The organism is Aeromonas sp. R7-5 (assembly GCF_040908015.1).
Taxonomy (GTDB): domain Bacteria; phylum Pseudomonadota; class Gammaproteobacteria; order Enterobacterales; family Aeromonadaceae; genus Aeromonas; species Aeromonas caviae.
The window spans coordinates 624,413-738,065 of sequence record NZ_JBFOCZ010000033.1 but is presented as its reverse complement, the minus strand read 5'-3'; the positions used below and the strand labels follow the sequence as shown (position 1 = coordinate 738,065).

General features: G+C 61.9%; 105 protein-coding genes and 1 pseudogene (1 of these 106 only partly in view). 62 read left to right on the top strand and 44 right to left on the bottom strand.

Annotated features, from left to right (window positions below; all coding sequences use genetic code 11):
* Nucleotides 1-923, bottom strand: the 5' portion of a protein-coding gene (gene fabV / locus AB5Y53_RS18875) for an enoyl-ACP reductase FabV (RefSeq protein ID WP_041212832.1). 271 nt of this gene lie to the left of the window's left edge; 923 of the gene's 1,194 nt are visible here — the first part of the coding sequence; its start codon is at nt 921-923; its stop codon lies off the left edge, out of view.
* 270 nt (nt 924-1,193) lie between these two features.
* Here fabV and AB5Y53_RS18870 point away from each other — a divergent pair, with 270 nt between their 5' ends.
* From AB5Y53_RS18870 to AB5Y53_RS18860, 3 genes and pseudogenes are all read left to right on the top strand, one after another.
* Nucleotides 1,194-1,619: a DUF4124 domain-containing protein gene (locus AB5Y53_RS18870; protein WP_039038680.1), complete on the top strand. Its 426-nt coding sequence runs from the start codon at nt 1,194-1,196 to the stop codon at nt 1,617-1,619.
* A gap of 468 nt (nt 1,620-2,087) precedes the next feature.
* Nucleotides 2,088-2,846, top strand: a pseudogene (locus AB5Y53_RS18865) (PAS domain-containing protein); the annotation flags it as partial.
* Between the two features lie 108 nt (nt 2,847-2,954).
* Nucleotides 2,955-3,386, top strand: coding sequence for a methyl-accepting chemotaxis protein (locus AB5Y53_RS18860; RefSeq protein ID WP_256094419.1), 432 nt, complete (start codon nt 2,955-2,957; stop codon nt 3,384-3,386).
* Between the two features lie 72 nt (nt 3,387-3,458).
* Here AB5Y53_RS18860 and AB5Y53_RS18855 read toward each other — a convergent pair whose 3' ends face one another.
* Complete coding sequence (locus AB5Y53_RS18855; RefSeq protein ID WP_039038678.1) at nt 3,459-3,656, bottom strand: hypothetical protein; 198 nt, start codon at nt 3,654-3,656, stop codon at nt 3,459-3,461.
* A gap of 61 nt (nt 3,657-3,717) precedes the next feature.
* Nucleotides 3,718-4,614, bottom strand: coding sequence for a DMT family transporter (locus AB5Y53_RS18850; protein WP_069784649.1), 897 nt, complete (start codon nt 4,612-4,614; stop codon nt 3,718-3,720).
* A 111-nt stretch (nt 4,615-4,725) separates the two neighbouring features.
* Between AB5Y53_RS18850 and rsxA the strand changes: the two genes are divergently transcribed.
* The 8 genes from rsxA (at nt 4,726) to gloA (ending at nt 12,333) form a co-directional block, all read left to right on the top strand.
* Nucleotides 4,726-5,307: an electron transport complex subunit RsxA gene (gene rsxA, locus AB5Y53_RS18845; protein ID WP_039038677.1), complete on the top strand. Its 582-nt coding sequence runs from the start codon at nt 4,726-4,728 to the stop codon at nt 5,305-5,307.
* 4 nt (nt 5,308-5,311) lie between these two features.
* On the top strand, nt 5,312-5,878 hold the full coding sequence (gene rsxB, locus AB5Y53_RS18840) for an electron transport complex subunit RsxB (RefSeq protein WP_039038676.1): 567 nt from the start codon (nt 5,312-5,314) through the stop codon (nt 5,876-5,878).
* Between the two features lie 14 nt (nt 5,879-5,892).
* On the top strand, nt 5,893-8,685 hold the full coding sequence (gene rsxC, locus AB5Y53_RS18835) for an electron transport complex subunit RsxC (RefSeq protein ID WP_368182863.1): 2,793 nt from the start codon (nt 5,893-5,895) through the stop codon (nt 8,683-8,685).
* A 3-nt stretch (nt 8,686-8,688) separates the two neighbouring features.
* Nucleotides 8,689-9,741 (top strand): electron transport complex subunit RsxD, encoded by a 1,053-nt coding sequence (gene rsxD / locus AB5Y53_RS18830; protein WP_319901125.1) that lies wholly within the window; start codon nt 8,689-8,691, stop codon nt 9,739-9,741.
* 43 nt (nt 9,742-9,784) lie between these two features.
* Nucleotides 9,785-10,417, top strand: a complete 633-nt coding sequence (rsxG, locus tag AB5Y53_RS18825) for an electron transport complex subunit RsxG (RefSeq protein WP_201972213.1) — start codon at nt 9,785-9,787, stop codon at nt 10,415-10,417.
* A 16-nt stretch (nt 10,418-10,433) separates the two neighbouring features.
* Nucleotides 10,434-11,192, top strand: coding sequence for an electron transport complex subunit E (locus AB5Y53_RS18820; protein ID WP_368182860.1), 759 nt, complete (start codon nt 10,434-10,436; stop codon nt 11,190-11,192).
* A 14-nt stretch (nt 11,193-11,206) separates the two neighbouring features.
* Nucleotides 11,207-11,848, top strand: coding sequence for an endonuclease III (gene nth / locus AB5Y53_RS18815; RefSeq protein ID WP_005302279.1), 642 nt, complete (start codon nt 11,207-11,209; stop codon nt 11,846-11,848).
* 77 nt (nt 11,849-11,925) lie between these two features.
* Complete coding sequence (gene gloA / locus AB5Y53_RS18810; protein ID WP_010674310.1) at nt 11,926-12,333, top strand: lactoylglutathione lyase; 408 nt, start codon at nt 11,926-11,928, stop codon at nt 12,331-12,333.
* A 69-nt stretch (nt 12,334-12,402) separates the two neighbouring features.
* Here the strand turns inward: gloA and AB5Y53_RS18805 are convergent, their stop codons facing one another.
* Nucleotides 12,403-14,034 (bottom strand): methyl-accepting chemotaxis protein, encoded by a 1,632-nt coding sequence (locus AB5Y53_RS18805; RefSeq protein ID WP_368182859.1) that lies wholly within the window; start codon nt 14,032-14,034, stop codon nt 12,403-12,405.
* A 295-nt stretch (nt 14,035-14,329) separates the two neighbouring features.
* Here AB5Y53_RS18805 and AB5Y53_RS18800 point away from each other — a divergent pair, with 295 nt between their 5' ends.
* From AB5Y53_RS18800 to AB5Y53_RS18735, 14 genes are all read left to right on the top strand, one after another.
* Complete coding sequence (locus tag AB5Y53_RS18800; protein ID WP_368182858.1) at nt 14,330-15,259, top strand: ZIP family metal transporter; 930 nt, start codon at nt 14,330-14,332, stop codon at nt 15,257-15,259.
* Nucleotides 15,260-15,401: 142 nt separating this feature from the next.
* Nucleotides 15,402-16,160, top strand: coding sequence for a substrate-binding periplasmic protein (locus tag AB5Y53_RS18795; protein WP_368182857.1), 759 nt, complete (start codon nt 15,402-15,404; stop codon nt 16,158-16,160).
* Between the two features lie 100 nt (nt 16,161-16,260).
* Nucleotides 16,261-16,953, top strand: coding sequence for a 5'-methylthioadenosine/S-adenosylhomocysteine nucleosidase (mtnN, locus tag AB5Y53_RS18790; protein ID WP_010674306.1), 693 nt, complete (start codon nt 16,261-16,263; stop codon nt 16,951-16,953).
* A 26-nt stretch (nt 16,954-16,979) separates the two neighbouring features.
* Nucleotides 16,980-17,912 carry a cobalamin biosynthesis protein gene (locus AB5Y53_RS18785; RefSeq protein WP_368182855.1) on the top strand — a complete coding sequence of 311 codons (933 nt, stop codon included), beginning with the start codon at nt 16,980-16,982 and terminating at the stop codon, nt 17,910-17,912.
* Nucleotides 17,905-18,744, top strand: a complete 840-nt coding sequence (locus tag AB5Y53_RS18780) for a cobalamin-binding protein (protein WP_368182854.1) — start codon at nt 17,905-17,907, stop codon at nt 18,742-18,744. The genes AB5Y53_RS18785 and AB5Y53_RS18780 overlap by 8 nt, the downstream gene beginning before the upstream one ends.
* 101 nt (nt 18,745-18,845) lie before the next feature.
* A complete protein-coding gene (gene pseB / locus AB5Y53_RS18775) occupies nt 18,846-19,850 on the top strand; it encodes a UDP-N-acetylglucosamine 4,6-dehydratase (inverting) (protein WP_010674303.1) in 1,005 nt (334 codons plus the stop codon).
* Nucleotides 19,847-20,989, top strand: coding sequence for a UDP-4-amino-4,6-dideoxy-N-acetyl-beta-L-altrosamine transaminase (pseC, locus tag AB5Y53_RS18770; RefSeq protein WP_042015976.1), 1,143 nt, complete (start codon nt 19,847-19,849; stop codon nt 20,987-20,989). Before pseB ends, pseC begins: the two co-directional genes overlap by 4 nt.
* Nucleotides 20,980-21,825, top strand: a complete 846-nt coding sequence (locus AB5Y53_RS18765) for an aldo/keto reductase (protein ID WP_319884424.1) — start codon at nt 20,980-20,982, stop codon at nt 21,823-21,825. The genes pseC and AB5Y53_RS18765 overlap by 10 nt, the downstream gene beginning before the upstream one ends.
* Nucleotides 21,822-22,577, top strand: a complete 756-nt coding sequence (locus tag AB5Y53_RS18760; protein ID WP_368182853.1) for an NTP transferase domain-containing protein — start codon at nt 21,822-21,824, stop codon at nt 22,575-22,577. Before AB5Y53_RS18765 ends, AB5Y53_RS18760 begins: the two co-directional genes overlap by 4 nt.
* Nucleotides 22,574-23,863, top strand: a complete 1,290-nt coding sequence (locus AB5Y53_RS18755) for an aminotransferase class III-fold pyridoxal phosphate-dependent enzyme (protein ID WP_368182852.1) — start codon at nt 22,574-22,576, stop codon at nt 23,861-23,863. Before AB5Y53_RS18760 ends, AB5Y53_RS18755 begins: the two co-directional genes overlap by 4 nt.
* Nucleotides 23,864-24,808 carry a hypothetical protein gene (locus AB5Y53_RS18750; RefSeq protein ID WP_368182850.1) on the top strand — a complete coding sequence of 315 codons (945 nt, stop codon included), beginning with the start codon at nt 23,864-23,866 and terminating at the stop codon, nt 24,806-24,808.
* Nucleotides 24,790-25,353 (top strand): UDP-4-amino-4,6-dideoxy-N-acetyl-beta-L-altrosamine N-acetyltransferase, encoded by a 564-nt coding sequence (gene pseH / locus AB5Y53_RS18745; RefSeq protein WP_368182848.1) that lies wholly within the window; start codon nt 24,790-24,792, stop codon nt 25,351-25,353. The genes AB5Y53_RS18750 and pseH overlap by 19 nt, the downstream gene beginning before the upstream one ends.
* On the top strand, nt 25,350-26,390 hold the full coding sequence (gene pseI / locus AB5Y53_RS18740) for a pseudaminic acid synthase (RefSeq protein ID WP_368182847.1): 1,041 nt from the start codon (nt 25,350-25,352) through the stop codon (nt 26,388-26,390). The genes pseH and pseI overlap by 4 nt, the downstream gene beginning before the upstream one ends.
* 120 nt (nt 26,391-26,510) lie before the next feature.
* A complete protein-coding gene (locus AB5Y53_RS18735) occupies nt 26,511-27,059 on the top strand; it encodes a GNAT family N-acetyltransferase (protein ID WP_214004613.1) in 549 nt (182 codons plus the stop codon).
* A gap of 70 nt (nt 27,060-27,129) precedes the next feature.
* Here AB5Y53_RS18735 and AB5Y53_RS18730 read toward each other — a convergent pair whose 3' ends face one another.
* The 7 genes from AB5Y53_RS18730 to flaA form a co-directional block, all read right to left on the bottom strand.
* Nucleotides 27,130-29,211, bottom strand: coding sequence for a 6-hydroxymethylpterin diphosphokinase MptE-like protein (locus tag AB5Y53_RS18730; protein WP_368182846.1), 2,082 nt, complete (start codon nt 29,209-29,211; stop codon nt 27,130-27,132).
* Between the two features lie 11 nt (nt 29,212-29,222).
* Nucleotides 29,223-29,516 (bottom strand): hypothetical protein, encoded by a 294-nt coding sequence (locus tag AB5Y53_RS18725; RefSeq protein ID WP_368182844.1) that lies wholly within the window; start codon nt 29,514-29,516, stop codon nt 29,223-29,225.
* The gene (gene fliS / locus AB5Y53_RS18720; protein ID WP_045525423.1) at nt 29,513-29,926 is read right to left on the bottom strand and encodes a flagellar export chaperone FliS; all 414 of its coding nucleotides are present in this window, start codon (nt 29,924-29,926) and stop codon (nt 29,513-29,515) included. The genes AB5Y53_RS18725 and fliS overlap by 4 nt, the downstream gene beginning before the upstream one ends.
* A 37-nt stretch (nt 29,927-29,963) precedes the next feature.
* Entirely contained in the window at nt 29,964-31,352 is a 1,389-nt protein-coding gene (gene fliD, locus AB5Y53_RS18715; RefSeq protein WP_368182841.1) for a flagellar filament capping protein FliD, read from the bottom strand.
* 30 nt (nt 31,353-31,382) lie between these two features.
* Nucleotides 31,383-31,799 carry a flagellar protein FlaG gene (locus tag AB5Y53_RS18710; RefSeq protein ID WP_048207385.1) on the bottom strand — a complete coding sequence of 139 codons (417 nt, stop codon included), beginning with the start codon at nt 31,797-31,799 and terminating at the stop codon, nt 31,383-31,385.
* Nucleotides 31,800-31,831: 32 nt separating this feature from the next.
* Nucleotides 31,832-32,761 carry a flagellin B gene (gene flaB / locus AB5Y53_RS18705; RefSeq protein WP_045525418.1) on the bottom strand — a complete coding sequence of 310 codons (930 nt, stop codon included), beginning with the start codon at nt 32,759-32,761 and terminating at the stop codon, nt 31,832-31,834.
* Between the two features lie 622 nt (nt 32,762-33,383).
* Nucleotides 33,384-34,328, bottom strand: coding sequence for a flagellin A (gene flaA / locus AB5Y53_RS18700; RefSeq protein WP_045525415.1), 945 nt, complete (start codon nt 34,326-34,328; stop codon nt 33,384-33,386).
* 382 nt (nt 34,329-34,710) lie between these two features.
* Here flaA and AB5Y53_RS18695 point away from each other — a divergent pair, with 382 nt between their 5' ends.
* Together AB5Y53_RS18695 and AB5Y53_RS18690 are read left to right on the top strand one after the other, a co-directional pair.
* Nucleotides 34,711-35,343 (top strand): trimeric intracellular cation channel family protein, encoded by a 633-nt coding sequence (locus tag AB5Y53_RS18695; RefSeq protein ID WP_010674287.1) that lies wholly within the window; start codon nt 34,711-34,713, stop codon nt 35,341-35,343.
* Between the two features lie 101 nt (nt 35,344-35,444).
* The gene (locus AB5Y53_RS18690; protein WP_039038657.1) at nt 35,445-35,837 is read left to right on the top strand and encodes a hypothetical protein; all 393 of its coding nucleotides are present in this window, start codon (nt 35,445-35,447) and stop codon (nt 35,835-35,837) included.
* Between the two features lie 75 nt (nt 35,838-35,912).
* On the opposite strand, the gene thiI is transcribed toward AB5Y53_RS18690, so the two are convergent.
* A complete protein-coding gene (thiI, locus tag AB5Y53_RS18685) occupies nt 35,913-37,361 on the bottom strand; it encodes a tRNA uracil 4-sulfurtransferase ThiI (protein ID WP_039038656.1) in 1,449 nt (482 codons plus the stop codon).
* A 164-nt stretch (nt 37,362-37,525) separates the two neighbouring features.
* On the opposite strand from thiI, the gene AB5Y53_RS18680 reads away from it, so the two are divergent.
* On the top strand, nt 37,526-38,485 hold the full coding sequence (locus tag AB5Y53_RS18680; RefSeq protein WP_368182839.1) for a hypothetical protein: 960 nt from the start codon (nt 37,526-37,528) through the stop codon (nt 38,483-38,485).
* A gap of 88 nt (nt 38,486-38,573) precedes the next feature.
* On the opposite strand, the gene pbpC is transcribed toward AB5Y53_RS18680, so the two are convergent.
* From pbpC to AB5Y53_RS18665, 3 genes are all read right to left on the bottom strand, one after another.
* On the bottom strand, nt 38,574-40,973 hold the full coding sequence (pbpC, locus tag AB5Y53_RS18675; protein WP_368182838.1) for a penicillin-binding protein 1C: 2,400 nt from the start codon (nt 40,971-40,973) through the stop codon (nt 38,574-38,576).
* 10 nt (nt 40,974-40,983) lie between these two features.
* Nucleotides 40,984-45,828, bottom strand: a complete 4,845-nt coding sequence (locus AB5Y53_RS18670) for an alpha-2-macroglobulin (RefSeq protein ID WP_368182836.1) — start codon at nt 45,826-45,828, stop codon at nt 40,984-40,986.
* Nucleotides 45,829-46,005: 177 nt separating this feature from the next.
* Nucleotides 46,006-47,694: an FAD-dependent oxidoreductase gene (locus AB5Y53_RS18665; protein ID WP_368182835.1), complete on the bottom strand. Its 1,689-nt coding sequence runs from the start codon at nt 47,692-47,694 to the stop codon at nt 46,006-46,008.
* Between the two features lie 134 nt (nt 47,695-47,828).
* Between AB5Y53_RS18665 and AB5Y53_RS18660 the strand changes: the two genes are divergently transcribed.
* The 3 genes from AB5Y53_RS18660 (at nt 47,829) to AB5Y53_RS18650 (ending at nt 52,422) form a co-directional block, all read left to right on the top strand.
* A complete protein-coding gene (locus tag AB5Y53_RS18660) occupies nt 47,829-50,768 on the top strand; it encodes an EAL domain-containing protein (RefSeq protein ID WP_368182833.1) in 2,940 nt (979 codons plus the stop codon).
* A 75-nt stretch (nt 50,769-50,843) separates the two neighbouring features.
* On the top strand, nt 50,844-51,686 hold the full coding sequence (gene pflA, locus AB5Y53_RS18655; protein WP_010674272.1) for a pyruvate formate lyase 1-activating protein: 843 nt from the start codon (nt 50,844-50,846) through the stop codon (nt 51,684-51,686).
* Between the two features lie 94 nt (nt 51,687-51,780).
* Nucleotides 51,781-52,422 (top strand): energy-coupling factor ABC transporter permease, encoded by a 642-nt coding sequence (locus AB5Y53_RS18650; RefSeq protein WP_103243373.1) that lies wholly within the window; start codon nt 51,781-51,783, stop codon nt 52,420-52,422.
* 57 nt (nt 52,423-52,479) lie between these two features.
* On the opposite strand, the gene AB5Y53_RS18645 is transcribed toward AB5Y53_RS18650, so the two are convergent.
* From AB5Y53_RS18645 to AB5Y53_RS18630, 4 genes are all read right to left on the bottom strand, one after another.
* Nucleotides 52,480-53,172 carry an ABC transporter permease gene (locus tag AB5Y53_RS18645; protein WP_010674270.1) on the bottom strand — a complete coding sequence of 231 codons (693 nt, stop codon included), beginning with the start codon at nt 53,170-53,172 and terminating at the stop codon, nt 52,480-52,482.
* 3 nt (nt 53,173-53,175) lie between these two features.
* A complete protein-coding gene (locus AB5Y53_RS18640; RefSeq protein WP_010674269.1) occupies nt 53,176-53,916 on the bottom strand; it encodes an ABC transporter permease in 741 nt (246 codons plus the stop codon).
* 105 nt (nt 53,917-54,021) lie between these two features.
* The gene (locus tag AB5Y53_RS18635; protein ID WP_041212797.1) at nt 54,022-54,795 is read right to left on the bottom strand and encodes an ABC transporter substrate-binding protein; all 774 of its coding nucleotides are present in this window, start codon (nt 54,793-54,795) and stop codon (nt 54,022-54,024) included.
* A 65-nt stretch (nt 54,796-54,860) separates the two neighbouring features.
* On the bottom strand, nt 54,861-55,631 hold the full coding sequence (locus AB5Y53_RS18630) for an ABC transporter ATP-binding protein (protein WP_368182831.1): 771 nt from the start codon (nt 55,629-55,631) through the stop codon (nt 54,861-54,863).
* Between the two features lie 532 nt (nt 55,632-56,163).
* Here AB5Y53_RS18630 and AB5Y53_RS18625 point away from each other — a divergent pair.
* On the top strand, nt 56,164-57,066 hold the full coding sequence (locus AB5Y53_RS18625) for a lysine exporter LysO family protein (RefSeq protein ID WP_113725220.1): 903 nt from the start codon (nt 56,164-56,166) through the stop codon (nt 57,064-57,066).
* Between the two features lie 82 nt (nt 57,067-57,148).
* Here AB5Y53_RS18625 and iadA read toward each other — a convergent pair whose 3' ends face one another.
* Together iadA and AB5Y53_RS18615 are read right to left on the bottom strand one after the other, a co-directional pair.
* On the bottom strand, nt 57,149-58,279 hold the full coding sequence (gene iadA, locus AB5Y53_RS18620) for a beta-aspartyl-peptidase (protein WP_124244637.1): 1,131 nt from the start codon (nt 58,277-58,279) through the stop codon (nt 57,149-57,151).
* Nucleotides 58,280-58,337: 58 nt separating this feature from the next.
* Nucleotides 58,338-59,117: an ABC transporter substrate-binding protein gene (locus tag AB5Y53_RS18615; RefSeq protein WP_368182830.1), complete on the bottom strand. Its 780-nt coding sequence runs from the start codon at nt 59,115-59,117 to the stop codon at nt 58,338-58,340.
* Between the two features lie 65 nt (nt 59,118-59,182).
* Here AB5Y53_RS18615 and AB5Y53_RS18610 point away from each other — a divergent pair, with 65 nt between their 5' ends.
* Both AB5Y53_RS18610 and AB5Y53_RS18605 read left to right on the top strand, forming a co-directional pair.
* Nucleotides 59,183-59,506, top strand: coding sequence for a hypothetical protein (locus AB5Y53_RS18610; RefSeq protein ID WP_048207370.1), 324 nt, complete (start codon nt 59,183-59,185; stop codon nt 59,504-59,506).
* Entirely contained in the window at nt 59,503-60,114 is a 612-nt protein-coding gene (locus tag AB5Y53_RS18605) for an ACP phosphodiesterase (protein ID WP_368182829.1), read from the top strand. The genes AB5Y53_RS18610 and AB5Y53_RS18605 overlap by 4 nt, the downstream gene beginning before the upstream one ends.
* A gap of 38 nt (nt 60,115-60,152) precedes the next feature.
* Here the strand turns inward: AB5Y53_RS18605 and AB5Y53_RS18600 are convergent, their stop codons facing one another.
* The 3 genes from AB5Y53_RS18600 to arsC form a co-directional block, all read right to left on the bottom strand.
* Nucleotides 60,153-61,223 (bottom strand): linear amide C-N hydrolase, encoded by a 1,071-nt coding sequence (locus AB5Y53_RS18600; protein WP_368182827.1) that lies wholly within the window; start codon nt 61,221-61,223, stop codon nt 60,153-60,155.
* Nucleotides 61,224-61,471: 248 nt separating this feature from the next.
* On the bottom strand, nt 61,472-61,846 hold the full coding sequence (locus tag AB5Y53_RS18595) for a DUF2069 domain-containing protein (RefSeq protein ID WP_069785092.1): 375 nt from the start codon (nt 61,844-61,846) through the stop codon (nt 61,472-61,474).
* A complete protein-coding gene (arsC, locus tag AB5Y53_RS18590) occupies nt 61,843-62,193 on the bottom strand; it encodes an arsenate reductase (glutaredoxin) (protein WP_010674260.1) in 351 nt (116 codons plus the stop codon). The genes AB5Y53_RS18595 and arsC overlap by 4 nt, the downstream gene beginning before the upstream one ends.
* Nucleotides 62,194-62,253: 60 nt before the next feature.
* Here arsC and AB5Y53_RS18585 point away from each other — a divergent pair, with 60 nt between their 5' ends.
* Nucleotides 62,254-62,733, top strand: a complete 480-nt coding sequence (locus tag AB5Y53_RS18585; protein WP_102948257.1) for a TlpA disulfide reductase family protein — start codon at nt 62,254-62,256, stop codon at nt 62,731-62,733.
* A 133-nt stretch (nt 62,734-62,866) separates the two neighbouring features.
* Here AB5Y53_RS18585 and AB5Y53_RS18580 read toward each other — a convergent pair whose 3' ends face one another.
* A complete protein-coding gene (locus tag AB5Y53_RS18580) occupies nt 62,867-64,321 on the bottom strand; it encodes a M48 family metalloprotease (RefSeq protein WP_223918331.1) in 1,455 nt (484 codons plus the stop codon).
* A gap of 127 nt (nt 64,322-64,448) precedes the next feature.
* Between AB5Y53_RS18580 and AB5Y53_RS18575 the strand changes: the two genes are divergently transcribed.
* The 3 genes from AB5Y53_RS18575 to AB5Y53_RS18565 all read left to right on the top strand — a co-directional run bounded on the left by AB5Y53_RS18575 (nt 64,449) and on the right by AB5Y53_RS18565 (nt 66,795).
* Nucleotides 64,449-64,718 carry a sulfurtransferase TusA family protein gene (locus AB5Y53_RS18575; RefSeq protein WP_042880621.1) on the top strand — a complete coding sequence of 90 codons (270 nt, stop codon included), beginning with the start codon at nt 64,449-64,451 and terminating at the stop codon, nt 64,716-64,718.
* Between the two features lie 22 nt (nt 64,719-64,740).
* Complete coding sequence (locus AB5Y53_RS18570) at nt 64,741-65,811, top strand: AI-2E family transporter (RefSeq protein ID WP_029314318.1); 1,071 nt, start codon at nt 64,741-64,743, stop codon at nt 65,809-65,811.
* Nucleotides 65,812-65,985: 174 nt separating this feature from the next.
* Entirely contained in the window at nt 65,986-66,795 is an 810-nt protein-coding gene (locus tag AB5Y53_RS18565) for a MipA/OmpV family protein (protein ID WP_368182826.1), read from the top strand.
* A gap of 66 nt (nt 66,796-66,861) precedes the next feature.
* Here the strand turns inward: AB5Y53_RS18565 and AB5Y53_RS18560 are convergent, their stop codons facing one another.
* A complete protein-coding gene (locus AB5Y53_RS18560; protein ID WP_368182824.1) occupies nt 66,862-67,668 on the bottom strand; it encodes an alpha/beta fold hydrolase in 807 nt (268 codons plus the stop codon).
* 118 nt (nt 67,669-67,786) lie between these two features.
* Here AB5Y53_RS18560 and ppk2 point away from each other — a divergent pair, with 118 nt between their 5' ends.
* Nucleotides 67,787-68,617 carry a polyphosphate kinase 2 gene (gene ppk2 / locus AB5Y53_RS18555; RefSeq protein WP_368182823.1) on the top strand — a complete coding sequence of 277 codons (831 nt, stop codon included), beginning with the start codon at nt 67,787-67,789 and terminating at the stop codon, nt 68,615-68,617.
* A 125-nt stretch (nt 68,618-68,742) separates the two neighbouring features.
* Here ppk2 and AB5Y53_RS18550 read toward each other — a convergent pair whose 3' ends face one another.
* From AB5Y53_RS18550 to yejK, 5 genes are all read right to left on the bottom strand, one after another.
* Nucleotides 68,743-69,879, bottom strand: coding sequence for an ABC transporter ATP-binding protein (locus tag AB5Y53_RS18550; RefSeq protein WP_368182822.1), 1,137 nt, complete (start codon nt 69,877-69,879; stop codon nt 68,743-68,745).
* Between the two features lie 70 nt (nt 69,880-69,949).
* Nucleotides 69,950-70,840 carry a maltose ABC transporter permease MalG gene (malG, locus tag AB5Y53_RS18545; protein ID WP_010674251.1) on the bottom strand — a complete coding sequence of 297 codons (891 nt, stop codon included), beginning with the start codon at nt 70,838-70,840 and terminating at the stop codon, nt 69,950-69,952.
* Nucleotides 70,841-70,852: 12 nt separating this feature from the next.
* Nucleotides 70,853-72,508 carry a maltose ABC transporter permease MalF gene (gene malF / locus AB5Y53_RS18540; protein WP_279989674.1) on the bottom strand — a complete coding sequence of 552 codons (1,656 nt, stop codon included), beginning with the start codon at nt 72,506-72,508 and terminating at the stop codon, nt 70,853-70,855.
* A 73-nt stretch (nt 72,509-72,581) separates the two neighbouring features.
* Entirely contained in the window at nt 72,582-73,763 is a 1,182-nt protein-coding gene (gene malE / locus AB5Y53_RS18535) for a maltose/maltodextrin ABC transporter substrate-binding protein MalE (protein WP_010674249.1), read from the bottom strand.
* Nucleotides 73,764-74,158: 395 nt separating this feature from the next.
* The gene (yejK, locus tag AB5Y53_RS18530; RefSeq protein WP_039038628.1) at nt 74,159-75,208 is read right to left on the bottom strand and encodes a nucleoid-associated protein YejK; all 1,050 of its coding nucleotides are present in this window, start codon (nt 75,206-75,208) and stop codon (nt 74,159-74,161) included.
* A gap of 73 nt (nt 75,209-75,281) precedes the next feature.
* On the opposite strand from yejK, the gene AB5Y53_RS18525 reads away from it, so the two are divergent.
* The 10 genes from AB5Y53_RS18525 to hdfR all read left to right on the top strand — a co-directional run bounded on the left by AB5Y53_RS18525 (nt 75,282) and on the right by hdfR (nt 88,472).
* Entirely contained in the window at nt 75,282-75,509 is a 228-nt protein-coding gene (locus tag AB5Y53_RS18525) for a YejL family protein (protein ID WP_039038627.1), read from the top strand.
* A gap of 43 nt (nt 75,510-75,552) precedes the next feature.
* Entirely contained in the window at nt 75,553-77,400 is a 1,848-nt protein-coding gene (locus AB5Y53_RS18520; RefSeq protein ID WP_069652730.1) for a DUF3413 domain-containing protein, read from the top strand.
* A gap of 249 nt (nt 77,401-77,649) precedes the next feature.
* Nucleotides 77,650-79,818: a TonB-dependent hemoglobin/transferrin/lactoferrin family receptor gene (locus AB5Y53_RS18515; protein WP_368182819.1), complete on the top strand. Its 2,169-nt coding sequence runs from the start codon at nt 77,650-77,652 to the stop codon at nt 79,816-79,818.
* Nucleotides 79,818-81,860 (top strand): prolyl oligopeptidase family serine peptidase, encoded by a 2,043-nt coding sequence (locus AB5Y53_RS18510; RefSeq protein WP_368182817.1) that lies wholly within the window; start codon nt 79,818-79,820, stop codon nt 81,858-81,860. Before AB5Y53_RS18515 ends, AB5Y53_RS18510 begins: the two co-directional genes overlap by 1 nt.
* Before the next feature lie 29 nt (nt 81,861-81,889).
* Complete coding sequence (locus tag AB5Y53_RS18505) at nt 81,890-84,301, top strand: proprotein convertase P-domain-containing protein (protein ID WP_368182816.1); 2,412 nt, start codon at nt 81,890-81,892, stop codon at nt 84,299-84,301.
* A gap of 50 nt (nt 84,302-84,351) precedes the next feature.
* A complete protein-coding gene (locus AB5Y53_RS18500; protein WP_368182815.1) occupies nt 84,352-85,719 on the top strand; it encodes a DUF1566 domain-containing protein in 1,368 nt (455 codons plus the stop codon).
* Complete coding sequence (locus tag AB5Y53_RS18495; RefSeq protein WP_041212780.1) at nt 85,716-86,273, top strand: DUF1566 domain-containing protein; 558 nt, start codon at nt 85,716-85,718, stop codon at nt 86,271-86,273. Before AB5Y53_RS18500 ends, AB5Y53_RS18495 begins: the two co-directional genes overlap by 4 nt.
* Nucleotides 86,274-86,466: 193 nt before the next feature.
* The gene (gene eco / locus AB5Y53_RS18490; protein ID WP_010674240.1) at nt 86,467-86,949 is read left to right on the top strand and encodes a serine protease inhibitor ecotin; all 483 of its coding nucleotides are present in this window, start codon (nt 86,467-86,469) and stop codon (nt 86,947-86,949) included.
* A 291-nt stretch (nt 86,950-87,240) separates the two neighbouring features.
* Complete coding sequence (locus AB5Y53_RS18485) at nt 87,241-87,597, top strand: DUF413 domain-containing protein (RefSeq protein WP_010674239.1); 357 nt, start codon at nt 87,241-87,243, stop codon at nt 87,595-87,597.
* Entirely contained in the window at nt 87,597-88,472 is an 876-nt protein-coding gene (hdfR, locus tag AB5Y53_RS18480; protein WP_323906005.1) for an HTH-type transcriptional regulator HdfR, read from the top strand. Before AB5Y53_RS18485 ends, hdfR begins: the two co-directional genes overlap by 1 nt.
* Nucleotides 88,473-88,586: 114 nt before the next feature.
* On the opposite strand, the gene tyrA is transcribed toward hdfR, so the two are convergent.
* The 6 genes from tyrA to glpT form a co-directional block, all read right to left on the bottom strand.
* Nucleotides 88,587-89,726, bottom strand: a complete 1,140-nt coding sequence (tyrA, locus tag AB5Y53_RS18475; RefSeq protein WP_368182812.1) for a bifunctional chorismate mutase/prephenate dehydrogenase — start codon at nt 89,724-89,726, stop codon at nt 88,587-88,589.
* A 118-nt stretch (nt 89,727-89,844) separates the two neighbouring features.
* Entirely contained in the window at nt 89,845-90,918 is a 1,074-nt protein-coding gene (locus tag AB5Y53_RS18470; RefSeq protein WP_010674236.1) for a 3-deoxy-7-phosphoheptulonate synthase, read from the bottom strand.
* Nucleotides 90,919-91,289: 371 nt separating this feature from the next.
* Complete coding sequence (glpQ, locus tag AB5Y53_RS18465; RefSeq protein WP_323882269.1) at nt 91,290-92,369, bottom strand: glycerophosphodiester phosphodiesterase; 1,080 nt, start codon at nt 92,367-92,369, stop codon at nt 91,290-91,292.
* Between the two features lie 102 nt (nt 92,370-92,471).
* Complete coding sequence (gene glpD, locus AB5Y53_RS18460; RefSeq protein WP_053288567.1) at nt 92,472-93,959, bottom strand: glycerol-3-phosphate dehydrogenase; 1,488 nt, start codon at nt 93,957-93,959, stop codon at nt 92,472-92,474.
* Between the two features lie 448 nt (nt 93,960-94,407).
* Nucleotides 94,408-95,166 carry a DeoR/GlpR family transcriptional regulator gene (locus AB5Y53_RS18455; RefSeq protein WP_010674233.1) on the bottom strand — a complete coding sequence of 253 codons (759 nt, stop codon included), beginning with the start codon at nt 95,164-95,166 and terminating at the stop codon, nt 94,408-94,410.
* Nucleotides 95,167-95,267: 101 nt separating this feature from the next.
* Nucleotides 95,268-96,623 carry a glycerol-3-phosphate transporter gene (glpT, locus tag AB5Y53_RS18450; protein ID WP_041212777.1) on the bottom strand — a complete coding sequence of 452 codons (1,356 nt, stop codon included), beginning with the start codon at nt 96,621-96,623 and terminating at the stop codon, nt 95,268-95,270.
* Between the two features lie 490 nt (nt 96,624-97,113).
* On the opposite strand from glpT, the gene AB5Y53_RS18445 reads away from it, so the two are divergent.
* Nucleotides 97,114-97,962, top strand: coding sequence for an MIP/aquaporin family protein (locus tag AB5Y53_RS18445; protein ID WP_039038615.1), 849 nt, complete (start codon nt 97,114-97,116; stop codon nt 97,960-97,962).
* A gap of 55 nt (nt 97,963-98,017) precedes the next feature.
* Nucleotides 98,018-99,520, top strand: coding sequence for a glycerol kinase GlpK (glpK, locus tag AB5Y53_RS18440; protein WP_010674229.1), 1,503 nt, complete (start codon nt 98,018-98,020; stop codon nt 99,518-99,520).
* A 176-nt stretch (nt 99,521-99,696) separates the two neighbouring features.
* Here glpK and AB5Y53_RS18435 read toward each other — a convergent pair whose 3' ends face one another.
* Nucleotides 99,697-100,599 (bottom strand): LysR substrate-binding domain-containing protein, encoded by a 903-nt coding sequence (locus AB5Y53_RS18435; RefSeq protein WP_368182809.1) that lies wholly within the window; start codon nt 100,597-100,599, stop codon nt 99,697-99,699.
* Between the two features lie 168 nt (nt 100,600-100,767).
* Here AB5Y53_RS18435 and AB5Y53_RS18430 point away from each other — a divergent pair, with 168 nt between their 5' ends.
* The 5 genes from AB5Y53_RS18430 (at nt 100,768) to AB5Y53_RS18410 (ending at nt 104,452) form a co-directional block, all read left to right on the top strand.
* The gene (locus AB5Y53_RS18430; protein WP_010674227.1) at nt 100,768-101,154 is read left to right on the top strand and encodes a DUF6404 family protein; all 387 of its coding nucleotides are present in this window, start codon (nt 100,768-100,770) and stop codon (nt 101,152-101,154) included.
* 26 nt (nt 101,155-101,180) lie between these two features.
* Entirely contained in the window at nt 101,181-101,546 is a 366-nt protein-coding gene (locus AB5Y53_RS18425; RefSeq protein WP_368182806.1) for a VOC family protein, read from the top strand.
* 153 nt (nt 101,547-101,699) lie between these two features.
* Nucleotides 101,700-101,996, top strand: a complete 297-nt coding sequence (locus tag AB5Y53_RS18420) for a putative quinol monooxygenase (protein ID WP_368182804.1) — start codon at nt 101,700-101,702, stop codon at nt 101,994-101,996.
* 47 nt (nt 101,997-102,043) lie between these two features.
* Nucleotides 102,044-102,847 (top strand): 2,5-didehydrogluconate reductase DkgB, encoded by an 804-nt coding sequence (gene dkgB, locus AB5Y53_RS18415; protein WP_368182803.1) that lies wholly within the window; start codon nt 102,044-102,046, stop codon nt 102,845-102,847.
* 435 nt (nt 102,848-103,282) lie between these two features.
* The gene (locus AB5Y53_RS18410; RefSeq protein WP_323919179.1) at nt 103,283-104,452 is read left to right on the top strand and encodes an MFS transporter; all 1,170 of its coding nucleotides are present in this window, start codon (nt 103,283-103,285) and stop codon (nt 104,450-104,452) included.
* 61 nt (nt 104,453-104,513) lie between these two features.
* On the opposite strand, the gene AB5Y53_RS18405 is transcribed toward AB5Y53_RS18410, so the two are convergent.
* The 3 genes from AB5Y53_RS18405 to AB5Y53_RS18395 are packed head-to-tail and all read right to left on the bottom strand — an operon-like array spanning nt 104,514 to nt 107,354.
* The gene (locus tag AB5Y53_RS18405; RefSeq protein ID WP_010674207.1) at nt 104,514-104,627 is read right to left on the bottom strand and encodes a CydX/CbdX family cytochrome bd oxidase small subunit; all 114 of its coding nucleotides are present in this window, start codon (nt 104,625-104,627) and stop codon (nt 104,514-104,516) included.
* A gap of 28 nt (nt 104,628-104,655) precedes the next feature.
* On the bottom strand, nt 104,656-105,783 hold the full coding sequence (gene cydB / locus AB5Y53_RS18400) for a cytochrome d ubiquinol oxidase subunit II (protein WP_042015906.1): 1,128 nt from the start codon (nt 105,781-105,783) through the stop codon (nt 104,656-104,658).
* Complete coding sequence (locus AB5Y53_RS18395) at nt 105,783-107,354, bottom strand: cytochrome ubiquinol oxidase subunit I (protein WP_368182802.1); 1,572 nt, start codon at nt 107,352-107,354, stop codon at nt 105,783-105,785. Before AB5Y53_RS18395 ends, cydB begins: the two co-directional genes overlap by 1 nt.
* Before the next feature lie 120 nt (nt 107,355-107,474).
* Between AB5Y53_RS18395 and AB5Y53_RS18390 the strand changes: the two genes are divergently transcribed.
* On the top strand, nt 107,475-108,923 hold the full coding sequence (locus AB5Y53_RS18390; protein ID WP_053288572.1) for a PLP-dependent aminotransferase family protein: 1,449 nt from the start codon (nt 107,475-107,477) through the stop codon (nt 108,921-108,923).
* A 26-nt stretch (nt 108,924-108,949) separates the two neighbouring features.
* Here the strand turns inward: AB5Y53_RS18390 and AB5Y53_RS18385 are convergent, their stop codons facing one another.
* Both AB5Y53_RS18385 and AB5Y53_RS18380 read right to left on the bottom strand, forming a co-directional pair.
* On the bottom strand, nt 108,950-109,417 hold the full coding sequence (locus AB5Y53_RS18385; RefSeq protein WP_368182800.1) for a GNAT family N-acetyltransferase: 468 nt from the start codon (nt 109,415-109,417) through the stop codon (nt 108,950-108,952).
* A gap of 160 nt (nt 109,418-109,577) precedes the next feature.
* A complete protein-coding gene (locus tag AB5Y53_RS18380; protein WP_042015902.1) occupies nt 109,578-110,228 on the bottom strand; it encodes a tellurite resistance TerB family protein in 651 nt (216 codons plus the stop codon).
* A gap of 173 nt (nt 110,229-110,401) precedes the next feature.
* Between AB5Y53_RS18380 and AB5Y53_RS18375 the strand changes: the two genes are divergently transcribed.
* The 3 genes from AB5Y53_RS18375 to AB5Y53_RS18365 all read left to right on the top strand — a co-directional run bounded on the left by AB5Y53_RS18375 (nt 110,402) and on the right by AB5Y53_RS18365 (nt 111,597).
* The gene (locus AB5Y53_RS18375) at nt 110,402-110,869 is read left to right on the top strand and encodes an acyl-CoA thioesterase (protein WP_010674201.1); all 468 of its coding nucleotides are present in this window, start codon (nt 110,402-110,404) and stop codon (nt 110,867-110,869) included.
* A gap of 84 nt (nt 110,870-110,953) precedes the next feature.
* Complete coding sequence (gene rsmS / locus AB5Y53_RS18370; protein WP_010674200.1) at nt 110,954-111,109, top strand: pleiotropic regulatory protein RsmS; 156 nt, start codon at nt 110,954-110,956, stop codon at nt 111,107-111,109.
* Nucleotides 111,110-111,129: 20 nt separating this feature from the next.
* The gene (locus tag AB5Y53_RS18365; RefSeq protein WP_368182797.1) at nt 111,130-111,597 is read left to right on the top strand and encodes a GyrI-like domain-containing protein; all 468 of its coding nucleotides are present in this window, start codon (nt 111,130-111,132) and stop codon (nt 111,595-111,597) included.
* A 16-nt stretch (nt 111,598-111,613) separates the two neighbouring features.
* On the opposite strand, the gene AB5Y53_RS18360 is transcribed toward AB5Y53_RS18365, so the two are convergent.
* The gene (locus AB5Y53_RS18360; RefSeq protein ID WP_029314296.1) at nt 111,614-112,456 is read right to left on the bottom strand and encodes a LysR family transcriptional regulator; all 843 of its coding nucleotides are present in this window, start codon (nt 112,454-112,456) and stop codon (nt 111,614-111,616) included.
* Nucleotides 112,457-112,578: 122 nt separating this feature from the next.
* Here AB5Y53_RS18360 and AB5Y53_RS18355 point away from each other — a divergent pair, with 122 nt between their 5' ends.
* Both AB5Y53_RS18355 and AB5Y53_RS18350 read left to right on the top strand, forming a co-directional pair.
* Complete coding sequence (locus tag AB5Y53_RS18355) at nt 112,579-113,082, top strand: nucleoside deaminase (RefSeq protein WP_368182796.1); 504 nt, start codon at nt 112,579-112,581, stop codon at nt 113,080-113,082.
* On the top strand, nt 113,075-113,653 hold a 579-nt coding region (locus tag AB5Y53_RS18350; protein WP_368182794.1), incomplete at its 3' end, for an MFS transporter. The genes AB5Y53_RS18355 and AB5Y53_RS18350, both read left to right, overlap by 8 nt.

Here is a 113,653-nt window from a genome sequence, read left to right as displayed (position 1 = left end):
ACCTGCTCCATGCAACCCTCGTGGATGCCCTTCTCCTTCATGATCTTGAAGGCCATGGAGATGTAGAGCGGCATCACGGGAATGGCAGAGGAGGCCTGGGTCACCACGGATTTGAGCACGGCCACGTGGGCGGTCCCCCCCTTGGCGGCCAGATCGCCACGGATGGCGGTGGCAGCGCGGTCCAGATCTTCCTTGGCGCGCCCCAGGGTACCATGCCAGTAGATGGGCCAGGTCAGGTCGGTACCGATGTAGGAGTAGGCCACGGACTTGGCGCCGTCAGCCAGCACACCCGCATCGCGCAGAGCCGCCATCCACAGCTCCCAGTCCTGGCCGCCCATGACGGTGATGGTGCTCTGGATCTCTTCTTCATTCGCCGGCTCGACGGTGGCGGTGATGATCTGATCCTTGTTGGTGTCGATGGCGGTGGAGGTGTAGACCTCGCCGATGGGTTTGAGGGCGGAGCGCACCACTTCGCCGGTGTCCGGCAGCTTGCGCACCGGAGAAGCCAGGGAGTAGACCACCAGATCGATTTGACCCAGATCCTGCTTGATGAGCTCGATCACCTTGGCACGGCACTCGTGGGAGAAGGCATCGCCATTGATGCTCTTGGCGTAGAGGCCGGCCTCTTTGGCGGCCTTGTCGAAGGCGGCGGAGTTGTACCAGCCGGCGGAGCCCGTCTTGGTCTCGGAGCTCGGCTTTTCGAAGAAGACACCGATGGTGGCAGCTCCGCTGCCGAAGGCTGCGGCAATGCGAGAGGCCAGACCATAGCCGGTGGAAGCGCCGATCACCAGCACCTTTTTGGGGCCATTCTCGATGGCGCCCTTGGCTTGGGTGTAAGCGATCTGGCGACGAACATTGGCTTCACAACCAACCGGGTGGGTGGTGGTGCAGATAAAGCCGCGAACCTTGGGTTTGATGATCATGTGTTGTCTCTTATCCGTTTGATGGATGAAATCGGGGCATAAGATACCTCATTGCGGCCCGTTATGGTGCTCTGATGTGTTGAACTGCGGGGAAACAGGCAGGGATCCGTCGCTTTATGCCGCCATGGCACACCCATTGTGCAGGAGATCTCCCCGCCATGGACCAGAGAGATGCAACGTGAGGACCGGAATGTCACACCCGGAACGAGGCCGTTGTCTGACCTTGCGCCATGTACTAGTGTGCAAGGAAGAGGATTCAAGGAGGAGTCTATGTCACGCATGCTGGTCATCTCTCTCGCCTGCCTGGGGCTTGCCACCGTCCCCGTTGTCCAGGCGGCTGTCTATCAATGCGCCCGCGATGGGCAGATCACCTTCAGCGACATCCCCTGCAGCAGCGACGCCAAACCCATGGCACTCAATGTCTATACCCCCTCCCCCGAGGCAGTGGAGCAGGCGGCCAACCAGACCCGGGAGATAGAGCAGAGCCTGGCGAACGGCCAGAAACAACGCCAGGCCGAGGCGCTGCGCACCGAGATCGAGGCCAAAAAGCAGAAGATGAACAACGAGATGACCCAGATCACGGAGAACAAGGCAAGATCCCGCAATGTCTCGGCAGAGATGCAGTCGGTCACTACCCGATATCAGAAAGAGATTGAGTCCCTGAACCAGAAACTCTCCACCTTGCAGGCAAAATAAACACTCCCTGTTTCGGGACAGGAAATATACCAAAGCGGCAATGTCGTCACGGGTTCACACATGCCGCATATCCAAAAACTCACACCGTTGGCCGTTTATTTCTCACACCAGAGAGTCAGATAGCGGCTATTTCCAGATCCCCGCCTCCACCTATTTCACTGTGCCCATATAAGACTCATTAAATCCCCATGCAGGCCACATGGCGCGCCACTGGATTCATATGAAGGCGATATATAGAATAGTCAGTGCCAAAAGAGGCGCCTTCATGCCAATATTCCCTGGGGCCAGGGCGGCCCAGGAGATAAATAACCCTTGTACGAGACCCCACAATTAAGAAGCCATTTATCAACATTGAAAAATAAAAAGTTAATTTGAGTTCGATGACGACTCATCAGGACGCAATGCTATTGTTAATTTACTCAGATTTGGTCGTTATCCCATTCAAGGGTCTCATGGAGGAGCGCTGTCATGTTCTGGAATCAAAAAGTAAGCAAGGAAGCCAGTGAGCAAGCGGCAAGGGTGGTGGAGCTGGGAGCATTTGAACAGGCTATCCAGTTGCAGGTCCCCTTCGTCCAGTTCACCCCGGCGGGAGTGGTCACCTTCGCCAACGAACTGTTTCTCAAGATCGTGGGATTTGAGCGTGACGAGGTGATTGGCAAGCATCACAGCACCCTCTGCTTCCCCGACGACGTCAATACCCGGGATTACGAGACCTTGTGGCAGGATCTGCGCCACGGCGTCTCCCGCAGCGGCCGCTTCATTCGCCAGTCGAAATCCGGCAAGGCCGTGTGGCTGGAGGCGACCTATTTCCCCATCGTGATCGACGGCAAGGTGGTGCGGATCGCCAAGGTCGCCTCCGACGTGACCCAGCAGCAATCCACTCTGGAGCGCACCCAGGCCCTGCTGGCAGCGCTGGACAAGTCCCTGGCGGTCATCGATTTCCAACCCGATGGCACCGTCATCACCGCTAACCAGAATTTCCTCAACTGCTTTGGCTATCGGCTGGAAGAGGTGGTCGGCAAGCATCATCGCCTCTTCTGTGACAGCGAGTTCTACCAGAACAACCCCCATTTCTGGCAGGATCTCGGCTCGGGTGACATCAAATCAGGGCTTTTCATGCGCCTGGGTCACCGGGGGGAGAAGATCTGGCTGGAGGCCACCTACAACCCCATCTTCAACCACGAGGGCAAGGTGGTCAAAATCATCAAGCTGGCGAGCGACATCACCGAGCGGGTTGAGAAATCCATCTCCACCCGGGAAGCGGCCCAGAAGGCGTGTGCCATCGCCAGCGAAACCGTCGCGAGCGCCGCCAGGGGACGGGAGGTCATCGACAGGGTGCTCGACACCTCCTCTCACATCAACACCTCGGTCAATGCGGTCAGCAAGCAGATAGAGCAGCTCAACCAGCAATCCAGGAGCATCGAATCCATCATCTCCACCATCAGCGGTATCGCGGATCAGACCAACCTGCTGGCCCTCAACGCCGCCATCGAGGCGGCCCGCGCCGGGGAACAGGGACGGGGATTCGCGGTCGTGGCCGACGAGGTGAGGCAACTGGCGGCGCGCACTTCCAGCTCCACCAGCGAGATCGTCACCGTCATCAAGCACAACTCGGAGATCACCTCCCAGATCACCCAGACCGTCTCCGTCGTCTCCGACAAGGCGGTGGCAGGTCAGGAGCAGGCCACCATCATCGCCGATGTCATCAAGGAGATCATCGAGGACGCCAACTCGGTGTCGGACACCGTCAAGAGCCTCTCCATCTGAGCAACAGCTGCCAATGACAACGGGGGGCCCAGGCCCCCCGTTGTCATTGCTGTCCGCCCACCCGAAACCCGCTCAGCCATCCCCCAGGAGATAGTGTCTGGCTTCCTCGTCCGCCAGCGCGAGGGCGATGTCCCATAGCGCGGCGATGCAGAGCCCCTCCTCCCCCACAGCCTCCTCTTCCAGCGCCTCCAGGGCTCTGGCATCGGCCAGGGTAAAGGGGGGATGGCTCAACAGGCTTTTGGCAGCGGCCAGCAAGTGCATGTCGCTCATCGGTCGGCTCCTTCTTCGACAGCGTGTTTCCCTGCCCAGACTGTAGCCCAATGGCGGCGACTCATCCCCCGGTGGCGACTGCCTGCGCACGCTTCCTGCCGGACGGCAGCTGGCCCACCCCGATGCCGACCAGCACGGCGGCGCAGGCCACCCATTGCAGGGCCGTGAGCGTCTCTCCCAGCAGCAGATAGGCGAGCAGCAGGGTAAAGACCGGTATGAGGTTCACATAGGCCGCCGCCAGGGTCACCTTCACCTGGGTCACCGACCAGTTGTAGAGCAGGTAGGCACCCAGGGTCACGAAGGCACCGAGGAAGAGGATGACCCCCATGTCCTGCCAGGCCCAGCTCGCGGGCCAGGGCGCACTGAAGGCAAAGGGCGCGAAGAAGAGCATGCCGACGAAGGCCTGCAACGCCGTCAGTGTCATCACGCCGTAGCGGCTGGAGAGCTTCTTGAATACCACAGAATAGGTGGCGGCGCAGAGCATGGCGCCCATCTCCAGGCTATTGCCGAGCAGGGCGTTGGGAGCGAACTCGTCGGCGCCCTCCCCCAACCCCAGCAGGGCGATGCCAACGATGGCGATGGCAAAGCCCAGCAGTTGGCGGCGACTCACCCGCTCTCCAAGCAGTACGAAGGCCACCAGGGCCACCATCAGGGGAAGCAGGGCACAGACCATGCCAGCCTGGCCAGCACTGGTGTAACGCAGGGCGTTGACTTCCAGAAGGAAGTAGAGGCAGGGCTCAAGCGCCCCCATCAGGGCCAACCAGCGCCAATCCCCCTTCTGGTAAGTGACGCGGCCAAGCTGGCGGTAGCAGAGCAGCCAGCAACAGGACGCCACCCCCATCCGCATGAAGAGCACCTGACCGAAGGACCAGATTTCCAGCACATGTTTGAGGGCGATGAAGGAGCTGGACCAGAGCAGCATGGCCAGGGTCAGCGTCAAGACGGGTAAAGGGCGCACAATGCCTCCATGAATTGGGCATTCGAATAATAACCATACGGCCTTGCGGTTGTCTAAAGGCACCTAACATCAGATAATACGGCCGCCTTCATACCGGATAACCCATCTTCAATGACTGAGTACCTGCTTTTACTGGTCGGCACCGTGCTGATCAACAACTTCGTGCTGGTGAAGTTCCTCGGCCTTTGCCCCTTCATGGGTGTCTCCGGCAAGCTGGAAACCGCCATCGGCATGGGTCTGGCCACCACCTTCGTCATGACGCTGGCCAGCGCCTGCTCCTATCTGATGGAGCACTACATCCTGATCCCGCTGGAGATCGCCTACCTGCGCACCCTGGGCTTCATTCTGGTGATCGCCGTGGTGGTCCAGTTCACCGAGATGGTGATCCGCAAGAGCAGCCCGACCCTCTATCGCCTGCTCGGCATCTTCCTGCCGCTCATCACCACCAACTGTGCCGTGCTCGGCGTGGCGCTGCTCAGCATCAACGAGCGCCACAACTTCATCCAGAGCATCATCTACGGCTTCGGGGCCGCCGTCGGCTTCTCCCTGGTGCTGATCCTGTTTGCCGCCATGCGTGAGCGGCTGGTGGCCGCCGACGTGCCGGCACCGTTTCGTGGCGTCTCCATCGCCATGGTCACCGCTGGCCTGATGTCGCTGGCCTTCATGGGCTTTACCGGCCTCATCAAGATATAACGCTATGATTCACATACTCTTTGCCATTCTGGTGCTGGCCCTGCTTGCCCTGGCCTTCGGCATTATTCTCGGCTTTGCCGCCGTCAAGTTTCATGTGCAGGCCGACCCCATCGTCGATCAGCTCGATGCCCTGTTGCCCCAGACCCAGTGCGGCCAGTGCGGTTACCCGGGCTGCAAACCTTACGCCGAAGCCCTGGCCAATGGCGACAAGATCAACAAGTGCGTGCCCGGTGGCGACGCCACCATGCGCAAGATTGCCGACCTGATGGGGGTCGAGCCCCAGTCTCTGGACGGCGGTGAAGACGCGGCAATCCCCGTCAAGAAGGTGGCCTTCATTCACGAAGACATGTGCATCGGTTGCACCAAGTGCATCCAGGCCTGTCCGGTCGACGCCATCCTGGGTGCCACCAAGGCGATGCACACCGTCATCGCGGCCGAGTGCACCGGGTGCGACCTCTGCGTCGACCCCTGCCCGACCGACTGTATCGAAATGATCCCGGTGCCGACCACGGTCGACAACTGGAAATGGGATCTGGCCAAGGTCGTCATTCCGGTCAAGATAGTGGAATAAACAGCGGAGTAACCATGCAGCATCTGCTCGAACGCATCAAAGCCGGCACTCTGTGGGATTTTCACGGCGGCATCCATCCCCCCGAGAACAAGCACCAGTCCAGCCTGACCCCCGTCGTTGACGCGGGCCTTCCCCCCCAGCTCATCATTCCGGTGCGCCAGCACGCGGGTCCGGCCGGCGAACTGCTGGTGCGGGTGGGGGACAAGGTCAAGAAGGGGCAACCCCTCACCCGTTTTGACAAGGGGCGCATCGTGCCGGTGCACGCTTCCACCTCGGGCACCATCACCGCCATCGAACAGCACACGGTGGCGCACCCCTCCGGTCTTGACGATCTCTGCATCCTCCTCACCCCGGACGGAGACGATGCCTGGGGCGAGCGCACACCCCAGCCTGACTACTGGAACCTGGAGCGGGGGGCGTTGCTCGAGCGCATCCAGCAGGCCGGCATCGCCGGGCTCGGCGGCGCCGTCTTCCCGACCCACAGCAAGCTCGACGGCCGTGGCCAGCTCACCGAAATTCTCATCATCAACGGGCTGGAGTGCGAACCCTACATCACCACGGATGACAGGTTGATGCAGGAGTACGCCGACGAGATCATGGACGGCATCCGGGTACTCAAGCACCTGCTCAAGCCCAAGCTCACCCTGATCGGGGTGGAAGACAACAAACCGGCGGCCATCGAGGCCCTGACCCGCCATGCCAGCGACGCCGACGTGCTGGTCAAGTCGGTACCGACCAAGTACCCCTCCGGCGGCGCCAAACAGACCATAGAGCTGCTCACCGGACGCCAGGTGCCCAAGGGAGGCCGGGCGGTCGACATGGGCATCATGGTGCTCAACGTCGCCACCGTCTTTGCCATCAAGCGCGCCATCATCGATGGGGAGCCGCTCATCGAGCGCATCGTCACCCTCACCGGCGACGCCTTCAAGAAACCCGGCAATGCCTGGGTGCGTCTGGGCACGCCGGTACGCTGGCTGCTCCAGCGTTTCGAGCTGCAACCGGAGGCGGATCAGCGGGTCATCATGGGGGGCCCCATGATGGGCTTCACCCTGCCCCACGCCATGGTCCCCGTGGTCAAGGCCACCAACTGCCTGCTCTCCCCCACCCGTGCCGAGCTGCCGCCCCCCGGCCCGGAACAGGCCTGCATCCGTTGCAGTGCCTGCGCCGATGCCTGCCCCGCCACCCTGCTGCCCCAGGAGCTTTACTGGTACAGCCGGGTCAAGGAGTACGACAAGGCCGAGAAGCTCAACCTCTTTGACTGTATCGAGTGCGGCGCCTGTGCCTGGGTCTGCCCGAGCGAAATCCCCCTGGTGCAGTACTACAAGATCGCCAAGGATGACATCCGCGAGGCCCGTGCCGAGGCCGAGAAGGCCGAACGTGCCAAGCAGCGCTTCGAGGCCAAGCAGGCTCGCTTCGAGCGTGAGAAGGCGGCTCGCGAAGCCCGCCACGCCGAAGCCGCAGCCCAGCGTCGCCAGGCCATGACGACGGCCGGGGGCGAAGATCCGGTCGCCGCCGCCCTGGCCCGCATCAAGGCCAAACAGGAGACGGCCCAGGTGGGCGTGAGCACACCCGCACCGGACAACGAGGCCATGATTGCCGCCCGTGAGGCGCGCAAGCAGGAGGCCATCGCCCGTCGTGCCGCCAAGGCCGCCAATGGCGAGGGCAATGGGCTGGCTGACACCCCGGCACCAGGGGAGCAACATCCCAAGGCAGAGCTGGATCCCAAGAAGGCAGCCATCGCCGCCGCCCTGGCACGGGCCAAGGCCAAGAAAGCCGCCCAGGCGCAAGGTGACGGGCCGGTGGTCGCAGGTGAGACATCCGTGAACACAACCGATAACGCCGTTGAGGCCCCGGCCGCCGCATCCGAGCCCGCCGCCGAGGTGGACCCCAAGAAGGCGGCCATTGCCGCCGCCATCGCCCGGGCCAAGGCCAAGAAGGCTGCTCAGGCGCAAGGTGATGGGCCGGTGGTCGCGGGTGAGACATCCGTGAACACAACCGATAACGCCGTTGAGGCCCCGGCCGCCGCATCCGAGCCCGCCGCCGAGGTGGATCCCAAGAAGGCGGCCATTGCCGCCGCCATCGCCCGGGCCAAGGCCAAGAAGGCTGCTCAGGCGCAAGGTGACGCACCGGTGGACGCGAGTAACACCTCCGCGAACACAAGCGATAATACCGTTGAGGCCCCTGCCGCCGCATCCGGACCCGCCGCCGAGGTGGACCCCAAGAAGGCGGCCATTGCCGCTGCCATCGCCCGGGCCAAGGCCAAGAAAGCCGCCCAGGCGCAAGGTGACGCACCACTGGACGCAGGTGGCATCTCCGCAAACACAAGCGATACCGCCACCGTCGAGGCCCCTGCCGCCGCATCCGGCCCCGCCGCCGAAGTGGACCCCAAGAAGGCGGCCATTGCCGCTGCCATCGCCCGGGCCAAGGCCAAGAAGGCCGCCCAGGCGCAAGGGGATGGGCCAGTGGTCGCGGGTGAGACATCCGTGAACACAAGCGATAACGCCGTTGAGGCCCCGGCCGCCGCATCCGAGCCCGCCGCCGAGGTGGATCCCAAGAAGGCGGCCATCGCCGTCGCCCGGGCCAAGGCCAAGAAAGCCGCCCAGGCGCAAGGGGACACGCCGGTGGACGCGGATAAGACATCCGTGAACACAACCGATAACGCCGTTGAAGCCCTGGCCGCCGCATCCGAGCCCGCCGCCGAGGTGGACCCCAAGAAGGCGGCCATCGCCGCCGCCATCGCCCGGGCCAAAGCCAAGAAGCTGGCGGCCGAGGCTGCCTCCTCCCCTTCGACCGACAAGAGCCACTGATCCATGTTCAATATCGCGAGTGCGCCTTTTGCCCACAACCGCAAACAGACCCAGACCCTGATGGTGCTGGTGATCCTGGCCTGCCTGCCCGGCTTCCTGGCGCAGACCTGGTTCTTCGGCTGGGGGACCCTGATCCAGATCCTGCTGGCGCTGGTCACGGCCCTGGGTTCGGAGGCCCTGGTCCTTCGCCTGCGCAGCCGCCCCGTCAAACCGGCCCTGCTGGATGGCAGCGCGGCGCTCACCGCCGTGCTCATCGGTCTCTCCCTGCCCCCCCTGCTGCCCTGGTGGATGCTGGTGCTGGGCACGGCGTTCGCCATCATCATCGCCAAGCATCTCTATGGCGGGCTCGGTCAGAACCTGTTCAATCCTGCCATGGTGGCCTATGTGCTGCTGCTGGTCTCCTTCCCGGTCCAGATGACCAGCTGGCTGCCCCCCTCCAGCATCGCCGCCTACGACATCGGCTTCGCCGATGCGGCCTCGGTGATCTTCACCGGCTTCAGCCTCGACGGCTACAGCATGCTGCAGCTCAAGCAGGGGGTGGATGGCCTGACCATGGCCACGCCGCTGGATACCTTAAAGACCGGGCTGACCCAGGGGCTGACCGCCACCGAAGTGATGACCCACAAGGTCTTCGAGGGCTGGGGTGGCATCGGCTGGAGCTGGGTCAACCTCGGCTACCTGCTGGGAGGCCTCTTCCTGCTCCAGCAGAAAGTGATCAACTGGCGCATTCCGACTGCCGTGCTGGGCGCATTGCTGCTCGCTGCCACCCTGGGCTATCTGGCAACCCCGGATGCCACCGCCACCCCCATGCTGCACCTGTTCAGCGGTGCCACCATGCTCGGGGCCTTCTTCATCGCCACCGATCCGGTGAGTGCCAGCACCACCGCAAAGGGGCGCCTCGTCTACGGTGTGCTCATCGGCGTGCTGGTCTATGTCATCCGCCGTTTTGGCGGCTATCCGGATGCCTTCGCCTTCGCCGTGTTGCTGGCCAACCTGTGCGTTCCCCTGATTGACAGTCTGACCCGCCCCAAGGTCTATGGAGCCCGTCGCAAATGAACCCCCATCTGAATTGCCGCAGACGCGAGACAGGGAGCCTCCCATGTTGAAAAGCATGCGCAAGAATGGCCTGACCCTGGCCCTCTTTGCCCTCGGCTGCACCGCCATGGTGGTGCTGACCAACGAACTGACCCGGGATCGCATCGCCCACCAGCAAGAGCTGGAGAAGCTGCGCACCCTGCAGGCCCTGCTGCCCGAGGGGAGTTATGACAACGATCTGGTGGCCAGTTGCAAGCTGGTCAGCAGCCGGGAATACCTGGGCAGCGATGAGCCCATGCCCCTCTATACCGCCACCCTCAAAGGGGTGCATACCGGCTACGCGCTGGAAACCGTGGCCCCCGATGGTTACAGTGGAGCCATTCGCATGGTGGTCGGCACCGATGCAAAGGGGGCCGTCAGCGCGGTCAGGGTGCTGGCCCACAAGGAAACCCCGGGGCTTGGTGACAAGATCGAGCTGAAGAAATCCAGCTGGATCGAAAGCTTCACCGGCAAGTCCCTCACGGCCGACAACGACGCCACCTGGGCGGTGAAGAAGGATGGCGGCGAATTCGACGCCTTCACCGGAGCCACCATCACCCCGCGGGCCGTGGTCAAGGCGGTTAAAAATTTGCTGAGGCTGCAACAGGAGCACCCCGAACTGCTGCACGATGCCCCCTCCTGCCATACCAACCCCTAACGCCGGAGCACACGCTATGGAACAAGTCGACGTGATTGACACGGCCAGCCAACCCACCGGGGAAAGTGGCCGCCGCGAAGAGCTCAAGGAGCTGATGCTGCAGGGACTGTGGAAGAACAACCCCTCCCTGGTGCAGGTGCTGGGGCTCTGCCCCACCCTGGCGGTCTCCTCCACCTTTACCAATGCGTTGGGGCTCGGCCTTGCCACCATGGTGGTACTGGTCTGCTCCAACCTCGCCGTCTCCCAGGTGCGCAACTGGGTGCCCAAGGATATCCGCATCCCGGTCTACGTGATGATTATCGCGGCCCTGGTGACCAGCGTGCAGCTGTTGATGAACGCCTACACCTACGGCCTCTATCAGGCGCTCGGCATCTTCATCGCCCTCATCGTCACCAACTGCGTCATCATCGGCCGCGCCGAAGCCTATGCCTCCAAGAATCCGCCCCTGCTTGCCGCCCTCGACGGCTTCATGATGGGGCTGGGCTTTACCCTGGTGCTGCTGGTACTGGGGGGCCTTCGCGAGATCATCGGCATGGGCACCCTGTTTGACGGTGCCGAGCTGCTGCTGGGTGACTGGGCCAAGTCATTGCGCGTCGAGCTGTTCCACGCCGACGCCAGCCTGCTGCTGGCGATCCTGCCCCCCGGCGGCTTCATCGGCCTCGGTTTGATGATCGCCGGCAAAAACGCCATCAACGACTGGATGGGCCGCAAGCAGAGTGCCGAGAAGGCCCACTGCACCGTGCCGGCGGCGGGCGCCCGCACGACCCAGCTCTGAGACAAGAGAGATCCATGAACAACCAGAAACGCAGGCTGATCCTGGAGCGGTTGCGCGATGACAACCCCCATCCCACCACAGAGCTCAACTTCACCACGCCCTTCGAGCTGCTCATCGCCGTGCTGCTCTCGGCCCAGGCCACCGATGTCAGCGTCAACAAGGCCACCGACAAGCTCTATCCGGTGGCCAACACCCCCCAGGCCATGCTGGATCTGGGGGTGGACGGGGTCAAGGAGTACATCAAGACCATTGGCCTCTTCAACACCAAGGCCGAGAACGTCATCAAGACCTGCGCCATTTTGCTGGAGCGCCACGGTGGCGAGGTGCCGGAGAATCGCGAGGCCCTCGAGGCCCTGCCCGGCGTCGGCCGCAAGACGGCCAACGTGGTGCTCAACACCGCCTTCGGCTGGCCCACCATCGCCGTCGACACCCATATCTTCCGGGTCTCCAACCGCACCGGCTTTGCCGTGGGCAAGAACGTCGATCAGGTGGAGGAGAAGCTGCTCAAGGTGGTCCCCGCCGAGTTCAAGCTGGACGTGCACCACTGGCTCATCCTGCACGGGCGTTACACCTGTCTCGCCCGCAAGCCCCGCTGCGGCTCCTGCATCATCGAAGATTTGTGCGAATACAAAGAGAAGGTCTATCCCGAGAGTTGATCTGCAGGCCTCTGCGGATCCGGTTTCGGGCCATGGATTCAAGGCAGTACCAATCCACCAACCCGGAGAATTGAGCAATGAGAATTCTGCATACCATGTTGCGCGTCGGCGATCTGCAACGTTCCATCGACTTCTACACCCGAGTGCTGGGCATGACACTGCTGCGCAAGAGCGAGAACAGCGAATACAAGTACACCCTGGCCTTCGTCGGCTACGGCGACGAGAAGGATGAAGCCGTCATCGAGCTCACCTACAACTGGGGCGTGAGCGAGTACGAGCTCGGTTCCGCCTATGGTCACATCGCCCTGGAAGCGGACGACATCTATGCCACCTGCGAGGCGCTGCGCGCCGCCGGCGCCAAGATCACCCGCGAACCGGGCCCGGTGAAGGGCGGCACCACAGTCATCGCCTTCGTGGAAGACCCGGACGGCTACAAGATTGAGCTGATTGCCAAGAAAGACGCCGGTACCGGCCTGGGCGCCTGAGCCCACGCCGCCTGGCGGTGAGAAAAACAACGGGGCCCAGGGCCCCGTTTTCATTGGCTGCAACCACCGTCAGGCCAGACGGAAGCGCCCCATGCTCTGGCGCAGACCCGCCGCCAGCTGGCTCAGCTCCAGACAGGCTTTGGCGGTATGATCCGCGCCGGTCGCGACCTCGTTGGAGGAGTCGTTGATGCGCGCCACGTTGCGGCCCAGCTCATCGGAGACCGCATCCTGCTCGCCACAGGCACTGGCAATCTGGATCGCCATGTCGGCTATCTGGGCCACCGCCTCTTCAATCTGACGAATGCCCGCACTGGTGCGTTCGCTCTGGCTCACGCACTGGCGGATCATCTCGCAACTCTGGCCGGTCACCGACTTCGCCCGATTGGCACGGGCCTGCAGGGTCTCGATGATGGCGACGATTTCGCCGGTGGAGGCCTGGGTACGCCCCGCCAGGGTGCGCACCTCGTCGGCCACCACCGCAAAGCCGCGCCCCTGCTCACCGGCACGGGCCGCCTCGATGGCGGCATTGAGTGCCAGCAGGTTGGTCTGGTCGGCAATGCCGCGAATGACATCCACCACCAGGTTGATCTGGGCGGACTCTTTCTCCAGTTCACTCACCAGGTTGCCCGCCTGCTCCATCTCACCGGCCACCCGGGTGATGGCATCCAGGGCCCCCTGCACATCCTGACTACCGCGGCGAGCCAGGGCATTGGCGGAGCTTGCCGACTCCGAGGCCACCTCGGTGTTGCCCGCCACATCCGCTACCGTCGCCTTCATCTGGGCCATGGCGGTGGCAACCTGGGCTATCTCCTGCTGCTGGCTCTGGATCCCCTGGGATGATTGCTCGGAGACCGCGCTCACCTCCTCGATGGCGGCCCCCAGCTGGGTCACGGCGGCGGCCACCTCCTCGATGAGCCCACGCAGGTTGTCCTGCATCTTGAGGGAGGCGCTGGCCAGCATCCCCAGTTCGTCCTGCCCGATGTGCTGGCGATCCAGCCGATGGGTCAGATCCCCCAGGGCGATGGCATTGGCCTGGGCCACCACGGCTTGCAGGGGCAGACAGATCTGGCGGGTGAGGAACCAGGTCATGACCCCCATGAAGATCAGCAGGGTCGCGATGCTCACCACGGCAAAGGTCATCACCATGGTGACGCTGCCAAGCAGACTGCCACGGTTCTCTTCCACAAAGCCAAGATTCACCTTCACCAGGGCACGCACCGCCAGCTCCAGCTCGGTGTAGAGTCCGTTCGAGCGAAACAGCGCCTCCCTGGCCTCATCCCTGCTGCCCTGGAACAACAGGGCATCCACCTGGTTGACGGCCCCCAGATATTGCAGCCACTGCTGCTTGACGCGGTTGAAGGCCTGGCGTTCATGCTCGGCCACCACGGTTGCCTCGTAGGCATCCATGACCTGCTGCACCTTGCCCAGGCTCTCCTGGATGCGGGCGCGGCGAACCTGCCTGTCGACGGCATCTTCCACCATCAGCAGGGCAAACTGGGCACGGCGCACATAGGAGACGTCATAGAGCAGGTTGTCCACCGAGAGCACGCTTGGCAGGGTGGAGTCGGTGAAGTTCAATACCCGATCCCGAATGTCCCGCAGTTCGGTGGCGAGAAACAGGCCGAAGACGGCGTTGATGACGGCAATGACCGCAAAGACGGCGGCAATCTTCTTGCCGATGGAGAGATGCTTGTAAGACATGTTGGCTGGTGATCCTCGACTGCAGATGTGCAGTGACACAATGATCACATCCGTGTAAGCGGTGACCCGAGACTCCTGACGGGAAATGACGATGGGAGCGAAGAGAGGGGATCCCTTGCTTCCCGCTCGCCCCACGCCGGGCCTTGTGCCCGCCACGAGGCTGCCAGCACAGGAGCGACCAGCTCGACGCAAAACTTGAGCCGATTGCCACAATCGGTCCGCCGTCATGGACAAAGCAGGGGCCAGGTTATGTAATGGCCGCTCGTCTCTCCCCATTCCTGTCTTCAGAGGCCCCATGGACAACGTATCGACCCTCTCCCCTTCCTGGTCTGTCCAACTGCGCGAGCAGATAGCGGATCGCCCCCTCATCGCCCTGGGGCTGCTGCTCGCCCTGGTCGCCGTGCTGCTGCTCCTGGTGCAGAGTCTCGTCATGCTGGCAGCAGGAGAGATCACGCCCGGGGTACGCTATGGCCTCATCGGCGGCGCTGCGGGTTTTGCCGCCACGGCGCTGGGCGCCCTGCCTGCCCTGTTCCTGCGCGCCGTCCCCCAACGGGTGGAAGATGCCATGCTGGGGTTCGCCGCCGGCATGATGCTGGCGGCGAGCGCCTTCTCCCTGCTGCTGCCGGGGCTCGAGGCCGCCGAGGGGATCACGGGTGACGGCTTCTTCGCCGCCGCCGTGGTGGTGGCCGGCATGACCCTCGGGGTGCTGCTGATGCTGGGACTGGATCAATTCACCCCTCACGAGCACGACAAGACCGGCCCCTGTGGTCCCGGCCATGAGAACTGCTCACGGGTCTGGCTGTTCGTCTTCGCCATCGCCCTGCACAACCTGCCCGAAGGCATGGCCATCGGGGTCAGCTTCTCCCAGGGGGACATGACGGTGGGACTGCCCCTCACGACCGCCATTGCCCTGCAGGACATTCCCGAAGGACTGGCGGTGGCGCTGGCCATGTGCGCAGCCGGTTTTCGCCCGCCGGTGGCCGTGCTGGTCGCCATCGGCAGCGGCCTGCTGGAACCGCTCGGCGCCCTGCTCGGGGTCGGACTCGCCAGCGGCATGGCCATCGCCTACCCCATCGGCCTCGGGCTCGCGGCCGGTGCCATGCTGTTTGTGGTCTCCCACGAAGTGATCCCGGAAACCCATCGCAACGGCCACCAGACCCACGCCACCCTGGGTCTCATGGCGGGTTTCGCCCTGATGATGACCCTCGACACCGCGCTCGGCTGATCACCCCCCTCAAGCCCCGTGCTCCCGGTGACGACAGCGCGAACCCCTTGAAATAAGAGGGGGAAATCGCCTAATGTTGAGCCCCCGGCGCCCTTTGACTGGTTGATGTACGGCGCCTGAATCCCATCGGAAGCCTGCCCGGATGACCCTCAGGATAATCCTGCTGCTGTGCCTGCTTGTCCTCACCACCAGGGCCATTGGCGCCACCGAGGTCTTTCATACGGCCGCACAACAGGCGTCGTCCCCCAAGTACGTGACGCTCCCCGACGGGCATGTCGGCGGGATCTGCGTCGATCTCTTCCGGCTCATGGAAGCGAGGGAGCCTGCCCTTCGCATTGAGGGAGATCAGCGCTTCCTGCCGCTGCGACGGCTGGAAAAGAAGGTGCAGCACGGCCAGCTGGACTTCATCTGCGGCGTGGGAGAGAGCCCGGCCAGGCGGGATCACTTCATCGTCCTGACCCCCGCCATCTTCACGGTGCGCTACCACCTGGCGGTGCGCCGTGACGATCCCGTCGAGATACGCAGCTGGCAGGATGTCAGGGCCCTCGGCCAGGCGGGCATCATCCTCATCAACCATGGCAGCGGTGCCATCGCCCGGCTCCAGGACATCGGCGGCCTCATCATCGACAGCGGCGGGATCAGCAACCAAGCCAACTACGAGAAGTTGTTGATGAAGCGCGGCCGTTTCATCTACTACCGCTCCCCGGGGTTTGAGTCCGACTTGCGCGAACAGGGGCTGGCCGACAAGATCCGCATCCTCCCCACCGTGATGGAAGAGACTCCCTTCTACATCCTGTTCCATCGCCACAGTGCCCCAGAGCGCCTGACCCTGTTTGCCAACACCCTGCAACGGCTCGCAGACAGTGGTGAACTGGCCGCCCTGGCCAGACGCTACCCCTGACCCCCCATCCGCGCCATCGCAATGCTCGGCGCCACCGCCAAGTTTTGCTATCATCCACGCCAACTTTTTCGGCCCAGCGGCCATCGAGACGAGGTAGATGATGAAAGTAGGTATTATCGGCGCCATGGAGCAGGAAGTAGCCCTGCTGCGCAGCCAGCTGAGCGAGCCCACCACCCTGCAACTGGGCGGCTGCGAGTTCTATCAGGGCAAGCTGGCCGGTAAAGAGGTGATCCTGACCCGCTCCGGCATCGGCAAGGTCGCCGCCAGCGTCGCCACCAGCCTGCTGCTGGAGAAGTTCGCTCCCGATTGCGTCATTAACACCGGTTCCGCCGGCGGCTTCGCCCAGGATCTGCACATCGGTGACGTGGTCATCGCGAGCGAGATGCGCTTCCACGACGTGGACGTGACCGCCTTCGGTTACGAGATGGGCCAGATGGCCCAGCAGCCCGCCGCCTTCCCCTGCGACGAAAAACTCATCGCCCTGGCACAAGCCTGCATTGCCGAGCAAGGCAAGCACCAGACCAAGGTCGGGCTCATCTGCACCGGCGATCAGTTCATGTGCAAGCCGGACGCCATCGCGAAAGCCCGTGCCGACTTCCCGCAGATGCTGGCGGTGGAGATGGAAGGGGCCGCCATCGGCCAGGTGTGCCACATGTTCAAGGTGCCCTATCTGGTGGTACGGGCCATGTCGGACATCGCCGGCAAGGAGCAGGTGGAATCCTTCGATGCCTTCATCGAGGTGGCGGGTCAACACTCCGCCGAAGTGATCATCGCGCTGCTCGGCAAGCTGTGATCGACGCCCCCTCCTGGGATGCCCTGATGACCGTCCTCGCCTCCACGACGGCGGGCATCATGGTGGGGGCCGCCCTGCTGGAGGTCCTGCTGCCCTGGCCCGCACGCTTTCGACCCGGCGCAGCCGTGCCTCTGCTCACCCGCCTCGGCCAGAAGGTCTATCGCCCCGACGGCACGCCACGCCAGCAGAGCCAGGCCGGGCTCCTTGCCCTGCTGGTGGTCTGGGTGCCCTGCGCAGCCGGTCTCTGGGCGGTGCGCAATCTCTCCCTGTCCGAACCCCTGTTCGACCTCCTGTTCCTGCTGCTGATGCTCGAATCCCGCCCCTTGCGGGAACTCGCCCGGGGGAGCCGCGCCCTGGCGACCCAGGAGACGCTGGTCGTAGCGAGGCTGCAGGTCGCCCCCTGGCTCAAGCGGGAGACCGGCAAGCTCTCGGTGATGGGGTTGAACAAGGCGGTGAGCGAGACCTGCGTACTGCGCCTCGTGGGTCAGTGGGCCGCCCCCCTGCTGGGTTTTGCTCTGGCCGGGGTACAGGGTGCCCTGCTGGTGCGGCTCGCCCAGTTGACCCATCTGGCGTGGAACCCCAAGCAGAACGCGTTCGTCCACTTCGGCCGCCCGGCTGCGGCGCTCTATCAGGGTTTCTGCGCCCCCGCCATCCTGCTGCTGGCACTCCCCCTGTGCCTGACCCAGGTGCGCGGGCTGGGCAACAGAGTGCGGCCTGCGCTGCATTGGCCCCATCCCGCCATGGGGGTCCTGCTCGCGCTGCTGGCCCGGGCGACGGGCAGCCGACTCGGCGGCCCCCGCTACTATCAGGGCCAGCTGGTGCGCTTTCCGGTATTTGATGAAGGGAGCGAACCCGATGCCAACCTGCCCCTGCGCCTGCTGCAGCGTCTGCAACTGACCGGCTGGGGCTGGCTCGGGCTCTCGCTGCTCCTGACATGGATGGCGCTCAATCATGGCTGATCGCGTTTCCCTTCGTGCCCTGGGCCTGCTTGTCTGCCTGCTGGGCACCTCACTGTGCGCCATGGCTACCCCGCCGCAGCGCATCGTGAGCCTCACTCCCCATCTGACGGAACTGCTGTTCGATATCGGCGCCGGGGATCGCGTGGTCGCCACCGACGATGCCTCCGATTACCCCGCCGAGGTGGCCAACCTCCCCCGGGTGGCCAACTATCGCAGCATCAACCTCGAGGCGCTGCTGGCCCAGAAGCCGGATCTGGTAGTGGCCTGGCGCTCCGCCCAGGCCCGCATGCTGGGCCCGGTCGAGCGCCTCGGCATCCCCGTCTTCTACTCGGAGCCCACCAACTTTGCCTCCCTGGCCACCGAGATGCGCAGCCTGGGGCACCTGCTCGGGCTCACGTCCAGGGCCGACGAGCAAGCCCGCGCCTATCTGACCCGGCTCGACGCCCTGGCTGCGCGCTACGGCGAGCCCAAGCCCCTGTCTGTCTTCTATCAGCTCTGGTACCCGCCGCTCACCAGCGTCAATAATTCGACCTGGCCGGGGCAGGCCATCACCCTCTGCGGCGGACGCAACATCATGGCGAATACGGGAGCAGCCTACCCCCAGGTCGGGCTGGAGCAGGTGATCAAGGCCAATCCCGGGCTTATCCTGGCTGGCGGCCAGGATCCTTCCGTGCTGGATCACTGGCGGCAGTGGCCCATGCTGGACGCCGTCAAACACCAACGGCTCGCCCTCATCAACGCCGATGAACTGCACCGCTTCACCCCCCGCGCCCTCAACGCGGTGGAGCAGATATGCGAGGCGATCGCCGGGACCAGCACGCCAACTCCTTGATGGCGCCTGCGTCACGGCGATGCTCTCTCCCATATCGCTGGTTATGGCATAAAATATGCTTTTGAATCTAACAGACACTCACTTCATAACGGGACCATGACATGTTCAACGGCAAAACGATCCTGATCACCGGGGGAACCGGCTCCTTTGGCAAGAAGTTCATCGAGGCTGTCCTCTCCCTCTACACGCCAAGCCGATTGATCGTCTACTCCCGTGATGAACTCAAGCAGTTCGAGATGCAGCAGCGTTTCAATCACCCCTGCATGCGCTATTTCATCGGTGACGTACGGGATGCCGAGCGCCTGGACATGGCTATGCACGGCGTAGACTTCGTGGTACATGCCGCCGCCCTCAAGCAGGTGCCTGCCGCCGAATACAACCCCATGGAGTGCATCAAGACCAACATCCATGGTGCGGAAAACGTCATCAAGGCGGCTCTCAATAACGGGGTCGAGAAGGTGATCGCCCTCTCCACCGACAAGGCGGCCAATCCGGTCAACCTGTATGGCGCCACCAAACTCTGCTCCGACAAGCTGTTCGTCGCCGCCAATAATATGGCGGGCAAGCACCCCACCATTTTCTCCGTGGTACGTTATGGCAACGTGGTCGGCTCCCGGGGCTCTGTGGTGCCCTTCTTCGATCGCCTGATCAAGGAAGGGGCCAGCAGCCTGCCCATTACCCATGCCGAGATGACCCGTTTCTGGCTCACCCTGCAACAGGGGGTCGAGTTCGTGCTGACCAACTTTGCCCGCATGAAAGGGGGGGAAGTGTTCGTTCCGAAGATCCCGTCGGTACGCATCACGGATCTCGCCAGCGCCATGGCGCCGGACTTGCCCCAGGAGATCATCGGCATCCGTCCGGGCGAGAAGTTGCACGAGGTGATGTGTCCGGCTGACGACTCCTACCACACCTATGAATTTGACGACTATTACGTCATCGCTCCCAGCATCACCTTCACCAGCCGAAACAATGACTTCGCCGTCAATGCCCTGGGTGACACCGCGGTGCGGGTCGAGCACGGCTTTGAATACAATTCCCTCAATAATCGCCACTTCCTGTCGATAGAGGAATTGAAAGTCATGAATCAGCAGGTGCTCGCCGAATGATCCCCTATGGACGCCAATCCATCACAGATGAAGATATCGAAGCCGTCGTCGCCGTGCTGAAGTCGGACTACCTCACCCAGGGTGAGGCGGTCCCCGCCTTCGAACAGGGATTAGCCGACTACTGCCAGGCTCCCCACGTGATCGCCTGCAGCAACGGCACCACGGCCCTGCACCTTGCCTGCGCCGCGCTGGCGCTGGGCGAACAGGATTGGGTCTGGGTTTCCGCCATCAGTTTCGTCGCCTCCGCCAACTGTGCCCGCTATTGCGGCGCCCAGGTGGATTTCGTCGACGTGGACTCCGCAACCGGCAACCTCTGCGTGACGGCGCTGCGCGAGAAGCTGCAACAGGTTCAGGGCAGCGCTCGTCAGCCGAAAGCCCTGGTCGCCGTGCATCTCGCGGGCCAGCCCTGCGATCTCGCCGAGATAGGCGCCCTGTGCCGAGAATATGGCGTGTCCCTCATCGAAGATGCCTGCCATGCCCTGGGAGCCCGTTATCAGGGAGAGCCCATCGGCAGTTGTGCCCACAGCGACATGACCGTCTTCAGCTTCCATCCGGTCAAGCCCATCACGACCGGGGAAGGAGGCGCCGTCACGACTCGCAGTGCCGAGCTGGCCGCGAGACTTCGTCTCTATCGCAGCCATGGCATCACCCGGGATCCGGCGCAGTTGACCGTCGACACTCCGGGGGGCTGGTACTACGAGCAGCAGGTACTCGGCTTCAACTATCGCCTGACCGACATCCAGGCGGCGCTGGGAAGCAGCCAGCTCGCCCGCCTGCCGCAGTTCATTGACAGGCGCCGGTTGTTGGCTGCCCGCTACGACGAGCTGCTGACCCGACTGCCGGTCGAGCCCTTGCACCAGGGGCATGACAGACTCAGTGGCTACCACCTCTATGTGATTCGGGTGCAAGACCGGGATGAGGTGTTTGCCCGCCTGAGAGACGCCGGTATCGGCGTCAACGTTCACTACATGCCCATTCCGGCCCAACCCTATTACCGTGATCTCGGCCACGACCCTGCCAACTATCCAGGCGCCCAGGCCTATTATCGACAAGCCATCAGCCTCCCCCTGTTCCCCGGCCTCTCCCTGGCCGAGCAGGATCAGGTCGTTCAGACCCTGGAGTCGGTGCTATGCGCCTAGCACTGGGTACGGTCCAGTTCGGGCTCGATTACGGCATCAGCAACCGCGCAGGCGAAGTGCAGGATCAGGAGCTCGACGCCATTCTGGCCCTGGCCCGCAAGCTGGGTGTGAATACCCTGGACACGGCCCAGGCCTACGGCAAGGCCGAGGCGAGGCTCGGGATGTGCAACACCGCCGACTTTCAGGTCATCACCAAGCTCTCACCCAATATCGATGCCGCAGATCTGACCCCCTCTTTGGAGGCCAGCCTGCAACGACTGGCTCGCCCCAGTGTCGAGGGCTTGCTGCTGCACCGCAGCCAGGACGCCAGTCCGGCCCTGTTCGAGCGGCTGGCAGACCTTCAGCATCAGGGCAAGGTGGGCAAGGTGGGCGTCTCTGTCTACACCCCCGAGGAGCTGACACGTTGGCTCGAGCAGGGTTATCCCCTGGAGCTGGTGCAGCTCCCCGCCAATCTGCTCGATCAGCGTTTTTTGCGCGCAGGCTGGTTCGATCGGTTGCAGGCCATGGGGTGTGAAATCCATGTGCGCTCCCTCTTCCTGCAAGGCCTGTTATTGATGCAGCCAACCCTTCGTCCCCCTTATTTTGACGCCTTCAGCGAACCGCTCTCGCGACTGGATGGGTGGCAGCCCCATCTCTCCCTCCTCCACAAGGCGCTTGCCCTGATCCCGGCCCTGCCCCAGGTGAGCCGCTTTGTGGTCGGCGTCTGCCACGCACACGAGCTGGCAGCGATTGCATCTGCCTATGCCCATCTGCATCCTGCTCAGGCCGCCGAACTGGCAACCCTCGCCTGCGACGAGCCGGCCCTCATCAACCCTGCCATGTGGAGAACATCATGATCCTCGGGATCCTGCAGGCCAGAGCCAACTCCAGCCGACTGCCTGGCAAGGTGCTCAAGCCTCTGCTCGGCGAGCCCATGCTCGCCCGCCAGATAGAGCGGCTCAAACGTTCCGCCAGGCTGGATCAATTGGTGGTCGCCACCAGCGATCAGCGCGAGGATGAGGCCATCGCGGCGCTTTGCGCCGAGCTGGACGTTCCCTGTTTCCGTGGCCCGCTGGACGATGTGCTGCTGCGTTTTCATCTCGCGGCCCAGCCCTTTGGGCCCAGCCAGATTGTCAGGCTCACCGGGGATTGCCCCCTCGCGGATCCGACCCTTATCGACGAGCTTATCGCGCTTCATCTGGACGGTGGCTACGACTACAGCAGCAACTGTTGGGAGCCCAGCTACCCGGATGGGCTGGATGCCGAGATCTTGAGTGCCGCCACCCTCGATTTGCTCGCCGAACGTGCGCACACCCGGACCGAACGTGAGCATGTGACCTACTACATCCGCCAGCATGCGGATGCGTTCAAGATTGGCACATTGAGTCGCACCCCCAGCCTCGCCCACCTGCGCTGGACGGTGGACGAACCCGCCGACTTCGCCCTGATCGAGCAGATATATCTGCGCCTCTACCCGTCCAATCCGGCCTTTGCCACCGACGACATTCTCGCCCTGCTGGCTCGTGAGCCGCAGTTGGCAACCCTGAACACTCAACATCAACGCAATGAGGGGCTGGCAAGCTCGCTGGCCAAGGAGAACCACTCATGAGTTCACGTTACCAGCATTCACTGACCCTGTCGGCCCGGGCCGAGCAGAGCATTCCCTTAGGGTCCCAGACCTTCTCCAAGAGCCGGCTCTGCTTTCCCTATGGCGCAGCCCCGCTCTTTATCGAGCGCGGCCAGGGCGCCAGGGTGTGGGATGTGGATGGCAACGAGTACCTGGATTTTGCCAGCGGCCTGCTCGCCATCAGCCTGGGCTATTGCGATCCGGATGTGAACCAGGCCGTGATGGAGCAGCTCAACCTGGGCTCCATCTTCTCCCTACCCCACCGCCTTGAGACCGAGGTCGCCGAACAGCTGATCGAGCTCATCCCTTGCGCCGAGATGGTTCGCTTTGGCAAGAACGGCACCGACGCCACCTCCGCCTGCATCCGCCTCTCCCGCGCCGTCACAGGGCGAGAGCGTGTCGCGGTCTGCGGCTATCACGGCTGGCAGGACTGGTACATCGGCTCCACCACCCGCCATCTGGGGGTCCCGGAGTGCGTGCGCGAGCTCACCCACCGCTTCGACTACAACGACCTGGACTCCCTCAAGGCCCAGCTGGAAGCCCACCCCGGTGAGTTTGCCGCCGTGATCCTGGAGCCCATGAACGTCGCCTGGCCCGCCCCGGACTTTCTGCCCGGTCTGCGCCAGCTGTGCGATGAACACGGCGCCCTGCTGGTCTTTGACGAGACTATCACCGGCTTTCGCTTCCACCTCGGGGGTGCGCAGACCCTGTTTGGCGTCACCCCGGATCTGGCCGCTTTCGGCAAGGGCATGGCAAACGGTTTTCCCATCTCCGCCGTGGTGGGGCGCCGCCAGTACATGCGCCGCATGGAGGACATCTTCTTCTCCGGTACCTTCGGCGGCGATGCCATCGCCCTGGCGGCGGCGAACGCCGTGATCGGCAAGATGCGTCGGCTCAACGTACCAGCCAGGCTGGCCGAGCGAGGCCAGAAACTGCTGGATGGGCTCAACGCACTGCTGGAACAAGTGAACGCCCCACGCTGGCTGCAAAGCGCGGGTCATCCGAGCTGGAGCTTCCTGCTCATCGGCGACTCCCCCAACCATTCCAGCTGGCTGCTCAAGAGCTACTTCATCCAGGAGCTGTGCAAACGGGGCATCCTCAGTCTCGGCAGCCACAACCTGAACCTTGCCCACAGCGAAGAGAACGTCCAAACCCTGCTGGCCGTCTATGCCGATATCCTGCCGGCGCTTATCCGGCTGGATGCGGACAAGGCCATTCATCAGGCCCTGGATGGCGAACCCATCCAGCCGGTGTTCAAGGTGCGTTGAGTGCTGCCACTCTGGATCTTCAGTGAAGGGGACAGGGTCCGGGGCCTGGGACACCTCAGCCGTTGCAGCGCCTATGCGCAGGCCTGGCGACAACAGGGGGGCGTCGTCCACTGGGTGGTGGACGGCGATGCGCTTGCCAGCACCCTGCTCGAAGGGGAGTCCGTCAGCTGGGGTCGCTGGCAGCAGCAATCCATCCCCCCGCAACAGGCGGTCGCCATCGTTGACTCCTACTCGGCCAGTCTGGAGACGCTGCAGAGCATGGCAGCGGGATTTGTGCGAGTGATGTACCTCGATGACACCGAACGTCTGGACTATCCAGAGGGGATGGTGGTCCATGCCAGCCCCGGTCCCCATGGTGACAAGTCCGGCGCCGCCATCTGGCGGTGGGGGCCGGGCTGGCAACCTTTGCGCCCCCCATTCTGGTCGGTCCCCACCCGAACCAGGTTTGCCGACCGTGTCGAACGCATCTTGATCATCATGGGGGGAACCGACGTGCGCGATCTGACCCCCGGGCTGGTGAGCCGGCTGCGCCAGTCCCACCCTGACATGGAGCTGAATGTTGTCAACCGGGAGCGGGACACCCGGTTGTCGGGATGCCGGCAACATCACCGTCTGGATGCCGAGCAGATGATCGCGCTCATGTCCCACTGCGATCTGGCCATCAGCGCCGCCGGACAGGTGACCTATGAACTGGCACGCTGCGGTCTGCCCGGCATTCTCGTCGGCGTGGCAGACAACCAGCGTCGTCAGCTGGCTGGCTGGTGCGGCCCGGACGCTTTCATGTCGGCTGGGTGGTGGCACGATACCGCCTTGCCCGCCCGGCTGGAGCAAGGATTGACAGCGCTGTCTGCACCGGACGAACGGGCAAGGCGGTCACAGGGGCTGCAGCAACTCATGGCAGGAAACGGCACTCTGGAGGCACTTTCATGGCTCAACCAGAGATGAACCTGCAGCGCCACCTAACGCTGTCCGGTGCCACACTCACCCCCTTCGCCATGCTGGACGAACAACAGAAAATTGCCGTCTGGCAGATGCGCACGCATCCCGACATTGCCCACTGGATGAACAGTGGCGGCGACATCAGCCTGGAGTCGCATCTCGCTTTCATGGCTCGCCAGCATCAGGACACCCGCAACATCAACTATCTCTGCCAGGACAACGCGGGCCCCCTCGGAGTCATCTCCTTGCACAGGCTGGACTGGCACAATCGCCTCGCCTGGCTCGGGATCTATCGCAATCCCTTTCGCCTCGACAAGGGGCTGGGCGCACACCTGCTGAGCGCCGTGAACCAGCTCGCCTTCGACATCGCCCGTCTGCATACCCTCAAGCTGGAAGTCGCAGCAGACAACGAAAGGGCCATCAACGCCTATCTGAGATCCGGTTTTCGCCATGAAGGGGTCTGGCGGGAAGCCGTGTATCGCCCTCAGACATCAAACTATGTGGATCTCGTGCTCATGGGGATCACTGAACAGGAGTGGAATCATTCATGACCCAAACCATGACTCGCACCTTCAATCCGGCGCGATGCTTCATCATTGCCGAACTCTCTGCCAACCACGGCCACTCACTGGAGATGGCGCTGGCGACGGTGCGCTCAGCCAAGGCGTGTGGTGCCGATGCCATCAAGATCCAGACCTATACGGCCGACACCATCACCCTTGATTGTGACAATGAATATTTCCAGATCAATCAGGGCACCATCTGGGATGGCACCACGCTCCACAAACTCTATCAGGAGGCCTATACCCCCTGGGAGTGGCATGCCGCCATCCAGGCCGAGGCCCGCAAAGAGGGGCTCGTCTTCTTCTCTACTCCCTTCGACACCAGTGCCGTCGATTTTCTGGAGACGCTCGACGTCCCTCTCTACAAGATCGCCTCGTTTGAAATCACCGACATTCCTCTGATCGAGTACACCGCCAACAAGGGAAAGCCGATGATTATCTCGACCGGTATCGCGACCCTGGCCGATATTGATGCTGCCGTGCAGGCATGCCGCCGCGTGGGCAATCATGACATCACATTGCTCAAGTGCACTTCTTCCTATCCAGCGCCGGTGGGCGAGGCCAACCTGCTCACCATGCCCAATATGAAGCAGACTTTCGGAGTCGAAGTGGGCTTGTCGGATCATACCCTGGGAGAGGCCGTGGCCATGGCCGCAACCGCCCTGGGAGCACGCGTGATAGAGAAACACTTCATTCTGGACCGCACCCTGGGCGGGCCGGATGCCTCCTTCTCCATGACACCGGATGAATTCGCTCATATGGTCGAGGGAGTACGGCAAGTCGAGGCTGCACTGGGGAATGTCAGCTATCACCTGAACGACAAGACACTGCGAAACCGGCGATTCGCTCGCTCTCTCTTCGTCTGTGAGGACATGAAAGCCGGGGATGCATTCACGTCACGCAATGTCCGCTCCATCCGCCCTGCCGATGGGTTGCCCCCGGTTCATCTTCCATCCCTGCTGGGTCGCCATGCCAGCCAGGATATTCAGGCCGGCACGCCGCTGGCATGGTCATTGATTGTCTGACTACAAGGAACATCCCATGGATCAGAAAAATGTCTTCATGGCGCTGGCGTATCTGGGCTGCAAGCCTGTCTGAACGTGAATCACCTCCGATGGAGGTTTCATCTCTAAAAGGTCTGAGATATGAATACAGATAGCATCATCTTAAAAAAGATATTAAATGGGCAAAAGTCATCAATTACCATCCGAAATCTGACAGTCTCGGATGTTACTGAGACATATTGCAACTGGCTAAATGACACGGAAGTCAATAAATACCTTGAATCTCGTTTTACAAAGTGGGATATGAGCTCGCTCCTAAAATATTTCCAGGATAAAAGCAGGAAGGAATTACTGCTTGCAATCATTGATGATGATACGACCACTCACATTGGCAACGTGAAAATTTCAAGTGTTGACCCATGCCATAATAGAGTTGACATCGGTATTGTTATTGGTGATAAGAGATTTTGGGGGAAAGGCATTGCCACTGCGGCAATTGAAATAGTTACTAACTATTGCTTTACAAACCTCGGGGTTCATAAGGTGACTGCAGGTACATATGCTAACAATAGAGCCTCAATAAACGCTTTTTTAAAAAATAACTTTATGATAGAAGGTGAAATGCGAGATCATTATTTGACACCCTCAGGGTGGGTAAACGGCATCTATATGGGAAAACTAAAAAAGTGATATATATGCTAACTGACCTGCAGTTTATTTTTATTGTAGGTCAGTAGCACCTTTGTATCTTTTAATATTATTAATCAAACAATCCATGTTCTTTTCTATCAACACTGCTTAGTGCATGAACATATTTGTTTTTTATGGCAACAAAGTATTCCACCATGATTTTTATAATATCATTTATTGTTTTGTATAAATAGTCACAAACATCAAATCTATACAGAGTGGAAAGTATAACGCTAAAAGAATAATTGATTGAACCAATCAGGCATCTATATATGTGCTCATAGCCATTCACTCTCATTGCAAGAAGATAATCACGAACCTTCAACATGTTCGATACGATATCTTCCCTAGTCGAGAAATACTTATCCCAATCTCGAATGAACATATCAATAAAATCATTAAACAACTCTATATGAAAATTCTCTTTCAACTTATCAATATCTATATCCATAGGTTGATAAATATCATTGATGATATGATTCAACAAGCTATCTTTATCAAAGTGGAAATTCTCAAATGAAATGTCACTTATTTTTTTTGGTTCGGCACCTTTTATTTTAGCACCATCAGAACAGTTGTAAAAATGGACATCGGTATACGCACCGATAAGATTCTCCATAACTGTTCTTGAACTTATCATCATGTTGGTTGTTTCTACTTCACCACCAAAATTGCCGGGTACAAGATGATTGCTTTTTTTATTTACTTGGACTGATAACTTGTCTTTCTGATTACCTGTATCGTCAAAATAAAAGCTGAATTTAGAATGATGGTGTGCATTGCTTTTATATCCATTATCAATGCCAAGTAAATATATATTTCTAAAGCCCAAACGACATGCTGTTGCCAAGCCTGTATTCCCAACTAATGGGTTAGCAGAACTAAGAATGTCTCTAGTACGTGCAATCGAAGAATGCATCTTAATAAGAGGAAAACCAGGCTCAAAAGATTTGAAAGCCAGACCAACTCTATCAAATTGCTCAGCACAATCAGGATGGATAACGTCCACACTTAAGAACAATATCCCTTTCAAGTATTGGTCATCTTTTAATAAAAAGTGTGAGTCAGGCACGACCTTAGTTCTCTCAACCTGTACATGAATATCAGGCTTTATACCTGCCTTATATAATGAAGACAGTGCACTGCCACAGCTTAGTATAATTACTTGATGTTGACAGGATTTTAACTTATCTATAGCGATATCAAGAGATGGTCCATTACCGATCACAAATACCGGAATCTCTCTCCATTTGTCATCCAGAGATTTTCCTTTGACAAGAAAAGGAATATTCTTCCTTATATTTTCAACGCAATGAGACAAGGCAATAACATTGTCATCAAAAAAGCCCCATCCGCTTATCAAAAAGAAAAACTCCTGTTTTGTCCTGGTAATAAGCTCAATGATTTCATCACTCTTATAGTGCCAGAAACCAACACTTGCAGCAGAAAGATAGGAACCTACTTTTGCCGAGGCAACAGTAATATCTTGTATTACTTCATCTTTGTTTTGCCCAAGAAAAATATGAATTCCAAGCCCTTCTCCATTGAGATGCTCAAGCAGTTTGTACCAATCAAAAGTAAATAAAGATGCATAAAAAAGATCGAAATTCGGTTCAATAACAAAAAGAATTCTAGGGCGACATTGCTCATAGAGGTAAGATAACTGATACCCTAACCCAACTCCGTACATAAGCATTAGAGGAATATCTGTCCCAACCTTGCTGATTGGCATCAGTTTCTCAGATGCAATGTCCCTAACTTTCATCATTTTATTCATGTAGTCCACATGAATAAAGTCAATTGGGTTATCTTCTTTTGAAAATTCTATCGTCTGAATAGACCCTGGACTATTTAAAACTGCCCCAATCTGATCTTCACATTCCTTATAAGGATCGTCACCATAAAATGGCAGTTTGGAATCGTTCCAGAGCAAATTAGGAATGCCGTTTTCACCGCAAAAAAAACTGAAACCTCTCACTGGATTATATGTTTTGAATTTTTCATATATATCTGGGATATAATGTAAAAATGCAGCCATATTCATTTCAAACCTGGCAGGAAGTACCTCCTGCATCGCTTGTTCTTGTTCTTTCTGAGCGCGCAGGCGTCCTAATTCAACCTCCAGAGAGTTTATCTTGCTTTCGAAGTCCATATTAAACCTGCTTACCTTGAGTTTGCCTTGTATATATTGCTTATCTTTTCTGCGGACAGAATATTTTTAATTTGTTGCTGTATCTTAGACTTTTCATCTTCGACTAATGATCGCAATTTTTTTTCTCTCTCTAACTCTGTAGCCGCTACACGAATAATTTCCTCTGAGAGGTTTTTTGCATCGATAATATTTTTCAATAAACAAAGCCGCTTATCTACAATCTGATGAGCCAAATCAATATCATGAGACAGAATTGCCTGTTCAAGCTGATGGCTCAATGCAGACAAGAGGCTACTCTCATTCATATAGCAACCTTATTTGCCAAAACCTGCTTGCGTTCTTCTTCTGGGATAGCATCCCAACCACTTTTAATTGTAAGCATTAGTTTACTGACTTCATCTAACGGCGCTACGTCCATATTACGACTTGAGTCCAATAGGCGTTGTTTCATGTAATCGTAAAGAGCGAACAAGTCCTCAGGCACTTTACCATATGAAAGATCCAACGCGTCCTGTAAACCGTTAATCAGTGCCATACTTTTGGAAATCGCAATGGACTTATTTTCAAAATCCTTGCGCTCTATTGCCCCTTTCGCTTGAGCAACACGTTCAATACAGCCTTGCATCATCAACTGAATAACACGATAAGGATCAGCAACAGCCATTTCGGCTTGAAGGTTCTGGGTTGTGTAAGCTTTAATATGCTTGCGATACATGATATCTCCTCCTCACTCGGAATCGCCAAAATACAAATCAAGATGATGAGTTTGAGGTATTAATAAGGCTCAAGTAAGATGCTGACTGGTTCATTTTGGCAAGTAGAGTATCAAGGCCACCATAACGAGCACGTAAACTAGCCTCATATTTCACTAATTGTGCTGATGCATCTGACTCTTTCTGTGCCAAGGCACGTAAGTCTGTATTAAGGGAGTCTTCTCGTTGAGCAAGCAATCCACCTGTTTTCGAATAATCTTCGAGGGATGTAGCCAGTTGACCAGCAACCCCTTTCTCACCACCGAAAATGGCTACTACCTGCTCAAAATTTTTATCTAACGCCTCATCAAACTTCTCGCTATCAAGAGAGAGTACTCCCTTGTTGTCCATCTTTATCCCAAGCTGGAAAATAGTATCGAATACGTTCGAATTCTCAGACGGGGTGATAAGGATACTACTCATCTGATTGATCACACTACGTGTTACTGAATCTCCGGCCAAGGCCCCACCATCATCCTGGCTTTCACCTGCCACTATGCTATTACGCTTCCCTAATCCGTCAGCCTTACTCACCAAGGTGTTGTAACCATCGATGAAGCTCTTGATCATGGATTTGATGCCATCTTTATCCGTGGTGACATCAACCTTGTTTGACTTTGCATTACCATCAGTGTCTTTGTCTGATTCACGTAGCACGGTGACCTTTAGCCCCATGATAGTGCCATCAAAAGTATTGGTATCACTGCTGAGCACGCTACCATCAACAGTTATTTCCGCATTACTGGCACTTTGGGTTTTGGTGAGAGAGGAAGCAAAACTGCTCACACCTGCAGTACTACCCGTAATCTGTAGATCTTTTCCGGTACCACTGACTCCTGAATCCATTACCAGCTTGGCCTTGCCATCCGCTGTATTGATGATATTCGCAGTCAATCCAAAATTATCGCCATTATTATTGATTTTCTTTCGAATGGTCTGCAGCGAATCGCCAGCCTTGACTTCTACATTGAACTTTTTGTCCCCTGCGGTAAAAGTCAGAGTACCGTCTTCCGATGCAAGCGCAGTAGTCGAACTGTCAAAAGTCCCTTCAAATTTGCTGGTTGTCGCCAATTTATTGACAGTGATATTGTACTGGCCATTTGATGCACCAGCCTTGCTCTCCACTTTGAGAATGGGGTTGTCTTTATCTTGAGTAATATTGACGGCTCGCTTGTTGAATGCATCCGTCTTCGCCATATCTTTGAGAGTCGTGACATAGGAGGCAATCGCAGATTTCAATTGACCGACCCCGGAGAGCGTTATCTGGGCATTGGTCTTTTTGGTCGTGATTGGCTGCTGGAGCTGTGCCTTTCTGGCATTCAAACTGGCAGAGATCACACTCTCCAGATCGATACCGGACCCTGCGCCAGCAGATGTTATCGTTGCCATTGTCTGTTCTCCTCACTAGTCATTAACAGCTCATATCTCACTATCAAACAACAAACCGACTCTGGGATTGGCGCCAGCCTCACCTTGCACCAAAGCCTGGATCCGCTTGTTGATAGCAATGAGTTCTTCGCTGGGGATCTGACGGATCACCGTCCTGGTATCGGCATCAACTACCTTGATAACCACTTGCTCCAGCTCCTTCTCCATACTGAAATTTACAGTCCACCCCTGTTGTTGAACAAAGTCTTGCAAGTTTTGTACCTGCTTGGCAAGTTCTGTCGCACTTTGCGGTATTGGGTGAGCACTCTCATTTTTTTCCTGCTGCCCGCCGTTTCTTGCCTCCTCAGCCGTACCAGAAAGTAATTGAGCGGCCACTTGGCCGCTCTTGTCACTTAGCTGTACGGAAGCACCACTGGCAGATGACAGATTTGCGAGTTCAGTTGTCATCTCTTATCTCCCATCTCAATCCAGCTACATGCTTAGCCAAGCAGGGACAGCGCAGACTGCGGTCGCTGATTAGCTTGTGCCAAAATGCTGGACGCAGCCTGTTGCAGAATATTCTGCTTGGTCATGTTGGCTGTCTCGGTCGCAAAGTCCGCATCACGAATACGGGAGCGTGCAGCACTCAGGTTTTCAGAGATATTGGACTGGTTGCGGATGGTTGAATCAAAGCGGTTTTGTACTGCCCCCAATTCAGCCCGTTTGCTGTCTACCACCTGGATCATCTTGTCCAGGTTGGCAAACGCCAGTTGCGCATTGGAATCGGTTGAACCAGAAATGTCGCTTATGGTGGACCAGGTCACAGCTGTCGATGCTGATGTCACCACCCAAGCATCTGCTGTAGTACTGGCAGCACTGTTGGTAGCAGCCGCAATGGTTGCACTCCCCTTGGTAGCACTAGCAATACCTGACATGGTAAAAGCCGTAGTCATCTTGAAGGAAATGGTCTGTCCCGCATCGGCGCCAACTTGGAAAGAGCCTTTGTAGTTACCATCCAGTAACTTCTGTCCCCCAAAGGTGGTATCCCCTGCAATCCGGTTTATTTCTGTGGTTAGCTGCTTGTACTCAGCCTGCAAGGCATCTCTATCATCCTGGTTATTGGAACCATTAGAAGACTGCTGAGCCAAAGTCCGCATCCGTTGCAACATGGAAGTTACTTCATCCATGGCCCCTTCGGCAGTCTGAGCGACCGAGATACCATCGTTGGCGTTGCGGTTACCCTGATCCAGACCATTAACCTGAGAAGTCAAACGGTTGGAGATTTGCAGACCCGCAGCATCGTCCTTGGCGCTGTTGATGCGCAGGCCGGAGGCCAGACGGGTGTAGGAAGTATCCAGCGATTTGTTGGTGTTCATCAAGTTACGCTGAGCGTTCAGTGATGAAGTGTTGGTATTGATATACATGGCCATAAAAATTATCTCCTGATGAACAAGAAACTGCGGGCTCTGTTTGCATCTATACAGCCAGGGACCCACCGTTCAGACGGACAGATTGAACGGACTGTACCATCTGGCGGGTCCTCTGTTTGAACAGACACAGGACCCGCAGTTGCGCAAATGCTGGATTTCCGAACACCCCTCAATTTGCTTCATACTCTGTAACGGCATCTCTACCAGAAGCTTTAGGAAATTTATTGCCGCTTTCACCGGTAAAGAGGCAAGCGCTCTCCGCTTGCGATGAGAACGACAGAGCACAGCTCCTATCCCTCCGCTAACAACCATACCTATTGGCAGAGCATTTCAAGCACATTAAGTTGGCACATTTTGTGCTTCGTGTGATGTGACGTCGCTTTTCCGACGCCCATAAAAAAGGCCGACAATGTCGGCCAAAGAAGAGCTTACGCTCAGGAGAACAACCTCGAGGGTGACAGAGTGAACGATCTGCGCAACACTCGAGGGGTATACCAATAAGAGAACTTCTCTTTCGATAGAACAAGGCGTAAATCCGAACACCCCATTGTTCCATCTTGTTTACCAGGGCGGCCTGAACAACCGCCCTTTTCTTTTCTTACACTTTCTACACTGAGTCGGCTTAGCCTTGCAGCAGAGAAAGAGCAGACTGCGGGCGCTGATTGGCCTGGGACAAGATACTGGAAGCCGCCTGTTGCAGAATGTTCTGCTTGGTCATGTTGGCGGTCTCGGTTGCAAAATCTGCATCGCGGATACGGGAGCGGGCAGCACTTACGTTTTCCGAAATATTGGATTGGTTGCGGATTGTTGAGTCAAACCGGTTCTGTACAGCACCCAGCTCAGCCCGCTTGCTATCCACCACCTGAATCATCTTGTCCAGGTTGGCAAATGCCAACTGCGCATTGGAATCGGTTGAGCCGGAAATATCACTGATTGCCGACCAATCTACTGTAATAGTGTTCGATGTCGCTGCAGTAACAACCCAAGCATCTCCAATTGTACTTGCGGCAGTAGTATTGGTTGCTTGAGCAATCGTCGCACTCCCTTTAGTAACGCTGGCAATACCAGACATCGTAAATGCAGTGGTCATTTTGAAGGAGATGGTCTGACCTGCATCTGCGCCAACCTGGAAGGTGCCCTTATACCCGCCAGACAAAAGTTTCTGACCCCCAAAAGTGGTATCGTTGGCAACACGGTTGATCTCGGTAGAAAGCTGCTTGTATTCTGCCTGCAGAGCATCTCTGTCATCTTTGTTATTAGAGCCATTGGCTGACTGCTGAGCCAGTGTCCGCATCCGTTGCAACATGGAGGTCACTTCATCCATGGCCCCTTCCGCGGTTTGGGCAACAGAGATGCCATCGTTGGCGTTGCGGTTGCCCTGGTCCAGACCGTTGATCTGGGAGGTCAGACGGTTGGAGATCTGCAGACCTGCCGCATCGTCCTTGGCGCTGTTGATGCGCAGGCCGGAGGCCAGACGGGTGTAGGAGGTATCCAGGGATTTGGTGCTGTTCATCATGTTACGCTGAGCGTTGAGCGATGAAACGTTGGTATTGATATACAGACTCATGATTTTTCTCCTAAGCTATTAAAATTTAACTTTAATTCACTCAGGCTTTATTGTGTTTTGTGCCTGATATGTTTAGTTAACGGCGCCTTTTCACAAGACTTTAATTTCTTTTTTCTGCCTTTCTGGCAGTAATCGCCGCCTAACCTATATATCGGCCTCTATTCCCTTCCCTTGAGAAAAAAATCGGGATTTTTTGTCACCTGACTGCCTGCCCCCCGGGCCATAGTGGCCACAGCCCGCATCAGACAAGGCGGGAGCGTGATCTTCACCCAGCCTTCAGAAACCGGCGCTGGCTCCCACTTTTGCACGCCAGCATTGCTCATCCCCACACCTTGCCCCTAAAATCGCCGCCCCATCATCTATTGGACGTGAGTTGTTCTCCATGCAGACACTGGTTGAGCAGATTGTTTACATCAGCGACATGTTTGGTACTGCGGTATTCGCGTTTTCGGGCGTACTGGTGGCCGGCCGTCTCAGGATGGATGGTTTCGGTGTCATGGTGCTGGCGGCGGTTACCGCCATCGGGGGTGGCACCATCCGCGACATGATCCTGGGGGCAACCCCGGTCTTCTGGGTACGCGACCCCCTCTATATCTGGGTGGTCATTACCACGGCGCTCATCGGCATGTGGATGGTCAAACTGCCCCGCCGCATGCCCTGGTACGTGCTGCCGGTGGCGGACGCCTTCGGGTTGGCGCTCTTTACCGTGATCGGGGCACAAAAAGCCCTCAACTTTGGTACATCTGGGCTTATCGCCGTATTGATGGGCACCATGACAGGGGTCGCTGGGGGCATGATAAGGGACGTGCTGGCCCGGGAAGTGCCCATGGTGCTGCAAAAGGAGATCTACGCCACCGCCTGCATTCTGGGCGGCATCCTCTATACCTTGTCGCTGGAGGTCGGGGTAGACAGGGTCAGCGCCATGCTCATCAGCATGCTCGGGGTGTTTGGTCTGCGGGTGGCGGCCATCTACTGGCACCTCTCCCTGCCCACCTTCTCGCTGCAGCGCAACTGAGAAGCCTCAGAGTGGGCGAGATCCCATCCCGGCAGGGACAAGATTGAACCAAGCCGGCTTTTCTGTTGTCATACAGGGGTCGTTTCAAGCCGGAAAACCTCATGCAAAAACTTGGGCTCATTACCACGCTTGTTCTGATGATGGTGGCAGCGGCTCATGCGGGGGCACAGGCCCTGTTCGGGCGTCTGGCATCCACCCCGGTGCAGCAGTTCAACCAGCAGATCCGTCAGGCGAGCAGCAGTCAGCAAGGCTGGGTCAACGACTATCGCGAAGTGGCTCGCCGCTTCGTCGGCCATAAAGATGTACCCACCCGTATCCATGCTCAACAGCTGGACAACGATCTGGTGCTCTCGGTGGCCCTTGATGGCCAGCGTAGCGACATGCTCTACATCCTGACCCTGTTTCGCAGCAACAACCTGTGGCAGATGCGTCAGGCCGAGATGGGCTGGCGCTGTCAGGGTCAGGAAACCTTCACCCCGGTCCCCTGCCCCTGAGCATCTACCTTCATCCGAGTGAAATAAAAAATCCGGCGCCTTGGCCGGATTTTTTATACGCGTCTTGCCGTCACATCACGGACGGTAGACCTTGACGTTGGCAAAGCCCTTCTCTTTCAGGTAAAGCGCCTGCAGCTTGCTCATCACGCCGCGATCGCAATAGAGCAGGTAGGTCTTCTCTTTCGGCAGATCACCAAAGGCGGTGGCCAGCTTGAAGAAGGGGATATGCATGATCTCGCGCCCTTCCACCACCAGCGGCTTGTCGTCATGCTCCTCCATGGAGCGAATGTCCAGGATCACCTCGTCGTCACCGCTCTCGGCGGTGGTCTCCACCTCCTGCACCTCGGCGGCGGTCTCTTCACCGATGCGACGAATGTCGAGGTAACGGGCCTCGGCCACCACCTTGTCCAGAATGGCAAAGTCGAAGTTCTCCTCTTCCGCCTCGATGCGGGAGAGCTCGGCCTTCACGGTCGGCTTCTTGGAAATCACGCCGCAATACTCCGGCATGGTCTCCGCGAACTCCAGGGTGCCGATGCGGCGGGCTTCGCTGATGATGTCCGGCTTGTCCCAGGTGATGAGCGGGCGCAGGATCACCTTGTCGGTCACCCGGTCGATGACGTTCAGATTGGTGAGGGTCTGGCTGGAAACCTGGCCAACGCACTCGCCAGTCACCAGGGCCGGGATCTGGAACTCGTCGGCCACCTTGGCTGCGGCACGCATCATCATCCGCTTGAGCACCACCCCCATCTGGCCGTTGTCGATCTTCTCGAGGATCTCGGCCACCACGGGCTCGAAGTCCACCGCGGTGAAGCGCACCCGGTGGGAGGAGCCGAAACGGTTCCACAGGTGATAGGCCACCTGCTTGACGCCGATCTCGTGAGCCGCCCCACCCAGATTGAAGAAGCAGTAGTGCACCCGGCAGCCGCGCTTGATGAACTGGAAGGAGGCGACACCCGAGTCAAACCCGCCGGAGAGCAAGCTCAGCACATCTTCCTGGGTGGCGATGGGCATACCGCTCAGCCCCTGGTGGATGGCGCTGACGATGAAAAGCTCCTCGCCATCAATCTCGAGGTTGATCTTCACATCCGGGTTCTTGAGGCGCACGCCGTTGCTCACGCAGTGCTGGTTCAGACCGCCGCCCACGTAGCGTTCAATCTCCAGCGAGGAGAATTCGTGCTTGCCGTGGCGCTTGGCACGCACGCAGAAGGTCTTGCCCTCGAGCTGATCACCCCAGACGGCTTTCACCTGCTCGAAGATGTCGTGCAGGTCAGTAAACTTGCTGGCCTGCACCTCGAGGAAGGCCTGAATGCCGGGGATGCAGGCCAGGGCTTCGATGGCCTGCTCGCGGAACTGGTCATTGCGGGAGCTCACGATCAGCTTGTCCCAATCCATCCGCACCCGGGCATCGTCGTCGAAGCGGCGCAGGACATTGCGGATGTTGCCCTGCAGGATCTTGATGAAGCGCTGGCGAACCGACTTGCTCTTGATGGTGATTTCAGGGAACAGCTTGATAATGAACTTCATGGTAATGACTCGGGTGGCCTTGATTTAAGGGCGCGAATTATATCAGAACTTTGTGACCAGCGCCTACTGCATGAGCGGCCGCTCACATTCCCCCACGCAAAGTTTGCCGCATCCGGGCAATCATGCGTATATTCCCACCCCTGCATCCTGGCAACACAGCATCCATGAAAACCCATATCTACTACCCCGGCATGGAGGTACGCGACGAGCTCTGGCTCAAGTTTGCCCTGCTCTATCTGGAGCGGCTCGCCTTCGTCTTCACCGTCAGTGAGAAGAGCGGTCTCACTGCTCTGCTGGAGACCCTGCGCCAGCAAACCGACCTGCTGGCCGAGCCGCCACAACCCGCCTTCTTCGCCCATATCACGCCCCAGGTCGAGAGCCAGATTGCCGGCCTGGTCGCCCCCGATTTTGTCCGCCACAAGGTATTTGGCAACAGGGAGCTCATCGCCCGCTGGCGTTCAGCCCCCAACCACGACTGCTTCTGCCCGGCTCAGGCGGGACTGGAGCGGCTGCACGGGTTTTGTCTGGCCCACGGCTTTGCGACGCAGGATGAAGGGGGGATCAGAATGGCGCGCCGCTTTGCCAACCTGCTCTCCATGCGCCTCGCCCGTGAGTGGGCACTCGCCAATGACGGCGCCCTCATCACGGATCACGACTATCTGGACCGGCTGCTGCACCTGCTTGAATCCCGCTACCACAATCGCGGCGGTCAGGATTGCTTCCACCTCGAGATCCCGCTGCAAGTGCCCACTCACCTGGCCGACATCCCGTTTGCAGAGCTCATTGCCCTGCGGGGGCGAAGCGGCTTTCGTCAGCAGCTCGCCGAGTTCCATCAGTCCCTCGATGCCCTGCTCGCCATGCTGGGCAGCGGCTACGCCGAACCCGCCGTGTTGACCCGCTTCGAGCAGGCCCAGCAGGGGTTCACACCCTTGCTGGGACCCGAGACCGTCACCCTGCCGCTCACCACGCTCGTCAGTACTGGCTTACCGGCCATGGCGATGATCCATCGCCTCAAGGCAAGCCATCCGGACATCAAGCTGGTGTTTCACTCCATCAAGAAGAGCCACTTCCACCAGCGCAAGAGCCGGCATTTCTTCACCCGGCTGGGGCAGGTCAAGCCCTGACTCCCCGTCTCTGCCGGGGAATCGACAATCAACTGACGGCATCGGGACCATCCCCGATGCCGTCAATATTCTGGCGCTCACCACGCCCTCAGGAGGGGTTTTCCAGCCGAAACTCGATGCGATCGCTGTTTCCCGCCTCATCCACCACCACCAGCTGATAGCGGCCCGCCTTGCTCACTACTTGATCCCCGTCCCAGCGCAGCCGCTGGCCGTTGAGAAACCAGGCCGGCTTGCCGACACCGCCCAGCACCCTGGGCTGCAACCGATAGCGCTGACTGCGGATAAGGTTGCCCTCCCCCAGCGCCAGGATGCGGATGGGGGCCTGCTGCTCGGCGCTCTGCCCCTCCCCCGCGCAGCCCCTGGCAAGCAGCGCCTGACGCCGCTCGCCCGGTGAGCGCCACGGCTCCAGCGACAGCGGCCAGAGCGCTCTAAAAGCGGATTGTGCCACATCGGGGCAGCGGGTCAGCGTCGGCTTGCCCGCGGCGGTCAATGCAACCTGGCGCAGCGGCGAGGGCCAATCCATGGGGTCCGGCAAGGTGGGAGGGTCGCGCCCTTCCAGCAGCCAGGCGCTCTGATGCTGCAAACAGGCCTCAGGCAGGGTCCCGCTCGTCTTGCGCCCCAGGGGCCAGCAGATCTCCGCTTCGCTCACCGTGTTGGGTTGTGCTGGCAGGGGGCTGTTGTCAGCCAATCGCGAGTAGACCGAGAGCAGCAGCGGCACCGCCGCGCTCTGGCCGTAGAAACCGGGCATGGGAGTGCCGTCGGGGCGCCCCAACCAGACGCCGATAGTCCAGCGACCGGAGACCCCCATGGCCCAGCTGTCGCGATAGCCATAGCTGGTGCCGGTCTTCCAGGCCAGTCGGTTGACCCGGCCGGTCGCCTCACTGGCAAAGGGCTGATCCGCGCGCCCCTGGGCGCTCAATATCTGCCAGATGATCCAGGCGGCCCCCGGGCTCAGCAAGGGGCGTGACACCACCTGCTGCCCCGCCAGCCAGACCGGCATCGCCACCTGCCCCTGCCGGGTCAGTGCGCTGTAGAGCGCCACCAGCTGCTCGAGCCGAATGCCCGCCGCCCCGAGCGCAATGGCCGGATTGGGCTTGTCGGAAAGGGCCAGCCTCACCCCGGCGTTGTCGAGACGGCTGACCAGTTTGTCCGGCCCCAGCGCCTCCAGCACCTGCACCGCCGGCACGTTGAGGGATTGCTGCAGCGCCTGGGCCAGGGTCACCGGCCCCTGAAAGGCGCCGGAGAAGTTGGCGGGGCGATAATCAGACCCCAGTCTCGGTGCATCGGAGAGCAGGGAGGCCGAGTGCACCAACCCCTCGTCCATGGCCAGACCGTAGATGAAGGGCTTGAGCGTAGAGCCGGGAGAGCGGATCGCCTGTACCATGTCGAGGTAACCGTGGCGGCGCAGATTGCCATACTCGGCGCTGCCCACATAGGCGCGCACCGCCATGGTTCTGTTGTCGACCAGGAGCAACGCCGCTGAGGTCTGCTCGGGGAAGCGACGGATATAGCTCGCCACCCGCCCCTCCAACCAGCGCTGCAGATCCCCGTCGATGGTGGTGTGCACCAGGGCCCCGGCCTGATGGTCGGCGGCGAGGCGGGCAAAGAGCGGCGCCTCCATCGGCGTGAAGTGACCGCGGGCCAGCACAGGCTCGATGCGCCCCTCCAGCCAAACCTGTTCTGGCCAGACACCTTGCGCCACCAGCCGCTGCATCACCTTGTCACGGGCGGTGCGGGCCCGCTCGGGATGCCTGTCCGGCCGGTTGCGGCTGGGAGCCTGGGGCAGCACCGCCAAGAGCGCTGCCTCGGCATAGGTCAGCTTGGCCGCACTCTTGCCAAGGTAGGCAAAACTTGCCGCCTGCACCCCCTCCAGATTGCCACCAAACGGCGCCCGGTTGAGGTAGACGGTAAGCAAGGTGCGCTTGTCATGGTGCCACTCCAGCTGCAGCGCACGGGCCATCTGGCGCAACTTGCCGGGCACGCTTCTGTGGTAGGGCTCGATAAGGCGTGCCACCTGCATGGTGAGGGTCGAGCCCCCCGACACGGCGCGCCCATAGCGCAGCCACTGCCAGACCCCGCGCACCATGGCCACCGGATTGACCCCGGGATGGAGCCAAAAGTAGCGATCCTCGTAGCCCAGCAGCGCCTCGATATAGCGGGGGGAGACCTGCTCCAGGGTCACGGGGTAACGCCACACGCCGCTGGTATCGGCAAAGGCGCGCAGCGGTCGCCCCTTCATGTCGAGCACCACCCGTGCGTAGGCAGGGTCGAGCGGCGGCGGCGGGAAAATACGATCCAGCGCCAGCAATGACAGGAGCAGTGCTACAACACCCAGCACCGAAAAGCGCAGCCAACGTGGCAGGCCACCAAGCCAACGCAAGCCAGCGTGGCCAGTGCGACCCAATTTCAGCCAGCCACGCTGCCAGAAAGTGAGCGGGCGAACCCGCTCAAGGGAGGGGACGTTACTCGGAGGGCGTCTGCGACTCATCAAGCGCCAGCTACTCAGAGATAGTTACCTCGTGGATATCCTCACCCACGGCACGCAGCTCGGGGCGGTACATATCCTCCACCAGGGTCGGCGGCACCTGATAGCGACCCGGCGTCACCGCCCGCATCAGGTAGACCAGTTGCTGGTTGCTCCCGGCACTCAGATCCAGCGCCGCCGTGTAGCGGTCATCGCGAAACTCCTGATGCTTGAGATAATCGTTCCACTCGCTCTGCCACGCCGGTTTCCCCTCGATGGAGAGCTCTTCCAGCTTGATGCTGTTGCCAAGGGCCGGATTCTCCAGCTCGAAGCCGGCGGGCACCATCTCCACCAGCAGGGCATCGGGCACCGCCGATTCACTGCTGACATTGAGCCGCACTACCACCAGATCGCCGACCTTCACCTTGGTCGGGTCAAAACGCTGACCGTCGCTGTTGAACCAGCTGCGGGTCACGCTCATCCCTTTGCTGATCCGTGCTGGCGCCTGCTCGGGGTAACCGACCAGGGTGCGCTGCACATAGAGGGAGCCCTTGCCCTCGTTGGTGACGGTGCTCGCCGCCAGTGCCTCGGGGGTGCCCTGCTGCAGCGGAGCCGAACCGCTCAGGGATCCACTGCCAAGAGAGGAGGTCACCCTGGCCTGCCAGTCGACGGCCGGATCGACGCGGGCGAGTCGCAACAGGGCGAGCCGCTCCTGAGTGCTGAGCCACTGACGATGGGCCAGGGTATCGGCCACCTTGGCACTGAGGGCCGGCCAGCGCTCCGCAGCCAGCTTGTGCTGGCGCAACAACGAAAGCTCAAGGGCCTGATCGCGCAGCGGCGAGCCGTAATCCCCGAGGTAATCGTCCCCGCGCTCGGTCGCCAATGCCCGGCTGAGGGCCTTGGCGGCGTTCTGCTCATCCCCCATGGCCGAGAGGGCCAGGGAGAGGTGCAAGAGCGGCAAACCGGAGCGGGCGTGATCGGCCTGCTGCTCCCAGACAAGGCGCAGGGTAGCGAGCGGCGCCTTGCCCACCCGGGCCAGCACATAGGCACTGTAAGCCTGATAGGCCAGCCGGCTGTGCTCGGGGGCACTGCTCCAGCGCTCACCATACTGGCTGTCGGTGAGATAGCTTTGCAGCCGGTTCAAAGCCTGATTGAGCATTGCCTCCGGCACGGTATCGCCCGCCTCCTTGCGCGCCAGCAGATAGTCGGCGGCATAGGCGGTGAGCCACTGCTCCTCGTCGGAGCGACCATCCCACAGACCAAAGCCACCGCTTGGCAGTTGCAACCGCTGCAGCCGTTGCAGCAGGGCGCGTTGCACATCCGCCTCGCTCGCCGCTTTCTTGCCCTCTGCGGGTTTGTGCCAGGCGATGCGCTCATCCGCCGTGGTCAGCAAGTAAGGCCAGGCACGGGACAAGGTCTGCTCCAGACAGGCATAGGGGTAGTCGGCCAGCGCCTGCCACTGGGCTGCCGGATCCCAGGGGGGAGTGCCGGAGAGGCTGAGCAGCCCCTGCAGATTGGCGCGATCCAGACCGGCCAGCTCAGCTGGCGCAAAGCTCATCTGCTGGCCGGGGGCCAGCATCTGGTAGCGCTGGCGAGTCTCGGCCGGCCAGGGGGAGCGCAGCGGCAGAGACCAGTCGCGGCTGATGGCAAAATCCTTGCCGCTGGCCGCCAACTGCAGGCTTGCCACGCCGCTTGCTCCGGTCACGGTGAGCGGCAGGGTCAACCACTGCTCCTCGCCGTTTTTAAGGGACAGGGTGCCGGGCAGTTCGCCGTTTGCCTTGAGCCCACCGTTCAGGGTCCAGACAAGGGAGAGGGTCTGATCCTCACCGCTCATGTTGCGCAGCTGCACCAGCGCCCGGGTCTCATCTCCTCTGGCGCCAAAGCGCGGCCAGCCTATCTCTGCCACCAGCGGCGCCACCACCTTGACGGCGCGCTCGGCCTCACCGACCTGCTGTTCGTTCCACGCCAGCGCCATCAGCGCCAGCTCGCCGTTGAAGTTGGGCAGGTCGAGCGGGATCACCGCCTTGCCCTGCTCATCAAAACTCACCTCGCCGCTCCAGAGCGCGGCGATCTCGACCCGGCTCTCCAGCGCGCCGCCCTTTTTCAGCGGCGCCCGGTCCCCCCCGTAGTTGAGGCGAGCCAGCTTGCCATCTTGCGGCGGGATCACTTGGCCGTAGTTGTCGAACAAATCCTGGGCGAAGCGCTTGCGACCAAAGAAGATCTCGAACGGGTCGAGGGGTTGATAATCGCTGATGTTGAGCACACCCCGATCCACCGCCGCCAGCACCACGCGGCCCTGACTGTTGGGGGTGGAGGTCGCGGTCACTTCCAGCCGGGTGAGCGGCACCGCTTTGTCCGGCGCGCTCAGGGTGAGCGGCAGACGGCGCGCTTCCCGATCCAGGGTGAACGGCACCAGCCCGACCGAGCGCAGGCTCTGCACACTCTTTTGGCTCACCGGCTTTGAGTCACTGTCTGGCGCGGCGATCTGGGCCGAGATATGCAGGTCATGGCGCTGCCACTCGGGGCTGACCGGGATCTCGAACTCGCCGCGGGCATCCTTGGCATCGCCGCCGGCCCCCTTGAGCTCGATGCGCTGCCACCAGCGCAGGCCGTCGCCATCTTCCACCATCAGCAACCCCTTGCCGGGGCGCGGGGCCACCAGGGTCACTTTGGCCTTCTCCCCGGCCTGATAGGCGCGCTTGTCGAGGGTGATGGCGATCTTGTCAGGCCGTGCCTGCTCCCCACCGCCGCCCCAGGCGTAGCTGCCGATCTCTACCCGCAGGCTGGATTGATGGCCCTGACTGTTCTCCACTTCCAATCGATACCAGCCCGCCGCCAGTTGCAGCGTGAGCGGGGTCGGCCCCTTGCCATCCAGCTGCAGGGTCTGCTCCTGCTCCAGATAGGGCTGGCTGTTGAATTCGTACTTCCACCCCTCGCCATCGGCGTAGTGCCAGTAGTAGTCGCGGTACTCGTTGATAAGGCGCACCTTCACCGCCCCCGCCACCGGCTGGCCTTGCTCATCGAGGTTGAGGATCTGGAAGGGGAGCGGCTTGCCCCCCTCTACCCGCTCCGCTACGAAATCGGCCTTGAGCGCCGGCCACTGGCTGCCCGCGGGCCAGCCATACTGGGTGCGGCTGCGATTGACGGCGCGGCCACCGGGCTCGGAGAGCGACACCCGATAAGCCACCTCCAGCGGCCCGAGGGCGCGCACCCCATCGAGCTCATCAGCAAGCGAAAAAGTCCCCTGCCCCTGCGCATCCAGGGTGAGATTCAGCGGCTCGAGATCCTTGGCCTGCTCGGCGAGCAGTACGTCACCCAGCGTGAACTCCTGCCACTGGGTAAAGGGCATGGTGGCGCGGCTTAACTTCACCTCCGCCTTCGCCTTGGTGGCACTCGCAGGTGCGCCGTAGAGATAGTCCCCTTGCAGTGGCAGAGTGAGGGCGGCGTCCAGACTCGTCACTTCCCCATCCTGCCCCTTGCCAAGCTGCAGTTTCAGCCGCTCCGGCAGAAACTCCTCCACCAGGAAAGGCCACTCGAAACGGCTGCCGGCGGCAGTCTTGAGGTTGATGGTCCAGCGTCCGAGCGGCGCATCATCCGGCAGACGCAGGCCGTAGTGGGCCGCGCCAAGATTGTCCGGCAGCAGCCGTTTGTGTTCGAGCAGCTGGCCGTCCGGCTGTTTCACCTCCAGCTCCACCGCCATGCCCGGCAGCAGCTGGCCATCCTGCCCTTTTAGCAGGATCTCGCTGTCGAGCCGCTCGCCGGGGCGATAGAGATCGCGTCCGCTGAACAGATAGAGCTGCTGGGCCTGCCAGGGCTGGGTGCCGAGATCGAAGGTGGAGAGATCGAGGGCCGCGCCATCGAGGCGCAGCACCGCCAGATGCTTGCCCTGCTCGGCCAGCAGCAGGCGAGCCCCCAGCACCTGATCGAAGCGGCGATGACCTTGGGGGTCGGTGGTTTGCACCTGCAGCCGGTTGCCCTTCTGGTCGAGCAGGGAGAGCTGCACATCCTTGAGGGGGTCGGCGCTGGCCAGGGAGCTCACGAACACCTCCAGCTCATCGCGGTAACGGCGAGCACTGAGCCCCATGTCGCTCACCGCAAAGTAGGTGGTCTCCTTGCGCCAGTCGTAGTTGCCAAGGGGGGACATCACCGCAAAGTAGACGCCAGCCTCCGCCAGCTGCGGCTCCTTCACATTGATAAGGCGGGTCTCGCGCCGGTTGGCATCGAGCTCCAGCGCATAGCGGCCGCTGAACACCCGCTTGGCCCGCTTGGTGATCTGTTCAAGCTCCCAGTTGCCCATGCCGGCACCTGGGCGATACTCGGCCAGGAAACGGGGCAGATACTCCGCATCGACCCGGAAGAAGTCGATATTGACCTCGTCCACATTGACCGCGCTGATGGGCAGGCGCAGCTCGTCGCGCAGCGGCAACACCATGCCGCTCGCGGTAAACGACGCCCCCGCCTCCAGCGGCCGGGTCTTGAGGGTCCAGCGCTGGGGGGATGGGCCCAGCCCAGCCTTGAGGCTCACCTCGTAGCGCTTGTCGGGCTGAACGTTCGGGAAATAGAGGGTGCGACCATCGTCGGCGAGGATCCACTCCCCCTGCACCTGCTTGCCCCCTTCACTGACAGAAAGCCAGCTCTGCCAATTGGCCTTGGGCACCAAGGGGCCGGAGAAGACCAGCGCCAGCGCCGGGGCATCCCGATACTGGCGGGCATTGGCCTGCACCACGGAGGCGGGCGCCCCCGCCTCCTGCCGGGCCATCGGGTCAGTCGTCGGCACCTGGCTGGCAGGTTTGTCGGGGCTGCAACCGGCCAGCAGCAGCGCCGCCAGCCAGGCCACACGGGGAAGACGAGTCACGGGGCAGGAGAGAGAGAGGTGCATGGTGTTCATCCCGGGTTGGATCGCCGCAGCGCAGGAGCCAATAGAATAAAGCGTCGCTCCCGGGAACACCAACTGCCATATCGGGCGGCATCGGCCCCTGATGAAGAAACGGGCCACTCACTGGAGTGGCCCGTTTGCATACAGAGTGATCAATCGGGCCATTTCAGCCTGGAGGATCTACTCGGCGATCACCGTCTGCCAGGTCTTGAAACCGCCGGAGAGGTTCTTGACCCGAAAACCGTGCTGGCTCAGCAGGCGGCAGGCCACGTGTCCCCGCAGTCCCACCTGGCAGCTGATGAGCAGCTCTTTATCCTTGGGCAACTCATCAAGACGGCTGCGCAGCTCGTCCAGAGGAATGTGCAGCGCCCCCGGAATGCGCCCCAGCTTGTCGAGTTCGGGGCCGTTTCGCACATCCACCACCTGCTGATGGGGGTGGCGAGCCTGCACCTCGGCTGCGTGGCAGAGCAGGGTGTCCCCCTTCAGATGGTTGCTCGCCACGAACCCGGCCATGTTGATCACATCCTTGGCAGAGCCAAAGGGCGGCGCATAGGTGAGCTCCAGATCCTGCAGATCGAACACGGTGAGCCCGGCACGCTGGGCCACCGCCAGCACGTCGATGCGCTTGTCGATGCCATCCTTGCCGATGGCCTGGGCGCCGTAAATCTTGCCATCGGGGGCAAACAGCAGCTTGAGGCTGACCGGGTGGGCACCGGGGTAGTAGCCGGCGTGGCTGCCCGGGTGGACATAGACCTTCTCGAACGGCAGCCCCAGCTGCACCAGCCGCTTCTCGTTCAGCCCCGTGCTCGCCACCGCCAGATCGAACAGCTTGCAGATGGCGGTCCCTTGCGTTTTCTTGTAGGTTTCGGCTCGACCCAGCATGTTGTCGGCAGCAATGCGCCCCTGCCGGTTGGCCGGGCCCGCCAGCGGGATCAGCACGGACTCGCCGGTGACAAAATCGGTCTCCTCCACCGCGTCCCCCACCGCGAAGATGAAGGGATCCGAGGTGCGCATGCCCGCATCCACCTTGATGCCGCCCCGCGGTCCCAGCACCAGCCCCGCCTTGGCGGCGAGCAGAGTCTCGGGCTTGACGCCGATGGCGAGGATCAACAGGCCGGTGTCGAGATGAGAGCCGTCGCTCAGGGTCAAGCGCAGTCCACCCCGCTGGGCGGTCGCCACGGCGGCAGTCTTCTCGGCAGGCACCTCCAGGCTCTCGATGGCAGCGAGGCCGGTGCGCAGGCGAAGATCGACCCCCTCTTCGCGGATGCGGGCGTGGAGCAGGTTGGCCATCTCCTTGTCCACCGGCGCCATCACCTGATCGGAGAGCTCAAGCAGGGTGACATCCAGCTTGCGCTGGTGCAGCGCCTCCATCATCTCCAGCCCGATGAAACCGCCCCCCACCACGGTGACGTGGCGGGGCTTGTCGTGCGCCAGCGCCGCCAGGATGCGATCCATGTCGGGAATGCTCCGCAGGGTGTGTACCCCCGGGCTGTCGATGCCGGGGAAGGGAGGCCGGATGGGGGCGGCGCCCGGGCTCAGCAGCAGCACGTCGTAGGCTTCGCGCCGCTCTTCGCCGGTCAGCAGGTTGCGTACCAGCAGGCTCTTGCCGGCCCTGTCTATCTCGATGACGTCGTGAAACACCCGCACATCCACGTTGAACCGGCGCTTGAAGCTTTGCGGTGTCTGCAGCAGCAGGGCATCCCGATCCGGGATATCCCCCCCGATGTGATAAGGCAGACCGCAGTTGGCGAAGCTCACGAACTCGCCCCGCTCGAACATCACGATCTCCGCCTCTTCGCTCAAACGGCGGGCACGGGCGGCGGCGGACGCTCCCCCGGCCACACCACCCACAATCAGGATCCGTTTCATCTGCAAGACTCCACTCAACAGGAAATGACCAATAAATTAGACTTATCTAATTTAGAATTCAATGAAATTTTGTTTGCCACGGATTTGCAGTATTCTTGCCCTCCGACAATTGCTCAACAGGATAGTGTCAGTTCATGTCGTCTACCGCGCTCAGCCATCTTCCGACCGCCAGCCAGGCGCCCCTGTTTTTCCGCCTGGATACCCGTAGTCAACGGCTGGTCGCCCTGACCGATGTGATGCAGACGCCGCTCCACTGGCTCGACGAGCCCCGCAGTGCCTGGCCGGCCCAATTGCCGGACGCCCTGCGCCAGCCCATCGAGCAGCGGCTGGCCAGCGGCAAGGGGGGCAAGCTGGTGCTGCGCTTTGACGCCCTCCTCTGGCACATTTCCCTCTCCCACGAGCAGGACGCCTTCTGGCTCATCTGCCTGCAGACCCAGTCCCAGGAGAGCGCCGCCAGCCTGTCCCTGCAACTGCCGCGCCTGAGCCAGATGGCCAGCCAGCAGCAGTATGACGCCATGCTGGAGAGCCTCAAGGAGTGCCTGGGGGCCGATCGCCTGATCCTCTGGCACTACCAGGCCCATGGCGCCCTTGGCGGCGAGCAGCTGACCCCGGTGTTCACCCTGGGGGTGGACGCGCTCGGTGCCATTCGCGGAGACAGCCGCTACATCCGGGCCCTGCGCGCCCGGGGCGCCCTGAGCTTCTCGGAGGCGGCCCACCAGCCCATGTTGAGCCAGCACTACTATCTGGCCGATGCCAATGTCTGCTCCCGCCTGGACGGCGCCTTGCTGGAGCAGGAGAAGCTCATCGGCGTGCTCAGCCTGGAGTATGCCGAGAGCACCCTCATCAGCGATGACACCCTGCAACTGGTGCGTCATTGCGCCCGTTTGCTCGGCCACTGGCAGCCGGACCCCGTGGCGACCGACACCCCAGACCTCGCGCCCCCACCAGGGCTTGCCAACCTGACCGGCAACGATTACTGCCGCGCCCTGCTGCGCTGGGCCATGGGCCTGAGCGGTGCCCACAGGGGCTGGATCGGCGAGTTTCAGCCTCGCGGCCAGGATCTCTGGCTCATTCCCCGCTGCGTGGTGGAGGGGGATGCCTTCGCCGTCGTCAAACCCATGCCCATGGACATCGGCCCGGGCCGGGAGATCTTCCAGCACGGGCAGAGCCTCTACGTGGAAGATCTGGCCCTGCGCTATCCCCAGTCCAGCCAACTGCTGGCCCTCGACGCCAAGGCCTATGTCGGCATCCCCTTCCCGGGGCCAAATGGTCTCCCCCTGGGGCAGCTCACCCTGCTGCTCGCCACCCCCCTGGCCGATCCCGCGCCCCTGCTGGACGTCCTCTACGAACAGCGCGAGCGGGCCGCCAGCGAGTTGCAGCGCCTGGCCAATGACGATGCCCTGCGCCTGGCCGAAGTGGCCTTCAACACCCACGACGGTCTGCTGGTGATGGATCACGGGGGCATCATCCTCAAGGTCAATGCCTCCTTCAGCCGCATCACCGGCTTTGCCAGCGAGGAGATGCTGGGCCTGCACATCGACGCCCTGAGGCCCACCTACTATGGCGACACCCTCAAGGAGGAGGTGATCGCGGCGGTCAACCGGCAGGGATACTGGCTCGGGGAGGAACAATGCCTGCACAGGGAAGGACACCTCTTCCCGGTGCGGCTCATGGTGAGCGGGGTCAAGGATGACGAGGAGGAGATCAGCCACTTCGTCTGCAGCTTCCACGACATCACCCAGGAGAAAGAGACCGCCCGCCACATCGAGCGCCTCGCCTACTACGACGACCTGTGCGATCTCTACAACAGGCGCAGCCTGACCGACATCATGCAGCGCACCCTGCAGGCCCCGAGTGGCCAGTGGGGGGCCCTGCTGCTGCTGGATCTGGACAACTTCAAGTCCATCAACGACTCCCTCGGTCACGCCTGCGGCGATCTGCTGCTCCAGGCCGTGGTGGTGCGACTCAAGTCCCTGCCCCAGGAGAACCTGGTGCTCGCTCGCACTTCGGGTGACGAATTTGCCCTGCTCTTCACGGCGCTGGGCCAGGGCTATATCACCGCCAAGATCCTGGCGGAGCACTTTGCCCGGGAGCTGATGGGGATCTTCCGTGCCCCCTTCGACATCGGCGATCACAAGCTGCACTGCAGCGCCTCCGTGGGGATCAGCCTGTTCAGCGATGACGACAAGGATCACCTTGTCCTGATGCAGCAGGCCGATACCGCCGTCCACATGGCCAAGCGCGCGGGCCAGGGCAACCATATCTTCTTCAGTGAAGCCATGGCGGAAAAAGAGAAGAGCAAGCTTTCTCTCAACAACCAGCTGCGCGATGCCCTGCGCAACAACGAGCTGGTGCTGCACTACCAGCCCCAATACCGGGTCGACAACGGCACGCTCTCGGGCATAGAGGCGCTGCTGCGCTGGCAGAAGGCCGACGGCACCATGGTGCCACCCGGGGAGTTCATCCCCATCGCCGAGGAGACCACCCTGATCCAGGAGATCGGCTACTGGGTGATGAAGACCGCCTGCGCCCAGTACAGCTTCTGGCTCAACAACGGTCTCGCCATCCCCCATCTGTCGGTCAACGTCAGCGCCCGCCAGTTCCACACCGCCGGTTTCGTGCAGCAGGTGGAGTACATTCTGCGGGACACCGGGGTGCCCCCGTCGCGCCTGTTGCTGGAGATCACCGAGTCCGTGGTGCTGGAAAACCGGCTGGAGAGCATCGCCAGGATCCGCCAGCTCAAGGCCCTCGGCCTGCTCATCTCCATCGACGACTTCGGCACGGGCTACTCGTCCCTGGCCTATCTGCGGGATCTGCCCGCCGACGAAGTGAAGCTCGACAGAAGCTTCATCCAGACCCTGGTCCACAGCGAACAGGACAAGGCCATCGTCAAGGCCATCCTGGATCTCGCCCGGGTGTTTCGTTTCACCGTCACCGCCGAAGGGGTGGAGGAAGAGGAGCAGCTCGCCGTGCTCAAGGCCCTGGGATGCCAGCATTATCAAGGCTTCCTCACCAGCCGGCCGCTCCCCGTCAAGGCACTGGAGAGCCTGCTGGGTGCCACCCCTGCGGGCTAAACTGGTAGGATTTATAGGGCTTTCTGTCATAAAATAACGACCGCTCGAACCTTGTCCGCACCATTGGAGTCGTCTATGTCAGTCATTAACCGGATCCCCGCCGTTGAATCCAAGGGACCTGCCACCCCCGGCACGCAGCGGATCCCGACCGTTGAAGCCAGCGACACCGGCACTACCGACATCATTGGCCGGATCCACTCCGTCGAGACCTGCGGGACCGTCGACGGCCCCGGCATCCGCTTCATCGTGTTCATGCAGGGCTGCCTGATGCGCTGCAAGTATTGTCACAACCGGGACACCTGGGACACCCAGGGCGGCCGCGAGGTCACCGTGCCCGAGCTGATGAAGGATCTCACCAGCTATCGCCACTTCATGAATGCCTCCGGCGGTGGCGTGACCGCCTCCGGCGGCGAGGCCATGCTGCAGCAGGAGTTCATCGCCGAACTGTTCACCGCCTGCAAGGCCCAGGGGATCCACACCTGCCTCGACACCAACGGTTTCGTGCGTCACTACGACGAGCTGCTCGACCGGGTGCTGGACAACACCGATCTGGTGCTGCTCGACATCAAGCAGATCAACGACGAGAAGCACATTCCCCTCACCCACGTCAGCAACAAATACACCCTGGAGTTCGCCCGCTACCTGGCCTCCCGCGGTCAGACCATGTGGATCCGCTACGTGGTGGTACCCACCTGGTCCGACGATGACGAGAGCGCAGAAGGACTAGGCCAGTTCATCGCCGAGCTGGGGGAGTGCGTCGAGAAGGTGGAGCTGCTGCCCTACCACGAACTTGGCAAGCACAAGTGGGACGTGCTGGGAGATACCTATGATCTGGTCGGCATCAAGCCCCCCAGCAAGGAGACCATGGACAGGGTCCAGGGCATCCTTGGCAAGTATCACCCCAACGTGAAGTATTGAGACAGGAGGCCGCCCGGCAGAGGGCGGCCTCTTTTCATTGCGCTGGCGTTCGCCACGGCGCCATCACCGACAGCCGCATCCGGGGGAACCGCTCATGAGTGAAGGACAAGTTGCCGCCCTCCTGCTCTGGCTGGTGCTGCTCGCCTTCAGTCTGAACGCCTCCCTGCTGCGCACCCTTGGCGCCCACCCGCTCTATCAGCATCTTTGCCTCGGCGGCGCCATCGTGCTGGTACCGCTGTGGACCTTGCGGGCCGGGTTGCACGAGGGGCTCGAGATCCACTTTCTCGGCCTCACCAGCCTGACCCTGCTGCTGGGCTGGCGCCTCGCCCTGCTCGCCCCCTGCCTCACCCTGCTGCTCCTCGCTTACTTCGGGGTAATCCCCCTGACCGACATCGGCTGGCAAGCCCTCATCGGCGTCGCCCTGCCGGTGGCAACCAGCTGGCTACTGTTTCTGGGGAGCTGGGCCTGGCTGCCTCGCCACCTCTTCGTCTATCTGTTCGTGGCGGCATTTCTGGGGGGGGCGCTGAGCATTTCGGCCAAGGTGATCGCCAGCGCCCTGCTGATGGGGGTGAGCGGCACCTACTCCTGGCACACCATCAGCGCCGACTACCTCTCCATCTGGCCGCTGCTACTCTTCCCCGAGGCGCTCCTCAACGGCATGACCATGACCCTGCTCGCCGTCTATCGCCCCCACTGGGTCAACACCTTCTTCGACAGGGAGTACCTGGGGCGCTGAGCCTGCCCGTGGTCCATAAAAGAAGCCCGCAGTTGCGGGCTTTTTCTCTGCTGGCAGTCAGACGCTGCGCGGGCGCAGGTGGGCATGCCAGCGGGCTTCCCACTTCTTGAACAACCAGACGATGACGAAGGTGAGCAGCATGTAGAGCAGACCTGCGGTCAGGAACGCCTCGAACGGGCTGTAGTAGCGGGAGTTGATGATCCGCGCCGCCCCCGTCAGATCGACGATGGTGATGATGCCCGCCACCGCCGACCCCTGCAGCATGAAGATCACCTCGTTGCTGTAGGCCGGCAGCGCACGGCGAAACGAGTTGGGCAGGATGATGCGGGTGAGGGTCTGCCAGCGGGTCATGCCGAAGGCGCTTGCCGCTTCTATCTGCCCCTTGGGCATGTTCATCACGGCGCCACGCACTATCTCGGCGGTGTAGGCACCGGTGTTGAGAGTGAACGCCAGCAGGGCACAGAACCAGGCTTCCGAGAAGAGGGACCAGGCCGCACTGTTCTTGAGCCACTCCCACTGGGCGGCACCGTAGTAGATGATGAAAAGCTGCACCAGAAGCGGGGTGCCACGGAAGAAGTAGATATAGGCCCAGATTGGCCCCTTTATCAACCAGTTGCGGCTGTTGCGCAGTATGCCCATGGGCACCGCCAGCATGAGCCCCAGCATGAGCGAGGCGGCCACCAGCCAGATGGTGGTATAGAGACCCTCCCAGTAGGTGGGCCACTCCTTGAGAATGATCGAGAAATCCATGGCTTACCTCGTCTTGATGGCGTAGTGACGCTCGGCCCACTTGAGCGCCGAGGTAGAGACTGCGGTGAAGACCAGGAAGATCAGCGCCACCGCCATGTAGAAGGTGAAAGGCTGCTGGGTCGAGCCCGCCGCGAGCGACGCCTTTCGCACCATGTCATCGAGCCCGATGATGGAGACCAGGGCAGTGGTTTTCAGCAGCACCAGCCAGTTGTTGCCAAACCCGGGCAGGGCGTGGCGCATCATCTGGGGAAAGAGGATCCGCACAAAGACCTGGCTTGCCCGCATGCCGAAGGCACGGGCCGCCTCGAGCTCCCCCTTGTCCACCGCCAGGATGGCGCCGCGGAAGGTCTCGGTCATGTAGGCGCCGAAGATGAAGCCGATGGTGGCGACCCCGGCCGCAAACGGGCTGATGTCGATGTAATCGGGCAGCAGGGAGACCCACTCCTGGTTCGGGTTGCTCGCCAGCAGGTGGTTGTTGTAGGCCTCGTTGACCCAGGTACAGATCCCGTTGATGAGCACCTGGCCGCCGAAGAAGAGCAGCATCATCAGCACCAGATCCGGGATGCCGCGAATGACGGTGGTGTAGGCCGCCGCGATGCCGCGTGCCCACTTGTAGGGAGAGAGCTTGGCCAGGGCCCCCAGCATGCCGAGCACCAGGGCCAGCAGCAGGGAGGCGAGCGCCACCTCCAGGGTGATCCAGGCCCCCTCCAGCAGAGAGGTTTCGTATCCTTTCAAATCAAACATATGCAATGCAGCTCCATCGCAATCGGGCCCGTCACTCCCAGCGGAAGGCAACGGGCCCGATGACTACTGACGGGATCAACCTGTCGTTGTTCGCCTGACGTCGGCTTACTCGCCGTACACGTCGAAGTCGAAGTACTTGTCGTTGATTTCCTTGTACTTGCCATTGGCACGCAGGGCCAGGATGGCGGCATTGAATTTCTCTTTCAGATCCTTGTCAGCCTTGCGCACAGCGATGCCGGCACCCTCGCCAAACCACTTGGGATCGGTCAGTTTCGGGCCGATGAACTCGAAGGCATCGCCCCCTTCCTTCTTCAGCAGGCCGTCGCTGATGGCGGCGGAGTCGGCCATCACGTAGTCGACACGGCCGGATTTCAGATCGAGGTAGGCTTCATCCGCAGTGCCGTAGCGCTTGATGGTGGCATTGGGGAAGTTGTCGGTGATGTAGGTATCCATGGAGGTGGCACGCTGCACGGCGATGGTCTTGCCGTCCATGAAGGCCTTGTCGAGCTGGATCTCGGTCCCTTTCTTGGCGGCGAAGCGCGCCGGGATGTGCTGGTACTTCTGGGTGAAGTCCACCTTCTTCTTGCGCTCTTCGGTGATGTCCATGGTGGCGATGATGGCGTCATACTTGCGCGACAGCAGCGCCGGAATGATGCCGTCCCAGTCCTGCTTGATCAGGGTGCACTTCACCTTCATCTCGTCGCACAGGGCGTTGGCGATGTCGATGTCGAAGCCTTTCACCTCGCCGCTCGGCTCGGTCCAGGAGAAGGGGGGATAGGCCCCTTCCACCCCGATCCGGACCTCTTTCCACTCCTTGGCCATCAGGCTACCGGAACACAGGGCCGTCATCACGGCAGTCGCCAGCATCAGCTTGTTCATGTATCTCTCCTTGATAAACACGTCGATCGTTGAAAGTACGGATGGTTGAAATTGAATCCCGTCCATCAATAAATGGACGAGATGAATTGCTTGAATCGCTCCGACTTGGGATGGGCGAAGATCTCCTTGGGATTGCCCTCCTCCTCCACGCGCCCCTGGTGCAGGAACATCACCTTGTTCGACACATCGCGGGCGAAGGACATCTCGTGGGTCACCACCATCATGGTACGCCCCTCTTCCGCCAGCTCGCGCATCAGGCCAAGGACCTCCCCCACCAGTTCAGGGTCGAGGGCCGAGGTAGGCTCGTCAAACAGCATCACCTCGGGCTCCACCGCCAGCGCCCGGGCGATGGCGGCCCGCTGCTGCTGCCCGCCGGAGAGGTGACCGGGATAATAGTCGCGACGCTCCCACAGCCCCACCCGGTTGAGCAGGTGCTCCGCCTTGGCGATGGCCTCGGCACGGGGCACCTTGAGTACCTGGATGGGCACTTCGATGATGTTCTGCATGATGGTCATGTGGGACCAGAGATTGAAGCTTTGAAACACCATGGCCAGTCGGCTGCGGATACGCTCCACTTGGCGCATGTCTTCCGGCAGGCGTTCGCCGGAATGGCTGGTTTTCATCCGGATCAGCTCCCCGTGGAGGGAGACGCTGCCCGATGAGGGGGTTTCAAGCAGATTGATACAGCGTAGAAAGGTCGACTTCCCCGAACCCGAGGAGCCGATGAGGGAGATCACATCCCCCTTGTGGGCCGTCATATCGATGCCCTTGAGCACTTCGTGGGTGCCAAAATACTTGTGCAGATCACGAACTTCCAGTGCGGCAACGTCGCTCATCCATTACAACCTTGTCTGTCCCTAGACGCCGCTTCGGCGTGACTCCACCATCGTCCATTTAACAAAACGTTAACCGATGGCAACCTTCAGCGAAAATATCATTGAGGTAGTGAAAAAACAATACAGAACCGAGGTATTTGGTGTTTTATCTGTATTTTTATTGGCCTATTGAGTATTTTTCAGCACTTTGTCTGCATAAAATCCAATTTTCGTCGCACCTTCTCTACCGCTCTTTTATACCCGCAGCGCACTGGTAGCAAGCATATTTCACCATATCCGTCAGATGTCACCCCAAAGGACTTTATTCACCCGGGCAGATTCCCCTTCTCTCGTCATTTCATGGGGATGAAATTGATTTTTCAGGTGATGTGGCCCTCTTTCCCCGTTTGCGTACAGAGCCGACTGTCATCAAAAAACACAACAATATGATAAAAAAGTCCCGTATGGGCCATGCTGATGCACAGATCCGTGACACAGGTGCAACAAGTCGTGATAAGGTGCCGTTTTTCCACGTTTTGTGATCGAGGCCCCGATGTTGCTCAATGTGTTGCTGATCCTGCTGCCGCTGGTGATCGGCTATCTGGTTCCCCTCTCTTCCGCCCGTCTGATCAAGCTGGTCAACCAGTCCCTGGGCAAGATGGTCTACCTCATCCTGTTCCTGATGGGGCTGGGGCTGGCCTATGTGGAGAACCTGGGCAGCAACCTGGCAGTGATCTTCAAGGTGGCAGGGGTGATGCTCGCAGCCATTACCCTCTGCAACCTGCTGGCCCTGTGGTGGCTGGACAAACGCAGCCCCCCCACCCACGAGGCCAGTGACGGCAAGATGCCGAGCAAGCTGCACCTGTTGTGGGAATCCCTCCAGCTCTGTTTCGTGGTGCTGGGGGGCGTCTTGCTGGGGCTGGTGGTGGACCTGCGCGCCCTGCCCATCGACAAGTGGAGCGAGTGGGCCCTGATGCTGCTGCTCTTGCTCATCGGCATCCAGATGCGCAACTCCGGCATGCGCCTGCGCCAGATCCTGCTCAACCCCTGGGGCATGAAGATCGCGCTCACCGTCATCCTCAGCAGCTGGCTCGGCAGCCTGCTGGCCGCCCAGCTGCTCGGCATGCCCTTTGCCCATGGCCTCGCGATGAGCTCCAGTTTTGGCTGGTATTCGCTCTCCGGCATCCTGGTAGCGGACAAGCTGGGCCCGGTGCTGGGCTCCGCCGCCTTCATCAACGATCTGGGGCGCGAGCTTATCGCCATCCTCATCATCCCGGTGCTGATGCGCCGCCACCCCAGCGCCGCCATCGGCTACGGCGGCGCCACGGCGCTGGACTTCACCCTGCCTGTCATCCAAAAATCCGGCGGCATCCAGGTGGTGCCGGTGGCCATCGTCTCCGGCTTTATCCTGAGCCTGCTCGGCCCCATTTTGATCCTGGGGTTCCTGGCCATCTGAGCCCCATGGCACGAAAAAGCCCGGCACTGCTGCCGGGCTTTTTGTTGATGAACTGAGCGGGCTGAATGACAGGCGCCGGTATTCAGGTGCGCCACCGACCCCCACTCATCACCCGCTCGATGGTGAACGTATCAGGATCGATCAGCAGCAAATCCGCATCCTGCCCTACCCCCAGGGTACCCTTGCTCGCAAGCCCCAACGCCCTGGCCGGATTGGCCGTCACTACCGCCAGTGCCGTCTCCAACGCCACCCCCTTGCCGCAGGCCGCCACCACCTCCTGCCACAGGCTCCCTATCTGGCCGCAGCGCAGCTCGATGAGCCGCCCCTCGCCGTCAAAGCGCGGCAGACTGGCGTTGGCGTCCGAGCTGAAGCTGATGCGATCCACGGGCACGCCGGCCGCCAGCAACGCCACCAGGGCGTCGGCCGCGAGCCGCTCCCCGTCATCCAGCAGGTCCGGGAAGCTCGACGTGGTGAGGTCGACCCAGCCGCCTGCCCGACCCCACTCGATGGCCTCGGCAAAGAGCCAGGGATTGCGGTTGCAGTGAGTGGGGTAGAGCTGGCGAAGCGGGATGTCGGTGTCATCGCGCAGGGCCCGCAGGGGCGCCAGCGCCCCGCGGCCATCTCCCAGGTGAAAGAAGCTGACGCCACTTTTGCCCGACAACAGCCCGGCCACCCGCGCCTCGCTCGCCAGGCGCGCCAGCTCGTCGTGGGTGGGGGCGCTGGACCTGTGATCGCTGATGGCCACCTCCCCCACCCCCAGCACTTCGGGGATCAGCATGATGTCCGACTCCACCGTGCCGGTGAGGGTCTTGACCGGCAGGTGGTAGGAGCCGGTGTACATGAAGGCGCTCACCCCGGCGGCGCGAAACTCGCGTACCTTGCCGAGCACCTGGGCCGGGCTGCGGGTCAGGCTGTCGGTGCCGAGCGCCGCCACGAGTGTGGTGACCCCCGCCGCCAGAGCTTCCCTTGCCGAGAGCTCCGGCGTGCGAAAGCCGAAGCCTCCCTCGCCGCCCCCTCCCGTGATATGGGCGAGCGGGTCTACCAGTCCGGGCACCAGATAGCGGCCGCCAGCGTCCACCCGCGTCAGTGGCCAGTCGGCCGGAACCGTCAGTCCCTTGCCCATCCAGGCGATGCGGCCATCCGCCACCAGCAGGTCCTGCTGGCCGAGCGGGGCCGGACTATGGATCTGCGCACCCTCGATCAGGGTCAACATGGGGTCTCTCCTTGCTGCATGAAAAAGGAGGGAGCAGGCTCCCTCCGACTGTTACCCATCAACCGCCATAGATATCGTACTTGAAGTACTTCCGGTTGATCTCCTGATACTTGCCGTTGGCGCGCAGGGCCTTGATGGCGTCGTTCAGCTTGGCCCTGAGATCCTGATCCCCCTTGCGCACCGCGATCCCCATGCCGTCGCCAAACCATTGACGGTCGGTCAGGGCCGGCCCCACATAGTCGTACTTGTCGCCCCCTTCCTTGCCAAGCAACCCCTGTTCGATGGCCGAGGCGTCGGCCAGCAGAGCCAGCACCCGTCCCGCCTTCAGGTCGAGGTAGGCTTCATCGGCACTGCCGTAACGCACTATGGTGACGCTGGAGCCGAAGTTGTCGGTCAGGTACTTGTCGTGGGTGGTGGCCCGCTGCACGCCGATGCGCTTGCCCACCATCCCTTCCGGCGTCAGCGTCAGTTCGGTGCCCCTGGCCGCCACGAAGCGGTTGGGAATGTGGGCGTATTTCTCGGTGAAGTCGACCTTCTTGCGCCGCTCGTCGGTGATCGACATGGCGGCGATGATGGCGTCGTACTTGCGCGACAGCAGGGCCGGGATCATGCCGTCCCAATCCTGGGCCACCAGTTCGCACCTGACGGCCATCTGCTGGCACAGGGCGTTGGCAAGATCGATGTCAAATCCCTTGATCTCTCCGGACGCATCGGTCCATGAGAAGGGTGGATAGGCCCCCTCCACGCCAAAGCGTACCGTCTTCCACTCCTTGGCGGTGACGGGGGTGGCGAGCAGACAGGCAGCAACAAGGGCTGACAGGGTCAGTGTGGTCTTCATCGTGAGTACTCCATTACATAAAAAGCGCACAGGCGCGGTCAAGGCATCGCAGGCAGAGGCAAGCGATGGCCAACAAACGGCAAATTGCAGATGAGCGGGATTACGCCGCCATGGGCGTCAATGAACTGCTCCGGGGCCTCGACCTATTCGTCGAACCACTCGGAGAGATAGAAAGGCTTGAAGTAGAAGGCCAGAAAAAAGCCTCTGGCTTTGCGCATCATGGTGATTTGTCGCGTCCTGTGACAAAGATGGCAAGCACCTTACCACGCCTCAAATTTGCCCGGCAAGGGGACTTGGGGATGAAACATCCTGCCCATGGTCAATCCGGCCACGATTCGTTAGTCTCGGATCACCCGTTCACGCCCAGGCACGCGAGCCCCATCCCATGAATTTTCTCGCCCACCTCCATCTGGCGGCCCATACCGGCAGCTCCCTCACCGGCAACCTGCTGGGGGACTTCATCAAGGGCCCGCTGCCGACGGGTCTGGCTGACCACTTCGACGAGGGGATCTGGCTGCACCGCAAGATAGACGCCTTCACCGATGCCCACCCGGCCCATCGGGCCGCCGTGGCGAGCTTCGCCCCCCCCTGGCGCCGCTTCGGCGGCATTGTGGTGGACATGCTCTACGATCACTGGCTCAGCCAGCACTGGCAGAGGTTCAGCGCAGCCCCCCTGTCCCGCTTTCTGGCGCAGAGCTATGGTCAGCTTCTCCTGGATCACCACAGCCTGCCACAGGGCCTGCCGATGGCCCTGCGGCGCATGGCCGAGCAGGACTGGCTGGCCTCCTACCAGTACCGGGAAGGGGTGGGGGCGGCCCTCAACGGCATCGGTCGTCGGCTGCGCCGCCCCGTGCCGCTCGGGGAGGCGCTCCACGCCCTGGATCAGGCTCGCTGGATCGAGGCCGAGCACGCCTTCCTGCACTTCTACCCGGAGCTGATGCGCTTTTGCGAGGCGCAGATCGCCGCCCACCGCACGGCCACCTCATCCCCACCATAAAAAACGCCCCGAGCGGGGCGTTGTCATAGGGGGAATGCTCAGGCCTTGGGGCTGGCCGGCAGGAAGCGAAACGCCTTGGCCGGGACGAATTTCTCCGCCGTCTCCCCCGCATAGAGCTGCTGCTCGGTCAGGGGCAACTTGCGCACCGGGGCCCCCTCGGCGAGATCCAGCTTGTCCATGCTCACCCAGAAGGTGTTGGGCAGATGGGTCAGCTCGAAGAAATAGCGGCGATGCTGCTGATCCGCCACGCTGCGCCACAGGGTGGTGGAGATGTTGGGCTGATCCGGGGTGCTGATCCCCATGGGTACCGAGACGTTGCGCATCACGCTCATCACCCCGGCCACCGCCTCGTTGGCCTGGTCGGTCTTTGGCAGGGTCTTGATGTAGAAGGAGGCGCGGGCAAAACGGTCCGCCGAGCGGTTAGTGCCGGGCAGCATGGTGAGACCGCCAATCTCCTCCCAGTAGTCGTTGAGGGCCAGTTGCTTGTCAAAGGTCGGCGAGTTGGTCATCACCTGATAGCTGCGGTCGTGGTAGATCTGCAGCTTGCCCCCCACGTACTGGAAGATGGCGGAATCGCCGCTCGCATCGGAGAGGGAGAGGTGCAGCTGGCCCGGCTTGCCATCCGGGGTCAGGGTGGTCACCACATAGAACTCCTCCTTCGACAGGGCCTCGACCGCCTCGGCCACGGTGGCGAAGTTGTCCAGCGCGTACTGGGCCCAGAGCGAGATGGAGAGAGTCTTGCGCGGATCCTTGTCGCTCGGGGTCACATACTCGGACTCGGTCAGATAGAGCAGGTTGGCCACCAGCCCCTTCTCGTTCATGCCGTCGGCGGTGCCTGCATCGAAGCCTGCCGCCACCACGGAGCCGTAGCGCGACGTCCACGTCATGGAGTGCGCGCCGGCCTCCCCTTCCCGCGCGATGCCACGGGGCAGCGCCCAGAGATTGGTCGGCATGGCGCTGCGCCAGTCCATGGTACGACCGGTCACCACCAGCGCTCCCTCCCCCTGATAGACGGCGCGGGTACAGGCATCGGCGAGGGAACTGACGGAGAGGGAGACGGTCAGGGCCAGCAGGGTCTTGTGCAACAGGGGGGAACGCAGGATTGTCATATGGATCACTCGAGTCTGGTGAAAACACAAGCATACCCCTTTTTGCATAACAGGGGCTGACTGAGACTGGCAAGCCAGGTGACAGATCTGCCAACAGAGGCGCTTCCCTGCCAATCAGCGATCAATATCCATAAATTAATCAAAGAGATAAGCAAGCCACTTCGGGGCGATACCGCCAGATGCCATTCGCTGGCTTGCGTCGGTTTCAGACACATACCCTGCCCGCCAGCAGGCGGACAGGGAGGGGCTCAGCCTTCCTTCTTGCGGATACTCAGCCCCAGCTCGCGGCCGCGCAGGCGAGCGTAATAGATGGTGCCCACAAACGCCAGGGTGGTGAGCACCAGCTCCACCACCGCCAGCCACCGCTCCCCCTCATCCGTGGTGATCAGGGTCAGGGCGTGCAGGAAGTAGGGCATCAGCACGAAATTGCCCCAGGCGTGGGTGTAGGGATTGCCCTGTACTATGCCCTTGAGGGGGAAGAGCAGCGGCACCGTCCAGATCACCGGCAACAGCCAGGGGGCAAGATCCGGGTGGGGCGAGAGCCAGAGGTGCCAGAGCAGCACCCAGGCCAGCAGGCCGAAAAAACCGGCCAGGGTCAGCAGGCGAGCGAAGCGGGTGGTCACTTGAGGATCTCCAGCACCTGCTCGGGCGGACGACCGATGCGGGCCTGCCCGTTCTTGATGACGATGGGGCGCTCGATGAGCTTGGGGTGCTGGTGCATGGCACGAATGAGGTCATCGCCGCTCACCTCGCCGAGCCCCAGCTCCTTGTAGAGATCTTCCTTGGTGCGCATCAGCTGTCGGGGATCCGTGAAGCCAAGCTGACTCAGGAGGGTGCGGATCTGTGCCTCGCTCGGGGCCTGCTCCAGATAGAGCACCACCTCGGGGGCGACCCCGTGCTGTTCCAGCAAGGCCAGGGTTTCACGGCTCTTGGAGCAGCGCGGATTGTGGTAGATTTGGGTCTCGCTCATGATAACTCCCTGATTAATCGCAAGATGGGACAAGAAATGGCGCTATTGTAGGGGAAACGGATGGTCAGGGTAAGCGGGAAGGCTATGGAAATGAAACGGATCTGTTGGCTGATTGTGGCAACCCTGCTGGGGGCCTGCAGCCCGGCACCCGACTTCACCGACGGCGCGGGAAAGAAGGTCAGCCTCGCGGATCTCGGTGGCAAGCCGCTGCTGGTCAACTACTTCGCCCCCTGGTGCGCCCCCTGCCTGCGGGAGATGCCCTTGCTGGCAACATTGCACCAGGAAGGGCGGATCCGGGTGATCGCCATCAACTATGACCCCGCCTCCCCCGCCGAACTGACCGAGCTGGCACAGCGCCACGCCATCAGGGTTCCCCTGATGATCCCGGATGACGACGCCCGCCTCCCGTTCCCAAGGCCCGGGGCGCTGCCCACCAGCTATCTGCTCGATGCCAGGGGCACGCTGCTGGAGACCCTGGTGGGAGAGCTGGACGAACAGAAGCTCGCCGAGATAAAACGCCGCGTGGCGAGCGCCCCATAGCAGAGCCATCCATCACTCTCATTTCTTCATCATCAAGATGCGTTGAAACCGATGAAAGGCCCTATTTTAGCCTGCAAAACAAGGCGGGGTGCCCCCAAAGGAGCACCCCGCCTGCCATCAACCCGCTCCGGACTCAGCCCTTGAGGCTGTCCAGATCCTTCTTGGCCCGCTCCAGCTGGGTGATGCGCGCCTCGATGCGGGCCAGGGTCAGCTTGTCGCTGGTGGTGCCCCGGGCCACGATCAGTTCGTCGATGGCCGCCTGGTAGTCCCCGCGCAGGGAAAGGGTCTCCGCCCGTGCCATGTGCAGGTCCGTCATTCTGCCCGCCTTGCGGTAGGCGTCAGACAGCAGGCTCCAGGCCAGGCTGTTCTCGTCGTGCTCCCGGGCATAAGGGTCCAGGATGGCGATGGACTTCTTGTAGTTCCCCCCCTCCAGATAGGCGTTGCCGAGGTTCACCACCACCACCTCGTTGTCCGGCATCCGGGTGCGGAAGCGCTCCAGTCTGGCGATGGCCTGGGCGCTGCGCCCCTTGGCGAGATCGATGTCGGTCAGGGCATCCACCACGAAGAGATCCTCCGGGTGACGGGTCGCCAGCTCCTGCATCAGGGTGTCAGCCTCGTCGGTGCGCTTGAGCTGCAACAGGGCCAGCGCCTTGCCATAGATGGCGGCATCCTTGAGGGGGTAATCCCCCTTCTGCAGGCGGCTGTCGAAGTAGGTGAGCAGCGCCTGGGGCGTCTCGGTGCCATAGCGCACCTGGATGCGCACCTTGGCCAGCCAGAAGTCCAGGCTCGGCGGCAGGGCGCGCGCGCCATAGCTCCCGGCCCGGGCACGGGCTTCGCTGATCCGGGTCTCCGGCAGGGGGTGAGTCAGCAACATCTCTGGCGGCTTGCTGGCATAGCGGTACTCCGCCGCCAGCTTCTGGAAGAAGTTGGCCATGCCCATGGGATCGAACCCGGCGTCATACAGCGTCTTCATGCCGATGCGATCCGCCTCGTATTCGTTGTCCCGGGTGTAGTTGATGGCCGACTGCATCGACAAGCCAAGCGTGGTCTGCAAGGCCGCGATGCCGGCGGTGGGGTTGATCACCGCGAGTGCAATGGAGCCCACCAGGCCGGCCAGGGTCATCGCGGAGCTGCTCGCCTGTGCCTCCATGTAACGGGCGATGTGACGCTGGGTCACGTGGGTGATTTCGTGGGCCAGTACCGAGGCCAGCTCGCTCTCGCTCTCGGCGTAAAGGAAGAGGCCGGTGTGCACCTTGACCCGGCCACCGAGGAAGGCCGCCGCGTTGATGCTGGGATCGTTGATGAGGAAGAAGGTGAACGGGAAGCGCACCCCGTCGGCATTGGTCAGCAGCCGCTGGCCCAGATCGTCGATGTATTCGTTGAGCACGGGGTCATCGATGATGGGCAGGCCCGCTCGGGCAAAACGCATGAAGGCGTTGCCGTAACGCACCTCCTGCTCGATGGGCAGTGCGGCGACCCCGGCGGTACCGATGTCGGGCAACTGGTTGCTCCCCTGGGCGTGGAAGGTCGCCCCCATCAGGGTGACCAACAGGGGAAGCGATGCTATCAGGGGGGAAAAACGTGCCACGTTATCTCTATCTCCAATCAGACCCCAGCGGGCATCGGCAGAATACCCTTGCCATTCAAGGCCCACAAGCGTTGTTTCATCCTCTCATCACGGCCATAATGACCGCCACGCACGCGATGGAGTTCTCATGGAACAGCTCGACCTGACCCCCTGGCGTTGTCCCGAGCCCCTCATCCGGCTCAAGCTCTGGTTGCGCCAGGCCCGGCCCGGTCAATCCGTGTGCATCCAGCTCGGTGATGCAGGCTCCCGGCAGGATATTCCCGCCTATCTGCGCCGTCAGGGTCACCATGTCCAGACCCGGGAAGAGTCAGCTGCCCGCCTCTCCCTGCTGCTCGTCGTTGCCCGTCCCCCCCGGGACGCCCTGCTCGCCCCCGAGCCCATGCCACCCACCCCGTGAGCCGCCATTCAAGGAAGCCTCGATGTTAGATGTATTGAAGCGCTGGTATCAGACCCGTTTTTCCGACCCCGATGCCGTCACCCTCTTCCTGCTGCTGGTCTTCTGCTTTGCCGTGCTCTGGCTGTTTGGGGATCTGCTGGCACCGCTGCTGGTGGCCCTGGTGATGGCCTATCTGCTGGAGTGGCCGGTGAGTCGCCTGCAACGGGGCGGGCTTTCTCGCACCGTCGCCACCAGCCTGGTCCTGCTGTTGTTCATCACGGTAACGACCCTGATGCTGCTGGGCCTCATCCCGACGCTGGTGAGCCAGGGGGTCAACCTGGCCAAGGAGGCGCCCGCCATGCTGGCCCATGCCCAGGACTATGTCCGCACCCTGCCGGAAAAATACCCCGAGATCATCGACGTCAGCCTGGTGGAGACCATCATCGACAACATTCGCCAGCGCATCCTGACCGGTGGTGAACAACTGGTGAGCGCCTCTTTGAGCTCCCTCATCAACGTGGTGGCCATCCTCATCTACGCCATCCTGGTGCCCCTGATGGTCTTCTTCATGCTCAAGGACAAACAGGTGCTGATGGGAGGCCTGCGCCGCTTCCTGCCCCGCAACCGCACCCTGGTGAACCGGGTCTGGGTGGAGATGAACGACCAGATCATCAACTACATCCGCGGCAAGGTGATCGAGATCGTCATAGTCGGCATCGCCACCTATGTGCCCTTCGCCCTGATGGGATTGCGCTACTCCGCCCTGCTGGCGGTCGCGGTGGGCTTCTCCGTGCTCATCCCCTATATCGGCGCCGCCGCGGTGACCGTGCCGGTGGCCATGGTGGCCCTGTTCCAGTGGGGGCTGACCCCCGACTTCGCCTGGCTGATGGTGGCCTATTTCGTGATCCAGGCCCTCGACGGCAACCTGCTGGTCCCCCTGCTCTTCTCCGAGGCGGTCAACCTGCACCCGGTGGCCATCATCATCGCCGTGTTGGTGTTTGGCGGTCTGTGGGGCTTTTGGGGCGTCTTCTTCGCCATCCCCCTCGCCACCCTGGTCAAGGCGGTGCTCAATGCCTGGCCCAAGCGGGAAGATCTCCCCCGCCCCGCCCCCTGACCCTGGCAAGGGGCGAGGCCGGGTCTCGCCCCTTCCAGATACCGGCCACCAGCAGCACCTCCGTGACGCTGGCTCATGCTTGCCTTGTCGGTTTTAATTGAAAGCCGATATCCGTCTGACTTGCTACGCTGGTCTGGTTCGTTACCACTGCCCACCCACCGACAAGGATCTGTCATGCCCCCACTCCCTGCCCTGCGCCATGCCTCTCTGGGTGCCTTTCTGGCACTGCTGCTCTGCTCACCCGTCCGGGCAGACCTCGATATCGGGGCCCTCAGCGCCTTCTCCAGCGACAGCCCCGACAGCCCCATTCCCAAGGGGCTGGTGCTGGGCGGGGCCGTCATCGGCGGTCAGGCCCGTTACCAGCACCAGGACGACACCCTGATGCCCATCCCGGGGGCCCTCTATTTTGGTGACAACCTGATGTATCTGGGGGATCGGGCCCGCTACTACCTCAGCCGGGATGGCAACCTCTCGACCTATGCCTTCGGCCGGATGCGCTTTGGCAACCTGGACCCGGACGACGATCCCTTCCTCCATGGCATGGAGAAGCGCAAGGGGCAGTTCGAGGCCGGCGTTGGGGCCGATCTCATCACTCCCTACGCCCTCTGGAGCGTGCGGGCCACCACAGATGTGACCGGCACCAGCAACGGTCAGGAGCTGATGCTGTGGGCCAACTTCCCCATCATCCGCGGCCCCCTGTTGCTGATGCCGGGAGCCGGCGTCATGCTGCGCAGCCACAACCTCGCCAACTACTACTTCGGCGGTGTCTCGCAAGACGAAGCGAGGGCGGACAGGCCGGCGTGGAACACGGGCACCACCCTCTCCCCCATGGTCTCCCTCATCGGCAGCTATCGCTTCAGCGCCAACTGGATTGGCGGCTTTGACATCAACTACGAGCGCTACGACGACGACATCGCGGACAGCCCCATCGTCCAGCATCAGGGAGAACTCTATGCAGGCTTCGGGGTGGGCTACATCTGGTAGCCCCATCCGGGCTCGACAACAAAAAAGGAGCCCATGGCTCCTTTTTTACGGCTATCCGGCGCAGCGTCACCCTGCCACTTCGGCGAGAAATGCCGCCAGCGCCCGGTTGATGAACGCGGGGTTCTCCAGGGTCGAGATGTGACCGGCCCCCGGGATCTCCTTGAACGGGCACCCTAGCACCTCGGCCATCAGATACCCCTCCAGCACAGGGCGAGCCTTGTCCTCGCACCCCGTCATCACCAGTGCGGGCAGACTCATCTCTTCGAGCCAGTCGATGCGGTCCTCCCGGGTCACGAAGCTTCGCCCCACCGCCACCAGGCTCGCCACCTTGTCGGCGGGCCATTGGGCCAGCCGGGCCTTGAAACCGGCCATCAGGGCCGCGTCCGGTTGATGGGCGAAGAAGAGCGGCGCCACCTGATCGGCGATGGGCGCAGGCACGGCGCCGACCTGCTCGATCATCGCCAGCATGCCGAGATAGCGCTCGCAGGTGATCTGGGGTTCAAGGCCGACGAAGCTGTCCATCAGCACCAGGCCCTTGAGGCGAACAGGCGCCATGCGCGCCAGCTCCACGCCCCACATTCCACCGATGGAGAGCCCCACCAGCACGCACTCATCGATGCCAAGGGCATCGAGCAGCGCCAGGTGATCCCGGGCCAGGGTCGCCAGGGTGCAGGGCCCCTCGGGCAGCACATCGGAATCCCCGTGACCCCAAAGCTCGGGCACGATGCAGCGATAATGCTCCTTGAGGGCCTCGATTTGCGGTGCCCACATGGCACTGTCCCACAGGTAGCTGTGGCCAAAGAGCAGTGCCGGACCCTGCCCCTCGTCCAGATAGGCCATGCGGCGGCCCGCTATCTCCATAAACTGCTTCATGTTTTCTCCTGTTGCCAGCGGCTGATGAGGCGGCAGTGTAACACGCCACCCTTGGCAGGGGTGCTCGCCTGGTGCAAGCTGGAGAGACTCACAACGAGGAGTCACCAAGGAGAGGATGATGGCCAAGGAAAAGAGCAAGAAACGCCCCCGTCTGGACAAGAAGACCTACGAACATCACCTCGCCCACCTGCAGGAGGAGCTGGTCAAGTTACAGGAGTGGGTCAAGCAGGAGGGGCTCAAAGTGGTGGTGCTGTTCGAGGGGCGCGACGCCGCGGGCAAGGGGGGCGTCATCAAGGCGATCACCGAGCCCCTCAACCCCCGGGTCTGCCGGGTCACCGCCCTGCCCGCCCCCTCGGATCGGGAACGCACCCAGTGGTACTTCCAGCGCTACGTGGCGCACCTGCCCTCGGCGGGCGAGATGGTGCTTTTTGACCGCTCCTGGTACAACCGGGCCGGGGTCGAACGGGTGATGAGCTTTTGCAGCGACGACGAGTATCGCGAATTCCTGCGCGCCTGCCCCGAATTCGAGCGGATGTTGATCCGCTCCGGCATCACCCTCATCAAATACTGGTTCTCGGTCAGCGACGAAGAGCAGGAGAAACGGTTCAAGGAGCGCATCAACACTCCCATCAAGCGCTGGAAATTCAGCCCCATGGATCTGCAATCCCGCTCCCGCTGGGTCGAGTATTCCCGCGCCAAGGATGACATGTTCACCTACACGGATACCGAGGATTGCCCCTGGTTCGTGGTGGACGCCGATGACAAGCGCCGCGCCCGCCTCAACTGCATCTCCCACCTCCTTGGCAAGGTGCCCTACGAGGCGATCCACTACGAGCCCATCACCCTGCCCCCCATCAAGACCGAAGGGTATGAGCGCCCGCCGCTCACCAGCCAGCACTTCGTGCCGGACGTCACCGCCGCCCTCGAGTCAGACAAGCACGGGCAGTGACGGGCCCCGGCCAGCCGCACCCGCTGGCCGGAACCCGGGCTTCGGATGACGGGCAATAAAAAGCCGGTCTTGCGACCGGCAAAAGGCATTGAACGTATAGAAAGGAAAACCTGGCACTCTCGCCCTCAGGCGCGGATATATTTGGCCGTGCGCGGGAACGCCTGCTCTTTGGCATCGAACAGGTAGCAGGCTTCGGCCGGGATGCCGACGCTGTACTCCTGGCCGGTGACCACGTCGATGTCGGAGCTCGCCTTGACGGTGAAGTCGTGACCATCCACGTCCATGTAGACGAAGGATTCTGCCCCCAGGTGTTCGGCTACCTGCACCACGCCGCTCACGCGGCTGTCGGCATGGGCATGACCCAGCGGCACCAGGTGCTCGGGGCGAATGCCCAACTCCACCTTGTCGCCCACCGCGCCGCGACGGGCATCCACCCGGGCACGGACGGTATCACCGGATGTGAGCTTGACCACGCACTCCTGCTCCCCGATCTCCACCAGCTCGCCCGCCAGGAAGTTCATCTTGGGGGAGCCGATGAAGCCCGCCACGAACTTGTTGTCCGGGTTGTGGTAGAGCTCGAGGGGGGTGCCGAACTGCTCCAGGTTGGTGGCCGCCTCGCCCTTGAGCGGGCTCAGCACCACGATGCGGTTGGCCAGCGTCATGGCCTCCACCTGGTCGTGGGTCACGTAGATGATGGTGGAGTTGAGCTCCTTGTGCAGCTTGGCGATCTCGATGCGCATCTTGACCCGCAGGGCGGCGTCGAGATTCGACAGCGGTTCGTCAAACAGGAACACCTGCGGCTGCTGCACGATGGAGCGACCGATGGCGACCCGCTGACGCTGACCGCCAGAAAGGGCCTTGGGCTTTCTGTCCAGCAGCGGCTCGAGACCCAGGATCTCGGCGGCGCGCATCACCCGCTTGTGGATGTTCTCCTTGTCCATCTTCTTGAGCTTGAGGCCAAAAGCCATGTTCTCGTAGATGTTCATGTGCGGGTAGAGGGCGTAGGACTGGAACACCATGCCGACGTTGCGCTCCACCGGCGGCACGTCGTTCATGTAGCGCCCGCCGATGGTCAGCTCGCCGCTGGTGATGTCTTCCAGACCCGCGATCATCCGAAGCAGGGTGGACTTGCCGCAGCCGGAAGGGCCGACGAAGACGATGAACTCCCCTTCCTTGATGTCGAGGTTGATGCTGCGCAGGGTGTCCTTGTGGACAGCCGGGTCGTAATTTTTGCGAACGTTGTTGAGTACTACTTCAGCCATGTCGAGCTCCGCTCTTGAATCTTTGCAAATCGTGATGACGGGGGGAGCCAGCTCCCCCGGCCATGAACCGTTAACCTTTCACGCCGCCTGCGGTCAGACCGCCCACCAGCCAGCGCTGGGCGAGCAGGAAGACGACCGTGATGGGGAAGCCTGACAGCACGGCGGCTGCGGCGAAGTCACCCCACAGGTAGTTCTGCGGATAGAGGTACTGCTGGGCCCCGACCGCCAGGGTCAGATTGTTCACATCCTGCAACAGGATGGAGGCCATGGGCACCTCGGTGATGGAGCCGATGAAGGCCAGGATGAACACCACCGCCAGAATGGGCACCGACAGGGGCAGCAGGATCAGGCGGAACGCCTGCCACGGAGTAGCGCCATCGATGGCCGCCGCCTCCTCCAGGGAGGAGTCGATGGTCTCGAAGTAGCCCTTGATGGTCCAGACGTGCAGGGCGATGCCCCCCATGTAGGCTAGGATCAGGCCGCCGTGGGTGTTGAGACCCAGCCAGGGGATGTAGTCACCGATCTTGTTGAAGAGCGCGTAGATGGCCACCAGTGCCAGCACCGCCGGGAACATCTGGAAGATCAGCATGCCCTGCAGGATGGTGGACTTGCCACGGAACCGCAGACGGGCGAAGGCGTAGGCACAGGTGGTGGAGAGCACCACTATCATCAGGGCGGTGATGCCCGCCACCTTGATGGAGTTCCACAGCCAGGTCAGCACCGGGAACGGCGGCGGCGTGATGCTGCCGTCGGCGTTGGTGATGGACATGCCGAGCGCCAGCTTCCAGTGATCCAGGGTCGGATTGGTGGGGATGATCTCCCCCACCGAGAAGTTGCCGTTACGGAACGAGATGGCGATGACCATGATCAGCGGGAAGATGATCAGTGCCAGGAAGCCCCACATCACCAGGTGGGTTGCCCACACCCGGTATTTGACTGATTTGGGTTGTACGATTGCCATGTTGAAGCCTCCTTACAGTTGCTTGTCGGCTTTGGACAATTTCAGGTTGAGCAAGGCCAGCGCACCCACGATGAGGAAGATGGCGGTGGCGATGGCACTGGCCAGACCGTAGTCCTGACCACCCGAGCCCTGGAACGCGATCCGGTAGGTGTAGCTCACCAGCAAGTCGGTGGTCCCGGCCGGCGTGGTGGCCCCGATGATGTCCGGCGCCCCGTTCGTCAACAACTGGATAAGTACGAAGTTGTTGAAGTTGAAGGCAAAGGATGCAATCAACAGCGGTGTCAGCGGCTTCATCAAGAGCGGTACGGTGATCTTGAAGAAGTTCTGTACCGGCCCCGCCCCGTCCATGGCGGACGCCTCGTAGAGATCTTCCGGAATGGCCTTGAGCAGGCCCATGCAGAGGATCATCATGTAGGGGTAACCGAGCCAGGTGTTGACGATGAGGATCATCACCTTGGCCAGGAAGGGATTGGTGTACCAGTCCGGCTTGATGCCGAAGGCCGCTTCCAGGAACAGGTTGATTTCACCGAAGTTCTGGTTGAACAAGCCCTTGAACACCAGGATGGAGATGAACGCCGGTATCGCATAGGGCAGGATCAGCATGACCCGGTAGAAACCACGCCCCCTGAGCTGCTCCCACTGCACCAGACACGCCAGCACCATGCCGATCGCCAGGGTGAACGCCACCGAACAGGCGGAGAAGATCACGGTCCAGACGAAGATCTGCATGAAGGGACTCTGGATACCCGGGTCCGTCATGATGCGCATGAAGTTTTTCCAACCCACGCTCACCACGAAACCGGGGGCAATGCCCTTGCCGACGAAGTGACCTTCCGCATCGATGTACTGGTAGAAGCCGGTGTCACCGTTGGGCAGCATCAGCTCGCCGCTCTGGTTGTCACGCAGCAGGTTGGCATCTTTTATCATGACGCCGGACTTGAGCACGGCGCCGTCGACCAGCTGGGTATAGAGCTGTTTCTGGGCGGCGAACTTGCGCAGGCTGCTCAGGGTTAGATGGATATTGCCTTCCGGCAGTACCACATCCAGGGCACTCAGGTGGGTGCGGTGATCGACGATGGCACGAATGGGTGCCGCCTCGCCGACCGTGGCCCCGTCCAGAGGCTGCAACTGAACAACCTGAGGCTCGTCACGGACCCGTCCTTCACGGACGGCCAGGGTACGCGCCTTGTTGTTCAGCAAGGTAAGGGGTTGACTGATAAAGGATTGGTCGTCCTGTTTCAGCAGCAGCTGAAACTGATTGTTCTCACCACCCAGGAGGGTGAAATCGAATTCACCGCCGGTCACCTTGTAGGTTTTTTTCAGATGGTAATCCCGTGCCTGCTCAAGGGAGAGCAAGTTGGATCCCGAATAGTTGGTGAAGGCGATGCCGATCGTGTAGGCAAGAGGGAAGATGATAAAAACAACCATGCCTGCCACACCGGGGAAAATATAACGGTGGGCATAGGTCTTCTTGTTCATGAAGACATAGAGACCGACGGATACGACCACCAGATCGAGCAGGGCAAATACCCACTCGCCGCTGGCATACATCATCACGGCCGCATAACCATTAAGCACTGCGATCAGTGCCGCCATGGTCCATTTCAGCCAGACGTACTTGTCTTTCTTCGGACCGGCATAGGATTCGATAGAAGGTACTACTTCCATGCCAATTAACCTTTATTGCGCCAAGAGAGATTGAGAGAGTGGGAGGCCCGAAGGCCTCCCGGGTAGTGCATGCTTACTGGACGATACGCTTGGCAGCGGTATCCAGGGCTTCGTCAACACCCTGACGGCCAGAGGTGACGTTCTTGAGGGCGGTTTCGAAGGAGGACCAGAAACGGCTCATCTCGGGCACGGACGGCATCGGTTCGCCGTTCTGGGCGTTCAGCATGGTGGCCTTGATGTTGGGGTCGGCTTCCAGGGTCTTCTGGAAGGACTTCAGGGCCACGGCACCCAGCGGCTTGTCGGCGTTCATCGGCGCCAGACCGGCATCGGTCAGCAGGTAGTTCTCGAGGAACTCGATGGCCAGATCCTTGTTCGGGCTGGCGGCGTTGATGGTGGCACCCAGTACGCCAACGAAGGCCTTGGCCGGCTTGCCTTTCAGGGTCGGCAGCTGGGCTACGCCATACTTGATGCCGCTCTTGTCCAGGTTGCTCCAGGCCCAGGGGCCGTTGATCATCATGGCCACTTCGCCCTTGTTGAACTTGGCGTCCATCACACCGTAGTCGATGCCCTTCTCCAGGTGACCGGATTTGATCATCTCGGAGATGTAGCCGACGCCGGCCTTAGCACCTGCGTTGTTCACGCCGGTGTCTTTGACGTCATAGCCGGTGGCGGTCTTCTTGAAGGCATAACCACCGTTGGCAGCCACCAGGGGGTAGCTGAAGTAGGGGGTGTCATAGGCCCACATGATGGCGCGCTTGCCATTTTTCTTCAGGTCTTCGTCGATCTTGGCGATCTCTTCGAAGGTCTTCGGCGGGTTGGGCAACAGATCCTTGTTGTAAATCAGGCTGACGGCTTCTACCGCGACCGGGTAGCCATAGGTCTTGCCATCGACGGTCATGGCATCCCAGGCGAATTGCTCGAACTTGGCCTTGGTGGCGGCATTCGGGGTCACGGGAACCAGCAGACCGGACTTGACCCACTCACCGTAACGGTCGTGAGCCCAGAAGAAGATGTCCGGGCCGTTGCCGGTGGCGGCGGCTTGCTGGAATTTGACTTCAACCTGATCCGGGTGGGCGACGGTGACCTTGATGCCGGTTTCGGCTTCAAACTTCTTGCCGACTTCGGCCAGGCCGTTGTAGCCCTTGTCACCGTTGATCCAGATGGTCAGCTGACCTTCATCAATGGCAGCAGTGGCAGAGCAGGCCACGCCCAGGGTAGCCAGACCGATCAGGGATGACAGCAATTTCTTTTTCATGAGCCTTTCCTTGTATTAGTTCCGCGCTGTAAGAGCATTGTGTGCAGATGAATATTATCCCAAGCAGTCAATGCCTCACATGACACGCCTCGCATTTTTGAAATGCAATTACGTATTTTCTTCCAGAAAGTTATGAAAACATTTTCTTATTTCAGCGACTTAGGAAGGGATATCCCCATATTTTTGCCAAGATATGGAAATTAAATTACAGAAAGGAAATTAATTTACGTCACTGAAAGGGATTTCACCCCACTGAAAACCCTTTCATTCCCGATATTTTGTTCAATGTGTTAACAAAAGTACTGAGGTGGTTTCCATCTACATCACCCCCTTAAATAAAAAGGCACCGGAGCGGACTCCGGTGCCTTTTTGCAAGAAATGACGGCTGGATCACATTACGACTGGCGCAGCAATTGATCCTTGAGATTGGGCGGGACTCCCCTGATGGTCAGGGTGTCGGTCTGGGGATCGTAAAAGACCCGGCTGTTGAGCAACTTCTGCTCGAAGCTCAGGGTCAGGCCGCCACCGGAGCCCACAAACTTGGTCAAGCCCCGCAGGGTGGAACGGTCCGCCGGGAAGCGCTCCTCCAGCTCGTACTCCTGACCGATGAAGCTGTAAAAATCGAGGTCCCCATCACCGGGCAACTCCGCCGACAGCTCCTTGATCTCGATCTCCTCGCCGGCGCTGGCCTGCTCGGTGCAATATTTGAAGACCTGCTTCTTGTAGTCATTGCGTTCGGCCGGTTCGAGCTGGCGGCTGTCGCAGTAATCGTCCACCGCCTGCAGCAACCCCTTGTTCTGGATCTTGGCATCCATGCCCTCCCGGGCCCCCAGCAGATCCATGAAGAAATCCCCCAGCTTGCGACCGACCCGGCCCTTACTGAAGGTGATATAACGACGCGAATCCCCCTGGGTTTTCCACTCGGTGAGATCGATGCGGGCCACCAGATTGAGTTTGCCGATATCCAGGTACTGGATGTGGCGCAGCTCCAGCGCCTCGCTCACGGTGACGCTCTCCTTGCCTTCCAGCAGGGCGATCATCAGGTAATCCACCCCCACATAGTTGTACTTGGCAATCAGCAACACCCCTTGCTCGTCCAGGGCATGCTCCACCAGCTGCTTGACCAGCATCTGGGTCAGGTTAACGGAAAAGGGGACGAACTCGGTCTGCTCCGCCAGCAGCTGCTCCAGGGCGATGCGAAAGGCGGGGGAAGGCTGCTTGGGGGCGTCTTCCCCCTCCGCCAGCTCGGCGACGGCGGCCTCGGGATCGGCGAAGAAGCCAAAGCCCTTTCCCCCCTTGCCGTTGTAGATGCGATGCAGCTCCGCCATCAGCCCTTGTACCGCCTCGTCGGCAGGCAGGGTCTGGCTGCGGGTATCGGCGTGGGGCTGGCCATCGTTGCCCGCCCGCAGGGAGTGAAGAATGATCTTGTCGATATCGAGACTCATGTCACAAAGCCATAGTGTTAGCCGAAAGGGTGAAGTATTATAAGGCGCTTTGAACCGAGGTGAACCCAAGATTATGCCCATCGTATCAAAGTACAATAACGAGCAGTTTGACGCCCTGATGAACGACCTGATCACCGCCCTGGAGAAACACAAGGCACCGGTGGATCTCAGTCTGATGGTCCTTGGCAACCTGACCACCAACATCATCAACGGCATGGCCCCGGCCCAGCGCCAGGCGATCACCGAGAAGTTCATCCAGGCACTCACCGCCTCGGTGGGCCATCGCCACGATGCGCACTGAGTTTCTTCGCATTCTTTGATGTTTTTCAAGCAGATGGATCATTATGGTCGAAACCGGCAACCCCTATCGCGATAATGTCTCTCGCCTGATCACCTGGGGGCATTGGTTCTCCTTCTTCAACATCATCCTGGCCATGCTGATCTCGACCCGTTACCTGGGCGCCATCAGCTGGCCATCGACCACGCTCGGCGTGACCTATCTCGTCATCAGCTGGATAGGTCATTTCTCGTTCCTGAGCTTCGTCACCTATCTGCTGACCATCTTCCCCTTGAGCTTCATCCTGCCCAAGGAGAAGCCGCTGCGCTTCATTTCATCCATCATCGCCACCCTGGCGCTGGTGCTGCTGCTTATCGACACCCAGGTGTTCCAGCTGTTCAAGTTCCACTTGAATGGCCAGGTGTGGCAACTGCTGCTGGATCAGGCGCAGACCGAAGAGGGCTCTATCTGGAGCATCATCTTCGTGGCGGTGCCCGCCATCTTCCTGCTGCAACTGCTGCTGTCGGCCTATGTGTGGCGCAAGATCAACAAGCGCAAACGCCGCCAGTACGGCAATCAGGTGGGGCTGGCCCTGCTGGTCTGCTTCATCCTGACCCATCTGGTCAACAGCTGGGCGGATGCGACCCTGTATCAACCCATCACCATGCAACGCGCCAACTTCCCCCTCTCCTACCCCATGACCGCCAGAAGCTTCCTGGCCAAGCATGGCTGGCTCGACCTCGAGCAGTATGAGAAGAAGGCCGAAGATCAGGGAAGCGCTGAGCACCGCCTGCTCTATCCCTTGCGCCCCCTCAGCGTGAGCGCACCCAGCGATCACAAGAACCTGCTGGTGGTGGTGGTCGACTCCCTGCGAGCCGACATGCTCAACAACATCAACATGCCCAATCTGCAACGCTACGCGGACAACCACTTCAATTTCCGCCAGCACATGAGTGGTGGCAATGATGAAGCCATGGGGATGTTCAGCCTCTTCTACGGGCTGCCCGGCCACTATTACGGGGACATCCGGGCCGACAAGCGCCCCCCTGTGCTGTTCGACGAGATGCTGCGTCAGGACTACCAGTTCGGCCTGTTCGGTGCACTGGAAGATGCCAAGCAGTATCGCCAAAGTCTGCTTGCGGGTCTGCGCAAGCAGGTCTTCGTCTCCCGCCAGACCGATGACCGCAGGCTCATCGACGACTGGCAGCAGTGGCTTGGCACGCGCACCGCGGACAGACCCTGGTTCTCTCTGGTCTATCTCTCTAGCCCGGGGGATTATCAGGTGCCCGCCAGCATCAAGGGCCCCTTCCAGCCCGAGTTGACCCGCTTCAACCCGGCCACTGCCTATCGGCCCGAGAACCTGCAGAAGCTGGAGAACCGCTACAAGAACGCGGTCTTCTATACCGATCAACTGCTGGAGCAGATGCTGACCCAACTGCAATTGCAGGGGCTTGATGATCAGACCATCGTCGTGGTCACCTCCAACCACGGCCAGGAGTTCAACGAGACCCAGAGCAACAGCTGGGGCTATGGCAGCAATTACTCGACCTATCAGGTACAGGTCCCCCTGGTGCTGGCCTGGCCTGGCGCCGAACCTGCGCCCCAGGCGCAGGCGAGCAGCCACCTGGATCTGGTACCGACCCTGATGAAGAACATGCTGGGTGTACGCAACCCCTATCGTGACTACAGCACGGGGCGCAACCTGTTCGAAGCCAGTACACGCACCTGGCTGCTGGCGGGGGATCAGAATGACTTCGCCATCTATCAGGGCAACACCATCACCCAGTTCAACAAGCAGGGGGACTTCGAGCTGCTGGACCGCGACACCTATCGCCCCATCAAGCACGGCACCCCGGACATGGGCACCCTGATCCAGGTGATGAACGAGCTCAATCGCTTCTATCGCGCCCCCTGATCAGCGCCAGCACACCTCCTTGAGCCCGCCCCTATGGCGGGCTTTTTCTTGCCCGCACCACGCCCGTCCTCCTGTTTCCCATGGCGTCATTCGCAAACGTATGCCACTACCTTACTGATTTATCTCTCAAAAAACTCAATTCGATCAATATTATAAAAACAAAATGATAATGATTGTCATTTATTGATCTGCTTGACTCCCTCTGCAATAATCCGCGCCCTCAGGCTTAAATAATAATTATTATCAAATATGAAAATTCGACTTCTTCACTACTGGCCCATGCTGCTGTCCGGTACGGCGCTGGCTGCCAGCGATCCCGCCGGGGTCGACACAACGGACATGCCCCCCGAACTCAAGGGGCGGGAAACCATCGTGGTCAAGGGACAGCGCATCGAGCAGAAGCTCTCCGACGTGTCGGGTTCCATCACCGTCATCACAGAGGAGGATCTGGATCGCCAGGTTGCCACCGAGCTCACCGATGTGTTCAAGAACGAACCCGGCGTCTCGGTGACCGGCTCCGCCGGCCGCCCCCAGAACATCATCATCCGCGGCATGGGCGGCAACCGGGTGCTCATCATCAAGGACGGGGTGCGGGTCAGCGACGGCTTTGGCGCCGACGACCTCAACGACAAGGTGGGCCGCTTCAGCTTCGATCTCGACGATGTCAAACAGATAGAGGTAGCCAAGGGAGCCGGTTCCTCCCTCCATGGCTCCGATGCCATCGGCGGCACCATCGTCATCAGCACCAAGCAGCCGGAAGATTACCTTCAGGGCCAGGATGCCTATCTCGGCAGCAAGGTGTTGCACGATGGCAGCAGTGACAAGCAGAAGCTGAGCGCCACCGGCGCCGCCCGGATACGGGATACCGAACACCTGCTGCGCCTCTCCGGCTGGCAGGGACATGAGACCGCCAACTACGACGAGAGCCGCATCCCGGCGGATCTGGATGGCCTCAGCGCCTCCACCAGCTCTCGCATCCAGCTGAACGAACATCATCTGCTGCGCCTCGAACTCGACTACTTCGAGGACAACGCCGAGCGGGATCAGGGGCCGCGCGAAGTGCCCCAGCCCGATGGCAAGTGGCAGGTGCGCCAGTACCACGAGCAGGGCAGCCAACGCACGCAGGGGGGAAAGCTGGCCTGGGAGGCGAGCAACCTCGACACAATACTGGCCGACAGCCTCACCTGGAGTGCCTACAGCAATCACTCGAAAAACACCGCCAACAAGCGCAGCCTGCTGCAAAACGATCTGCTGAGCGGTTATCCGCGCTATCGCAGCGAACGGGAGCTCGCCACCTTCACCGAAGACAGGATCGGTACCGAGCTGGATGTGCGCCGGGATCTCGCCACCGGGCATATCTCCCATCAGCTCAGTTACGGCATCGAGCTGGAGCGCACCACCCACGAGCGGCCGGTGGAGAAGCTGAGTCTGGAAGCCGGCATTCCCCAACCCGGCCAGTCCGCCCCCTTCAGCCGCGCCCGTACCGACAGGGCCGGAGTCTGGCTCGGCGACGTGGCCAGCCTGGGCCAGTGGCAGTTCACCCCCACCCTGCGCATGGATCACCAGTGGCTCACGCCGCTGGACGGCAGCCACGACAGCAACCACAGCTGGCACCTCTCCCCGAGCCTGGCCACCAGCTACCGCTTCAACGACCAGTGGCGCAGCTGGCTCAGCTACGCCAACGGGTTCCGGGCGCCTTCCTACGACAAGGTGTACGGCAACATCCCCCACTACTTCGCTCTGCCACCCTTCGAGATCATCGCCAACACCGGGCTCAAGGAAGAAACCAGCCACAGCATCGAGTGGGGGCTGAGTGGCGAGGGGGACAACTGGAGCATCAAGCCAGCGCTCTTCTACAACCGCTACTACAACTTCATCGACTGGCGCGAGGTGGGGCTGCGCCTGAGCGATGGCGTCATCCTGCGCCAATATCGCAACGTCGCCAAGGCCGAAACCTGGGGGGCCGAACTCGCCGCCAGCTACTGGCTGACCCAGGAGTGGGAGCTCGCCACCAAGCTCGGCTGGGTCGATGGCGAGGACAACAAAGGTGAAGCGCTGCGCACCCTGACGCCCCTCGAGGGCAACACCCGTCTGAGCTATCAGGCCAATGAGTGGAGTCTGGGCATTCAGGCGGACTATGCCGCTGCCATGAGCCGGGTGCCCACCTGCGGCAACAGCCTGACCGGCCGCCAGGGGGACTGCCTCGAAAGTGCCGGCTGGCTCAGTTTCGCCCTGACGGCCGACTGGCTGGTCACCGACGCCCTCAAGGTCAACCTCAAGCTCGACAACCTGTTCGACACGCGCTACACCCGCTATCAGGATGTGGCCGGGCTGGAAACCGGGACCGATGCTTCCCTCTTCACCCAGAGCGGCCGCACCCTGAGTGCCAGCCTGCGCTACACCTTCGTGGGGATCTGATGCACAGCTTACTGATCCTGGCCAGCCTGCTGGCCACGCCGGCCCCCGCCTCTCCCCTGCCTGAGGCAACCCTGGAGGCCGCGCCCCTCATCCCCGAGCGCCCGCAACTGATGAAGGGGGAGATAGCCCGTCTCGATCCCTATGGTGGCTGGCGTGATGACAGCCGCCAGGATCCCGCCCTCCTGACGCTGCTGCGCGAGCAGAACCGCTGGACCGAGCAGCAGCTCGCCGGCCAGGCGCCACTGGTGCAGCGCCTGCAGACGGAGTGGCAGGGCCGGGAGCGGGGCGAACCCGTGCCGGACGACTGGCTTAGCCAGGCTGGCAGCCAGTGGCGCATGGAGGCGGACGGCAGCCTGTGGCAACGCAGCGACGCCAATGACGCTCCCCGAAAGCGGCTGGCTCCCCGCCAACCTGCCGAGGGGTATTACGAGCTCGCCGCCTGGGCCCTGCACCCGGACGGGCAACTGCTTGCCCTGGCCGAAGACCGCAGGGGAGATCGGGACTACCGCATCACCCTGCTGGATCTGGCGAGCGGCGAGACACTGGCCTCTTTGCCTCACCGCGCCGGCGATCTGCTCTGGAGTCTGGATGGCAAGACCCTCTACACCCTCGCCAACGAGCGCCAGACCCTGCGCCCCTGGCAACTGCTGGCCTGGCAGGATGGCAAGGAGACCCTGGTGTATGAGGAGCGCGATCCCGCCTGGCTGCTCGGCCTCTATCGCACCACGGATCGCCGCCACCTGGTGCTGCAAAGCAACAACCACGACAGCTCGGAGCAATACCTGCTGGACGCGGGTCGGGCCGACCTGCTCAAGGGGCGCGAGCGCGGCCTCGAATACTACCTGGATACCCAGGGGGACAGGGTGCTGCTCAAGAGCAACCGGGACGGCGCCCTCGGCCTCTATCAGGTGGCCGACTTGAGCCTGGTGGCGAAGGGAGAGTGGCAACGGCTCTGGTCCGGCGAGGGCCGGGAACTCGAGAAGTGGCGCCTCTTTGCCCGGCACACCGTGCTGCAATACCGCAAGGAAGGGGATGACTGGCTCGATGTGCTGGACGCCAAAGGTGCGTTGATCCACAGCCTGCCGCTCACCGATGGCGCAGGCACGGCCTGGATCCAGGGCAGCCAGGAACCGGCCAGCGACAAGGTGCTCATTCGCCGCCAGGGGATGGCCGAGCCACCTCACCAGCGCTGGCTGGATCTCGCCTCCGGCGCATGGGAGGGGACACCCGAGAGCAGGGACACCTCCCCCTATCAGAGCGAGCGACGCTGGATCGCGGGCAAGGACGGGGTCAAGGTGCCTGTCTCCCTGGTCTGGCGCAAGGGCATTACCCACCCCAGGGCACTGCTGCTCTACGGCTATGGGGCTTACGGCACCCCCATGCGCCCCTACTACCAGCCCCGGGTGCTGAGCCTGCTGGATCGCGGCTTCGTCTACGCCATCGCCCATGTGCGCGGGGGCGGTCTGCTCGGCGAATCCTGGTACCGGGAGGGTCGTGGCAGTGACAAACAGCACAGCGTGGATGATTTTCTCGCCGTTGCCGATGCCCTGGCCCAGGATCCCGCCATCGATCCCGCCCGGCTGTTTGCCATGGGCGGCAGCGCCGGCGGCCTGCTGGTAGCTGCGGCACTCAACCAGGCGCCCACCCGTTTCGCCGGGGCCGTGCTGCAAGTTCCCTTCGTCGACCTGCTGGGCACCATGCAGGATCCCGAGCTGCCCCTCACCCGGCAGGAGTACGCTGAGTGGGGCAATCCGGCCATCCCGGGTGACTATGCCGCGATGCGCCGCCTGAGCCCCTACGACAACCTGCACAATGCCCCTTATCCCCCCGTCTATGTGACGGGCGGCCTGCACGACAGTCAGGTGCCCTACTGGGAACCCCTCAAGTGGATAGCCCGCCTGCGATCCCATAGCACGGGAACAGGCCCCTATCTGCTGCGCACCGAACTCGACGGCGGCCACCTGGGTGCCCCCCGAACGGCGGCGCTGCGTGCGGCGCAGGAGTTTGCCTTCCTGCTCACCCAGGCGGGCGTCAACCACTGACCCCTTGCCCTCTTTTTCTGGAGTGAACCATGAAACCCTCTTCCCTGGCCCTCTGGCTGGCGGCAACCCTGATCTCATCGCCGCTGCTGGCGGCCGATCTGCAGTTTGTCGATGAACAACCCCTGACCACGGCGCCGAAGCGCTGGCTCGAGCAGCGCCTCGGTGTGCTCCTCGCCCCCGATTACGACAGGGCCAGCCTGCTCGGCCACCATTACAGCTTTCGCCAGCTGGTGAACGGCCTGCCGGTGGCCGCCACCCAGGCCGCCGTCAGTGTCGACGGGGACGGCCGCCCCTGGCGCCTCTATCACAACCTGCGCCCCTTGCAGAGCACAGCGCCCGGCTGCGATGCCAGCGACACCCTGGATCCCCTGCTCGCCACCCTGCGCACCGACGGCAACCAGATAGAGACGCTGGGACCGGTCGAAGCCTGGTACTGGCGAGACGGCGATACCCTGGTGCCAGCCCTGCGCCAGCGGGTGCGTGAACACAAGGCAGGCAATGCCAAGGCCAGCCAGGTGCAGCTGTTTGCCCGTTGCGACGGGGAGCAGGAGCTTGGCCGTCTCGGGGATCAGGCAACTACCCGCCCTCTGCATGTCGCCGACGCAGGCGATCAGCAGGTTCAGGCACGGGTGTTCGACCCCGATCCCCGCACCCGCCTGCAGGACGCCAGCCTGGTCTGGCACGACGCGCTGGTGCTGGCACAGGCCGCTTACCAGGATCCGGTTCCCCTGCCGGTGAGCCTGCAAGCCGGGCAGTATCGCCTGAGCGGCCCCCATGCCAGGGTGGTGGATGTCATGGCCCCCGAATCGGCCCCCTACAGCAGCAGTGACGTGCAGGGTTTTCGCCTGACCCGTGACGATCGCGGCTTTGCGGACATCAACGCCTACTACCATCTGGATCTCGCCCAGCGCCACCTCAAAGCGCTCGGCTTCACCGATCTCATCCCCGGGGCGCTCGACATCGACACGGACGCGGGCTATCAGGACAACTCCCTCTACGATCCGTTCGAACGCAGGCTGGAGCTGGGTCGCAGCGGCGTGCCCGATGCCGAGGATCCCATGGTCATCTGGCACGAGTTCGGCCACGGGGTGCAGCACCACATCCTGCCGGACCTCGGGGAAGAGGGAGACTGGGGGGCCATCGGCGAGGGCTTTGGCGACTACCTGGCCGCCAGTCATCGTCAGCGCAGCGAAGCCGGTCGCCAGTTCGAACCCGCCATGGTGTTCAACTGGGATGCCCGCTTCACCGACCGCACCCCACGCCAGCTCGACGATCTGCGCGCTCGCTACCATCCGGACTACCGCTACCCCGCCCACCGCACCATCAACGGCAGCAACGGGGATCAGCTCTGGGGCACCCCGCTGTTCCAGGCCCTGCTGACGGCGGTGGCCGAGCACGGCGAGGCGGCCAGGGACGAGTTTGATCGCGTCATCATCGAATCCCACTTCGGCCTGGGGCCGGCCATTCGCATGCCGCAACTGGCCCGGATCACCGTGGATACCGCCGCCCGTCTCTACCCGACGCGAGCCTATGCCCGTCTGCTGGAGCAGGCATTTCGCCAGCACGGGCTGCTGCAAGCTCCCGTCAATATCGCCCTCGCCGAGGGGAGCGCCATCCCGCTGGGGCAGCGCCAGTCGGTGCAGCTGACCCTCAACAACCCGGGCAAGGGGGAGGTGACCCTCAACGAGCTGGCCCTCACCCTGCCAACCGGGTTGCAGGCCGATCCTGACAACTGGCAACCAGCGACCCTGGCCGCCGGTGCCAGCATGACCACCACCCTGCGCCTGCTGGCCCAGAGCCCGCTCGCCTGCGGCGACGAGGCGAGCCTCTCGGTGAATCTCGCCATGAGCGGTACCAGCCCCACCGAGCGCCAGTGGCAGCAATCCCTGACCCTGCCCATCGGCACCCCCGTCATCAGCCGGGCCAGTGGTCGGTCACAGCGACTGAACGATGCCCAGAGCGAGGAGGTGCGCGGCCTGAGCGAAACCAGCCTGCTGCTGGAGAAGAGCGATGCCCGTGTGAGCGACAGGCTGCAACTGAGCCTGGATCTGCAGCACGAGGCGCTGGATGAGCTGGAGATCTGGCTCAGCTCCCCCGCCGGCACCCGGGTCCAGATCTGGGACAAGGGTTACAGCCCCCTGCCGAGCCTGAAAGGGGTCTTCCCGACCGAGTTGCAGTCCCTGCAACCCTTCAGCGCCTTCGAAGGAGAACCCCTGGCCGGTCGCTGGACCCTGGAGGTGGTGGACAGCAAACCGGGCAATCAGGGTTTCCTGAACGGGTGGAGCATCAGTCAGCGTACCGGCGCCCAGTGCGGCAACACCGTGCCCGTGCCGGATGACGGCATCATCCGCTTCGATACCTCGGACAGCAGTGGCGGGGGGGCCTTCCCCCTGCTCTGGCTGCTGCCGCTGGCCCTGTGGCGCCGTCTGCGTCGCCTCTGACTCTCCCTATATAAAGAAGAGAGGGGCCAAGGCCCCTCCAAGGACACACCATGACCATGAGAATGACCCCGATCGTCTGCCTGCTGGCCCCCCTGCTCAGCGCCTGTGGCGGCGGTTCGGACGAGGCTCCCCTGACCGCGCCGGACTACCGCCTGACGGTCAGCCTGCCCGCTGCGGGCACCCTGTGCATCAACCTGAACCAGAACGACGGCTGCGAAGCCAATGAGCCCGCAGTCAGCGGCGAGGCCGGTGCCCACACTCTGACCCGGCGCCACCCTGATCTGCTCACCACTCCCCTGCTGTTCATTCCGGCGGATCCCGCCGCCCTGCCCCTGGCCCACCCGGCGGCGCGCCAGGACAACCAGCACCTCACCCCCAGCCCCCTCAGCACCCTGCTGCAGACGCGTATCTCGGACGGGCTGCCACCGGCTCAGGCCCTGACGGACGTGCTGTTCGCCCTGGCGCCCCTTCACCCCGGCCCAGACCTGACGGCACTGGCGCAGCTGAGCGACTTCAACCGCGCCCTCGCCGAGCTGGCCCTCACCGCCTTCGATGACGAGGCCACCCTGCCCACCTTTGCCGCCAGCGAACGCCGCCTGCAGATCTGGCAGGGGCTGGTCACCCTGCTGCCCGAGCTCGCCCGGCACTTTGCCGCAAGCCCCGAGCTCCTGAGCCAGCAGGCCAGACTCGCCGCCGTGCTGATGCAGCAACAACCCCGGGAGTTGGTGACCGCCAGCGGCGTCACCACCTACACGGACGGGGTGGATTACCTGCTGACCCAGGAGCCTGCGGATCACCCGGGCCAGGAGGCGAGCCTGGGCCTGGCGCCCCTGCGCTATCGCAAGCTGGACGGCAAGGGGCAACCCCTGGCGGACAATGCCGACGAGTGGGAGTGCGTGGAGGATCTCAATACCGGCCTCGTCTGGGAGAAGAAGCTGGCGGATCCGGACAGTCCGAGGGATCTGCACCGCACCTTCGCCTGGGAGTTCGACGAATATCACCCGACCCAGGAGGAGCGGGATTACGCCTGTCCCGAGGGGGAGGCCATCTGCACTACGGAGCAGTACCGTCAGTGGCTCAATGCACAGCAACTGTGCGGCATCACCCACTGGCGCCTGCCCCACGCCCGTGAGCTGATGAGTTTGCAGCACTACGGCTCCCTCGCCCGCCAGGATGGCCAGCTCGTCACCCTGGATGTGCGCTACTTCCCCGATGTCGGAACCGGACTCAATGGCTTCGATGGCTATTACTGGAGCCAGACCCTGACCCCGTCCCGTCGGCTGGAGAGCGCGCCTCTGAGTGCCATCGCCCACATCTTCCTCGGCGAGGACGCCGGTGCCGACTATCCCACCCCAGTTCAAAACAGCAATGACGCCAACGGTCTGCAACTGCGCCTGGTGGCCGAGGTAACCCGATGAACAAGTATCTTCTGACCCTGCTGCTCACCCTGTGCAGCCCCCTGGCACTGGCCATCGCCATCTGCGACGACGCCCTGCCCCGTACCAGCCCCACCGCCCGTTTCCAGGATCACGGCAACGGCACCGTCACCGACAGGGGCACCAGTCTGACCTGGATGCGCTGCCAGCTCGGCCAGACCTGGCGCAACCAGAGCTGCGAGGGGGAACCCACCCGCCTCTACTGGCAACAGGCACTGCAGACGGCGGAACGGATCCGCACCGAACCGAGCCATGCCCTGTATGGCTTTGGTGGTCATCACGACTGGCGCCTGCCCACCATCAAGGAGCTCGCCAGCATTCTGGAGTCCGCCTGTTACAAACCGGCATTGAACGAAACCATCTTCCCCCGCGCCATGGCCGGGGATGGCAAGGAGGTGAACGACGGCTATGTCTATCTCTGGTCTTCTACCCCGGTGCCGGCCCTTCAGGGCGTCGCTTACCTGGACATCACCAGCGGCTCCGTCGCCCAGCGCGCCCCCCGCTCTTGGGCGAAACAGGTTCTGCTGGTGAGGTGACAGCCTGGCCATGGGGGCCACCCGGCCCCTGTTTGACACGAGGCAAGAAGCGGAAGGGTGACCCTGGCCGTCAAAAAAGCATCAAATTGCGTCATGTGATGCCTGTTCAGGGCGGTTTTGCACGCCGCAGCGCTGGCATGAAACCGGCAGAGCGGTTAGTCTAGCGGCGTTGAACCAATCCCAAGAGGTACAGATGAAAACCGTGTTGCGTTTTAGCCTGCTGGGCGCCTTGTTATTGGGTGGCCATGCCTTCGCCGCCGAACCGAAAAAATTTGATATCAGCATGTTCCCCGCCGCCGAAGTGAACCAGGAACGTGTCGTGATCCGTCTGCCAGAAGTCGAGAACGAAGCCGACATGATGGTCGAGCTGCAAGTCGGCAAGAAGATGCTGGTCGACTGCAACCTGCCCCGCTTCGCGGGCAATCTGGAACAGCACAGCGTCAAGGGCTGGGGTTACAACTACCTGACCCTGGGCCAGGTCACCGGCCCCGTCAGCACCCTGATGGCCTGCCCGGACGGCCAGAAAAAAGAGAGTTTTGTCCAGATCTACGGTCAGGGCTTCTTCGTGAACTACAACTCCAAGCTGCCCTTCGTCATCTATGTGCCCCAGGAGTACGAGGTGCGCTATCGTCTGTGGCGTGCCGACAACCTGGCACAGCCAGCCATGATTGAGTGAGTGCCGCGCACTCGGGTTCAGCTCAGTCATGATGACAAAAAGGCGCCATACGGCGCCTTATTTTTAGCTTCCGAGTCCGTTTTTGAGCGGTTTTTCCTGTACAAAATCTGACATAACTCCACTATTTTTCAGGCTTTTTTGTGCAGCGCACCGCAAAATGCCCCCTCGGGATGCGACAAACCCTGTTCGATAAAAAATATTTATTAACATAGTAAGAAAATTGATTTTGCACTCTGCGACGGCCTGATGATACTTGCCCGCAAAGGTCAAACTAACCAGAACAAGAGCACTATGAGCTTCGAATCAGACAAGCGTTTCAACGACTTCAAACATTTTCCCCGTGGCCTGCGTCGCAGTGGCGAATTCACCGTGGCCGAAGCGGACAGTCTGGAAAAATATGGCACCGTGATGCTGGCGCTCTATCAGGGCAACCTGGCCCCGCGCGATGACGTAGAAAGTGCCTTTATCGAACAGGTCAAATCCGGCGCAGCCGGCAACAACCCCCACGCCAAGGTGTGGTTCAAATACCTGAAGGTGATTGGTCCCAAGCGCGTGCACCGTCTGTGCACCGTCGCAGGCGGCGCCAATGAAGATGCGGGTGGCAGCTTTGAAGGCGGCGGTGGCGGCAGCGACGAGTCCCTCGATTAATGGATACCGAGCTGCTTCGGACCTTCATCGAGGTCAGCAAGACCCGGCACTTTGGCCGGGCGGCTGAAAATCTCTACCTGACCCAGTCGGCGGTGAGCTTCCGGATCCGCCAGCTCGAGCAGCAACTCGGGGTCAGCCTGTTTGCCCGTCATCGCAACAACATCCGCCTGACTGCCTCCGGTGAGCGTCTGCTGCCCTACGCAGACGCCATTCTGCATACTTTGGGGCGCGCCAAGCAGGACGTGGCCCTCTCCCCCGGTTTCAGCCAGCAGCTTGCCATCGGCGCCCCCGCCGTCTTCTGGGAGCTCGACTTCAACGACTGGCTCAACCATGTCTATGCCCTGGCCCCCGGCCTCGCGGTGCGCCTCGAAACGGCCTCCCGCGAGCACCTCTGTCGCCAGTTGCTGGAGCGCTCCCTCGATCTCGCCCTGCTCTCCGAGCCGACCAAGATCGACGAGATTGCCCTGCACCCCATCGGCGAGCTGGTGTTCGAACTGGTGAGCCGGGAGCCGGCCGCAAACGCCGACAGCCTGATGCAGATGCCCCACATTCATCTCGACTGGGGCACCAGCTTCGAACCGCCATCGAGCCGATTGCAGAGCCTGCAGAAGACCCCAGTTCTGCATTCGAGCTCCGCCAGCATGGCCCTGCAATTCGTGCTGGCCAACGGCGGCGCCGCCTACCTGCCAAGGCGCATGGTGAGCCCCTTCCTGGAGCAGGGGCAGCTTCATCTGGTGGAAGGGGGCCAATCCCTGAGCCGCCCGCTCTACCTCGCCTATCTGGAGAAATCCGACCGCCGGGAGCTGATCGATCAGCTGCTGACCCTGCCGCTGGGCTGGCATGACGCCGACTTGCGTCAACCGCCTGCCAAATGAAGCAGGGCGATTTCACGCCCAGACCTGTGTTTTCATCTACCGTAGTTATCGGTGCAACACAAACAACATGAAAAAGGGGCCATCAGGCCCCTTTTGTATGGATGTCTTTGTGCATCAGCCGTGATGGCGACGGTCGTTGGCCTGGGCCAGGAGGGTACGGCTCTCGCGCAGGAACTCCTCCGCCCGCTCGCCGAAGAAGCCGGAGACCTGGCTGAAGGCCTCGATGAAGCCCTCCCTGTCGCCCCGCTCCAGCAGGCCCAGCGCCTCGCCGAAGTTCTGGTAGTAGCGGCGGATCATCGCGAGGTTCTGGGGCGACGACAATATGATGTCGGCGTAGAGATGGGGATCCTGGGCGAACAGCCGTCCCACCATGGCCAGCTCCAGCCGGTAGATGGGAGAGCTTAAGGCAAGCAGGCGGTCGAGGTTGGCCTGCTCCCGGGAGAGATGCCAGCCGTAGGCAAAGGTGGCAAAGTGGCGCAGCGCCTGAATGAAGGTCATCGCCTCGTCGTGGGCCCTGGCCTCCACCTGCTGCAAACGCGCCCCCCAGATGGTCATCTGCTCCAGCAGCCACTGGCTGGCGGCGGGTTCGCGCCCCTGACAGCAGACGATCACCTGCTTGGCGAGGCTCGCCACATCCGGCCCGAACATGGGGTGCAGCCCCAGCACCGGCCCCTGGTGTATCGCCAGCATATGGGCAAGCGGCTCACTCTTGACGCTGGTCACGTCCACCAGCAGGCAGTCCGCCGGCAGGTTGCCGAGCCGGTCTATCACCTGGCAGGTGACGTCGATGGGCACCGCCACCATTACCAGCCCGGCGCCATGCAGGATCTCGTCGGCGCGCGGCCAATCGGCCTGACCCAGGGTTTCGACCCGGTAGCCCGAGAGGCTGAACAGGTTGCCGAACAGGCGGCCAAGCTGTCCCTGGCCACCGATGATCACCACCTTGCCGAGCTCAGGCTTCATGCACTTGAAGTGGTGCTCCTTGTCGCTGGCGGACTCCAGAATATAGGACTCGCGCATCACCCGGCGCAGCACATCCTCGATAAGGTCCCCCGGCACCCCCAGTGCCTCAGCCTCGGCGCGGCGGCGGGCCAGCATGCTCGCCTCCCGATCCGGTGCATAGATGGGCAGGCCGTGCCGGCTTTTCACTTCCCCCACTTCCCCCACCAGGGCGAGACGGGCAGCCAGCAGATCAATCAGCTGCTTGTCCACCGCATCTATCTTGTCCCTGAGGGCATTCAACTCTTCCGCCATGTCCAGTCCCTGCTGGCGCCGCCCGCAGCGACGCCCTGTCATTCACGAGGCAACAAGGTATCACTGCGTGGGCAGTGATACCTCGATGGTTCAATCAGTTACAACAAGATACCACGGCTTATGCCGATGTTCTGGCCAAAAGTGGTGCCGCCAGCTGGCTGTGGCAGCGGGCCAGCAGCGCATCCGTGGTCTCCCAGTCGATGCAGGCATCGGTGATGGAGACGCCGTAGCGCATCTCGCACTTGGGCTGCTCGCTGGACTGGTTGCCTTCGAACAGGTTGGATTCGAGCATCACCCCGATGATGGAGCGGTTGCCCTCCTGGATCTGGTGAATGACGTTGTCGGCCACCTTGGGCTGCAGCCGGTGATCCTTGCTGGAGTTGCCGTGGCTGCAATCCACCACCAGACCGGGCAGCAGGCCCGCCTTCTCCAGCGCCTCTTCCGCCAGCGACACATTGACCGAGTCGTAGTTCGGGTGCTTGCCGCCGCGCAGGATCACATGACCGTCCGGGTTGCCCTGGGTCTGCAGCAGCGCGACCTGACCCTGCTGGTTGATCCCCATGAAGGCGTGGGGGCTGGAAGCGGCCTGCAGTGCATTGATAGCGGTACCGAGGTTGCCGTCGGTGCCGTTCTTGAAGCCGACCGGCATGGAGAGGCCGGAGGCCATCTCCCTGTGGGTCTGGGATTCGGTGGTGCGGGCACCGATGGCCGACCAGGAGAAGAGCTCCGCCAGGTATTGCGGGCTGATGGGGTCGAGCGCCTCGGTCGCCAGGGGCAACTCCAGCTCGGCCAGCCAGCAGAGCAGCTCGCGGGCGCGGTGCAGCCCCAGCTCCACGTCAAAGGTGCCGTCCAGGTTCGGATCGTTGATAAAGCCCTTCCAGCCGACCGTGGTGCGCGGCTTCTCAAAGTAGACCCGCATGACAATGTAGAGAGAATCCTGATAGGCGTCATGCAGCGCTTTGAGTCTGGTTGCGTACTCTTTGGCGGCGTCCATGTCGTGGATGGAGCAGGGACCACAGATCACCAGCAGGCGGTGATCGCGACGGTGGATGATGTCGGCGATGGTATTGCGGGCCCCTTGCACGAATGCCAGCGCGCGATCGGAGATGGGCAGTTTCTCCTTGAGCTGGGCAGGCGTGATCATCACTTGTTCGGACTGGATATGGATGTTGTTCAGGGGATCTCTTTGCATTTTCTCATTCTCTCTACTGTTTCAAGCCAAGGGCGCCGACCGTTCATTTATATTTACACAAGTCAGCACTTTGTTACGCAACCGCCCCCACCTTACCAAGGAAAAACAAACAATCAAGTGAAACTAGCGTCTTCACACGCTGACAGATGGATAAATGACCAAGAAAGCAGAGTGAAACAACTCAAAAGTAGCGACTTGCAAGGCCAGAACAGCCTCAAATCGTAAACATTTTATTACGTCCATCCATTTCAATATCATCTCTCTGCCCCCTCTCATGACCCCTTATCCGGCCCCTCATCCCGGCGATGACGCCGGGCACAAAAAAGCGGGGCACCTGGCCCCGCTTGCATTCCCGTGTTGCTCTTCTTTTATTATTTGCCGTGGGCCTTGATAGCCTCGACCGCCTTGTCGGGGAAGTCGCTGAATACCCCATCCACATCGGCCTGGTAGAGGAAGATGTTGAGCAGGTCGGTGAAGTCTTTCGCATAGGCCGGGATCTGCCCCTCATCCTGACGGAAGGTATAAGGATGCACCTTGAGACCGGCCGCGTGGGCCTCTTTCACCATGCCGGTGAAGACCGGCTTGCCGGGAGTGCCCGGCTCGGTCACCACCATGGGTTTCCAGGGACCTATCCCCTCGGCATAGGTGGCGATGGTCTTCATGGCCCCCGGCTTGAACATCCAGTCGTAGTCATAGGGGGTTGCCTTGCCCTTGGCATCGTAGACCATGGTCTCGTTCCAGTCGGTCTCGGCCATCAGCTGCACCAGCTTGAGATCCATGCCCATGGCGGGCATCAGCTCGCCGTTGATGCGCTTGAGTTCGTTGGCATCGAAGCACTGCAGATAGACCTTGTCGCTCTTGCTGGTGTAGCCGTACTCCTTCAGTACCTTGAGCACCGCCTTGGAGATGTCCTTGCCTTCGTGGCGGAACAGCCAGGGAGCCTTGATTTCCGGGTAGATGCCGATGTGCTTGCCGGTGCTCTTGTTGAGCCCCTGGATCATCTCGATCTCTTCCTGGAAGGTGTGGATCCTGAAGCTCGACTTCCAGAGCGGGAAGCGCGCCGGATAGACCGGCACCTGCTTGCCGTCCACCAGCTGGAACGGCTCGGTCATGCGCAGGGAGCGCACCTCGTCCAGGGTGAAATCCACCACATAGTAGCGACCGTCCGGGCGGGCCCGGCCGGGGAAGCGCTCGGCCACGTCCGTGATGCCATCGAGGAAGTGATCGTGCATCACCACCAGCTGGTCATCCTTGGTCATCACCAGGTCCTGCTCCAGATAGTCGGCGCCCATGCCATAGGCCAGGGCCTTGGATTCCAGGGTGTGTTCCGGCAGGTAACCGGAGGCACCACGGTGGGCGATCACGATTTTGCCTTCGTCGGCCGCCAGTGCGGGCAGCGCCAGGGCGGCCCCGAGGCCAAGGGCTATCAGGGTACGGTGAGGTTGCTTCATCAAGAGGTCTCGTTGTTATGGTGTGTAGGATGCAGGTAATTGTTATAGCAGGGGTTTATTGCAGTTTGACGGCGGGCGGCAAAGGCCGCCCGCCGTGGGTCATCAGCAGGCTTCGGGCAGGGCGTGGTGGTGCTCGAGCAGCCAGGCACCGAGCTGCTGCTGTTCGGATTCCGACAGGCGCAGCCCCAGCTTGCTGCGGCGCCACAGGATGTCCTCCAGGGAGTGGGCCCATTCGCGCGCGATGAGATAGCGCACTTCGGATTCATACAGTCCGGCGCCAAAGTGCTGGCCGCGCTCCTCCTTCAGCCAGAGGCGGGCATGAGCGCCATAGGATTCGGCGATGCGCAGGGCGCTGCGATCGTCGAGCCAGTCGAATTCCAGCGCAAAGGCTCGCGCCAGTTCACGCACCGAGCAGTCGAACTCGCCACCGGGCAGCCGGCTGTTGGCGGTCCAGTCCTCTCCCATCTGGCTGAACCAGGGCTTGAGCTTGTTGCAGGCGGCCTGGGCCAGCTTGCGGTAGGTGGTGAGCTTGCCGCCAAACACCGACAACAGCGGCGCGCCGTCGGATTCACCACTGAGCTCGAGCGTGTAGTCCCGGGTCACCGCCTGGGGTGAATCGGACTCGTCGTCACACAGGGGGCGCACCCCGGCATAGGTCCACACCACGTCTGCCGGGCTTATCTGCCTGGTGAAGTGGGCATTGACCACCTTGCACAGGTAGTTGATCTCGGCATCGCTGATCTTGGCTTCCCGCGGGCTGCCTTTGTGCTCCACGTCCGTGGTGCCGATGAGGGAATAGTCCTGCTGGTAGGGGATGACGAAGACGATGCGGTTGTCCTCGTTTTGCAGGATGTAGGCCTCTTCGCGCTCATGGATGCGCGGCACTATCATGTGGCTCCCCTTGATGAGGCGAATGCCGCGGGGGGATTTCTCGCTCAGGCTCTCGTCATAGAAGGTCTTGACCCAGGGGCCTGCCGCATTGACCAGACCACGGCAGCTGACGGTGAACTGCTCGCCCCCTTCCCGCTCCAGCGTCAGGGTCCAGTGTTTGGAGCCGCGCACCGCCTTGACGCAGCGGGTACGGGTCTGGACATCGGCGCCCTTGTCCCGCGCCAGCATGGCATTGAGCACCACCAGCCGGGCGTCGTCGACCCAGGCGTCCGAGTATTCAAAGCCCTTGTTGATGCCGCTCTTGAGACCGTCCTGCGGCAGGAAGCGCAGGCCGCAACTCCCCTTGAGCTTGTCCCGCTTGGCCAGGTTGTCATAAAGGAAGAGACCGGCTCGGATCATCCAGGCCGGACGCAGGTGCGGGCGATGAGGCAGACGAAAACGCATGGGACGGGCGATGTGGGGAGCCATGCCGAGCAGGACCTCCCGCTCCGCCAGCGCCTCTTTCACCAGCCGGAATTCGTAATGTTCGAGGTAGCGCAGGCCGCCGTGGATCAGCTTGCTGGAGTTGGACGAGGTGGCAGAGGCGAGATCGCTCGCCTCGAACAGCGCCACCTTCAGCCCCCGCCCCGCCGCATCTGCCGCGATGCCGACCCCGTTGATGCCGCCGCCGACGACGACCAGATCATAATGTTCGCTCATGTTCACCTACTTTCTTATTTTGTGTTTGCCATGACAGCAATGTTTGATTTCGCTCATATTAGAACATGAAAAACCAATAAACGAACATTTCGTGAGAGAAATGTGATCGCGATTGTTTTCACAATGCTAAAAATGCTGCCAGTCGGTGACGGCCTGGCAAGGCTACGGCATGTCGGAAACAGCCATTTCGGGCAGGGAGGAGAACAAAGAGTCACGGATGGGGAGGCCATGAGGCAAGGTGATGAAGGCGATGGCGTGAATTCCTCGCAGGCGCCTAGCGTCGGTGCAAACCTGGCGCCCGAGTGCGGGGGCAACATCAGGGGTCAAAGAAGGAGTGTCAGCGCCAGGAACTGGCCGCTTAGGCGCCGCAAGGGAGACGCCGCAAGCCGGGAGGAGGCAGGAAAAAAAGCGGCCGCCCCGAGGCGGCCTGATGCCTGTGCGGGGAAGATCAGCAGATATGGCAGGCGATCTGATGCTGGGACATCAGTCGCATCAGCTTCTCCGGCGGCTCCTGATCCGTGAACAGGGCGTGGATCTGGTTGAGGTTGCCGAGGTTGACCATGGCGTTGCGGCCAAACTTGGTGTGGTCGGCGGCCAGGAACACCTGGCGTGAGTGGGCGATGATGGCCTGGGCGATCTTCACCTCGTGATAGTCGAAATCGAGCAGGGAGCCGTCGCTGTCGATGCCCGAGATGCCGATGACGCCGTAGTCCATGCGAAACTGGCCGATGAAGTCGCGGGTCGCCTCCCCGACGATGCCGCCATCCCGGTTGCGAATTTCGCCGCCGGCGATGATGACGGTGAAGTCATCCTTGGCGGTCAGGATGCTGGCGACGTTCAGGTTGTTGGTGACCACGCGCAGCTCCCGGTGGTCGAGCAGGGCACGGGCGATGGCCTCGGTGGTGGTGCCGATGTCGATAAAGAGCGACGAGCCGTCGGGGATGTTGGCGGCCACTTCCCGGGCGATGCGCTCCTTCTCCTTGAGCTGCATCACCTTGCGGGCACTGTAGGCGGTGTTGACGGTGCTCGAATGCAGTGAGGCCCCGCCGTGATGGCGCCGGATCTTGTTCTGTTCGGCGAGATCGTTGAGATCCCGGCGAATGGTCTGGGGGCTGACGTCAAAATGGGTCACCAGATCGTCGGTCGAGACGAAACCCTGCCGGGTCAGGACGTCCAGGATCTCCAGATGTCGTTGGGTTTGCTTCACGCTTGCACTCCGCAGATGAGACGAAAAAAGGCCCCGGCAGGTGCGGGGCCTTTGGCAGTGTACCTGATCCCTTTTCCAATCGATAAGGGCAGGATCACGTTTTATGCCTTATGGGCAGCCGCCTTGGCGGCAATCGACTCGTTCTCGTGCTTGAGGGTCATGGCCAGCAGGATGATGGAGAGCACGCAGGAGACGGTGAGCACCATGAAACCGCCGTCCCAGCCGAAGTGGTCAACGGTATAGCCCAGCATGGCGTTGGCCGCGACCGCGCCACCCAGATAACCGAACAGGCCGGTGAAGCCCGCCGCGGTACCGGCCGCCTTCTTGGGCGCCAGCTCCAGGGCGTAGAGGCCGATCAGCATGACGGGGCCATAGATGAGGAAGCCGATGGCGACCAGGGCCATCATGTCGATGGTCGGGTTGCCCGCCGGGTTGAACCAGTAGACCAGCACGGAAAGGGTCACCAGCACCATGAACAGGATGCCTGCCGGGGCGCGGCGGCCCTTGAACATCTTGTCGGAGATCCAGCCGCACAGCAGGGTGCCCGGGATCCCCGCCCACTCATAGAGGAAATAGGCCCAGGAGGAGTGATCCACGCTGAAGTCCTTGGCCTCTTTCAGATAGGTGGGCGCCCAGTCCAGCACGCCGTAACGAATGAGGTAGACGAAGGCGTTGGCGATGGCGATGTACCAGAGCAGCTTGTTGTGCAGCACGTACTTCATGAAGATCTCCTTGGCGGAGAACTCCTGCTCGTGGCTTTCGTTGTAATCCTTCGGGTAGTCGTTCTTGTACTCCTCGATGGGAGGCAGACCGACCGACTGCGGGGTATCGCGCATCACGAAGAAGGCGATCACCGCGATGGCCGCCGCCGCCGCCGCAGGCACATAGAAGGCGCTGCGCCAGTCGTTGAACCAGCCCATGCCGAGGATGAACAGGGGACCTATCATGCCGCCGCCCACGTTGTGGGCCACGTTCCAGACCGAGACGATCTCGCCCCGCTCCTTCTGCGACCACCAGTGCACCATGGTGCGACCGCAGGGGGGCCAGCCCATGCCCTGTGCCCAGCCGTTCAGGAACAGGAGCACGAACATGATGCCAATGCTGGAGGTAGCCCAGTGCATGGTCCCCATCATGAACATGATGCCTGCCGAGAGCAGCAGACCGGCGGAGAGGAAGTAGCGCGCGTTGGATCTGTCCGACACGTTCCCCATCAGGAATTTGGAGAGACCGTAGGCGATGGAGACGCCGGAGAGGGCCAGACCCAGATCCCCGCGGGAGAAGCCCTGCTCGATGAGGTAGGGCATCGCCAGACTGAAGTTTTTCCGTACCAGGTAGTAACCCGCATACCCGAAGAAGATCCCGAAGAACACCTGCCAACGCATGCGTTTGTAGAAGGGATCCACCTTGTCGGCCGGCAGCCGGTCGATATGGGGTGCAGGCCTGAAGAGACTAAGCATGTTCTGCTTCCTTTTATTGTTGTTCTGGGCGGTTGAGGACGCCCCGCTCATGCCGGCGATCAGACGCGTCTTGATTCGCAAGCGAGCCTATTGTGCTCATTTGTGAACATTTAATCTGTGATGAGCGCTAAATTATTGCAGTTTTATTACAAAAATTGTGACGCAGTGAGTGAACGCGCATCCAGGGTCAGCCCACGCATGGCGTGGCTTTTGGCTACTCACTAAGGAGTAATATGGCCGACAACTGTTGCTTTTCGTCACATTTTCTTAGCAATGAATGGGATCTTGCCCACATTTCCGGTGGCGGGGGTATGGTGAATTGACGCAGAAGGTTTATTTTCTCTCTCGTCCAAGAACGAGCGCAAACGAGCATAACGTTTGCGCAAGCTCAAAAAACAAGAAGAAACGTTTTCGGGCGCAATGAATGGGAATGAAAGATAACAAAACGGAACATCAAACCTACTGTGGGTGGATATAAGGAATAACAACTATGAGCATACAAAGACCCAATACCCTGCTTGGCGAGTGCCTCGCCGAGTTTATCGGCACCGGCCTGCTGATCTTCTTCGGCGTCGGCTGCGTGGCCGCCCTGGTGCTGGCTGGCGCCAACTTCGGGCAATGGGAAATCTCCATTACCTGGGGCCTGGGTGTCGCCATCGCCATCTATGTCACCGGTGGCATCTCCGGTGCCCACCTCAACCCTGCCGTGACCCTGGCACTGATGACCTTCTGCGGCTTTGACAAGCGCAAGGTGGTGCCCTTCATCATCGCCCAGATAGCCGGGGCCTTCGCCTCCGCCGCCCTGGTCTACGCCCTCTACAGCAACCTGTTCACCCAGTGGGAACTGACCCACAACGTGGTGCGCGGCAGCGTCGAGAGCCTCGGCACCGCAGGCATCTTCTCCACCTACCCCAATGCCCTGCTCTCCAACATGCAGGCTTTCGCGGTCGAGATGGTGATCACCGCCGTCCTGATGCTGGGCATCATGGCACTGGGTGACAACAACAACGGCGCCCCCAAAGGCTTCGCTGCCGCCCTGCTCATCGGCATCCTGATCGCGGTGATCGGCGCCTCCCTCGGCCCCTTGACCGGCTTTGCCATGAACCCGGCCCGTGATTTCGGCCCCAAACTGTTCGCCTTCGTGGCTGGCTGGGGTGACGTGGCCCTGACCGGTGGTCGTGACAACCCCTACTTCTGGGTCCCCATCCTTGGCCCCATCGTCGGCGCCCAGATCGGTACCGCCCTGTATGTGAAAGTGCTGGCTCCCTGCGTCCCGGGCAACCGCGTCGCCACCGAAGAAGCCGCCAAGCTGTCTAACAAAGAAGAGGCCGCCGCCTGAGAGCGGCCCTCCCCAACGTGTAACAACGTGGAAAAATAAAAACGTGGAGAACATCATGTCTGCTGAAAAGAAATTTGTCGTTGCGCTGGACCAGGGTACCACCTCCTCCCGTGCCATTGTCTTCGATCAGGACGCCAACATCGTCGCGACCTCCCAGCGCGAATTCACCCAGCACTACCCGAAAGCGGGCTGGGTCGAGCACGACCCCATGGAGATCTGGGCGACCCAGTCCTCCGTCTTCACCGAAGTGCTGGCCAAGAGCGGCCTGCACAGCGAGCAGATCGCCGCCATCGGCATCACCAACCAGCGTGAAACCACCGTCGTCTGGGAAAAGGCCACCGGCAAGCCCATCTACAACGCCATCGTCTGGCAGTGCCGCCGCACCGCGGCCATCTGCGAAGAGCTCAAGGCCCGGGGCCTTGAAGAGTACGTTCGCGAAAACACCGGCCTGGTGTTGGATGCCTACTTCTCCGGTACCAAGGTGAAGTGGATCCTGGACAACGTGGAAGGGGCCCGGGAGAAGGCAATGAACGGCGAGCTGCTGTTCGGCACCATCGACACCTGGCTGGTGTGGAAGATGACCAACGGCGAGGTGCACGTCACCGACCCGACCAACGCCTCGCGCACCATGCTCTACAACATCCGCGACCTGAAGTGGGATGAGCGCATGCTGGACGAGCTGGGCATCCCCGCCTCCATGCTGCCGCAAGTCAAACCCTCCTCCGAGGTCTATGGCTACACCACCCGTGGCGGCGGCGCCCGCATCCCCATCGCCGGTATCGCCGGTGACCAGCAGTCCGCCCTGTTCGGCCAGCTCTGCTTCGAAAAAGGGATGGCCAAGAACACCTACGGTACCGGCTGCTTCATGCTGATGAACACCGGCACCGAGCCGGTTCGCTCCAGCAACGGCCTGCTGACCACGGTCGCCATCGGCCCGAAAGGGGAAGTGAACTACGCACTGGAAGGGGCGGTCTTCATGGGCGGCGCCACCATCCAGTGGCTGCGCGATGAGCTCAAGATCATCCACGATGCCCGCGATACCGACTACTTCGCGAGCAAGGTAGGCGACACCAACGGCGTCTACCTGGTACCGGCCTTCGTGGGCCTGGGCGCCCCCTACTGGGATCCGTATGCTCGCGGCACCATGGTCGGCCTGACCCGTGGCGCCAACCGCAACCACATCATCCGTGCGGCGCTCGAATCCATCGCCTACCAGAGCCGCGACGTGCTGGATGCCATGCAGCAGGACTCCGGCATCAAGCTGGCAGCCCTGAAGGTGGACGGCGGCGCCGTGGCCAACGACTTCCTGATGCAGTTCCAGGCTGACATGATGCACACCCCTGTGGTGCGTCCGACCCGCATCGAGACCACCGCCATGGGCGCCGCCTTCCTGGCCGGCCTCGCCGTGGGCTTCTGGAAGAGCTCCGAAGAGCTGGAAGACAAGTTCAGCGTGGACCGCGAGTTCATCCCGCAGATGGACCGCGACGATCGCGCCAAGCGCTACAGCGGCTGGAAGAAGGCGGTGGAACGCTCACGCCGCTGGGCCGAAGAGGAGTGATGGGGTAACCGACGCATCCTTGAGATGAAAAAAGCAAAGAGGCCGACAGCGATGTCGGCCTCTTTTATTGGCGCTCGCAAACCCCTCGGCCCCCTCCCCTTGAGGGGTGGGAATGATGGCCCCTCCTCCTCGTGGAGGGGAAGGGGCGGGAGGGGATGGGCCCTGTCAGAACACGCCTAGAGCGCGTGGTTGCCGAGCTGCTCTTTCAGGAAATCGAGCCAGACCCGCAGCCGGATGTCCCGCTGGGCATCGGAGTAGAAGACCGCATGGATGGGGCGCGAAGCGCCGCTGTTGCTGCGGGCCAGCACCTCCACCAGCGCCCCGCTCTCCCTGTCATCCCCCGTCATGAAGTCCGACAGGCAGACGATCCCCTGCCCCGCCAGCGCCAGCTGACGCAAGGTTTCCCCGCTGCTGGCCCGCAGGGTCGGGGTGATGGCGAATCGGTCCCCCTGCTCCTCGCTCAATAGGGGCCAATGATTGAGGTGATCGGGGTGCAAAAAACCGAGCAGCTCATGGCCAGACAGCAAGTCAGCCGGCTGGCGCGGGGTACCGCGTGCCTTCAGATAGTCGGGGGAGGCCAGCAGCCGCAGCCGCGAGCGGCCCAGCGGCAGGGCCCGCAGGGAGGAGTCCGTCAGCTCGCCGATGCGAATGGCCATGTCCACCCGCCGCTCCATCAGGTTGATGAAGCCCTCGGAGCTGTGCAGTTGCAGCTCGATGGCGGGGTAGCGGCGGCGAAACTCGCCGATGATGGGCACCAATCTATGCAGGATGAAGGGGGTGGCGGCGTCCACCCGCAATATGCCCTCCGGCTGCTCCCGGCGCATCAGCAGCAACCCTTCCGCCTCGCTCATCTCGGTCAGGATCTTCACCGCCCGCTGATAGAACCAGCTCCCCTCCTCGGTCAGGCTGACCCGGCGGGTGGTGCGGTTGAGGAGCACGGTGGCGAGCTTCTCTTCGAGGCGCTTGATGCCGCGGCTCACCACGGAATTATCCATGCCGAGATTCTCCGCCGCCTGGCGAAAGCTGCCCGCCTCCACCACCGCCACAAACAGGGTCAATTCATCGGAATGGGTCTTCATTGTTGTCATCCTGGCAAGAGTAATGGGTCTTTATAGGTGCAATGGCCGGGAGTTGGCAAGACAGGCGTCGCTTCGTATCGTGACGCACCACCTGTTTTATCTGCGCCATTGCCAGTACAATGCCGCCAACCGGCACCGTATGGCGCCACACTATGACAGGGACGATCCATGACATTCGACAACAGGCTGGCCGCCGCCCATCGGGAGCTGGCCGAGAAGGGCGTGCAAACGCTCAACTACAACCCGCCGATCATCTGGCTGCTGCGAAAGGCGGGGTTCACCATCAGGCCGCCCCACTACGAACGCTTTCTGATCAACGTTCTTGCCCTGGGACTCCCCATCGGCGCTATCTGGGGGGTGTTGATGTGGTGCCTCGGCTGGCAGGATGAGGTGAGCCCGGGGTTTGCCCTGCGCCAGAGCCTGCTGTTTGGCATCGGGCTCGGTCTGCTGATGGGGACCTGGTTCTGGTTTCGGCGCAAGCAGCTCAAGCTGACCCCCTGGGACGCCTTGCCCCACTCCACAAGCCCCACGCAAAAGCGCTGGCAACCGAAATAACCACCGATATCGACAAGGAAACCCTTATGACCAGGGCCCATGAAAAACTGAACTATGTGGAATTTGCGGCCAGGGATCTTGCCGCCACCAAAGCCTTCTTCACCGCCGCCTTTGGCTGGCAGTTTGCCGACTACGGCCCCGATTATTGCGCCTTCGAAGGGGAAGGGCTGGATGGCGGCTTCTACCGCACCGAACTGTGCAGCCAGAGTGCTCAGGGCGGGGCGCTCCTGGTGTTCTACAGCGCCGATATCGAGGCGACCCAGGGCAAGGTGAGCCAGCATGGCGGCACCATAGTGCGCCCCCTGTTCGACTTTCCAGGTGGCCGCCGCTTTCACTTTGTCGAGCCCAGCGGCAATGAATTTGCGGTCTGGTCCGAACCGGCCAATGCCTGATAATACTCCGCCCTCCCCTGGCCCACCTGCACCACGACCAGCCATGGGGAGGCCACATTGCTGCACTCACCTCAATAGTGTTTTGTGACTGCTGCCCTGTATCCCCCAGTCTGGGGCGGGCATACTGACTCCCGTCTTAACGAGGAGGTTCAGATGTCATCCCCCGTGATTGTGATTGCCCAGCTTGACGCCAAACCCGAATTCGCCGCCCAGTTTCGCGCCGCCCTCGAGCCGCTGATCGCCGCCACCTTGCAGGAGGCTGGCTGCCTGCGCTACCAGCTGCATCAGGATTTGGACAATCCCCACAGCTGGATGCTCTACGAGGTGTGGGAGAGCGAGGCCGCCCTCCGCGCCCATCAGGGCCAACCCCACTTTACCGACTTTGTCGCCAAGGCCGAGCCCTGGTTTGCCGGCAGCACCATTCGCCGCTATCAGCCGCTGGACGCCTGATTTACCGCGCCGCTGAGCGCCCTTTTGCAACCCATTTGAGGAACAACATGATGAAGATGCCCAACCTGGGTCTTGGTACCTTTCGGCTGACCGGCCAACCCCTGCGCGACTCCTTGCTGCAGGGGCTCGAGCTTGGCTACCGCCACATCGATACCGCCCAGATCTACGCCAACGAGGCCGAAGTTGGCCAGCTGATGAGCGAGAGCGGCGTGCCCCGCCAGGATATCTACCTGACCACCAAGGTGTGGACCAGCGAGTTCGGCCCGGGCAAGGTGATCCCGAGCCTGGAGGTGAGCCTGGAAAAACTGGGCACCGACTATCTGGATCTGGTGCTGATTCACTGGCCTTCCCCCAAGAATGAGGTGCCGATGGCGGTCTATCTGGAACAGTTGGCCGAGGCCAAGGCCCGGGGCCTGACCCGGGAGATCGGGGTCTCCAACTTCACCGTGGCCCAGCTTAAAGAAGCCATCGATATTCTGGGGCCAGGCGTCATCGCCCATCAGCAGGTGGAGATCCACCCCCTGCTGCAAAACCGCAAGGTGGTGGAATTCTGCCAGGCCCACGGCATCGCCATCACCGCCTATATGCCGCTCGCCTATGGCAAGGTGCTCACCGAGCCGCTGCTGATGGAGATCGGCCAGCGCCACGGCGTCTCGGCGGCCCAGGTGTCGCTGGCCTGGCTGCTGGCTCAGGGCATGGCGGTGATCCCGAGCTCCACCAAACGGGAGAATCTGACCGCCAACCTAGCGGCGTTGAAGGTACGGCTCAGCAGCGACGAGATGGCGCAGATTGCCACCCTGGATCGGGGTGAGCGCTGCGCCAACCCGGACTTTGCGCCGAATTGGGATTGATCCCCCTCATCCCCAGCCCTTCTCCCGCAAGGGGAGAAGGGAGCAAATAAGGCTCAATGACATTCTTCAGCACCAGCGGGAGGCACAATGCCTCCCGCTTTTTTTGTACCCAATACCGCGCGTCACCACCGCCCGAGTCCTCCTCCAACACCTTCCCTCAATCCTTTACCTCTTACCTCATTTCTCTTTCCTCTTTTCTCTCTGTCCCAGCTCGCTCTGCACGGGTTGCCGCCGTGCGCGCTGTCTCTGCACCCACCTCGCGCGCTACGGCCGCTCTTGCCACAGTTGCCTCGACCACTCCCAATACCCCATTTCACGGCCCCATTGCTGCTGATTTGGCAAAAGTAATTTGACGTTGCCGTCATTTTTACCAACAAACACCCTCGGCATACTGGCGCCATTCTCCCGTCGGGAGTCCCAATCCAAGGAGTTGTTATGCCACTGGCGTTATTTGCCCTCACCTTAAGTGCCTTTGCCATAGGCACCACCGAATTCGTGATCGTGGGGCTCATCCCCACCATCGCCGAGCAGCTCAATGTCTCGCTCCCCTCGGCGGGCCTGCTGGTCAGCCTCTATGCCCTTGGGGTGGCCATCGGCGCCCCCGTGCTCACGGCACTCACCGGCAAGCTGCCGCGCAAGTGGCTGCTGGTGGGGCTGATGGCCCTCTTCACCGTCGGCAACCTGCTGGCCTGGCAGGCCCCCGGGTACGAGAGCCTGATTGTGGCCCGCATCCTGACCGGGCTGGCCCATGGGGTCTTCTTCTCGGTAGGCAGCACCATCGCCACGGGTCTCGTGGCCAAAGAGAAGGCGGCCAGCGCCATCGCCATCATGTTCAGCGGCCTCACGGTCGCCCTGGTGACCGGCGTCCCGCTTGGCACCTGGATTGGTCAGGTCTTTGGCTGGCGCGAAACCTTCCTGGTGGTGAGCCTGCTCGGCCTCGTCGCCATGGTGGGCAGCATGCTGCTGGTACCGGGGAACCTACCGAAGGGGGCCGCCTCCAGCGTTCGCGAGCAGCTCTCGGTGCTCACCAGGAAGCCCTTGCTGCTGGTCTACGCCAAGACGGCGCTCGGTTACGGCGGTGCCTTCACGGCATTTACCTTCCTCGCCCCCATCCTGCAACAGGTGAGCGGCTTTAGCGCCAGCGCGGTGAGCCTCATTCTGCTGGTGTACGGGGTATCGGTCGCCGTCGGCAATATCTGGGGCGGCAAGCTCGCCGACCGGATGGGCCCGCTGCCTGCGCTGAAGCTGCTGTTTGCCGGGCTCGCCGTGGTGCTGCTGGTGCTCACCTTCACCGCGCCGCACCCGGTGCTGGCGGTACTGACCGTGCTGGTGTGGGGCGCCTTCGCCTTTGGCAACGTGCCGGGCCTTCAGGTACTGGTGGTGAAACAGGCCGAGCGCCACACCCCCAATGCCGTGGATGTGGCCTCCGGCCTCAACATCGCCGCCTTCAACGTCGGCATTGCGCTGGGCTCCGTGGTCGGCGGTTTCGTGGTGGAGCACCTCGGCCTGATGCACACCCCCTGGATTGGCGCCCTCATCGTGCTGCTGGCCTACGGCCTCACCCATGTCAGCGAAGCGGGCGAGCGCCGCGCCGCCCTTGCCTGACCCCGGGCAAGCAAAAGGCCGACACCCTGTGTCGGCCTTTTTCATGGGCAAGATGCGAGGCTCAGGGCTCCTTGAGATCCTCATCGGCGGCCCAGCGCGCCTCCAGCCAGAGCAGGTTGACCAGCCCGCAGAGCAGGGCAAACCCCAGCCCCAGCAACCAGGTGAAATACCACATATCGCGTTGATCCTTGTGTTGAAGCGGATTAATAGAGGCTGTGGCCGTGCTGGCGCACCTGCTCGGCGCTGACCCTGCCGCGCACCACCCGGTAGACCCAGAGGGTGTAGCCGATGTTGACCGGCATCAGTACCCCGACGATCCCCAGCATGATAAGCAGGGTGCGCTCGCTGGAGGTGCTGTCCCACAGGGTCAGGCTGCTGGCCGGATCCAGGGACGAGGGCAGCACGAAGGGGAAGAGCGCGATGGCCACGGTCAGCATCATGGCGGCGCAAGCACCGCCGCTGGCAACGAGCGCCAGCCCGGACTTGCCGAGGCGGCTTGCCAGCGCGCACACCAGGGGCAGCAGGAGCCCGAGCACAGGCACGGCCCAGAGCACCGGATGGGCGACAAAGTTGCCAAGCCAGCCCGCCGGCACCGCCACCACCTCTTTCATCAGCGGAGTGAGGGCGCCGTTGAGATCGCCGATGGCCGTGATGCGATACCCCGCCATCTCTCCAAGCCAGACGCCGCCAAGAGCAAAGAGGGCGCTCGCCAGGGGGCCGAGCCAGAGGGCGAGGCGGGCGCTGCGCGCCGCTATGGCTCCCTGTGTCTTGCACTGCAGGAAGCTGGCACCGTGCAGCAAGAGCAGCGCCAGCGCCGTCCCCATGGCGGTCAACAGCAGCGGCCAGTGGAACGCAAAGGCGCCATAGTGGATGCGAAGGGCCGCATCGAAGCGAAACGGCAGCCCTTGCAGCACCAGGCCAAGGGTGGCACCAAACACCAGGGTCGGCAGCAGACCGCCCACCACCAGGGCGCGGTCCCACCAGCGGCGCCAGACCGGGTCCGGCAGCTTGCTGCGATAGTCAAAGCCCACCGGGCGCAAAAAGAGGCCGAACAGCAGGAACATGAAGGGCACGTAAAGCGCCGAGAAGGCGGCGGCATAGACCAGGGGCCAGGCGGCAAACAGGGTGCCGGCACCGGCGATGAGCCACACCTGGTTGCCCTCCCACACCGGCCCCACGCTGTTGAGCAGCACCCGCCGCTCGTCATCCGTCTTGCCGACCACGGGCAGCAGCATGCCGACCCCGAGATCGAAGCCATCCATCACCACGAAGCCGACCAGCAGGAAGAGCACCAGCCCCCACCAGATCACTTTCAGGGTTTCGTAATCCATCAGGCAGGACTCCCGTTTTGCAACACTTCACCTTGATAACGACCCGTCTGCAGGCTGGCAGGCCCTTTGCGGATCACATGACGCAACAAGAACAGCTCCACCACCAGCAGGCTGCTGTAGATGAGGAAGATGGCGATGAGGCTGAACCACAGCTGCCCCGGTTGCAGCAGGGAGACGGAGGCCGACACCGGCAGCACGTCGCTGATGGTCCAGGGCTGGCGACCGAACTCCGCCACGAACCAGCCCGCCTCGATGGCAATCCAGGGCAGAGGAATAGACCAGAGCAGGGCCCTGAGCAGCCGCGGGGATTGCACCAGCCTGCCCCGGCACAGCTGCAGGAAGGCGGCGGCAAAGAGCGCCAGCAGCGCCACGCCGATGCCCACCATCAGGCGAAAGCTCCAGAACAGCGGCGCCACCTGGGGGATGGAGTCATCCACCGCCTTGGCGATGGCCGCCTCGTCCGCCTTGCCAATCTCCTTGGCATAGGGGGTGAGCAAGAGGCCGTAGCCCAGATCGCCGCGGTGGCGCTCGAAGGTGGCGCGGGCCGCCTGGTTGCTGCCATCTGCCCGCATCGCTTCGAGCGCCTCGTGGGCCAGCATGCCGCTGCGAATGCGCGCCTCGTGCTGCGCTTTCAGATCTTTGAGGCCCGTCACCTGCTCATCCAGGGAGCGGGTGGCGATGATGCCCATCAGATAGGGGATCTTGATGGCCGCGTGGGTGGTCTCGGCACGCTGATCCGGCAGGCCGAACAGGGTGAAGGAAGCCGGGGCGGACTCCGTCTCCCACTCCGCCTCGATGGCGGCGAGCTTGACCTTCTGCACCTCCCCCGAGCGATAGCCCGACTCGTCCCCGAGCACGATGACCGAGAGGATGGCCGCGAGGCCAAAGCCCGAGGCGATGGCAAAGGATCGCAGGGCGAAGCGCACCTCCATGCCGCGCAGCAGATACCAGCTGCTCACCCCCATCACGAACAGGGAGGCCGCCACATAGCCCGCTGCCACCGTGTGGACGAACTTGACCTGGGCCACCGGGTTGAAGATGACCGCGGCCACGTCCACCAGCTCCATGCGCATGGTCATGGGGTTGAACTCGGCGCCGACCGGGTTTTGCATCCAGCCGTTGGCGATGAGGATCCAGAGGGCGGAGAGGTTGGAGCCGAGCGCCACCAGCATGGTCACCAGCAGGTGCTGACCGCGGGAGAGCTTGTCCCAGCCGAAGAAGAAGAGGCCCACCAATGTGGATTCGAGGAAGAAGGCCATCAGCCCCTCCACCGCCAGCGGGGTGCCGAAGATGTCGCCGACGTAGTGGGAGTAGTAGGCCCAGTTGGTACCGAACTGGAACTCCAGGGTGATCCCGGTGGTGACCCCCATCACGAAGTTGATGCCAAACAGCTTGCCCCAGAAACGGGTGATGTCCTTGTAAATCACCTTGCCGGTCATCACGTAGGCCGACTCGGCGATCACCAGGATCCAGGACAGCCCCAGGGTGAGGGGCACAAACAGAAAGTGGAACATCGCCGTCGCGCCGAACTGTATTCGGGAGAGGCTGACCACATCATCCAGGCTTATCATGCATGACTCTCTATGTTGCATTTAACAGACAGGTTTTCGCCCGTTAAGTACAACACGCCCTGTGACACCTATAACAGATGCAGTTATAGTGAAAAACACCTATAACAGTTTGGGCCCACCATGTCCCGCTACGGCCAGTTGGCAGACCAGCTGCAACAGCAGATCACGAGCGGGCTCTGGCAGCCGGGGGAGCGCATCCCCTCCATCCGCCAGAGCTGCAAGACCCATGGCCTCAGCCCCATGACGGTGCTCCAGGCCTATCAGTTGCTCGAAAGCCGGGGCCTCATCCTGGCGCGGCCCCAGTCCGGCTACTACGTCAAGGCCGCGAGCACGGCCCGGCGGGAGAGCCAGCCCCAGCAGGCCCGCTACAGCGGCTCGGTGGACATCAACGATCTGGTGTTCGAGGTGCTGCAGGCGAGCAAGTCACGGGAGCTGGTGCCCCTTGGCATGGCGGTGGCGGACCCCACCCTCTTCCCCCACCCCCAACTCGGTCGGGCCCTCGGCAGTTGCATGCGCCGCCTCGATCCCTTCAGCACGGTGGCAGATCTGCCCCCCGGCAACGAGGCACTGCGCCGCGCCATCGCCCGGCGCTACGCCGGCGAGGGGATGGCGGTGGATCCCCAGCAGATCATCATCACCACGGGGGCCATGGAGGCGCTTTCCCTCAGTCTTCAGGTGCTGACCGAGCCCGGCGACTGGGTGGTGGTGGAGTCCCCCACCTTCTACGGCGCCCTGCAGGCCATCGAGCGGCTCAAGCTCAAGGTGGTGGAGATCCCGGTGATCCCCGGGGTGGGGATCGATCTCGCCCTGCTGGAGGAGGCCCTCGCCCAGCGCCCCGTCAAGGCGTGCTGGCTGATGGGCAATGTGCAGCACCCCCTCGGCCACACCATGCCGGATGAGCACAAGCAGGCGCTGATGGGGCTGCTCAACCGCCATCAGGTTCCCCTGGTGGAGGATGACGTCTACGCGGAGCTCTATGTCGGGCGTGAGCGGCCAAGGCCCATCACCCATTGGGATGCGCGGGGAGAGAGCCTGCTGTGCGGCTCCTGGACCAAGTGTCTGGCGCCGGGCTTTCGGGTCGGCTGGGTGGTGGCGAAGCGCCACGCCGAGCGCATCCAGCGGCTGCAACTGATGTCGACCCTGTCGACCAATGTGCCCAGTCAGCTGGCGCTGGCCGACATGTTGCGCCAGGGCGGGGTGGACGCCCACTTTCGCCGCCTGCGCCACACCCTGGCCCAGCGCCAGCAGCAGATGCGGGCAGCCCTGATGCGCCTCTTCCCCGAGGCACGTATCTCCTCCCCCGACGGGGGCTACTTTCTCTGGCTCGAATTTGACGCCCGCCTCGATGGCCGGGCGCTCTATGCCAGCGCCATCGAGCAGGGGGTCTCCATCGCCCCCGGGGCCCTCTTCTCCAGCCAGGGCCAGCACAACCACTGCCTGCGCCTCAACAGCTCCCATCCCTGGAGCCCGCAACTGGACGCGGCGCTCAACCGGCTTGCGGGCCTCATCGCCCGGCAACGGGAAACCTGGCAGAGCCCCCCTGACGCCTCACACGACAAGGGCCCGTAACGGGCCCTTTTGCAAGCGAATGCGCCTTACCTGGCCATGGTCTGTGACTGGGCCTTGAAGCCCAGTTGCTCGTAGAGGGCCCTGGCCCGCTCGTTGAAAGCCATCACCTCCAGGCGCAACTGGCTTGCGCCCCGCGCCTTGCCCCACTGGTCCCCGTGGGCGATCAGCGCCCGGCCGATGCCCCGGGAGCGGAGCCCCTCATCCACCACCACGGTCGTGATGCGGCAGACGGGCAGCTTGCTGAGAAAGGGGACGCTCTCGTTGAGGTCGATGCGGGCGGTGAGAAAGCCCGCCACCTCCCCCGCCACCACCGCCACCACCGCCACGCAGAAAAGACGCGCCTCGTCGGCAATGGCGCCAAGCAAGAAGGCCCTGTCCTCCGGGGACGGGGGGCAGAACACCTCGGGCACCTGCTCGAAGTGGAGCTGACCTATCTGCCGGTTCAGGGCCAGAATGGCGTCGATATCCTGTTCAGTTGCCTTGCGAATGTCCACCTGATGCTCCTTGCTGTGAGGGTCGCCAGCGAGGAAAGAGGCTCGGCGGTCACCCTTTGGAACCCGCATCTTATCGGCTCGTCACGGCAATCAACAGCCCCCCGGCAACGACAAGGCCCCATGACGGGGCCTTGTGGACAATCCTGATGGCAATGCGGGATCAGCCCGGCGCCCCCAGCTGGGCCACCTGGCGCTCTATGCTCCCCTTGAGGTTGTCATCCAGCTTCAAGGCTCGCGCCAGCTCGTCCAGATAACCGCGCTCCATGAAGTGATCCACCTCGATGGTGAGCAGGGAGGCGAGGTAGACCTCGGTCGCCAGCTCCATGTCGGTCACTTCTCGCGCCAGGACATGGGGGTCGAGGGGGCGGGAGAGCTCGGCGTCAATCCAGCGGGCCGCATCCCGCTCCCCCTGTTCGGTCAAGTACTCCTGGATCTTCTGGCGCTCGGCGGCATCGATGTGGCCGTCGGCCCGGGCTGCCGCCACCATGGCGCGCACCAGCAGGTTGGCGCGGGCATCCAGGGCCTTGCCCTCCAGGGTGTCCAGGGGCTGGGTCGGCTGGGCCGGGGTGGACTGCTGGGTCTGCCAGTCCTGATAGAGTTTGTAGGCCAGTCCCCCGAGAGCCGCCGCGCCTCCCACCGCCGCCACCTTGGTGCCATATTTGCGCATCTTCTTGTTACCAAGCAGCAGCGCCATGGCCCCGGCGGCCAATCCCCCCTGCGCCATGCCCTTCATCTGGGCCTTGCGCGTGTCACCACCGTCGTTGAGCCAGCCCTTGCCAGCTCCCATCAATTGCTCCAGCATCTGTTTCATGGGGCCTCCTCCCTCGCGTGATGAGTCATGCTGGGCCGCCTGCGCTGAACTCAAGGTGAATGACGGCGCAGACAAGAAGAGGCGCTGGTTGGATCAGTGTCGGCCCCGCCCGCTGCTATTGTCCCCGGGGGACAGCCAAGGAGTCCCCCCTTGCCTCGACATAAGGAAGTACCATGAGCGCCCGTGAACTGACCCTGCAATTTCTCGCCGAACCCGCCGACGTCAACTTTGGCGGCAAAGTCCATGGCGGCATGGTGATGAAGTGGATTGACCAGGCCGGCTACGCCTGCGCCGCCGGCTGGTGTGGCGGCTATGCCGTCACCGTCTATGTGGGGGGCATCCGCTTCTTGCGCCCCATCCAGATAGGCCAGCTGGTGGAGGTGCACGCCAAGGTGATCCACACCGGCACCACCAGCATGCACCTGGCGGTGGATGTCTACAGCCGCCACCCCACCGACCCGGAGCGGCGCAAGACCACCCACTGCATCATCATCTTCGTGGCCATGGACGAGCATGGCAAACCCACTCCGGTGCCCCAGTGGCAGCCGGTGAGCGAGAGCGATCTGCAGTTGCAGCAGTACGCCAAAAAGCTGATGGCCCTGCGCGAGGAGCTGGACAAGGAGATGCGCCAGCACATGTGACCCGTCCCGCCCCGGGCAGCCGGGGCGTGTCTTCGCACCGCCGGGCGCTATAATGGCGACCACCCTTGCCCTTGAGAACCCAAGATGTCCCTGGAAAATGCCCCCCCCGAGGTCCAGCTCGCGGTGGATCTGATTGAACTGCTGGAAACCAACCACATCGCCCCCGCGCTGGCCCTGGCGGCACTCGCCATCGTTCGCCGGGATTATGAGCGCAAGCTCGAGGAAGGTCGGGAGGCCTGAGCGCCCCCGCAGGAGGCACCATGTCAGCACCCATTCGCATCGAACAAGGCCGCGCCATGCTCCTCGGGGGGCTGCGCCGTCACCACCCCTTCGAGCAGGGGGACTTCGCCGGCCAGTGGCGCGACCTCAGCGCCCTGCTTCCCCTGCCGGGGCAGCTCGGTGAGCATGCCTATGGCGTCATCTGCGCCGCCACCGACACCCACTGCGAATACCTCTGCGGGGTGGAGGTCGCCGCCCTGGAGGTGCTGCCTCCCGGGCTTGGCCGCATGCGCATCGCCCCCCAGACCTACGCCATCTTCTTGCATCAGGGGCATGTCGCGACCCTGCCGCACACCTGGCGCCAAGCCCTGGCGTGGCTCACGCAATCGGACTATCAATCTGCCCAGCAGCCGGATTTCGAGCGCTACGGCGCCCGCTTTGACGCCGCCACCGGCAGCGGCGAAGTGGAAATCTGGCTCGCCGTGGTGCCAAAACAGGCCCTGGCCTGACCCCTGACCGCCCGGGCTACCTCGGCCCCATCACCTCGTCACAGAGCGCGATCAGCGCCTCCCCCAGCCGGGCGAGGGGCTCGCTCGTGCCCGGCCCCTGGTGCAGGGCCAGCTCCACCGAGCGCACCGCAGGCCAGTGAGCCAGCACCACCTGATCCGGTTGCAGCAGGCGCGCCGGCAGCAGGCTGACCCCGATCCCCGCGCTCACCGCCCCTTGCAGGCTGGCGAGACTGCCGCTCACATAGGCGATGCGCCAGGGGATCCCCTCGGCATCCAGGGCGTCGGTCATCTGGCGCCGGTAGAGCCCCTCGCTTGGAAACACCACCAGAGGCAGGGGGTCGCGCCCGGCGGCGGGCCACTCCCGGCTGTCAACCCAGGCCAGGGGCTCGCGCCAGCGGGCGATGGGCTCCCCCTGGCCGCGCCCCTGCTTGATGAGGGCCAGATCCAGCTCTCCCCCTTCGAACGCCTGCCACAGGGCATGGCTGAGATCGCTTTGTACCTCCAGCCGCACCTGCGGGTGCGCGCGGGCGAAGGCGGCCAGCACCGGGGTCATGGCCCCCGCGGCAAAATCCTCCGGCACCCCGAGGCGCAGGGGGTGGCTCGCCTCGCTCACCCGCTCCCCCGCCCGGGCCAGCAGCCCCAGGATGCGGCGCGCCAGCCCGAGCAGGGTCTCCCCCTGGGCCGTGGTCACCACCTGGCGGCCGGATCGATCGAGCAGGGTGCAGCCCAGCTGCTGCTCCAGGCGGCGCATCTGCTGGCTCAGGGTGGACTGGGTGAGGTGGATACGCTCGGCGGCGCGGGTAAAGCTGCCGGTTTCGACGATGGCGACGAAGCTCTGCAGCAATTGGGGGTCCAGCAGGGGGCGCTCCATGGGCAATCTCCATTTATAAAACCACTGGAAGTCATTTTATCATTTAATTTCCAAATGATGCGGCGACCCTCTAGGCTGCTGTCCTCCCCCTTTTTTGCCAGGATATGACCATGCCATCCCCTTCCCAGTCCGGTGCCCGCCTCCTCAACTCCCTCACCGCCGCCTCGGCCCCCAGCCATCAGGAGTGGCTGGAGCAAGCCCTGCACCTGGCCCTGACCCATCGCCAGCAAGGGGGGCGCCCCTTCGCCGCCCTGCTGGTGAGGGATAACCGGTTGGTGGCGAGCGCCGTCAACCGCATGCTGGAGGCGGGGGACCCCACCCGTCACGCGGAGCTGGAAGCGCTGCGGGAAGGGAGTCGCCAGGGGCCGCTGGCAGGGGCCATCGTCTATGCCAGCGGGCACCCCTGCCCCATGTGCCTGTCGGCCCTGGTGATGAACGGCATCCAGGCGGTCTACTACGCCTTTGACAACGACGATGCCGCCCCCTTCGGCTATGACAGCCGCGCCGCCTACGCCGCCCTGCGACTGCCGCTGAGTCCGCCGCCCCTGCCCCTTATCAAGCTGGCAAGCCCCATCGCGGCCGACACCCTCTACGGTCCCCTGCCCCATGCATAAACGCCTCCTCCCCCCGGGCTGCGGCGCCTTGCTGGTGCTGGTGATCCTCATCGCCCTCAACCTGCGCCCCTTCCTCACCGCCATCGGCCCCCTGGCCCCTCGCATCGACGCGAGGCTGGCCCTGGGGGTGGATACCCTGGCCTGGGTCACCCTGCTGCCCCTCTGGCTTATCGGGGTCGGCGTGCTGCTCACCCCGGGGCTCCTGGGTCGCACGGGCCCGCGCCCCCTGCTCGGGACGGCCCTGCTGCTGCTCGCCCTTGGCAGCGCCCTGCGCGTCGATCTGGCGAGCGGCGCCCTGCTCATCGCCAGCGCAGCCCTGTGCGGGCTGGGCTCGGCCCTGGTGCAGGGGGTGCTGCCCGGCCTCATCAAGGAGGGGTTCGCCCAAAAGGTGCCCCTGGTGATGGGGATCTTCTCCGCCTGCATGATGGGGGGCGGGGCGCTCGGGGCCGTGCTCACCCCGCGCCTTGCCGAGTATCTGGACTGGTCTCGGGCGCTGGCGCTCTGGGGCCTGCCGGTGCTGCTGGCCCTCGGCTGGCTGGCCTGGCGGGTGCCCCTGCCCGCCCCGGCCAGC

Coding starts and splice junctions, on each gene's coding strand:
- AB5Y53_RS18375 (WP_010674201.1), top strand. CDS start 110,402: ATGAGCGCCCGTGAACTGACCCTGCAATTTCTCGCCGAACCCGCCGAC.
- AB5Y53_RS18645 (WP_010674270.1), bottom strand. CDS start 53,172: ATGGATTTCTCGATCATTCTCAAGGAGTGGCCCACCTACTGGGAGGGT.
- mtnN (WP_010674306.1), top strand. CDS start 16,261: ATGAAAGTAGGTATTATCGGCGCCATGGAGCAGGAAGTAGCCCTGCTG.
- AB5Y53_RS18765 (WP_319884424.1), top strand. CDS start 20,980: ATGCGCCTAGCACTGGGTACGGTCCAGTTCGGGCTCGATTACGGCATC.
- malF (WP_279989674.1), bottom strand. CDS start 72,508: ATGGAAGTAGTACCTTCTATCGAATCCTATGCCGGTCCGAAGAAAGAC.
- hdfR (WP_323906005.1), top strand. CDS start 87,597: ATGGATACCGAGCTGCTTCGGACCTTCATCGAGGTCAGCAAGACCCGG.
- thiI (WP_039038656.1), bottom strand. CDS start 37,361: ATGAAGTTCATTATCAAGCTGTTCCCTGAAATCACCATCAAGAGCAAG.
- AB5Y53_RS18820 (WP_368182860.1), top strand. CDS start 10,434: ATGGAACAAGTCGACGTGATTGACACGGCCAGCCAACCCACCGGGGAA.
- AB5Y53_RS18660 (WP_368182833.1), top strand. CDS start 47,829: ATGTCGTCTACCGCGCTCAGCCATCTTCCGACCGCCAGCCAGGCGCCC.
- AB5Y53_RS18445 (WP_039038615.1), top strand. CDS start 97,114: ATGAGCATACAAAGACCCAATACCCTGCTTGGCGAGTGCCTCGCCGAG.
- malG (WP_010674251.1), bottom strand. CDS start 70,840: ATGGCAATCGTACAACCCAAATCAGTCAAATACCGGGTGTGGGCAACC.
- glpK (WP_010674229.1), top strand. CDS start 98,018: ATGTCTGCTGAAAAGAAATTTGTCGTTGCGCTGGACCAGGGTACCACC.
- AB5Y53_RS18805 (WP_368182859.1), bottom strand. CDS start 14,034: ATGTCTTACAAGCATCTCTCCATCGGCAAGAAGATTGCCGCCGTCTTT.
- AB5Y53_RS18410 (WP_323919179.1), top strand. CDS start 103,283: ATGCCACTGGCGTTATTTGCCCTCACCTTAAGTGCCTTTGCCATAGGC.
- flaB (WP_045525418.1), bottom strand. CDS start 32,761: ATGGCCATGTATATCAATACCAACACTTCATCACTGAACGCTCAGCGT.
- AB5Y53_RS18380 (WP_042015902.1), bottom strand. CDS start 110,228: ATGAAACAGATGCTGGAGCAATTGATGGGAGCTGGCAAGGGCTGGCTC.
- dkgB (WP_368182803.1), top strand. CDS start 102,044: ATGATGAAGATGCCCAACCTGGGTCTTGGTACCTTTCGGCTGACCGGC.
- pseI (WP_368182847.1), top strand. CDS start 25,350: ATGACCCAAACCATGACTCGCACCTTCAATCCGGCGCGATGCTTCATC.
- AB5Y53_RS18795 (WP_368182857.1), top strand. CDS start 15,402: ATGACCCTCAGGATAATCCTGCTGCTGTGCCTGCTTGTCCTCACCACC.
- pseC (WP_042015976.1), top strand. CDS start 19,847: ATGATCCCCTATGGACGCCAATCCATCACAGATGAAGATATCGAAGCC.
- AB5Y53_RS18670 (WP_368182836.1), bottom strand. CDS start 45,828: ATGCACCTCTCTCTCTCCTGCCCCGTGACTCGTCTTCCCCGTGTGGCC.
- AB5Y53_RS18505 (WP_368182816.1), top strand. CDS start 81,890: ATGAAACCCTCTTCCCTGGCCCTCTGGCTGGCGGCAACCCTGATCTCA.
- fliD (WP_368182841.1), bottom strand. CDS start 31,352: ATGGCAACGATAACATCTGCTGGCGCAGGGTCCGGTATCGATCTGGAG.
- rsxG (WP_201972213.1), top strand. CDS start 9,785: ATGTTGAAAAGCATGCGCAAGAATGGCCTGACCCTGGCCCTCTTTGCC.
- AB5Y53_RS18870 (WP_039038680.1), top strand. CDS start 1,194: ATGTCACGCATGCTGGTCATCTCTCTCGCCTGCCTGGGGCTTGCCACC.
- AB5Y53_RS18585 (WP_102948257.1), top strand. CDS start 62,254: ATGGTCAGGGTAAGCGGGAAGGCTATGGAAATGAAACGGATCTGTTGG.
- rsxA (WP_039038677.1), top strand. CDS start 4,726: ATGACTGAGTACCTGCTTTTACTGGTCGGCACCGTGCTGATCAACAAC.
- AB5Y53_RS18650 (WP_103243373.1), top strand. CDS start 51,781: ATGAGTGAAGGACAAGTTGCCGCCCTCCTGCTCTGGCTGGTGCTGCTC.
- AB5Y53_RS18610 (WP_048207370.1), top strand. CDS start 59,183: ATGGCCAACAAACGGCAAATTGCAGATGAGCGGGATTACGCCGCCATG.
- arsC (WP_010674260.1), bottom strand. CDS start 62,193: ATGAGCGAGACCCAAATCTACCACAATCCGCGCTGCTCCAAGAGCCGT.
- AB5Y53_RS18680 (WP_368182839.1), top strand. CDS start 37,526: ATGAAAACCCATATCTACTACCCCGGCATGGAGGTACGCGACGAGCTC.
- AB5Y53_RS18635 (WP_041212797.1), bottom strand. CDS start 54,795: ATGAACAAGCTGATGCTGGCGACTGCCGTGATGACGGCCCTGTGTTCC.
- fliS (WP_045525423.1), bottom strand. CDS start 29,926: ATGTATCGCAAGCATATTAAAGCTTACACAACCCAGAACCTTCAAGCC.
- AB5Y53_RS18735 (WP_214004613.1), top strand. CDS start 26,511: ATGAATACAGATAGCATCATCTTAAAAAAGATATTAAATGGGCAAAAG.
- AB5Y53_RS18575 (WP_042880621.1), top strand. CDS start 64,449: ATGGAACAGCTCGACCTGACCCCCTGGCGTTGTCCCGAGCCCCTCATC.
- AB5Y53_RS18550 (WP_368182822.1), bottom strand. CDS start 69,879: ATGGCTGAAGTAGTACTCAACAACGTTCGCAAAAATTACGACCCGGCT.
- AB5Y53_RS18525 (WP_039038627.1), top strand. CDS start 75,282: ATGCCCATCGTATCAAAGTACAATAACGAGCAGTTTGACGCCCTGATG.
- AB5Y53_RS18625 (WP_113725220.1), top strand. CDS start 56,164: ATGTTGCTCAATGTGTTGCTGATCCTGCTGCCGCTGGTGATCGGCTAT.
- AB5Y53_RS18395 (WP_368182802.1), bottom strand. CDS start 107,354: ATGATAAGCCTGGATGATGTGGTCAGCCTCTCCCGAATACAGTTCGGC.
- AB5Y53_RS18855 (WP_039038678.1), bottom strand. CDS start 3,656: ATGAGCGACATGCACTTGCTGGCCGCTGCCAAAAGCCTGTTGAGCCAT.
- AB5Y53_RS18690 (WP_039038657.1), top strand. CDS start 35,445: ATGCAAAAACTTGGGCTCATTACCACGCTTGTTCTGATGATGGTGGCA.
- AB5Y53_RS18495 (WP_041212780.1), top strand. CDS start 85,716: ATGAACAAGTATCTTCTGACCCTGCTGCTCACCCTGTGCAGCCCCCTG.
- pflA (WP_010674272.1), top strand. CDS start 50,844: ATGTCAGTCATTAACCGGATCCCCGCCGTTGAATCCAAGGGACCTGCC.
- AB5Y53_RS18785 (WP_368182855.1), top strand. CDS start 16,980: ATGACCGTCCTCGCCTCCACGACGGCGGGCATCATGGTGGGGGCCGCC.
- AB5Y53_RS18630 (WP_368182831.1), bottom strand. CDS start 55,631: ATGAGCGACGTTGCCGCACTGGAAGTTCGTGATCTGCACAAGTATTTT.
- AB5Y53_RS18420 (WP_368182804.1), top strand. CDS start 101,700: ATGTCATCCCCCGTGATTGTGATTGCCCAGCTTGACGCCAAACCCGAA.
- iadA (WP_124244637.1), bottom strand. CDS start 58,279: ATGTTGACCCTGATCGAGGGTGCGCAGATCCATAGTCCGGCCCCGCTC.
- AB5Y53_RS18760 (WP_368182853.1), top strand. CDS start 21,822: ATGATCCTCGGGATCCTGCAGGCCAGAGCCAACTCCAGCCGACTGCCT.
- AB5Y53_RS18425 (WP_368182806.1), top strand. CDS start 101,181: ATGACCAGGGCCCATGAAAAACTGAACTATGTGGAATTTGCGGCCAGG.
- glpD (WP_053288567.1), bottom strand. CDS start 93,959: ATGAGCGAACATTATGATCTGGTCGTCGTCGGCGGCGGCATCAACGGG.
- AB5Y53_RS18390 (WP_053288572.1), top strand. CDS start 107,475: ATGTCCCGCTACGGCCAGTTGGCAGACCAGCTGCAACAGCAGATCACG.
- AB5Y53_RS18565 (WP_368182826.1), top strand. CDS start 65,986: ATGCCCCCACTCCCTGCCCTGCGCCATGCCTCTCTGGGTGCCTTTCTG.
- glpQ (WP_323882269.1), bottom strand. CDS start 92,369: ATGAAGCAACCTCACCGTACCCTGATAGCCCTTGGCCTCGGGGCCGCC.
- AB5Y53_RS18800 (WP_368182858.1), top strand. CDS start 14,330: ATGGACAACGTATCGACCCTCTCCCCTTCCTGGTCTGTCCAACTGCGC.
- AB5Y53_RS18615 (WP_368182830.1), bottom strand. CDS start 59,117: ATGAAGACCACACTGACCCTGTCAGCCCTTGTTGCTGCCTGTCTGCTC.
- yejK (WP_039038628.1), bottom strand. CDS start 75,208: ATGAGTCTCGATATCGACAAGATCATTCTTCACTCCCTGCGGGCGGGC.
- AB5Y53_RS18600 (WP_368182827.1), bottom strand. CDS start 61,223: ATGACAATCCTGCGTTCCCCCCTGTTGCACAAGACCCTGCTGGCCCTG.
- malE (WP_010674249.1), bottom strand. CDS start 73,763: ATGAAAAAGAAATTGCTGTCATCCCTGATCGGTCTGGCTACCCTGGGC.
- AB5Y53_RS18510 (WP_368182817.1), top strand. CDS start 79,818: ATGCACAGCTTACTGATCCTGGCCAGCCTGCTGGCCACGCCGGCCCCC.
- AB5Y53_RS18780 (WP_368182854.1), top strand. CDS start 17,905: ATGGCTGATCGCGTTTCCCTTCGTGCCCTGGGCCTGCTTGTCTGCCTG.
- AB5Y53_RS18560 (WP_368182824.1), bottom strand. CDS start 67,668: ATGAAGCAGTTTATGGAGATAGCGGGCCGCCGCATGGCCTATCTGGAC.
- AB5Y53_RS18755 (WP_368182852.1), top strand. CDS start 22,574: ATGAGTTCACGTTACCAGCATTCACTGACCCTGTCGGCCCGGGCCGAG.
- AB5Y53_RS18695 (WP_010674287.1), top strand. CDS start 34,711: ATGCAGACACTGGTTGAGCAGATTGTTTACATCAGCGACATGTTTGGT.
- AB5Y53_RS18730 (WP_368182846.1), bottom strand. CDS start 29,211: ATGGACTTCGAAAGCAAGATAAACTCTCTGGAGGTTGAATTAGGACGC.
- rsxB (WP_039038676.1), top strand. CDS start 5,312: ATGATTCACATACTCTTTGCCATTCTGGTGCTGGCCCTGCTTGCCCTG.
- flaA (WP_045525415.1), bottom strand. CDS start 34,328: ATGAGTCTGTATATCAATACCAACGTTTCATCGCTCAACGCTCAGCGT.
- rsmS (WP_010674200.1), top strand. CDS start 110,954: ATGTCCCTGGAAAATGCCCCCCCCGAGGTCCAGCTCGCGGTGGATCTG.
- pbpC (WP_368182838.1), bottom strand. CDS start 40,973: ATGAGTCGCAGACGCCCTCCGAGTAACGTCCCCTCCCTTGAGCGGGTT.
- AB5Y53_RS18430 (WP_010674227.1), top strand. CDS start 100,768: ATGACATTCGACAACAGGCTGGCCGCCGCCCATCGGGAGCTGGCCGAG.
- AB5Y53_RS18570 (WP_029314318.1), top strand. CDS start 64,741: ATGTTAGATGTATTGAAGCGCTGGTATCAGACCCGTTTTTCCGACCCC.
- gloA (WP_010674310.1), top strand. CDS start 11,926: ATGAGAATTCTGCATACCATGTTGCGCGTCGGCGATCTGCAACGTTCC.
- AB5Y53_RS18470 (WP_010674236.1), bottom strand. CDS start 90,918: ATGCAAAGAGATCCCCTGAACAACATCCATATCCAGTCCGAACAAGTG.
- AB5Y53_RS18605 (WP_368182829.1), top strand. CDS start 59,503: ATGAATTTTCTCGCCCACCTCCATCTGGCGGCCCATACCGGCAGCTCC.
- AB5Y53_RS18520 (WP_069652730.1), top strand. CDS start 75,553: ATGGTCGAAACCGGCAACCCCTATCGCGATAATGTCTCTCGCCTGATC.
- AB5Y53_RS18405 (WP_010674207.1), bottom strand. CDS start 104,627: ATGTGGTATTTCACCTGGTTGCTGGGGCTGGGGTTTGCCCTGCTCTGC.
- pseB (WP_010674303.1), top strand. CDS start 18,846: ATGTTCAACGGCAAAACGATCCTGATCACCGGGGGAACCGGCTCCTTT.
- AB5Y53_RS18500 (WP_368182815.1), top strand. CDS start 84,352: ATGACCATGAGAATGACCCCGATCGTCTGCCTGCTGGCCCCCCTGCTC.
- tyrA (WP_368182812.1), bottom strand. CDS start 89,726: ATGGCGGAAGAGTTGAATGCCCTCAGGGACAAGATAGATGCGGTGGAC.
- AB5Y53_RS18640 (WP_010674269.1), bottom strand. CDS start 53,916: ATGTTTGATTTGAAAGGATACGAAACCTCTCTGCTGGAGGGGGCCTGG.
- rsxD (WP_319901125.1), top strand. CDS start 8,689: ATGTTCAATATCGCGAGTGCGCCTTTTGCCCACAACCGCAAACAGACC.
- AB5Y53_RS18665 (WP_368182835.1), bottom strand. CDS start 47,694: ATGAAACGGATCCTGATTGTGGGTGGTGTGGCCGGGGGAGCGTCCGCC.
- AB5Y53_RS18355 (WP_368182796.1), top strand. CDS start 112,579: ATGCCATCCCCTTCCCAGTCCGGTGCCCGCCTCCTCAACTCCCTCACC.
- nth (WP_005302279.1), top strand. CDS start 11,207: ATGAACAACCAGAAACGCAGGCTGATCCTGGAGCGGTTGCGCGATGAC.
- AB5Y53_RS18435 (WP_368182809.1), bottom strand. CDS start 100,599: ATGAAGACCCATTCCGATGAATTGACCCTGTTTGTGGCGGTGGTGGAG.
- AB5Y53_RS18515 (WP_368182819.1), top strand. CDS start 77,650: ATGAAAATTCGACTTCTTCACTACTGGCCCATGCTGCTGTCCGGTACG.
- AB5Y53_RS18725 (WP_368182844.1), bottom strand. CDS start 29,516: ATGAATGAGAGTAGCCTCTTGTCTGCATTGAGCCATCAGCTTGAACAG.
- AB5Y53_RS18710 (WP_048207385.1), bottom strand. CDS start 31,799: ATGACAACTGAACTCGCAAATCTGTCATCTGCCAGTGGTGCTTCCGTA.
- AB5Y53_RS18365 (WP_368182797.1), top strand. CDS start 111,130: ATGTCAGCACCCATTCGCATCGAACAAGGCCGCGCCATGCTCCTCGGG.
- glpT (WP_041212777.1), bottom strand. CDS start 96,623: ATGCTTAGTCTCTTCAGGCCTGCACCCCATATCGACCGGCTGCCGGCC.
- pseH (WP_368182848.1), top strand. CDS start 24,790: ATGGCTCAACCAGAGATGAACCTGCAGCGCCACCTAACGCTGTCCGGT.
- ppk2 (WP_368182823.1), top strand. CDS start 67,787: ATGGCCAAGGAAAAGAGCAAGAAACGCCCCCGTCTGGACAAGAAGACC.
- AB5Y53_RS18485 (WP_010674239.1), top strand. CDS start 87,241: ATGAGCTTCGAATCAGACAAGCGTTTCAACGACTTCAAACATTTTCCC.
- cydB (WP_042015906.1), bottom strand. CDS start 105,783: ATGGATTACGAAACCCTGAAAGTGATCTGGTGGGGGCTGGTGCTCTTC.
- eco (WP_010674240.1), top strand. CDS start 86,467: ATGAAAACCGTGTTGCGTTTTAGCCTGCTGGGCGCCTTGTTATTGGGT.
- rsxC (WP_368182863.1), top strand. CDS start 5,893: ATGCAGCATCTGCTCGAACGCATCAAAGCCGGCACTCTGTGGGATTTT.